Origin of the sequence: Pseudomonas sp. WS 5079 (assembly GCF_012985465.1) — a bacterium.
In the GTDB taxonomy this organism is placed as follows: domain Bacteria; phylum Pseudomonadota; class Gammaproteobacteria; order Pseudomonadales; family Pseudomonadaceae; genus Aquipseudomonas.
Genome location: NZ_JAAQWN010000006.1, coordinates 112,516 through 227,503, shown reverse-complemented (window position 1 = coordinate 227,503; position 114,988 = coordinate 112,516). Strand labels below are relative to the sequence as shown.

Genomic DNA, 114,988 nt, shown 5'->3' with positions numbered 1-114,988 from the left:
AGCAGCAAGATGCCTACCTGACCAAACTGGTCTCGGGCGAGTGGACCGGCACCATGTGCCTGACCGAACCGCACTGCGGTACCGACCTGGGCATGCTGCGCACCAAGGCCGAACCTCAGGCCGACGGTTCCTACAAAGTCTCCGGCACCAAGATCTTCATCTCGGCCGGTGAGCACGACATGGCCGACAACATCGTCCACATCGTACTGGCCCGCCTGCCGGATGCTCCGGCTGGCACCAAAGGCATTTCGCTGTTTATCGTGCCTAAGTTCCTGCCCAACGCCGATGGTTCGGTGGGTGAGCGCAACGCGGTGTCCTGTGGTTCCCTGGAACACAAGATGGGCATCCACGGCAACGCCACCTGCGTGATGAACTTCGACGCGGCCACCGGTTACCTGATCGGCCCGGCGAACAAAGGTCTGAACTGCATGTTCACCTTTATGAACACCGCTCGCCTGGGTACCGCGCTGCAAGGCCTGTCCCACGCCGAGATCGGTTTCCAGGGTGGCCTCAAATATGCCCGTGACCGCCTGCAAATGCGCTCCCTGACTGGCCCGAAAGCGCCGGACAAGGCCGCTGACCCGATCATCGTGCACCCTGATGTACGCCGCATGCTGCTGACCATGAAAGCCTTCGCCGAAGGCAACCGTGCGATGGTGTACTTCACAGCCAAGCAAGTAGACATCGTCAAATACGGCACCGACGACGAAGCCAAGAAACAGGCAGATGGCCTGCTGGCGTTCATGACCCCGATCGCCAAGGCGTTCATGACCGAAGTCGGTTTTGAATCCGCCAACCACGGCGTACAGATCTACGGCGGCCACGGCTTCATCGCCGAGTGGGGCATGGAGCAGAACGTTCGCGACAGCCGCATCTCGATGCTGTACGAAGGCACCACCGGCATCCAGGCCCTGGACCTGCTCGGCCGTAAAGTGCTGATGACCCAGGGCGAAGCGCTCAAGGGCTTCACCAAGATCGTGCACAAGTTCTGCCAGGCCAACGAAGGCAACGCAGCGGTCAGCGAGTTCGTCGCACCGCTGGCTGCACTGAACAAGGAATGGGGCGAGTTGACCATGAAGGTCGGCATGGCGGCCATGAAGGACCGTGAAGAAGTCGGTGCCGCCTCCGTGGACTACCTGATGTACTCCGGTTATGCCTGCCTGGCTTACTTCTGGGCCGACATGGCACGCCTGGCTGCCGAAAAACTGGCTGCCGGCACCAGCGAAGAAGGCTTCTACACCGCCAAGCTGCAGACAGCGCGCTTCTACTTCCAGCGCATCCTGCCGCGTACCCGCACCCACGTAGCCACCATGCTGTCGGGCGCCAACAACCTGATGGACATGAAAGAAGAGAACTTCGACCTGGGCTACTAAGCCTAGGCCGGTTCCCTGCCAAGCCGCCGCTCTTTCGGGAGCGGCGGCTTTTTTGTGGGAGGCTGAAAAAACCTGAGCGGCGCGCTCAGGGATTGCTCCTTGCTGCCGTTACAGTGATGGCAATGTGATGCAGGTCACATTGAATGTGCTTAACTGTGAGCAATGAAGGCACTATGCCATCTTTTTTTGTGGGTCGGAGCTTTACCCTTGTCGCGCGCGTCTGCTGTACGTTTCAGTCATTTCCTACCATCGTTGCTGTTATTGCTGGCGGGGTTGTCGGCTGCTTACGTCAAGGACCTCAGCGTTTTCTTCACCTCGCTGTTCAACGTCCTGCCGACCCTGGTGCTATTGCTGGGCGGTGCCTATTGCGCGGTGTACCGTCGCCAGCGTGAACTGTTCCTGATGGTGACGGTGTACGTCGCCTACTTCCTGCTGGACACCCAGACCGATTTCTATCGTGACCATGGCCGCGTGCGCGAAGACGCCGCCGTGGTGTTCCACCTGGTGTGCCTGCTGTTGCCGCTGCTGTTCAGCATCTATGCCTTGTGGCAGGAGAAAACCCACCTGTTCCGCGACTTTGTCGCACGCTGCGCGGTGCTACTTGCCGTAGGCAGCGTGGCCCTGGGCCTGGAGCAGAGTTACCCCGGGCCGTTGCTCAACTGGCTGGCGGAGATTCGCTGGCCGGCGCTGCATGGCGCGTGGATGAGCTTGATCCAACTGTCGTACCCGATGTTCCTGCTGGGCTTTGTCGCATTGGCGGCGCAGTACTGGCGCGAGCCTCGGCCGCTGCACGCCGCGCAGTTGGTAGGGTTGCTGGGAATGTTCTGGATGTTGCCGCAGACTTTCATCCTGCCGTTCACCCTGAACATCATGTGCAGCCAGGTGATGTTGATGATTGCTGCGGGTGTGTCCCATGAGGCCTATCAGATGGCCTTTCGCGATGAACTCACCGGCCTGCCGGGACGCCGCGCCCTCAATGAACGCATGCAGCGCCTGGGGCGCAACTATGTGCTGGCGATGAGCGACGTCGACCACTTCAAGCGCTTCAACGACACCCACGGCCACGACGTCGGCGACCAGGTGCTGCGGTTGGTCGCCAGCAAACTGTCGAAAGTCAGCGGCGGTGGCCGGGCCTATCGGTATGGTGGCGAAGAGTTTGCCGTGGTGTTTGCCGGCAAGACCCTGGATGAATGCCTGCCGCACCTGGAAGAAATCCGCGAGATCATTGCCAACTACCACATCAAGTTGCGCAATCAGGACAGTCGCCCCCAGGACGACCACCAAGGTCGCCAGCGCCGTTCGGGCGGCGGCGATTCCAGTGTCTCGGTCACCGTGAGCATCGGCGTCGCCGAGCGCCAGGCCGAGCAGCGCACCCCGGAAGAAGTGCTTAAGTGCGCCGACCAGGCGCTGTACAACGCCAAGGGCGCCGGGCGTAACTGCGTGGTGGCGGCTGGCCAGAACCGCCGTGGCGCGGTGCGCATGCAGGGCGCTGCCGGTTGAGTGATGGTGATGTATTCAGCGCCTGTACAGTGATTGTCCGGGCCCCCTGGCGGCAGTAGGTTTAAACAATCTGCCGCCGGAGACATCACCATGCCTGCCTATAAAGCCCCCCTGCGCGACATGCGCTTTCTGATCGATCACGTGTTTGATTTCCCAGCTCACTACGCTGCCCTGGGGGCCACCGAGGCCAGTCCGGATATGGTCAGCGCGATCCTCGAAGAAGGCGCCAGGTTCTGCGAGAACGTGCTTGCGCCGTTGAACCGTACGGGGGACGAAGAAGGCTGCCATTTCGACAATGGCGTGGTGACCACCCCCAAAGGCTTCAAGGAAGCCTTCGCACAATACGTCGAAGGCGGTTGGCACGGCCTGGCGGCGGACCCGGCCTACGGCGGCCAGGGCCTGCCGTCTTCCCTGGGCTTGGTGCTCAGCGAGATGATCGGCTCCAGCAACACCTCCTGGGGCATGTACCCGGGCCTGACCCACGGCGCCATGTCGGCGATCCATGCCCACGGCACCGCAGAGCAAAAAGATACCTACCTGAGCAAACTCACCGCCGGCCAGTGGACGGGCACCATGTGCCTGACCGAAGCCCATTGCGGCACGGACCTGGGCATCATCAAGACCCGCGCCGTGCCCCAGGCCAATGGCAGCTACGCGGTAACCGGCAGCAAAATCTTCATCTCCGCCGGCGAGCACGACATGAGCGAAAACATCATCCACCTGGTGTTGGCCAAGTTGCCGGATGCTCCTGCTGGCACCAAGGGTATTTCGCTGTTTATCGTGCCCAAGTTCCTCGCCGATTCCGGGGCGCGCAATGGGGTCAGTTGCGGCTCCATCGAACACAAGATGGGGATCAAGGCCTCGGCCACCTGCGTGCTGAATTTCGATGGTGCCGAGGGTTACTTGATTGGCGAGGCCAACAAGGGCCTGAACTGCATGTTCACCATGATGAACCATGCGCGCCTGGGCACGGGCATGCAGGGGCTGTGCCTGGGGGAGGCGAGCTTCCAGGGCGCGATCAAGTACGCCAACGACCGCTTGCAGATGCGCTCCCTGACGGGCGCCAAGGCGCCGGATAAGCCGGCAGATCCGATCATCGTGCACCCCGATGTGCGGCGCATGTTGCTGACCATGAAAGCCTTCAACGAAGGCAACCGCGCCCTGACTTACTTCACCGCGCAACTGCTGGACACCGCGCACCTGGGCGACGACCCGCAGCAACGCCAGGAAGCGGAGGATTTGCTGGCATTCCTCACGCCGATCTGCAAAGCCTTTATGACCGAAACCGGCCTGGAAGTGACCAACCACGGCATGCAGGTGTTTGGTGGCCACGGTTTTATCCGTGAGTGGGGCATGGAGCAACTGGTGCGCGATTGTCGGATCGCGCCGATCTACGAAGGCACCAACGGTATCCAGGCCCTGGATTTGCTGGGGCGCAAGGTGCTGGGCAGCCAGGGCAAGTTGCTGCGTGGCTTTACCAAAATTGTGCATAAGTTTTGCGCGGCGCATGCCGAGCACCCGCAACTCAAGGCCCAGGTCACGCAACTCAATGAGCTGAACCAGCAATGGGGCGAATTGACCACCAAGGTCGGCATGGCCGCGATGAAAAACCCCGATGAAGTCGGCGCCGCCGCCCTGGATTACTTGATGTACAGCGGTTACATCATCCACGCCTACCTGTGGTTGCGCATGGCCCTGGTGGCCCAGGCGCAGTTGGATGCGGGCAATGGCGATGGCGATTACGCCCGGGGCAAGCTGGCGACCTGCGAGTTTTATTTCAAGCGCCTGTTACCGCGCACCAGTGCCCATCGCGCAGCGGTGGAAGCGGGCAGTGACTGCCTGATGAGCCTGCCTGCCGAACTGTTCGCCTTGTAGGCGCCGGGTTACCGGCTCCTACAGGGAACGTTGTGACTGAAAAATACTTGTTGGTCACAAGCAGACCCTATGTGTCACAAAAGTTGTTCGGTTACACTCTGGGTCTGTGAAACCGATCCTACCGAATCACTTTTAACGTTCTCACGAGGTTTGCCATGGCTGACTACAAAGCGCCGCTGCGCGATATGCGCTTCGTCCTCAACGAAGTATTCGAGGTTGCCAAGCTGTGGGCGCAACTGCCGGCCCTGGCCGAGACCGTGGATGCTGAAACGGTCGAGGCGATCCTTGAGGAAGCCGGCAAAGTCACCGCCAAGACCATCGCCCCCTTGAGCCGCAGCGGCGACGAAGAAGGTTGCCGCTGGGACAACGGCGTGGTTACTACCCCGGCCGGGTTCCCCGAAGCCTACAAGACCTACGCTGAAGGCGGCTGGGTCGGCGTTGGTGGCGATCCAGCCTACGGTGGCATGGGCATGCCCAAGGCCGTATCGGCCCAGGTCGAAGAAATGATCAACTCCTCGGGGTTGGCGTTTGGCCTGTACCCCATGCTGACGTCCGGCGCCTGCGTGTCGATCAATACCCACGCCAGTGACGAACTCAAAGCCACCTACCTGCCGAATATGTACGCAGGGGTGTGGGCCGGTTCCATGTGCCTGACCGAACCGCATGCTGGCACCGATCTTGGGATTATTCGCACCAAGGCTGAGCCTCAGGCGGACGGTTCCTACAAGGTCAGCGGCACCAAGATCTTCATTACCGGTGGCGAACACGACCTCACCGAAAACATCATCCATCTGGTGCTGGCCAAGTTGCCGGACGCCCCGGCCGGTCCCAAGGGCATCTCGTTGTTCCTGGTGCCCAAGTTCATGGTCAATGCCGATGGCAGCCTGGGCGCGCGCAACCCGGTGACCTGTGGCTCGATCGAACACAAGATGGGCATCCAGGCCTCTGCGACCTGTGTGATGAACTTCGACGAAGCCGTTGGCTACCTGGTCGGCGAGCCGAACCGTGGCCTGGCGGCGATGTTCACCATGATGAACTACGAGCGCCTGGGCGTCGGCATCCAGGGGCTGGCGACTGGCGAGCGTTCTTACCAGAACGCTGTTGAGTACGCCCGTGACCGTCTGCAAAGCCGTTCGCCGACCGGCCCCAAGGCCAAGGACAAGATCGCCGACCCGATCATCAACCACCCTGACGTGCGTCGCATGTTGCTGACCATGAAGGCGGCAAACGAAGGCGGCCGGGCGTTCTCCACTTATGTGGCGATGCAACTGGACACCGCCAAGTTCAGCGAAGACGCCGCGACCCGCAAGCGCGCGGATGACCTGGTGGCGCTGCTGACCCCGGTTTCCAAGGCGTTCCTCACCGACCTGGGCTTGGAAACCACCGTGCACGGCCAGCAGATTTTCGGCGGCCATGGTTACATTCGCGAGTGGGGCCAGGAGCAACTGGTGCGTGATGTGCGCATCACCCAGATCTACGAAGGCACCAACGGTATCCAGGCGCTGGACTTGATGGGGCGCAAGATCGTTGGCAGCGGCGGGGCGTTCTACACCCTGTTTGCCGATGAGATCCGCCATTTCATCAGCACTGCCAGCAGCGACCTGGCTGAGTTCACCCAGCCCCTGAGCGCTGCGGTGGACGAGCTCGACACCTTGACCGCCTGGGTGCTGGACCGCGCCAAGACCAACCCGAATGAAATCGGCGCGGCCTCGGTGGAGTATCTGCACGCCTTTGGCTACATGGCCTATGCCTACATGTGGGCGCTGATGGCCAAGGCGGCCTTGGGTAAAGAGGCCCAGGAAGACTTCTACACCAGCAAATTGGGGACGGCGCGCTTCTACTTTGCCCGCCTGCTGCCGCGCATTAACTCCCTGAGCGCCTCGGTCAAAGCCGGCAGTGAATCGCTGTTCTTGCTGGACGAAGCGCAGTTCTAAGCGGGGGAGGGCGTGTAAGCATTCTCTTACGTGACGTGCTGCTAATCGTCCTCTATCGCCAGATTGGATCCACAGCTAATCTACTTCACATGGACGTCGCGCAGGAAGCGCAAAGCAACAACAGGGACACGTAGGATTCTGCCAGGGTGGCGGAGTGAAATGGATGTCAGGGAAACAGTCTGCAAAGCCCCGCTTCGGCGGGGTTTTCTTATTGCCTGCGAAAAAGTTCAGGCCAGCCCGTCTACTGTGGCCGTCGGCCCATGGGGACCGTTCATCACGTCTTCGAGCAAGGTGCGCAGCAACTCAAGCGTCGCCTGTTGCCGTTGCACATCCCGACACACCAGCCCCACCTTCAGCGGCACCCGTGGCTCGCTCAAGGGCTTCCACAACAGCGCTTGGCTGCTATGTTCGTCCTGGGAGCGGCCAGGCAGTACCGTCGCCAGTTTGGTATGGGGCAGGCTGTCGAGAATCCCCACCATGGTGTTCAGCTCCGCTTGGACCTGTGGCCGGCGCCCCAGGTTCGCCAACTGTGCCTGCCAGATCTGCCTGACCTGGAACTCTTCCCCCAACAGCAGCATGGGCAGTTCCGCCGCTTGCTTGAGGGAGACCTTCTTGAATTCACGCAAGGGATGGTCGGATGGGATGACCACTTTCAGTTCATCTTCATACAGCAGCACACCGTGCAAACCGGGCTGGCGTGCCGGCAAGTAACTGATGCCGATGTCCAGCGAGCCGTTGAGCAGGCGGCGTTCGATCTCCAGGCCCGTCAACTCGTAGATCTGCACCACCAGGTGCGGCTGGGCCTTGCGTACCCGTTCCAGCATCTGCGGTACCAGGCTGGTATGCACGGTTTGCAGTACGCCGATGGCCAAGGTACGCAGCGCCTGGCCCTTGAAGTGGCGCAGGGCCTCGACGGCTTGCTGCATGCCATCGAGCAATGGCAGGGCGTGGTTGTACAAGGTGTGGGCAGCCAGGGTCGGCAACAGGCGTTTGCTGCTGCGCTCGAACAGGCTCACGTCGAGGTTCTGCTCCAACTGGCGGATTTGCTGTGACAAGGCCGGCTGGGAGATCGACAGGCGCTCTGCAGCCCGGCCGACATGGCCTTCCTCGTACACCGCGACGAAATAACGCAGTTGCTTGAAATCCATAAGTAATGCTTATCGAAAAAGCTGGAAAATCGAAATGGCTGTACGCCCCCAAGGCGCCTAGTCTAGCGCCTATTCACAGGGCTTACAGGGCCAAGAAGCGAGATGAATACCGTTTACAGCGATGGTGTTTACATAGGCAAGGCAAAAAACGACGTGACGGGCTTGCGCCAATCCAGGGTTGCCAACAACCTGCGGGGTGTGCAGGCATGAACCTGTTCAACCTGCGACGCCCGGCACCGAGCCTGGATGATCTGTTACTGGACGCGAAAACCCCGATGCTGCGTGATGAGCTTTCCAGCCAATCATTGATGCCCACCGTGGCCCGTCCGCCACAGGTTTTCGTACGCGGCCAGGGATCCTGGCTATGGGACAGTGAAGACCGTGCCTACCTGGACTTTACCCAAGGCGGTGCTGCCAACAGCCTTGGCCACAGCCCTTCGGTATTGGTGCGCGCGTTGGCCGACCAGGCGCAGGCGCTGATCAACCCTGGCAGCGGCCTGCACAACCGCAGCCAACTGAACCTGGTGGACCGCCTGTGCCACAGCACCGGCAGCGACCAGGCCTACCTGCTCAACAGCGGTGCGGAAGCCTGCGAGGCGGCCATCAAGTTGGCGCGCAAATGGGGCCAACTGCATCGCAGTGGCGCCTATCGCATCATCACTGCCAGCAACGCTTGTCATGGTCGCAGCCTGTCTACACTGGCGGCCTCTGGCGACAATCGTTTCGAGCCGCAACTGCCGGGCTTCTGCCACGTACCGTTCAACGACCTGCCAGCCCTGCATGCCGCAGTCGATGCGCACACCGTGGCGATCATGCTGGAGCCGATCCAGAGCGACGCCGGCGTCATTCCGGCCACCGAGCATTACCTCAAGGGCGTGGAGCGGCTGTGCCGGGAGCTGGGCATCCTGCTGATCCTCGACGAAGTGCAGACCGGCATGGGCCGTTGCGCCACCTTGCTGGCCGAACAACACTACGGCGTGCGCGCCGATATCGTCACCCTGGGCAAAGGCCTGGGCGGCGGAGTGCCATTGGCGGCGCTGCTGGCTCGCGGCAAGGCCTGCTGCTTTGAGCTGGGCGAGCTGGAAGGTACCCATCACGGCAATGCCCTGATGGCCGCTGCCGGCGTCGCCGTGCTCGATAGCGTGCTGGGTCACGGCTTCCTCGAACACGTGCGTGATACCGGCCAATACCTGGGCGAAGGCCTGGCGCGCCTTGCCCACCGCTATGGCCAGGGCGAACTGCGGGGCCAGGGCCTTTTGTTGGGCCTGGGCTTGTCAGATGATTCGGCAGATGCGGTGGTAAAGGCGGCACTGTATGAAGGTCTTATCCTCAATGCTCCCCAACCCGACTGCCTGCGCTTTACCCCGGCGCTGACGGTGAGCAAGAGCAATATTGACGAAATGCTGCTGCGTCTGGCCCGCGCTTTTTCCCGTGTGCATACCACCCAACTGCAGTGCCGCAAGGGCATTGCTGTTTAACCTTTATTCCTGAACCGTCTCGCGTTATACGCGGCGCCTCCAGCCTGATTTTTTTGGTTGGGGGCGTTTTTTTGTGTGTAATTTTTGGATTGAAAAGGAGGCTTGAGCCTCATCGAAATAAATGGCTTTTTAGCGGGCACCGGCAGGGAGTGCCGGTAGGGCGCAAGGATTTTGTATGCGCTCTTTCTAATCTATACCACTGGGTGGTATGTTTGTGATGAATGGATGCCTATGAAACTCAGGCTGTTCAAAAGCCGGCATTTTGCTGAGGCTGCCCGCAAAGCCTGGATCGGTGATATGGAATTGGGCGAGGCATTTGGCCAAATGCTCAGGGGGCAGGCGGATAATATGGGCGGCGGAGTTTGGAAGAAACGCCTCAATCACAACCGTCATCGTTCGATCGTCCTGGCGAAGGGCAGGCATTACTGGGTTTATCAGTTTCTGTTCGCCAAACAAGACCAGAGCAAAATCAGCCACAAGGAATTGGCTGGGTTTAGGGCGTTGGCAAAGGCCTATGAGGGCTTAAACGAAATACAGATCCAGCAGTTACTGGATCTCAGGGAGTTTGTGGAGATACATCATGAGCAAAAAATATGAAAGTGAAGCGCTGGAGTCCATCCACCAATCGGCCAGCGCGCTGCATTCGATCGGCGCCATCAGCAAGACCACCCTTCGTGAGTTCGATGAGATGTGCATTGCGCCTGTGCCGGCGCAGATACCTGCCGACCAGATCAAGCAACTGCGCGAGCGCAGTCATGTCAGCCAACCGGTGTTCGCCCGTTACCTGAACACCAGTGCGTCGACAATCAAGCAATGGGAATCCGGCGAGAAGCAGCCCAGCGGCATGGCGCTCAAGTTGCTGAGCATCGTGCAAAAGCACGGGTTGGAGATCCTCGCCTGAGGAGGATGGCCCGGTGCCAGATTCCACTGAACCCTCACGCGCGGCCAGGGTCGATTAGCTGTACGGCTCACACGAGCCGATTTTTCGGAGCTGAACCCATGGATATCATTCGTATCATCATCGCCATCCTGTTGCCGCCATTGGGTGTGTTCCTGCAAGTGGGCTTCGCCGGCGCGTTCTGGCTGAATATCCTGCTGACCTTGTGCGGTTACTTCCCGGGCATCATTCACGCGGTATACATCATCGCCAAGCGCTGAAACCTTCAGCCTTTTGCGATCAGCCGGGAGTTTCGCTCATTGCGAAAAGCCAGTTGCTCGATAGTCTGCGTGGCGTGCTCGGCTTCGAGCCGGGCATTGAGGATGATCCCGTGATCGGCGGATTTGCTGCATACCGGGTCGGCGTTGCTGGCGTCGCCAGTCAGCATGAAAGCCTGGCAGCGGCAGCCGCCGAAGTCCTTTTCCTTCTCGTCGCACGAGCGGCACGGCTCGGGCATCCAGTCGTAGCCGCGAAAGCGGTTGAAACCAAACGAGTCGTACCAGATGTGCTGCATGCTGTGGTCGCGCACATTGGGAAACTGCACCGGCATCTGTCGGGCGCCGTGACAAGGTAGGGCGGTGCCGTCTGGTGTGACTGTCAGAAAGATACTCCCCCAGCCATTCATACAGGCCTTCGGGCGTTCCTCGTAGTAGTCCGGCGTGACAAAGATCAGCTTGCAGGGGTGACCTTCGGCTTGCAGCTTGGCGCGGTATTCGTTGGTGATGCGCTCGGCGCGGGTCAGTTGTGCCTGGGTCGGTAGCAAGCCGACGCGGTTAAGCTGGGCCCAGCCATAGAATTGGCAGGTGGCAAGCTCGACAAAGTCCGCCTCAAGGGCAATACACAGTTCGATGATGCGGTCGATCTTGTCGATATTGTGTCGATGAGTGACGAAGTTCAGCACCATCGGATAACCATGGGCTTTGACCGCCCGGGCCATTTCCAGCTTCTGCGCGAAGGCCTTTTTGGAGCCGGCCAGCAGGTTGTTCACCTGCTCGTCGCTGGCCTGGAAACTGATCTGGATATGGTCCAGGCCAGCCTTTTTGAAGTCACTGATCTTCTGCTCGGTCAGGCCGATGCCGGAGGTGATCAGGTTGGTATAGAACCCCAGCTTGCGGGCTTCGCCGATCAGTTCGGCAAGATCCTGGCGCACCAGCGGCTCACCGCCGGAAAACCCCAGCTGTGCCGCACCCATCTCCCGGGCCTCGCGAAACACCTTGATCCACTGTTCGGTGCTCAACTCCTTGCCTTGTTCGGCGAAGTCCAGCGGGTTGGAGCAATACGGGCACTGCAGCGGGCAGCGATAGGTCAGCTCGGCGAGCAACCATAGCGGCAGGCCAATCTCGGGCTTTTCAGGCAAGTTCGATCCAGTGCTCTGCACGTGCGACCTCCATGAATTGCTCGATGTCTTCACCGAGTTCGGGCACGCCGGGGAATTGCTGCTCCAGCTCGCCAATGATCGCTGCCACGCTGCGCTCACCGTCGATCAAGCCACCAATCAACGCAGCACTGTCGTTGAGCTTGATCATGCCTTCGGGGTACAGCAACACATGGCCTTTCTGCGCCGGCTCGTACTGGTAGCGATAGCCCTGGCGCCACGTCGGCTTTTTGCTGCGGTCAAAACTCATAGGGTGATCCCTTTATGCCAGACCCGCTGCGCGGTCACGCTGTGATAAGGCGGGCGGTTCAGTTCGTAGGCCATGCTCATGGCATCGAGCATGCTCCAAAGGATGTCCAGTTTGAACTGGAGAATCTCCAGCATCCGCTCCTGGCCGGCGCGGGTGGTGTAGTGCGCAAGCGTGATCGCCAGCCCATGCTCGACATCACGTCGGGCCTGGCCCAGGCGGGTGCGGAAATACTCGTAGCCGGCAGGGTCGATCCATGGGTAATGCTGGGGCCAGCTGTCGAGGCGCGACTGGTGGATCTGCGGGGCGAACAGCTCGGTCAGCGAGCTGCTGGCGGCTTCCTGCCAACTGGCCCGGCGGGCGAAATTGACGTAGGCATCGACGGCAAACCGCACGCCGGGCAGCACCAGTTCCTGGGAGCGCAGTTGATCCGGGTCCAGGCCCACGGCCTGGCCCAGGCGCAGCCAGGCTTCGATACCGCCGTCTTCGCCGGGGGCGCCATCATGGTCGAGCAGGCGCTGGATCCATTCGCGGCGGATTTCCCGGTCCGGGCAGTTGGCCAGGATCGCGGCGTCTTTCAGCGGAATGTTCACCTGGTAGTAGAACCGGTTGGCGACCCAGCCCTGGATCTGCTCGCGGGTGGCCCGGCCTTCATACATCGCCACATGGTAGGGGTGATGGATATGGTAGAAGGCGCCCTTGGCCCGCAAGGCCTGTTCAAAGTCGGCGGGGTTCAGCGGTGTATCGGTCATTGGGGCTCTCCTACAGTTCAATGCTCATGCCGTCGTAGGCTACTTCTACATTGCGCCGCGCCAACTCGGCTCGCTCGGCAGAGTCTTCGTCGAGGATCGGGTTGGTGTTGTTGATGTGGATAAGCACCTTGCGCTGCTTGGGCAGTTGCTCCAGTACCTCCAGCATGCCGCCGGGGCCGTTTTGTGCCAGGTGGCCCATTTCGCGGCCGGTACGGGTGCCGACACCACGGCGCTGCATTTCATCGTCATCCCACATCGTGCCATCCACCAACAGGCAGTCGCTGCCGGCCATGATCTCCAAGAGCGGCGCGTCTACCTTGCCCAGGCCGGGGGCGTAGAACAGTTTGCCGCCGGTGCGCAGGTCTTCGACGATCAGGCCGATATTGTCACCGGGGTGCGGGTCGAACCGATGGGGCGAGTAGGGCGGCGCGGCACTGCGCAGAGGCAGCGGGGTGAAGCGCAGGTTGGGGCAGGCGGGAATAGTGAAGCTGGCATCCAGCTCGATGCGCTGCCAATCGAGGCCGCCATTCCAGTGAGTCAACATGGTGAACAGCGGGAATCCGGTGCTCAGGTCTTCGTGGACCATGTCGGTGCACCACACCTGGTGCGGGCAGCCTTCGCGCAAGCTGAGCAGGCCGGTGGTGTGGTCGATCTGGCTGTCCATCAAGATGATTGCGCTGATCCCGGTATCGCGCAGTGCTCGGCCCGGTTGCATCGGCGCAAAACCTTGCAGTTGCGCGCGGATATCCGGCGAGGCGTTGCATAACACCCAGTTCACGCCATCGTCGGACAGGGCGATGGACGATTGGGTTCGTGCCTGGGCCCGCAGGCTGCCGTCGCGAAAGCCGGCGCAGTTCACACAGTTGCAGTTCCACTGCGGGAAACCGCCACCGGCCGCCGAACCTAGAATCTGGACAAACATCGCCGCTCCTTCACACAAGACTCAAAATAAAAACGCCCCGGCGAGCCGAGGCGTTGCATTGCAATACAAAAGCACTCAGCGGCTGGCGAAGTACATGGTGACTTCAAAACCGATACGCAGATCAGTGTAAGCAGGTTTGGACCAGGTCATATTCATACTCCTACGAAGGGATGGGACGTTTACTACCAAGTAATACATATAGTCCACCTCCAAGCGGAGATGTTCAGATGCGTGGCGGAATATTACTCATTTCTCGTCAAGCTAGCGCTGTCTTGGTGGAAAAAGCCTGTTGCAGCATCGGCAACGATCAGAATCATATCTGCCAGTCATCGCTCACCGCCGCACCATTGGCCAGGCAGTGCCAGCCGCCGGCGGCTTGCTCGAGTCGCTGCGCCGCTTCCACCAGGTTCTGCCGGTTGCGCGCCTGGATCATCTGTTGCAGTTGCTCAAGATAGTCCGCGCCACGCCCCGCCAAATGCGCCTGCCAGAGCAACTCCGCGGCTTGGGCGGTGGGCAGTGTTTGTGGCGAGAACTGCTGGGCCAGGGGGGTGTTGCCCAAGTCGTTACTCCCACCGATCAACGCTGGCAGTTGCTTGAGAAAGGCCTGGATGTGCTCGAGCAGGCCCGCAAGCGCGACATTGGGTGATTGCACGCCCAACAGCAGGCCGGTTTGCCCATTGAACTGTCGGATGCCACTGAATACTGCGTAGCCCACTTGTAACTCGACACGTAGGCGTTGGTAAAACGGGGTTTGCGCCAGGTGAGCGAGCAACCGTAAGTCGGCCTCGTCGGCGAGGGACTGGCTGGGTGTCGGGCAAAACAGCAGCAAGGCGGCTTCGTCGCCATCGGTTGCGACGGTGTGCCAGCGATGCGCGCCGTTGATGGGCTGGGCTTTGTGTTCACTGTCGGCACAGCGCCCGGGGAGGCGTGCCGCCGCATTGTTGATAGCCATTTCGCATGCAGCCGGCAGGCCCATGCCCAGGCCTTTCCAGCGGGCGGTGGCCCAACGGTCAGGTGGCGCGGTGACGTCAGCGATGTCGGCAAAGCAGGCCGGCAATGCCTTGAGCAGCTCGCGAATGGCCATCTGCGGCGCCGGCCTGGCGAGTGCGTCCTGCCAAAGGTCGGCGTCAGGCTGGGTCAGGTCGCGTGCCAGTTGCTCGACGATAGTGGGCATGGGTTCATGCAGCCCGCTCATTTTCAGCAGCCAGGCATTGCCTACGGCTTCCCAGGACACTTGCACCCCGGCCTGACGGGCATTGGTTTGCAGTGTTTGCAGGCTGTTGCCCAAGCCATGCGCGGGCGAATCCAGTTGCCAGCGCAGGTAGAGAGCGCCTTCGTCGCTATCGGCCGGCAATGCTGGGCTGAACGACAGGCCTGGCAGCTCGCGCCGGCCACGGGAGCGATCCTGGGCGAAGGTGCGCAAGCCCCGATGGGCGCTGGTCTGCCCGCGAATCAGCCCGGGGCGGTGTTCCTGGGGTGACCGTTGCAGGAATGGGTTGCCTGGCGGGAGCTGCCAGGCCTGTTGCGCGGGCGACGGTTGCAGTGCAATCAGCATGGCCTTGAGGGCTTGGCAGTGCGGCTCGGACAACTGAGTTTGAAGGTTCTCACTGTCCTGACGGGCCAGGCCCAAGGCGCCACTGATTTGCTGTTGGCGGTCGATCAGCCGGGCATATTCTTCGCGCAGCGCAGCCCAGTCGCTGTGGGCGAAAAAGCTTAACCAGTCGTTCAATAGTGCTTCGATTGCCGGGACTTGTTGTGAACCCTTGGGCCCCAGGGTGAACTCGATATCCAGCAGCGCCTGCCCGGCGAACTGGTACGGCACCCTGGCGTGCAGCGCGCTTACCCAGCCACGGGTTTTCAACTCGGCCAGCAAACCACCAGGTGCCTGCGCATTCAGCCAGGTGCAGAGGAAGTCCAAGGCTTCGCGGGGCGCGTTGCAGGCGATGAGGTGGTGCAGATGCTGTTTATCCAGGTATTGATAGCGATGTTTATCGCTGTCCATCAACGCCGGCGGTGCCTGCTGCGGGCGCAGCGGGCCAGCGCGCAGGCGATCGCCAAAGTGCTGGGCCAGGGCTTGCAGCTCCTCAAGCGATTGCGGTCCGGCAAGGTTCAGGGTCATTTGTCCTGTGTGATAGAAGTCTTGATAAAACCCCAGCAAACCGTGTTGGAAGTCCTCGTGTGGCACCGGCAGGCTGTCGCGATTGCCCGCATGAAAACCCCGCAGTGGATGTGCGGCAGCGAGGCCTTCGAAGATCGCCACTTGATGCTGTGCCTCGGCATCCTGGGCCCAGGCGACAAACTCTGCCTGTAACACCTCACGCTCGCGCAACTGATCGTCCATCGCCAGGCGCGGGTGAGCGAGCATATCGGCCAGACGCTGCAGCGCGTCGCCAAACACTGGGGTGGGCACTTCGAAGAAGAAATCGGTGGTGCGTTCGCGGGTGCTGGCGTTGACCTGCCCACCGTGGCGTTGCACGTAGGCCATCAAACCGTCAGGCGCAGGAAAAGCCTCGGTGCCGAGAAACAGCAGGTGCTCCAGAAAATGCGCCAGCCCCGGCCAGGTCAACGGCACATCATGGCTGCCGGCCGCTACCCGCAGGGCCGCGGCACAGCGCTTGAGACGTGGGGCGTGACGCAGGGAAGCGCGCAGGCCATTGGCCAGGGTCAGTTGCAGGTGATGAGGGTGGGCCGGCACAGGCATGAGCACTTCCAGAACGTAGGAAGTGCCTATGCTAGCGCAAAGCGCAGTGGTCAGTGCTTGTGCAGCGCGGCATAAAGCTCGGGGCGCCGGTCTGCGAGGTAGTGATTGGCCGCTTGTGCGTCACGTATCAACTGATGGTCGAGGGTGGCGACGATCAACGCTTCATCCAGGCCGGCCTGGGCGACACGCTGGCCATTCGGCGCGGCGATGCTGCTTTGCCCGCAATACTGGATCTGGTCTTCATGCCCACAGTAGTTAGCGTAGGCCACATAGCACTGGTTTTCAAAGGCCCGTGCCCGCACGGTGACGTCCGCGACGAAGTCGAAGGGCACCATGTTGGCCGTCGGTACCAGGATCAACTCGGCACCGGCCAGGGCCAGGCGCCGGGTGTTTTCCGGGAACTCCAGGTCGTAACAGATGAGGAACCCCAGCTTCCAGCCGTTCAATTCGACGATAGGGAACTCGTCGCCGCCGGCGCTGAACATCGAGTGATCGAGGTCGCCGAACAGGTGCGTCTTGCGGTAGTTGCACCGGCGCTGGCCAGTGGCATCGATCAGTTGCACAGAGTTGTAGATCTGCCCGTCCTCGGCCCGCTCCGGGTAGCCATAAAGAATCGCCAGACCCGCATTGCGCGCCAGTTCGGCAATGGTTTGCGCTGCCGGTCCATCCTGCGTCTCGGCCAGCGCGCCCACCGCTTCCGCACCAATGTTGTAGCCGGTGAGGAACATTTCCGGCAGCACCAACAGGTCTGCATCGCCCGCTTCATGGGCGACGTGGTGCAGGCGCTTGAGATTGCCGGCTACATCCAGTGGCAATGGCGGGCATTGGTACAGGGCGACACGCATGGCTTGACTCCTTATTCGGCTAGGGCGATGGGGCCGATCTCATCGAACACATCCCCAGGCCCCGGGTTTTGCGGGTGGGTACTGCCACCGAAGTGGGTCATGATGCCCCAAACCGCGTTCAACGAGGTTTGCACTGCGCCTTCGACCCAGGCTGGGGTCCAGGATACGTCGTCGCCGGCGATGAAAATCCCGCGCTGCTCGGCCGGCATATCCTTTTGCATAAAGTGCGCGTACATGCGCTGGTTATAGCGATAGTGGCCCGGCAACGCGCCCTTGAAAGCACCGAGGAAATGCGGGTCGGCCTCCCAGGAAACGGTGATCGGGTCGCCAATGATGCGCGCCTTGATATCGACTTTCGGGTAGATCTTTTTCAGCGCATCGAGGGCCAGCTTGACCCGTTTATCAATGGGCTGCGGCAGCATTTTCAGGGCGTCGCTCATCCACGAGTAAGACAGGCAAATGACCCCCGGCTTGTCGTCGCCGTTGTCGAACAGGTAGGTGCCACGGGTCAAGCGGTCGGTGAGGGTCATGCTCATCAGGTCGCGGCCGGTTTCCGGGTCTTTGTCCTTCCAGAAAGGCCGGTCGACCATGACAAAGGTTTTCGACGACTGCATATAGCGCGTGCGGTCCAGGGCCATCCACATTTTTTGCGAGAACAGGCTTTCGTCGCATTCGATCTGGGTGGTCAGCAGCCAGCTCTGGCAGGTGGTCAGCACGGCGGCGTATTCCCGGGTGTCGCCATAATTGTCGGTCACCGCGAAGCGACCGTCGGCGGCATGGGCAATGCGCTTGACCCCGGCCCGCGGCGCGCCGTGGTGCAGGGAACTGAGGCTGGTGCCGGCTGGCCAATGGGCGCAACGCTCAGGCACATGGCGCCAGATCCCCATGGGCACCTGCGCCACGCCACCGACCACCAGGTGCTGGTGATCGTCGCAGTTGGTCATCACCACGCGGAAGATTTCCAGCATCGAGTTGGGGAAGTCCGAGTCCCAGCCACCGGTGCCAAAACCGACCTGACCGAACACTTCGCGGTGATGGAACGACAGCTTGGCGAACGCCTTGGAAGTGGCGACGAAATCGTAGAACGTGCGGTCGTCCCACAGCGGCACCAGGGTATTCCACAGCGCTTTGAGGCGTGGCACATCGCGGTCGCGGATGGCCTGCTGGATATCGCTGAACTGCGAACCGGCTTCCAATGCATCGGCCCAGGCGTCAGCCACTTCCTGGAACAGCGCAGGAAGGTCGGCGAGTTTCTGTGCGTAATGGGTCTGGCCTTCCAGGTCGATCACGGTGCTGCCGGAGGCCGGTGTCAACGGGTTGGGGAAGGGCTTGGTCTCCAGGCCCAACTTATCCACATAGTGGTAGAACGCCGTCGAGGATACCGGGAAACGCATGCCACCCAGTTCGGCGATGATGCCTTCGGCCCCTTCAAACGCCTGGGACCGCAGGCGCCCACCCATTTTCGAGGCCTCGTACACCACCGGCTTGAGGCCCAGCTTCATCAGCTCGTAGGCGGCCACCAGCCCGGCGATACCCGCACCGACAATCGCCACTTCGGCGCCATGGTGGGCGGCAGGAATACTGCCCAAGCCAGCCGGGTGTTCGATCCAGTCATCGAAGGCGAACGGGAAGTCCGGGCCAAAGATGGTGATGGGTTTTTTACCGTCTGCAGGGTGGCGATTGTTCTTGTTAGTGGCGTTCATGGCTGACCTTGCTGGCAACTGCACGGGGCACGACCCGTGGAGTATAGGAAAAGATGGCAGCCATTCTAGGGAGCGTAGCGCTCGTTAATAAGACGCAAAGTGTCGTCGTTTTGGATTGTTTTTAGTCGAAGTGACGAAAATGGCGGTCAGATTGGCTGCCCGCGATCCAATTTGTTGCTGAGGATGATCGAGGTGGTGGTCTTTTCTACCCCATCGACACTGCCGATCTGGTCCAGCAGTTGATCAAGTTGCTCCGGCGAATCGGTGCGCAGCCAGGCCACATAATCAAACTCACCACTGACCGCACACAACTGCTGGACCTGGGCCATGGCGCTGAGTCGACGCAGCACTTCCTTGCCAGAGCGCGGTTGCACCGTGATCCCCACATACGCCTGTAACCCACCATCCACCACACGCTGGCCAAGGCGCACGCCATAGCCGGTAATCACCTGGGTCTTTTCCAGGCGCGCCAGGCGCGAGGTCACCGTGGTACGGGCAATCCCCAATTGCCGGGCGAGCATCGCCACGCTCTCGCGGGCGTTGAGCTGTAAGGCGGCGATTAGTTGGCGGTCGATTTCATCGAGGAGGGGCGGGCGGGGGGTAGACAAGTGCGGCTCCGATGCGGGTGGCGGTTGGGGCATGTTACAGGCTCATATTTCACGGGGGGAGCATTCGTTAACGCGTTGGCCGACTGGATCAAAAAAGATCTTCGAGTCTTGCGCGTGCGCTACACCGAAAATTATTCAGCGGCGAGTGCACCAGGAATATTCAAAGTCGTAATTCCTGAGGGTTATGGAAAATATTCAAAATAGTTATTGCGCTCTGTTAGTTTTCACAGTTGTTGGGGCGGTAGGTGCATTTTAGACTCAAGTTTAAAAGTCTAATTGATGGAGTCCGTCATGAGTACTAAAGCATTGGTTGAGGTTTTTATTGATGGTCATAGGACTACACTGCTGGAGCCGAAGAATAGGGCAAACAATAATATTTTGAAGCCAGGTGTGATTGGTATTGTTCGCAATGTTGCTGACGGTCCGAATGGTGCGTTTATTGTGTGGAATGTTGATAGTCAGCCAGAAAGGTATCGAATAATTAATCCAGATGGAGTTGCCATCGACTGGGAATCGTTTTCAAAAAAACGACCTGGTGAAAATAAAATGTACATTAAGGATCTTTCTGAAGAAGAGAGATATCGCCATCAACCGTCAGAAAGCTATAGCTTAAGGTTTGCGTTTATTATTGATTTTCCTGGCGAAGTTGCCAGAGGGGCTTATATAGTTGATGACGTTATTTATAAGACTCGCTCCGACTTCGCAAAGTGGAGGGACGAATATGTTGGTGTGTCCCAGTAGTCAGGCCTCTCCATGGCTTGGCGGTATGTATGCCCTGCGCGCTGAATGTAGGCCCTGAGAGTTAGCGGCCAGCCTCTTGGATTTCCAGCCTCCAGAAACAAAAAAAGCCGCGCAGTGCGCGGCTTTCAATTTGGTGGGCCCAGTAGGACTCGAACCTACGACCAAGGGATTATGAGTCCCCTGCTCTAACCAACTGAGCTATAGGCCCTCAGTAGGTCGCGGATTATAACGATGGTTTCTCCACTGTGCTATCCGAAAAATCCGAATGGGTCATGTGAAGGAAGGTCGCGGCGAAGATGTCGGGAGGCAGAGGCAGGCTGACGATGTAGCCTTGCATTTGTTCGCAGCCTTCGTCGGCGAGGAAGGCTTGCTGGGCGGGGGTTTCCACGCCTTCGGCGATGATGGTGAATTGCATGCTGTGGCCCAGGGCGATGATGGCGCGCACGATAGCGGCGTCGTGGGGATCGTCCGGTAGGCCGCGGACGAAGGACTGGTCGATTTTCAGGAAGTCCAGGGGCAGGCGCTTGAGGTAGCTCAAGGATGAATAGCCCGTGCCGAAGTCGTCGATGGCCAGTTGTACGCCCAGGTGCTTGAGTTTATGCAGTACTTCCAGGGCTTCTTCGGCCTGGCTCATGATGAAGTTTTCGGTGATCTCCAGTTGCAGGCAGTCCGGTTCCAGGCGGTTGTCGCGCAGCAGTTGCTCGATGCGCCCCAACAGGTTGGGGTGGCGCAGTTGGGCCCCGGCGAGGTTGACGGAGAGGGGGCCGAAGTCGTCGTAGCACTTGCGCCACTGATGCAGTTGCCGGCAAGCCTGCTCCAGGACCCAGTCGCCGATTTGCAGGATCATGCCGTTCTCTTCGGCCAGGGCGATGAAGTGTTCGGGAGGTACGTCGCCAAAGGTGGGATGGCGCCAGCGGATCAGGGCTTCGGCGCCGATCAGTTGTTGGGTGTCCAGGCTCAGCTTTGGTTGGTAGTACAGAAACAGCTCATCGCGCTCTATGGCCCGGCGCAGTTCGTGTTCGAGGGCGACGCGCTCATTGGCCTGGGCGGTGAGGTCCTGGGTGTAGCGTTCAACCCGATTGCGGCCCTTGGCCTTGGAGCGGTACATAGCGGCATCGGCGTTTTTTACCAAGGTGGCGACGTCGATCCCATCCTGCGGATAGAAGCTGGTGCCGATGCTGGCGCTGATAAAGAACTCGTGCTCGCCCGCCTGGAAGGGCAGGGTGAAGCAGGCCAGCAGTTTATTGGCCAGGTGCTGGGCGTCGCTGGCTTGTTGCAGGCCGGGCAGCAGGATAATGAATTCGTCACCGCCCAGGCGCGCTACGGTGTCGATATCGCGCAGTTGCTCCTTGAGGCGCACCGCGATGTCCTTGAGCAGCAGGTCGCCAATCGGGTGGCCAAGGCTGTCGTTGATGTGTTTGAAGCGGTCGAGGTCGAGAAACAGCACCGCGCCCTGGCTGCCGGTTTCCTGTTGGTTGTTGAGGGCGGTTTGCAGGCGATTTTCAAACAGCGTGCGGTTGGGCAGGCCGGTGAGCGGGTCGTGGTGCGCCTGGTAATCGAGCCGCGCCTGGGCGTGCTTGAGGCTGGAGATGTCGGCAAATACTGCCACGAAGTGGGTGATTGACTGCTCGAGGTTGCGCACGGCGTTGATCGTCAGCCAACTGGGATACAGCTCGCCGTTCTTGCGTCGGTTGGAGATTTCGCCTTGCCAGTGGCCGTTGGCCGTCAGTTGATGCCACATGGCGGCGTAGAACGCGCTGTCGTGCAGGCCGGAAGCGAGCAGGCGCGGGGTATGGCCGAGGGCTTCGGCTTCGCTGTAGCCGGTGATTTCGCTGAAGGCGCGGTTGACCGCGCTGATGTTCTGCCGGGTATCGGTGATCAACACGCCTTCGGCAGTGCTTTCGAAAACCGTCGCGGCCTGTTGCAGTTTTTCCTGCATCAACTGACGTTCGGTAATGTCGCGGGCGATGGTCAGCATGCAGTCGTCATCCCCAATGGGCAGCGGGCGACTGGATACCTCGCACAGGCGAATCTGGCCATCATTGCGCCGGATATGGCAGACGAAGTCGCGCACCAGGCCGTCGCGTTGTAGCAGATCGAGCATGTGCTTGCGCTCGTTCAAGTCCACCCAGATGCCCAGGTCCAGGGTCGATTGGTCCAGGGACATCGCACTGTTGAAGCCGGTGATGCGGCTAAAGCCTTCATTGACCTCCAGCAGCAGGCCGTCGTGCTGGCGCGTCAGCAGTAAGCCGTCGGGCGAGGCGTGAAAGGCCTTGGCGAACTTTTCTTCGGAAGTCTGCAGCAGTTGCTGGGTTTCCTTCAGTTGGGTGATGTCCCGCACTACCACCACCAACGCTTCGGTCGCATCGAGCTGGAAGGGTTCGGCAGAGATCAGCCCGGTGAACGCCTGGCCATTGCTGCGCAGGAACGGCATCTCCAGGTTGCGGATGCTGGTGGTCTGCACCCGCTTGAGCAGGTTGGGGCCTACACCCTGGATGCCCCAGATGTTCAGCTCGGTGGCGGTTTTACCGACCACGTCTGCGGCGCTCAGGCCAATCTGGTCCTCGAATGCCTTGTTGACCTCCAGCAGGCAGCCATCGGACAGGCGGGCGATCACCAGTATGTCCGGACATTGCTGGAACACCGAGGCGAACTTCTCCTGCGAAAGCTGCAGCGCTTCCTCGGTGCGCTTGGCCTCGCTGATATCGATCATCAGGCCGCGCATGACCGGCTCATGCCCATGCTTGATCAGGCTGACAATGTCCCTGACCCACAAGCAACGGCCATCGGCGGTGATCACCCGGTAGTCAATGCTGTGGTCGCGGTTGGCGCGGGTTTCCCGCTGGCAGAAGCTGTCGGCACGGGTCAGGTCGGCAGGGTGGATGATGTTGCGCCAGAAGCCGGGGATCAGCCAGTGCGCCCGTGGATAGCCCAGCAGCTCCTCGGCATGGGGCGACACGTAGCTGTAGGTGAAATCGCTGATGTCTGCTTCCCAGGCGATGGCTGACAGGCTTTCCACCAATCCCCGGTAATGGTACTCGCTGCTGCGCAGCTCCTGTTCCAGGGCCACCCTGCGGGAAATTTCCGAGCTGAGCCGGCGATTGATCCGAATCACGATGGCCAGCACGGTACTCAACAGCAGCACGGCAGGTAGGCCGTAGAGCAGCAGATCGGTCCAGAAGGCTCGGTGATCAATGACATTGCCGACCCAGTGTTCCTGGATTTCGTTGATTTCGCTGGGGCTGAGGTCGGCGAGCACCTTGTCGAGGATGCCGATCAACATTTTGTTCTCGCGGGGTACGCCCATTGCCAGTTGGTAGCGATAAGGCGTTTCGCCACTAACGTACAAACCGTCGAGCTTAAGCTGGCGCAGGCTCCACACACTGGAGGCTAGGTCGCCGACGACGGCGTCCACCTCATCGGTGGCCAGGGCCTGCAAGGTCGAGCTGACGTTGGGCATCGCCACCAGGTTCAGGTCGGGGTGGTGGGTGCGCAGCAATTCGTGGGGGGCATAGTTCTCCACCACGGCGATCTTCAGTCCATACAGGTCCTTGAGGGAGCGGGGCTGGGCGCCGCCTTCGTGGGCAAGAATGACGATGGGGAAGTCGAGGTAAGGCCTGGAAAATGCCAGGAAACCCTGGCGCTCCGGGGTGGACATGATGCCCGGTAACAGGTCGAGCTGATTGTTCTTGGCCTGCTCCAGCAGGGCGCTCCAGTTGGCAGGCTCGATCAACCTGACCTTGATGCCCAGGCGCTCCTGGATCAGTCGTACATAGTCAGCGGCCAGGCCCTGATAGCGGCCTTCTTCGTCGCGATATTCAAATGGCGGCCACGATGCGTCAACGCCCAGGCGCAACTCCGGGTGGTCCGCCAACCAGCCATGCTCTTCATCAGTGAGAGTCAACGCGCCAGCCGTTGCGGTCCAGGTCAGCAGCGACAGCAGTAGCACGGTCGGCAGTCTGGGCATAACGGTCTCGTTATGGCACGGGGAATATTTCGAGTGTAGACGGGCATTGCGGGGGGAGGTAAAGCGGGGAGGATTTAATCTGCACAAAGCAAAACCCCCAGGCCTGGGCCTGGGGGTTTTGTGATCACTCGTCGAGGAAGGAGCGCAAATGCTCGCTTCTCGTCGGGTGGCGCAACTTGCGCAGCGCCTTGGCTTCGATCTGACGGATCCGCTCGCGGGTCACGTCAAACTGCTTACCGACTTCCTCAAGGGTGTGGTCGGTATTCATGTCGATGCCGAAACGCATGCGCAGTACCTTGGCTTCACGAGCAGTGAGGCCGGACAGTACGTCGCGCGTCGCTTCTTTAAGGCTCTCAACGGTGGCGACATCGATTGGCGACTGCATGGTCGAGTCTTCGATGAAGTCACCCAGATGGGAGTCTTCGTCATCACCAATCGGGGTTTCCATGGAGATCGGCTCTTTAGCGATCTTCAATACCTTGCGGATTTTATCCTCAGGCATTTCCATGCGTTCGCCCAGCTCTTCCGGGGTCGGTTCGCGACCCATTTCCTGCAACATCTGCCGGGAAATACGGTTGAGCTTGTTGATGGTCTCGATCATGTGCACCGGAATACGGATGGTGCGGGCCTGGTCGGCGATCGAGCGAGTGATCGCCTGACGGATCCACCAGGTGGCATAAGTCGAGAATTTGTAGCCGCGACGGTATTCGAACTTGTCCACAGCCTTCATCAAGCCGATGTTGCCTTCCTGGATCAGGTCGAGGAACTGCAAGCCACGGTTGGTGTACTTCTTGGCGATGGAGATCACCAGACGCAAGTTCGCTTCAACCATCTCTTTCTTCGCGCGACGGGCCTTGGCCTCGCCGATCGACATGCGACGGTTGATGTCCTTGATCTCGGCAATCGTCAGACCGGTTTCGGTCTGCAATGCAGTCAGCTTCTGCTGGCAACGAACGATGTCGGCCTGGAAGCGACCAATGGCTTCAGCGTATTTGCTTTTGCCCTTGGCCAGTGCGTCGGTCCAGCTTTCGTCAACTTCATTGCCCGGGAACTGGCGCAGGAAGTCGGCACGCGGCATGCGCGCATCACGGACACAGAGCTGCATGATCGCCCGCTCTTGTGCACGCAGACGCTCAAGGGCGCTACGAACCCGCTCAACCAGGCCTTCGAATTGCTTCGGCACCAGTTTGATCGGCATGAACAGCTCAGCCAGGGCCAGCAGTTCGGCGGTAGCCTGCTTGCTGCCACGACCGTGCTTCTTCAGGGCCTTGCGCGCCAGTTCCATCTGGTCGGAGACCGCGCCAAAGCGCTGGGCTGCGATGATCGGATCCGGGCCGCTTTCGACTTCTTCTTCGTCGTCGGTGCTGGCTTCAGCCTCGTCGTCGTCGGTTTCGTCGTCCGCTTTCACGGCTTTCGGGTCGACAGGCGGCGGTATTTCGGCAGCAGGCGGCGTAATGCCATCGTCCGGGTCGATATAACCGCTCAGGACGTCGGACAGGCGGCCACCTTCGGTGGTAACGCGGGTGTACTCGGAGAGAATGTGGTCAACCGTGCCGGGGAAGTGCGCAATTGCGCCCATCACTTCGCGGATGCCCTCTTCGATACGCTTGGCGATTTCGATTTCGCCTTCGCGTGTCAGCAGCTCAACCGTACCCATTTCACGCATATACATGCGCACAGGGTCGGTGGTGCGACCGATATCGGTCTCCACTGCAGCCAGCGCGGCAGCAGCTTCTTCAGCGGCGGCCTCGTCGGTATCGGCGTCCGCCAGCATAAGAGAATCCTTATCTGGCGCAGCTTCGAATACGTTGATCCCCATGTCGTTAATCATGCGGATGATGTCTTCCACCTGTTCCGGATCTGAAATATCCTCCGGCAGGTGGTCGTTGACCTCCGCGTAAGTCAGGTAACCCTGCTCACGACCAAGGACGATCAACTCTTTGATACGAGACTGCTGTTGCGCTTTTCCGGACATAACACCCTATCCACTGAAGGTCTTGGCGGGCAAAAAACAAGCCGAGGATTATACCCGAGCTATGACCTCACACGCCAGCTGAGGTCGGGTTTGATGCGGAAACATTCTGTTTTAAGAGGTCGCGCATCTGCTTTGCTATCTGAATTTGCTCTTCAGCCGACAATCCTGGCTGCCTTGCTTTCTTGATAAGTTCGTCGAGGGTCTGCGTGTGCTGACCCGCGGATAACCTAGTAATGGTGTCTAAAAACTGTTGTTCAAGGTTATCGCCGTCAATTAACCACTCCTTTTCTGCGAGTGCTTTCAAAAGACGTCCTTGCTCTGTGCCGTGCCAGCGGGCCATCAGCTGGATTGAGTTTAGCTTAGGATTTTTTTGTACGGCCTCGATCAGGGCAATCAGCACCTGGGCGTAGGTGTTGCTCTCGTTGGAAAAATGTTCGGCGCTTTCCACTCGGCCCGCCAATTGCGGGTGGTGGATCAGGGTGCGCAGGGCAATCAGCGTCGGCGCTTCTACGGCCACCGGTGTCCGCGGGGCGTAAGCCTCGTCGCGGTCGCCATGCTTGCCGTTTTTGCTCCAGGGTTTCTTGTCCCATTTCTTGCCGCCGGCGCCGGGTTTCTTCGGCGTCCAGTCCTGTTGAGGCACAAAGGGCTCTTGAGGCTGGTGAAAGTCAGCGTAGTCCGGCATGGCGTCGTAGCCGAAGCCCGGGTCGTAGGCTGGTGGCGCCTCCTGGGGCGCGCTGTGCACCAGCTGGCTGACCGCCTCGCCGCTCAGGCCGGTGATCTCCAGCAGGCGCTGGCGCATCAGGGCCTTGAGGTTGGCGCCGGGGACCTTGTCGATCAGCGGTGCCGCGAGGGTAGCCATATGGGCCTTGCCTTCGAGGGAGCGCGGGTCGGCTTCTTCGGTCAATTGCTGGAAAAAATAATCGGCCAGCGGTTGTGCGTGCTGGTGGATGCGCGCGCGAAACGCATCGGTACCTTCGGAGCGCACCAGGGTATCCGGGTCTTCGCCTTCGGGCAGGAACAGAAAGCGCGCGCGGCGCCCATCCTGCAGGCTCGAGAGGGTGGCTTCGAGGGCGCGCCAGGCCGCATTGCGTCCGGCCTGGTCGCCGTCGAAACAGAACAGCACGCTGGGCACCACGCGAAACAGGCGCTTCATGTGCTCTTCGCTGGTGGCGGTGCCGAGGGTTGCCACGGCATTGCGCAGGCCTTGCTGGGCCAGGGCGATAACGTCCATGTAGCCTTCAACCACGATGATTTCATCGAGGTTGCGGTTGTTCTTGCGCGCTTCAAACAGGCCGTAGAGTTCCTGGCCCTTGTGAAACACCGGGGTTTCCGGGGAGTTGAGGTATTTGGGCTTGTCGTCACCGAGTACCCGTCCGCCGAAGGCGATGATGCGGCCACGGCTGTCGCGGATCGGGAACATCACTCGATCGCGAAAGCGATCATAGCGCTTGCCGGTCTCGGCGTTTTCCACTAGCAGGCCGGCGTCGATCATGGCCTTTTGCTGCAGGGTGTCGCTGCTCAGGTGCTTGTACAGGTTGTCCCAGCCAGGCGGGGCGAAGCCCAGGCCGAAGTCGCGGGCGATTTCCCCGGTCAGGCCGCGGCCCTTGAGGTAGTTCACGGCGGCTTTGCGCTGTGGGTGGCTTTTCAGGGCCTGGCGGTAGAACTCGGCGGCGGCGGTGAGCAGTGGGTACAGCGGCGAGTCGGTAGGCTGGCGCGGTTTGTGCGGCCGGCCACTTTCTTCGCGGGGGATTTCCATGCCAGCGGCTTTAGCCAGTTCCTCGACGGCCTGGGGGAAGTCCAGGTTGTCGTGGTCCATGATAAAGCCGAGGGCATTGCCGCCGGCGCCGCAGCCGAAGCAGTAGTAGAACTGCTTGTCGGGGCTGACGCTGAACGATGGGGTCTTTTCTTTATGGAACGGGCAGCAGGCGGTGTAGTTCTTGCCAGCCTTTTTCATTTGCACGCGCGAGCTGACAACATCGACGATGTCGGTGCGGTTCAGAAGGTCGTCAATAAAGCTCTGGGGAATTAGCCCGGCCATGGCGTTCTCGTCATCACTGCGTGTAAATGAGGGCCCGTGACGCACTCAAGACGCGCATGGCGGCGGCTTGATCATCGATTGTCTGCTTGGGCTGCCAGGAAGTGTATCTGTCGAACGTTCACTGACGTTAGTTCCAATCAGTCTTCGACGTGTTTGAAAGCGTTGCCCTGGAGTCCGGTCACGGCCAATGGCGGCCTCGGAAGCTCATCGTGGGGCACAGTCGACCTATTGATCGCCTGCTTGGAAAATGGGTGTGCTCGTCAGTAGCCTTGATAGGCTCGTCAGAAGAGACGTGCACCGCTGGCAAAAGAGCCAGTCCTGACGTGTGAAGCTTTGTCTCGGTCGCATGTGCGGCGTCGACGGTGAAGCATCAAGCGATATCCGCAAATGCCAGCAGCCCGGCTGAGGGCCGGGCTTGGCAGAAGCTTGCTACGAACGTCTGTGTATTAGTACAGACGAACGGCGCGGCGCTGTTCGCGCTGAACTTTCTTGGCGTGACGCTTAACAGCGGCTGCTGCTTTACGCTTACGCTCAGAAGTTGGCTTCTCATAAAATTCGCGGCTACGAACTTCAGCCAGAACACCGGCTTTTTCGCAGGAGCGCTTGAAACGACGCAGAGCTACGTCGAAGGGTTCGTTCTCTTTTACTTTGACGGCTGGCATCCAGAGCTACCTTCTTTCATTACCGGGAATCAACGTTCTCGTCGCAAAAAATTCGCGGCTGAGGTCGTCGGTTTTTAAGGGTTGCGGATGTTAACCCCTCATTGCCCGGAATGCAAAGCCTCTGATCGAAAACCGCTAGTCGGGAGGGGACGTGGCGACTATTATGCGCGCCTTCGAATTCAGCCTCTACAAGGCGCAAACCCATGTTAGTACTGGGCTTAGAAACCTCCTGCGACGAGACCGGCGTCGCGCTTTACGACAGTGAACGCGGGCTTTTGGCCGATGCGCTGTTCAGTCAGATCGATCTGCATCGGGCCTATGGCGGGGTGGTGCCGGAGCTCGCTAGCCGTGATCACGTCAAACGCATGCTGCCATTGATTCGACAGGTGCTGGACGAGGCCGACTGCGTCGCCACCGAGATCGATGCCATCGCTTATACCGCCGGCCCTGGATTGGTCGGGGCCCTGCTGGTTGGGGCTTCCTGCGCCCAGGCGCTGGCGTTTGCCTGGGGTATTCCAGCCCTTGGCGTGCACCATATGGAAGGCCATTTACTGGCGCCGATGCTGGAAGAAAACCCTCCTGGGTTCCCGTTCGTCGCTTTGTTGGTTTCCGGTGGCCATACGCAGCTGGTTCAAGTCGATGCAATCGGCCAGTACACGCTTCTGGGGGAGACCCTGGACGATGCCGCCGGTGAAGCTTTCGACAAGACCGCCAAGATGATGGGCCTCAATTATCCCGGTGGTCCGGAAATCGCGCGCCTGGCGGAAAAAGGCGTGGCGGGGCGCTATACCTTCCCGCGTCCGATGTGTGATCGCCCAGGCCTGATGTTCAGCTTCAGTGGCTTGAAAACCTTCGCCTTGAACACCTGGCAGCAAAGCGTCAGCGCCGGGGACGACAGCGAGCAAGCCCGTTGCGACATCTCTCTGGCGTTCCAGCAGGCGGTGGTGGAGACTTTGACCATCAAGTGCAAGCGTGCCCTGAAGCAGGCCGGCATGAAGCGCCTGGTCATCGCTGGAGGCGTCAGCGCGAACAAGGCATTGCGTTTGTCACTGGAAAAAATGCTCGGCGACCTCAAGGGCGATGTGTTTTACGCGCGCCCTGAGTTCTGCACCGATAACGGCGCGATGATCGCCTTCGCCGGTTGCCAGCGCTTGCAGGCGGGCCAGCATGAGAGCCTGGCCATCAGCGTGCAGGCGCGTTGGCCGATGGAGCAACTGCCGCCGTTGTGATCGACGAACATGAGTCGGGTTCACCGGGCGTATTTAAAAATGCCGTTCGCGCCCGGCAAACAGGTCGCGTAAATTGCCGCGATGGCGCCATACAATCAGCAGGGTGAGTACGCTCATCGGCAGCAGGGCAGCCGGCTCCTGCCAGGCCAGCAATGGCAGGGTCAGGGGGGTGGCGATCAATGCGGCGAGGGAGCTGGTGCGGGTCAGGTAGAACGTCAGCAGCCAGGCGGCAATGGCCAGCAGCGCCGCTGGAGGGTAGATCCCCAGTAGCATGCCGGCGGCCGTCGCGACGCCCTTGCCACCGCGAAAGCGAAAGTACAGCGGGAACAGATGGCCGAGCACGGCACACACGCCGATCCAGGCTTGTTGTTGCAGGGAGAGGCCGGCGAGGTCGGCGATCAGCACGGGCAACAGGCCTTTGCATACGTCGCCGAACAACGTCAGTACGGCGAGCTTTTTGCCGGCCAGGCGCAACATATTGGTGGCGCCGGCATTGCCCGAGCCACTCATTCGCGGGTCGGGATTTCCCGTCAGGCGGCTGAGCAAGATGGCAAAGGACAGCGAGCCGAGCAGGTAGGCGAGGGTCGCCAGTAACCAAGACATGCTAACTATTCCGGGCGAGGACGCCTTGATTCTAACGGGGCATTGCGCCCTTGTCGTGCTGTGGAGAAGAGTGCTTGGACAGAGTGTTTATCGAAGGCCTGGAAGTCGACACCGTGATCGGGGCCTACGACTGGGAGCGAGGTATCCGTCAATGCCTGCGCCTGGACCTGAGTTTCGCCTGGGACAATCGCCCGGCCGCAGCCGGTGATGACCTGACCCTGGCCCTCGACTACGCCAGTGTTTCCACGCGCATCCAGGCCTTTGCCGCGCAGGCGCAATTCCAGCTGGTGGAAACGTTTGCCGAGCGCCTGGCGCAGGTCTTGATGGAAGAATTCCAAATCCCCTGGCTGCACCTCAAGTTGACCAAGCCCGGTGCCGTCCCGGCCGCCAAGGGCGTGGGCGTGGAGATCGAGCGCGGATGTCGCTAACTCAGGTTTACCTTGGTCTTGGCAGCAATATCGAGCGCGAGGCCCGTTTGCAGGCGGGTCTTGAGGCGTTGGATGGCTTTTTGACCGATATGCGCTGTTCTGCCGTATTCGAAAGTCAGCCGGTGGGGATCAAGAGCGGGCCGTTCTTCAACCTGGTGGTATCGGCGTACACCGATTTGCCGTTGATGGAACTGGATCGCCGGCTGAAGTCCATCGAGGCCGACAATGGCCGCTATGCGCCGGATCGCAAGGGTTTGCCCCTGGATATTGATGTGCTGCTGTATGGCGACCTGAGCGGTAATTTTGATGGGTTGGTGTTGCCGCGGGCAGAAATCCTGAAAAACGCCTTTGTGTTGTGGCCGCTGTCGTTGATGGCGCCGGAACGTGTGCACCCTGAAGTCGGCAAGACATTTGCCGCGCTGTGGCGGGATGCACAAATCGACCAGGTACTGGCACCGGTTGCCTTCGAATGGCGTGGCCGACCACTCACCCCAGACCTGTAGAAGCCGGCTCGCCAGCGCCTACAGTGAGTGTTGGTCCTTGTAGGCTTTCAGAGCCTTGAGCCGTTCACACTTGAGCGCCTCGCCCAGCTCCGGGCCCTTGAAACCTTTCTCCAGTAGCGGCGCCACTGCCACGGCCCGCGCCACCTGCGCGGCGCGACGCAAATACTCCGCCTGTGGATAACTTCGCTGCTCAAGGCCCTTGCGACCTCGTGCATCCATTTCGCAGGCGACGACAAATTCTTCAAAGCGCTGTGGCCGACGGAATACGTCAAAGCTCTGCAGCAACTCCAGCAGGGTCGAGGCCTTCAGCTCCAGTGCCCGATGACCATGGGTGTGATACTCGCCGACCAGTAGCGCCAATTCCTGGCAATCCTTGGGCACTTTGAAGCGCTCATTGACGGCTTTGATCAGCTTCAGGCCCCGCTGCTCGTGGGCAATATGCCGGGGCAACTTATCCACAGGTGTCAGGCCCTTGCCCAGGTCATGCAGCAGGCAGGCCCAGCGCACGGTCAAGGGTTGTGCGTGGAGGGCCGCCTGTTGCAGCACGCTCAGGGTGTGGATGCCTGTATCTATCTCAGGGTGATGAGCTTCGGGTTGGGGTACACCGAACAGGGCATCCACTTCCGGTAGCAGGGTTTTCAGGGCATGGCAGTCGCGCAGCACCTGGATAAACACCTGTGGCTGATCTTCCATCAGGGCCCGGGAAATTTCCTTCCAGCTGCGTTCCGGCGTCAGGGCTTCCAGTTCGCCGGAGTCGCTGAGCTGACGCATCAATTCCAGGGTTTCGGGGGCGATAGTGAAACCGAGACCGGCATAACGTGCGGCAAACCGCGCGACCCGCAGTACGCGCAGGGGATCTTCGGCGAACGCCGGGGAAACGTGACGCAGTACCCTGGCTTGCAGGTCGCGCTGGCCGTTGTACGGATCGGTCAGGTTGCCGTCGTCGTCTTCGGCGATCGCGTTGATAGTCAGATCGCGGCGGATCAGGTCTTGTTCGAGGGTGACTTCGGGGCTGGCATGAAACACAAAGCCGCCATAACCCCGACCGCTTTTGCGTTCGGTGCGGGCGAGGGCGTACTCATCGTTGTTTTTTGGGTCTAGGAACACCGGAAAGTCAGAGCCCACTGGGCGATAGCCCAGGGCGAGCATTTCTTCGGTGGTGGCGCCTACTACGACCCGGTCGATATCGGTAACGGGGATGCCGAGCAAGCGATCACGTACCGCTCCACCGACTTTGTAGATTTGCATGAAAAAGCCTCCATTAGCCCTACAGGATAACGCCTGCGGCAGGCCAATGGAGGCATTGCTGCGTCAAAGGTGAACCACGGCCAGGTCCAGGCGGCCGTAATCGTTGTCGTTATGTTCGTTGCGCGGCGGCACGTGATGGGTCTTCATGACCTGATCGCCTTGCAGGGTCTCCAGGTGGATATCGAAGCCCCATAGCCGGTGCAGATGCTTGAGCACTTCGTCCGTGGATTCTCCCAGGGGTTTGCGGTCGTGTTGCTGGTGGCGCAGGGTCAGGGAGCGATCACCGCGCATATCGATGCTGTAGATCTGCACGTTGGGCTCGCGGTTGCCCAGGTTGTATTGGGCCGCTAGGGTCTCGCGGATGGTGCGGTAGCCGGCTTCATCGTGGATGGCAGGTACCAGCAGGTCGTCCTTGAGGTCGTCGTCCAGAATGCTGAACAGCTTGAGGTCACGAATCACCTGGGGTGACAGGTACTGCAGGATGAAGCTCTCGTCCTTGAAGCTGCTCATGGCGAACTTGATGGTCGATAGCCAGTCACTGCCGGCGATCTCCGGGAACCAGCGGCGATCTTCCTCAGTGGGGTGTTCGCACATGCGCCGGATATCCCGGTACATGGCGAAGCCCAGGGCATAGGGGTTGATGCCGCTGTAGTAGGGGCTGTCGAAGCCTGGCTGGAAGACCACGCTGGTATGTGAGGTGAGGAACTCCATCATGAAGCCGTCGGTCACCAGGCCTTCGTCGTAAAGGTCGTTCATCAGGGTGTAGTGCCAGAACGTTGCCCAGCCTTCGTTCATCACCTGGGTCTGGCGCTGTGGATAAAAGTACTGGGCGATCTTGCGCACGATCCGCACGATCTCCCGTTGCCATGGCTCCAGCAGCGGGGCGTGTTTTTCCAGGAAGTACAGGATGTTTTCCTGGGGCTCGACGGGGAAGCGCGCATTGTCCTTGTCGCTATTCTTGTCGGCGCGTTTGGGGATGGTGCGCCACAGGTCGTTGATCTGCTTTTGCAGATGCTCTTCCCGGTCCTTCTGCCGTAACCGTTCCTCCTCGGCGGAAATCGGATAGGGGCGCTTGTAGCGGTCTACCCCGTAGTTCATCAAGGCATGGCAGGAGTCGAGCAGGTCTTCCACCGCATCGATCCCGTGGCGCTCCTCGCACTGCATGATGTACTGCTTGGCGAACACCAGGTAATCGATGATCGAACTGGCGTCGGTCCAGGTGCGGAACAGATAGTTGCCCTTGAAAAAGCTGTTGTGGCCATAGCACGCGTGGGCCACCACCAGGGCCTGCATACAGATGGTGTTTTCTTCCATCAGGTAGGCAATGCACGGGTCGGAGTTGATCACTATTTCATAGGCCAGCCCCATCTGGCCACGGGTGTAGGACTTCTCCGTGCTGAGGAAGTGCTTGCCGTAGGACCAATGGTGGTAGCCCAGGGGCATGCCCACCGAGGCATACGCATCCATCATTTGCTCGGCGGTGATCACTTCGATCTGGTTGGGATAGGTATCCAGGGCATATCCGGCCGCAATACGGCTGATTTCCCGGTCATAGGCCTGGATCAGTTCGAAGGTCCATTCGGACCCCGTGGAAATGGGTTGGCGCTTATGCTCTTTGGCGGTCATGTCACTAACCTGCGCTGGAAGAGTTCACGGAAGACCGGATAGATATCGCCGGCCGAGACCAGTTGTTGCTGGGCGAAGGTGTCGGCGAAGGCTTCACCTATGCGCTCGTATTCAAACCACAGGGCCTGGTGCTCGCGGGGGGTAATCTCCACATAAGTGTAGTACTGCACGAACGGCATGATCTGGTTGATCAGGATGTCGCGGCAGATGGGCGAGTCGTCGTTCCAGTTGTCGCCGTCGGAAGCCTGAGCCGCGTAGATGTTCCATTCGTTGGCCGGATAACGCTCGGCCATGATTTCCTGCATCAGTTTCAGCGCACTGGACACGATGGTGCCGCCGGTCTCCCGTGAATAGAAAAACTCTTCTTCGTCGACCTCGCGGGCACTGGTGTGATGGCGGATAAACACCACGTCGATCTTGTCGTAGTTACGCTTGAGAAACAGGTACAGCAGGATAAAGAAGCGCTTGGCGATGTCCTTGGTCGCCTGGGTCATGGAGCCGGAAACGTCCATCAGGCAGAACATCACTGCCTTGGAGCTGGGGTTGGGTTGCTTGACCAGCAGGTTGTATTTCAAGTCGAAGGTGTCGAGAAACGGTACGCGGTGAATGCGCGCACTGAGTTTCTCGATTTCTGCTTCGATTTCCTGGATATCGCCGAAATTGTCTGGCTCTTCGCGCTTCAATCGCGCCAGTTCTTCCTTGGCCTCCTTGAGTTTGGCGCGGCTGCTGCCAGATAGAGCGATGCGCCGGGCATGGGCTGAACGCAGGGTGCGGATGATATTGATGCGCGAGGGGTTGCCCTCGTTGCTGATGCCGGCGCGTACGGTCTTGAAGGTGTCGGTGCCGGTCAGGTTGCGTTTGACCAGGTTGGGCAGCTCCAGGTCCTCGAACATGAATTCGAGGAACTCCTCCTGGGTAATCTGGAACACGAACTCATCCATGCCTTCGCCGGAGTTGCCGGCCTTGCCTGGGCCTTTGCCGCCGCCACCGCCTTGAGGACGCTGGATGTGTTCGCCGGAGGTGAATTCCTTGTTTCCCGGATGAACCACGGTCTGTTTACCGCCGCGGCCGTGATGTAGCACCGGCTCATCGATATCCCGTCCGGGAATGCTGATCTGCTCGCCGTGCTCCATATCGGTAATGGAGCGGCGACTCACCGCCTCTTCGACGGCCTTTTTGATGTGGTCACGGTAACGCCGCAGGAAACGCTGGCGGTTTACCGTGCTCTTGTTCTTGCCATTGAGGCGTCGGTCGATCACATAGCTCATAGGGAGCCCTCCGGGCAGCTTCACGTTACAAGCTTCAAGCCGCGAGCTGGAAGCTTAGAGACAAGCGGTCAGCTGCCAGGCCATAGGCCCGGCAGCGCACGCCTGTCGCTGCCTTACTGCGATTTGCGAACCCGCAGGTACCACTCGGAGAGCAGCCGTACCTGTTTGTCGGTGTAGCCGCGCTCGACCATTCGTGTGACGAAGTCGTTGTGTTTTTGCTGATCCTCCTTGCTGGCCTTGGCGTTGAAGCTGATGACCGGCAGCAGATCCTCGGTGTTGGAGAACATTTTCTTCTCGATGACCACCCGCAGCTTCTCGTAGCTGAGCCAGGTAGGGTTCTTGCCATTGTTGTTGGCCCGGGCGCGCAACACGAAGTTGACGATTTCGTTGCGGAAATCCTTCGGATTGCTGATGCCGGCCGGTTTCTCGATCTTCTCCAGTTCTTCGTTGAGGGCTACGCGATTGAGGATCTCGCCGGTTTCCGGGTCGCGGTATTCCTGGTCCTGGATCCAGAAGTCTGCGTACAGCACATAGCGGTCGAAGATGTTCTGGCCGTATTCGCTGTAGGACTCCAGGTAGGCGGTCTGGATTTCCTTGCCGATGAACTCGATATAGCGCGGCGCCAGGTACTCCTTGAGGAAACGCAGGTAGCGCTCGCGGGTTTCAGCCTGGAACTGCTCTTGTTCGATCTGTTGCTCCAGGACATAGAGCAGGTGCACCGGGTTGGCGGCGATCTCGTGGGGGTCGAAGTTGAAGACCTTGGACAGGATCTTGAAGGCGAAGCGCGTCGACAGCCCGTTCATGCCCTCATCGACGCCTGCCGTGTCGCGGTATTCCTGGATCGATTTGGCCTTGGGATCGGTGTCCTTGAGGTTTTCCCCGTCGTAGACGCGCATTTTCGAGTAGATATTCGAGTTTTCCGGCTCCTTGAGGCGCGACAGCACGGTGAACTGGGCGAGCATCTTCAGGGTGTCGGGTGCGCAATGGGCCTTGGCCAGGGAGCTGTTGAACAGCAGCTTGTCGTAGATCTTGATTTCATCGCTGACCCGCAGGCAGTACGGCACCTTGACGATATAGATCCGGTCGATGAAGGCTTCGTTGTTCTTGTTGTTGCGGAAGGTGTGCCATTCTGATTCGTTGGAGTGGGCCAGCAGGATGCCGGTAAACGGAATCGCGCCCAGGCCTTCTGTACTGTTGTAGTTGCCTTCCTGGGTCGCGGTGAGCAGTGGGTGCAGCACCTTGATCGGCGCCTTGAACATCTCCACGAACTCCATCAGGCCCTGGTTGGCCCGGCACAGTGCGCCCGAGTAGCTATAGGCGTCCGCGTCGTTCTGCGGGAACTCCTCCAGCTTGCGAATATCGACCTTGCCCACCAGCGCCGAAATATCCTGGTTGTTCTCATCCCCCGGTTCGGTCTTGGCGACGCCGATCTGGTTGAGAATAGATGGATAGAGCTTCACCACCCGGAACTGGCTGATATCACCGCCGAACTCGGCCAGACGCTTGGTGGCCCAGGGCGACATGATGGTGTTGAGATAGCGCCGTGGAATGCCGAAGTCTTCTTCGAGGATCGCGCCATCTTCCGTGGCGTTGAACAGGCCCAGGGGCGACTCGAATACCGGGGAACCCTTGATCGCGTAGAAAGGCACCTTTTCGATCAGTTGCTTGAGTTTTTCGGCCAGGGAGGATTTACCGCCGCCCACAGGGCCGAGCAGGTAGAGGATCTGTTTCTTCTCTTCCAGGCCCTGGGCGGCATGGCGGAAGTAGGAGACGATCTGGTCGATGCATTCTTCCATGCCATGGAAGTCTTCAAAGGCCGGGTAGCGGCGGATGACCTTGTTGGAGAATATTCGCGATAGTCGCGAATTATTGGAGGTGTCTACCAGCTCCGGCTCACCAATCGCCAGTAGCAGGCGCTCGGCGGCAGACGCGTAGGTACTGCGGTCCTTTTTGCACAGCTCGAGATACTCTTGCAGCGTGAGCTCTTCCTGCTGTGTGGACTCGAAGCGTTGTTGGAAGTGGCTAAAAATACTCATGACGTCGTCACCTCGCTCGATACGTGGAGCCGACGCCGGATCAATCAGTCGATGCTGGCAGCCAGTGGCGCTTGCCGTGGCCATTTCCCCCCAGAACACCCTGAAACGCTACCGATGACCCGCACGCCGGTGTACCGGCTCTCCCCTGTTTTGGATGGCCTGCGCTTAATGATAGTTGGGAATCCGGGAGGTCAAGGCGAGATGCCTAATTAGTTTGGGCGCACCGTTCGTCAGAAACGGCGCGAGCCCAAGCGTCACGCGGGGTAGCGGGGTTTAAAAAAATTATTGCGAATCGCCTGTGGCAATTTCCGCAGGATACGTCGTACGCCACAGCTCAAAGCCGCCGTCCAGGCTGTAGACATCGGAGAAGCCCTGGCTGACCAAGTAGGCCGCCGCGCTCTGGCTGGAGTTGCCGTGATAGCAGGCCACGATCACGGGGGCGTCGAGGTCGGCGGCGCGGATGAAGTCGGCGATATTGTGATTGTCCAGATGCCGTGCGCCCTTGATGTGGTTCAGGGCGTAGGTCTGGGGATCCCGGATATCCACCACCACGGCGCCTTGCTCGCGCAGGGCCTGGGCTTGTTCGGGAGGGATACGTTTGAATTCGCTCATGGCGGGCTCCTTGGGCGTGCGGCAAGCGGCGTCTAGCGCTTGGCGGCAGCGGGCAGTGTTACGGGAAGGGGAGATTCACACTGGCAGCTCAGGCGCTCGCCGGTGTCGATGTTCATCAGGGTCATGGCCCCGCCCCACACGCAACCGGTGTCGAGGGCGAATACGCCGGGTTCGTCGCAGTGACCTTCGAGGGCGGCCCAGTGCCCGAAGATGATCTTCGTGTCGCGGGTCTTGCGCTCCTTGTGGGCGAACCAGGGTTTGTAGCCGGGCAAGGCGGTGTCGGCGCCTTCCTTGCTCTTGAGGTCGAGTTTGCCTTCTGCGGTGCAGAAGCGCATGCGCGTGAAGTAGTTGGTAATGACCCGCAGGCGGGCGACGCCGGTCAGATCGTTATCCCACTTCACTGGCTCATTGCCGTACATGCCGTCCAGATAAGTGGCGAACAGAGTGTCATCGGCCAGGACGGTTTCGACCTCGGCGGCACACTTGAGGGCCTTTTTCAGGGTCCATTGCGGCGCAATGCCAGCATGTACCAAGGCGGTATTGCGCCCCTCGTCGTAGTGCAAGAGCGGTTGTCGGCGCAGCCAGTCGAGCAATTCGGCGCGATCCGGGGCTTCGAGGATTTCCCGCAGGGTGTCGCCTTTTTTCAGACGCTCGATGTTATTGCCGGCCGCCAGCAGATGCAGGTCGTGGTTGCCCAGCACGCAGACCAGGGAGTCGCGCAGGCCATAAAGAAAGCGCAGGGTCTCCAGGGATTGCGGGCCGCGGTTGACCAGGTCACCCACCAGCCACAGGCGATCCTTGGCCGGGTCGAAGGCTACGCGATCAAGCAGGCATTTGAGCGGCTCCAGGCAGCCTTGCAGGTCGCCGACAGCATAGGTTGCCATCAGTGCAGGGCTCCGGGCACCGCCAGGCGAAAGGGAGCAATGATGGCGTCGAAGTGTTTGCCGTCTTCGGCAAGCATCTGGTAGCTGCCTTGCATCGTGCCGACCTTGGAGGTCATCACGGTGCCGCTGCTGTAGGTATGGCTGGCGCCGCTGTCGATCAGGGGCTGTTGGCCGATGACGCCGGCACCGCGCACTTCCTCGACATGGCCGTCACCGTCGGTGATCACCCAGTGACGCGACAGCAGCTTGGCGGGCACTTGGCCGTTGTTCTTCACCGTGACGGTGTACGCAAAGGCAAAGCGGTTCTGTTCGGGTTGGGATTGTTCCGCCAGGAAGCGGGTGACGACGCTGACGTCGATCTGATAGCGAGGATCGGACATGCAAGAGGCCTTAAGAGCAAAAGCGGAGGACAGCAGATGCGGATCAGTCTAGGCCATGAGGTGGGCACTAGGCCAGACATGCTGACTGACCTGATGTCCACCCTTGTAGGAACCGGCTTGCCGGCGATGGGTCAGTCGGCAGCGGGTGCAGGCTGAATCGCTAGCTGGTCCGCCAGGCGTACAAACGCGGCGAGGTCCAACTGCTCCGGGCGCAGGCTGCCGTCGACACCGGCGGCTTCGATCTCGGCGTTGCTCAGCAATGCCTTGAGTGTATTGCGCAGGGTCTTGCGACGCTGGTTGAAGGCTTCGCGTACCACTCGTTCCAGCAGGCGATGATCCTTGGCCGGGTGCGGAAGAACCGCGTGTGGTACCAGGCGCACAATGGCCGAGTCGACTTTTGGCGGCGGGTTGAACGCGCCCGGACCCACATTGAACAGGTGCTCGACCCGGCAGTGGTACTGGACCATGATCGACAGGCGACCCCAATCGCCGCCGCCAGGGCCGGCCGCCAGGCGCTCGACCACTTCCTTCTGCAACATGAAATGCATGTCGCGGATGATCCCTGCGTTGTTCAGCAGGTGAAAGATCAGCGGCGTGGAGATGTTGTAAGGCAGGTTGCCAACCACACGCAGGCTGTTGGGCGCGGCATTGAGGCTGGTGAAGTCGAACTTCAGCGCATCGCCCTGGTGCAGGTTGAAGTTGGGCATGCCGGCGAATTGCTGGTTGAGGATAGGGATCAGGTCCTTGTCCAACTCAACCACATCCAGTTGGCCACCGCTATTGAGCAGGCCCTGGGTCAGCGCGCCCTGGCCCGGGCCGATTTCCAGCAGGCGGTCTTCGGGCTTGGCATGGATGGAGCGCAGGATGCGGTCGATAACGCCGGCATCGTGCAGGAAGTTTTGCCCGAAGCGCTTGCGCGCCCGGTGTTGGTAATGCTCGGTCATATACGGGTCTCGGCCATCTGATAGGCGGTTTCCAGGGCCACGTGCAGGCTGCCGGTATCGATCTTGCCGCTGCCCGCCAGGTCCAGGGCGGTGCCATGGTCGACGGAGGTGCGGATGATCGGCAGGCCCAGGGTCACGTTGACTGCGGCGCCGAAACCTTTGTATTTCAGCACGGGCAGCCCCTGGTCATGGTACATCGCCAGCACTGCATCGCAGTGCTCCAGATATTTGGGGGTAAACAGAGTGTCGGCGGGCAATGGGCCACGCAGGTCCATGCCTTCTTGGCGCAGACGCTCTAGTGTGGGTTCGATGATGTCGATTTCTTCATGGCCCAGGTGGCCGCCTTCACCCGCGTGGGGGTTGAGGCCGCACACGAGGATTCGCGGCTGGGCGATGCCGAATTTCTGTTGCAGGTCAGCGTGCAGGATGCGCGTGACGCGTTCCAGGCGCTCTGGCGTGATGGCATCGGCAATCTGGCGCAAGGGCAGGTGAGTGGTCACCAGTGCCACGCGCAGGCCACGGGTTGCCAGCATCATCACCACCTGTTCGGTGTGGGTCAGCTCGGCAAGGAACTCGGTATGGCCGGAAAAGGCGATACCGGCTTCGTTGATCACGCCTTTATGCACCGGCGCCGTGATCATCCCGGCGAAGTCACCGTCGATGCAGCCTTGTCCGGCGCGGGTCAGGGTCTCCAGGACGAAGGCGGCGTTGGCCTTGTCCAGCTGCCCGGCGACTACCTTGGCCTGCAGCGGGGTGTCCCACACGTACAGGCTGCCCGCGTGTGCCGGTTGGTCGGGCCAGTTGCCCGGCGAAACGGGCAACAAGTCGACAGCCACGCCCAGTTGCGTGGCCCGCTCAAGGAGCAGGTCACGGCTGGTAATGGCAATCAGGGGATGAGGCTGGGCTTGCGAGGCAAGCAGCAGGCACAGGTCTGGACCTATGCCGGCCGGCTCGCCGGGTGTCAACGCGAAACGCTGGGGTTTCACTGGGCTGCCTGGTCGGTGCCTGTTGTGTCGGCGCCAGGGAGCTTGTTTTCCACGTAGGCTTCGTCACGGATCTGACGCAGCCAGGTTTGCAACTCTTCGTCGTATTTGCGGTTACGCAGTACGGTCAGTGCTTGCTGCTCACGGGCCTGGGTGGTGTTGTCGGTGGCGCGGCGGCCAAGGACTTCCAGGACGTGCCAGCCATACTGGGTCTTGAACGGCTTGGACAGCACGCCTTGCGGCGTATCGTTCATGACTTGCTGGAACTCGGGCACCAGGGCTCGTGGGTCGATCCAGTTCAGGTCGCCGCCGTTGAGGGCAGAACCCGGGTCTTCCGAGAAGCTTTTGGCCAGGGTGGCGAAGTCTTCACCGCCTTCGATGCGCTCATAGATCTTTTGCGCCAGCTCCTTGGTTTGAGCCTCGGTGCGGATTTCACTTGGCTTGACCAGGATGTGACGGACATGCACTTCGTCCTTCAACGAAGCCTCACCGCCGCGACGCTCCAGCAACTTCAGAATGATGAAGCCGCCAGGGGTGCGCGCAGGTTGGGTGATGCCACCCACTTCCATGGCGCTTAACTCGCGGTCAAACGGTGGTGGCAGTTGAGCGGCTTTACGCCAGCCCATATCACCGCCTTCGAGGGCGTTGTCGCTGCCTGACTGGGCAATGGCCATCTGCGCAAAGTCAGCACCGGCCTTGAGACGGTCATAGATCGCCTGGGTCTTGGCCGCTGCGGCGTTGAGCTGCTCGGCGTTGGCGCTGTCTGGCGTCGGGATCAGGATATTGGCCAGGTGCAGTTCTTCGGAGAGCTGCATCTTGCCCAGGTCCGAGGCCAGGAAGTTCTTCACTTCCTGCTCCGATACCTGCACGCGTTCGGCCACACGGCGCTGGCGCACACGGCTGATGATCATTTCGCGGCGGATCTGGTCACGGGCGTCCTCATAGGACAAACCGTCATGGGCCAGGGCCGCGCGGAACTGATCAATGCTCATGTTGTTGCGTTGAGCGATGGTGCCGACGGCCTGGTTCAGCTCTTCGTCGGTGATACGGATGCCGGAACGGTCGCCAATCTGCAATTGCAGGTTTTCGACGATCAGGCGTTCCAGCACCTGCTGGTCCAGGACGCTGGTCGGTGGCACGCCACCGCCACGCTTGGCGATGGTTTGCTGAACTTCCTTGACCCGTTGGTCGAGTTGGCTCTGCATGATCACGTCGTTATCGACGATGGCCACTACCTTGTCCAACGGTTGCACTGCAGCGTGTGCCGCTGCAGTACCCAGGAACAGCGCGCCCAGCATCAGCGGGCGCAGACAATCAGAAAGCTTGATCTTCACGTTCACGATAACCTTGGATGCCTTTGTCGAGGAAGCTCTCTACCTTGGCGCCAGTCAGGCCGCCGAGTCCCTTGAGGACGATTTGGAGGAAGAGCCCGTGGTCGCCTTTTTCGTTCTGCGGGGCGATCTGGGTGTATTCGTCGTTGGAAACCCAATAACGGTTGATCACGCGCAGTTTCCAGCAGCAGTTGTCGTACTCGAAACCACCAAAGGCTTCCAGGGTACGGTTGCGTGCGTAGTCATACTGCCAGCGGGTGATCAGGTTCCACTGCGGAACGATCGGCCACATCATCGAGAAGTCGTGTTGCTGGATTTTGTAGTAATCCTTTACGAAGTTCGCATCGCCTTCACGACCATAGTCGCCGCCAAACTGCCATTTGCCAGTCAACTGGTCGTAAACCACCTGGTCATTGCGATAGCGGTAACCGACGTTGATAACCTTGTTAGGGTTGTCTTCCGGCTGGTAGTGGAACATCGCGCTGCCGGAGCGTGCGGAGTGTTCCTCTGTGTCCCAGTTGTAGTCGGCGGTGGCGCGCCAGTCGCGGTTGAAGCGGAACTCGTAGTCCAGGGCGATTGGCGAGACGTCCGATTGCGAATCGGCGCGGTCGGCAGCAACGACACCAGGTAATTGTACTTCGCGATCCTTGAAGTACAGGGCTTGACCGACGGAAACGCGCTGACGTTCAAAGCCGTTTTCTTCGATCCAGCGGCTGGTCACGCCCAAGGACAGCTTGTTTTCGTCACCGATCCGGTCACTGCCGGAGAAGCGGTTGTCGCGAAACAGCGAGTTGTAGCTGAACGTGGCTTCGCTCGTATCGAACACAGGGATATCGGACTGATCTTTCTCTGGCACATAGAGATAGAACAGGCGTGGTTCGAGAGTCTGGGTATAGTCTTTACCAAACCACTGGGTGCTGCGGTCAAAGAAGAGCCCGCTATCGACGCTGGCGATAGGTATTGAGCGGTCTTGGGAGCTTTTGAATTTCTGTCCCGCGACAACCATTTGCTCTTTGCCTTTACCGTCAAGATCAAGATCGTATTTGGTATAGGCGTACTTGAGCCTCGGCGTGACGAAGCCGTAACTCCAGTTCATCGGCAACGAAATGCTTGGCGCTACGTTCAATCGTGTGCCGTTGGCACGGGTCAGTCCGCTTACGTTCTCGTCCAGACGTGGCTGACCATTGGGGAGGGGGCCGCCATCTTTATCGAATATGTTGCCAGTCCTCAGATCCCGATCAAACCGAACAGCCTCGGTTTGATAATCAAAGTGCAACCCGCCTGGGTTGTAAGGCAAAGAACCCGAGAAGGTAATCTGCGGCAATCGGTCATACGGAGTAATCTGCGAGATCGTCGCCAGTTCATAGGCTTGCAGATTCAACTGAGCGGTATAAGTGTCGCCGCGATAGCTAACAGCACCTTGCTGGTTAACGAACTCACGAGACTCGACGCCAATCTGATTGGACTTCAAATCCTGGAAGTAGAACGGATCGCTGATCTTGGTGTAGTCGACCTCAGTCAGTAAGCGCGAATCCAGCCCACCCTTGTGTTGCCAATTGATCATGTAGCGGGTTTTGTCGTAGTCGCTCTGCTTCTTCCGCTCGTCGCTGTCATCGTTCAGGTACGCGCCGCCGAACTGACCTTCGCTGGACTTGGTGAGGTAGCGGAATTCGCCCTCCATCAACATGCCGCGCTTGGTCATGTATTGCGGATACAACGTGGCATCGTAGTTCGGCGCCAGGTTGAAGTAGTACGGTGTCACCAGCGTAAAGCCACTTTCACCACCCGAACTGAAGCTCGGCGGCAGGAAGCCGGACTGACGACGATCGTCAATCGGGAAGTAGATGTACGGGGTGTACAGGATCGGGATGTTCTTGACCCGCAACGTCGCGTTGGTCGCCGTACCGAAGCCGGTGGCCGGGTTCAGCGTGATGTTGTTGCCGCGCAGTTGCCAGGCGTTGCTGTCCGGCTCGCAGGTGGTGTAGGTACCATCCTTGAGGCGGATGATCGCGTTTTCGGCACGTTTGGCGTACAGCGCGTTACCGCGGATGCGCGATTTGTGCATCACGTATTCGGCGTTGTCGATCTGGGCCGCACCCGTGTCCAACTGGACCTGGGCGTGGTCGCCGACGATCAGCGCGCCATTGTCGCGCAGACGCACTTTGCCGTTCAGCTCGCCACGGTTCTCGGCCTGGTACAGGCTGGCCTCGTCGGCCTCGACCTGCATGCTGCCCTGGCGCATGACCACGTCACCGGCCAGGGTTGCGACTTGGGTTTCCTGCTCGTAACGAGAGGCCTTGGCACCGATGAAGGTCGGCGCGTCGCTCTTGTCCGTCTTGTCGTTCATGCCAGGACGGATCGGCTCGATGTACGCACCGGCGCAATAAGGACCGGTTTCGGCCAGTTGCGCGGCGGTGAGTTTCTCGCGAGGGACCCAGTCCAGGTGGCTGTAGTCGGCGCTACGCGAGCGCAGGCCACGGCCCTTGGATTCGGTGACCAGCTTGGTCTGCGGCACGGCTTCGGCACCGCCAGCTTCGCCTTGCGGCGTGCCATTGGCCGAGCTGACGGCACTGCCGTCATGCACCGGACGCGGTGGCAAAGGGGCTGCGCTGGCTTTTGGCGCGCAATCCCAGGCACCCGAAGCAGAGACTGAGCAGTCATACTGTTCCGCGGCGACCACGAATGAGGTGGCGAAAGGTTGCATGGCCAGCAGACTGCCGGTTACCAGCAACGGAAATTTTCTACGAAACGCGGGGGATTTCAATGCCATCTTATTAGTCCGGGCTTCCTGCGTGCCATCTGCCCGCGGTGTGGGCCGCACGCCTCTCGATGGTCTGAAAAAGATGCGTGATAATAAAGCATGACCCGCTTGACGGCTAGCGCCGTCGGAGACCCTTGTAATGCCCGACCAAGATCTACGTTTGCAACACCTGAAAGTCTGGCTCGATCAGCAGTTACCCGAGCTTTTCCTTGCCCAGGGATGGGGCCCCGTACCCCCGGCTACATTGACTGCGGCCAGCAGCGACGCGAGTTTCAGACGGTACTTCCGTTGGGAGGGCGCAGGTCGCACATTTGTCGTGATGGACGCTCCGCCCCCCCAGGAAAACTGCAAACCTTTCGTCGATATCGCGCGAATGTTGGCTAAATCAGGAATAAATGTTCCACAAATTTTTGCTGAGGATCTGTCCCAAGGCTTTCTTTTGCTCAATGACCTGGGCAAAAACACCTACCTGGATGTGATTGACGGGGAAAATGCCGACCAATTGTTTGCCGAGGCCATCGACGCGCTGCTGGCGTTCCAGCAATTGCCGATGGACGCCGGCTTGCCCAGCTACGACGTGCCGTTGTTGCGCCGGGAGCTGGAGTTGTTCCCCGAGTGGTACGTGCGCCGGCACCTGGGCATCGAGTTCGATGCGCAGCAGTCGGCCCTATGGCAGCGGGTCAGCCAGTTGTTGATCGACAGCGCCCTGGCCCAGCCCAAGGTCCTGGTGCACCGCGACTATATGCCGCGCAACCTGATGATCAGCGAACCGAACCCTGGCGTGCTGGACTTCCAGGACGCGGTCTACGGCCCCGTGACCTACGACATCACCTGCCTGTTCAAGGACGCCTTCCTCAGTTGGCCCCAGGCACGGGTGCGCGAATGGCAGCGCGGCTATTGGCAGCGTGCTGGCCAATTGGGCATTCCGGTACAGGCGGATTTTGAAGACTTCCTGCGTGCCAGCGACTTGATGGGGGTGCAGCGGCACCTCAAGGTCATCGGTATCTTCGCGCGTATCTGCCACCGTGATGGCAAGCCGCGCTACCTGGCGGACGTGCCGCGCTTCTTTGGCTATATAGAAGCGGTGCTGGCCGATCGGCCGGAACTGGCCGACCTTGGCGAGTTGCTGTCGAGCCTGCGCCAACCGGCCGAGGCCCACGTATGAAGGCCATGATCCTGGCGGCCGGCAAGGGCGAGCGGATGCGTCCGCTTACCTTGCACACTCCCAAACCACTGGTCCAGGCCGGTGGCAAGCGCCTGATCGAGTACCACCTGGAGGCGCTGGCGAAAGCGGGGTTCACCGAGATCGTCATCAACCATGCCTGGCTGGGCCAGCAAATCGAGCATTACCTGGGGGACGGCGCGCAGTACGGCGTGCGCATCCAGTATTCGCCCGAAGGCGAGCCGCTGGAGACCGGTGGCGGGATTTTCCAGGCCTTGCCCCTGCTGGGAGACGAGCCGTTCCTGGTGGTCAATGGCGATATCTGGACCGACTACGACTTTGCCCGCCTCAAGCAGCCCTTGAGCGGTCTGGCGCACCTGGTGATGGTCGACAACCCGGCCCATCACCCCAGTGGTGGCGATTTCTATATCAAGGACGGTTTGCTTCATGATGCAGCGCCCGATGCCGATAACCTGACCTTCAGTGGCATTTCGCTGCTGCATCCCAAGCTGTTTGCGGGTTGCAGCGCCGGTGCCTTCAAGCTAGCGCCCTTGTTGCGCGCAGCGATGGCTCAAGGCTTGGTCTCGGGGGAACACATGGATGGACGCTGGATTGACGTCGGTACGCTGGAGCGCCTGGCGCAGGTAGAAAACCTGCTGACTGTGGGCCAGTAAGATGCTGTGGCCAGGGACTTTGATCGGCGCCGGGGCGGGGTTTGCCATCGCCAGTATTCCGGGGGCCATGCTGGGTGCGCTATTGGGCCAGGCGCTGGATCGACGCCTGCAATTGCGCAGTTGGGCGCAACTGCGCGAGCGCCTGGGCGGCCGTCCGGCGCTGCGTAACGACGAACTGCTGTTTGTGTTGCTGGGCCGTTTGGCCAAGAGCAACGGGCGGGTGGTCGACGGGCATATCCAGCAAGCGCGGGTGGAGATGCGCGCGCTGGATATGACCGAGCCGGCCCAGCGCCGGGCGATTGCGGCGTTCAATCGGGGCAAGTCGGGGACCGATCGGGTGCGCAGTTACCTGCGCGTGCTCAAGTCCCAGCCCCATGCCGCAGAAGGCGTGCTGCGTGCCTGCTGGCGCATGGTCTGGGCCGACGGCAAGGCCAGCCTCGCCGAGCGCGACCTGATCGACCTCTGGGGCAAGTGGCTGGGGTGGACGCCGCAACAGATCCAGGCCCTGGCCCACGACTACGAGCCGGAGCGCAAGCCCCTGGCCACTCGTGGTGGCACCTACCAGGAAGCCCTGCGGATTCTAGGGGTGACTGCCACGACAGAGCCGGCTGTGATCAAGCGTGCCTACCGACGACTGCTCAGTCGCCATCATCCGGACAAGATCGCCGGCAGCGGCGCCAGCCCCTCGCAGGTACGCGAGGCTACGGAGCGTACGCGCGAGCTGCATAGCGCCTACACGGTGATCCGTGAGCAGCGGGATTTCCGCTGACCTTACAGGAGCCGGCTTGGCGGCGATGGGAGGTGGGTCAAGTCCCGCTGCCTTGCGGGCTCAACCAGCCGCGAATACGCCGGTACAACTGTTCCTGGGCCGCTGAACTATTGCCGGGGATAGTCTTCAACGACACCTGCTTATAGTTGTCATTCTTCAGTCGTTTGCTCGCCTGGCCGCGTTCCAGCGCCATTTTGCTGGCCTGGGCGTTGTCCTGGTAGAAGACATCGGCCGTTGCCAGCTTCAAGGTCGGCGCCAGCTGTTGCAGGTTCGGTTGGCGGCCTATCGGCGTTTGCGCCGCGACCATAATGAATTTCTGCACCTGCGCGGGTTGTTTTTCGCTCAGGTAGCGCGCTGCCCACCAGGCCCCGGTGCCGTGGCCCAGCAGCACTACGCTGCGGGCGTTCTGGGTCTGGGCATAGGCGACGGCGGCATCGATGCGGGCGAAGATCCGGGTCGCATCGGTCTTGTCCTGCTCATCCGCGCCGGGGACCACGGCCGGGTCGGTGCCTTCGGCTTCGGCGCTGGCGGCCTGTTCGATCGGCTTGGGCGCGGCGGTGCTGGCATCCTTGCTGCTGGTGTCGACGGCCGAGTCGGGGGCCTGGATGATTCGGGGCGCCAGGGTGTCCAGGCTCTGGTCCGGCAATGACAGGCTCAGGCTGCCCCACTCGGCATCTGGCAGCTTCTGGCGCAAAGGCCCGACGGCTTGCGGCCAGTCAGCGGTTTCCCCGGCGCCGGGGACGATAATCACCACGCCTTGCGGCTCGGCGCTGTTGGCCGGCTTCCACAGGGCCAGGAATGACTCGTCGCCAGCCTGCAATTGCTGCTGCTCCTGGGGCGGCAGTTGTCGCTCCAGGGCGCTGGCTTCCTCCTGGCTGCGCTCGAGCAGAGGCTGGCGTTGCGGTGGCTTTTCGGCGGCAGCCGGCGCGGTGTCAGCCGCCTGCACGCAAAAGGTGCTGGTAAACAGGAGCGACAGGCACAATGCTGGCAGTGTCGAACGGTGAAGCAGGGGCATAGTGCAATTCCGGCCAGAAGTGATTCCGGCAGCCTAATGGGTTGGATGTGAGATGTGAATGATGATTTTTCGCTGTCTGCTGGTTATCGGCTATCTGTGCTTTCCCTTGATGGCAAGTGCTGCGCCCGCGTCCGTGGTGTCGCCGGCGGTGCTCAAGCCCCAGCAGCGCGAGTGGCTGGCGCAGCACCCGCAACTGCGGGTCGGCGTGGTGTTGCAGGCGCCTTACGCGCAATATGACCGACGCCTGCAGCGGTTGTCCGGGGCCAATGTCGAGCTGATGCAGGCATTGGCCAAGGCGTTGAACATCGAGCTGAGCTGGCGCAACTTCCCCACGCAAGAACAGTTGGAGGACGCCTTGCGCGAGGACGCGGTCGACCTCGCGCCGGGCCTGCTGCAAACCCCGGCGGGCCTGCGCCTGTGGTTGTTTTCTGACCCGTATATGCGCGTGCCCCAGCACATCGTCGGCATTCGTGACGGCAGCGGCGCGGTGGACCTGGAAAAACTCGACGAACACTCAAGGGTCGCCGTGCGCATGCCCAGCGCCGTGGCTGATTACCTGCGCAGCAATTACCCCAACCTGAACCTGCAAGGCGTGCCCCTGGAGCGCCAGGCCCTGCAATTGTTGGTCAGCCAGCAGGCGCGCTATGCCGTGATCGATGAGGCGCAGTTGAGCCGGCTGTCGGTCGAGCCAGAGTTCGCCAGCCTGGCGGTGGTGGGTGATATTGGCTTGCCGCAATTGCTGCGGGTGGCCACTCGGCGTGACTGGCCGGCCTTGGCGGACATTGTCGAGAGCGGCCTGCGGGCCATTCCCGCCCGTGAGCTGGAGCAATTGCACGCCCGTTGGCTGCAAGCCAAATACCCACGGCTGTCGGAGTCACCGGGGTTCTGGCAAAACCTCAGCCTGTTGCTGGGCCTGTTGTTGCTCGCGTGCCTGGCGGTTGCTGTGTGGCAGCGTCGGCAAAAACATGCCCTGGAGCACCAGTTGCTGGCCGCGCGCGAGGAAAGCGCTGCCCGTGCCGCAGGCGCCGAAGCGTTGCGCCTGACCCAGTTTTCCATCGATCAAAGCACCGTCGGCATCCTCTGGGTCAATTGGGACAGCCATGTGCGCTACGCCAACGTCGCCGCCGAAGCGATGCTCGGCTACGGCCCGGGCGCGTTGATCGAACGCCCGTTGATCGAGTTCGAACCCAACTTGAGCATGGACCGCTGGCTGAACCTGTGGAAACGCGCCCGGGCCAGTGAAGACGGGCCGCAGAGCTTTGCCACCCAGTGCCTGCGCGCGGATGGCAGCCTGTTGCCCACGGATGTGTCCCTGAGTTTTCTGCGCTTTGCCGGTGGCGAATACCTGGTGGTGTACCTCAACGACGTTACCGAGCGCCGCCGGGCCTTGGCCGCGTTGCAGGAAAGTGAAGCGCGCCTGCAAGGCATCGCCGCCAATGTGCCGGGGTTGGTGTTTCGCCTGGAGCGTCTGCCGTTGAGCGCCGCCATCGATTTTGCCTACATCAGCGAAGGCAGTGAGCGCCTGGTGGGTTATTCGCCGTCCGTGCTCAGCCACCGCGATGTGGGGCTACGCAGCCTGGTACATCCGGATGATCGCGCCAGTTATCACCAGACCCAGGACCAGGCCATCGACACCGAGAGCAACTGGTCGTGGCAGGGCCGCATCCTCACTCGGCAAGGCGAGCAGCGCTGGGCCGAGATCAAGGCCGTCACGCGACGCCTGGATGATGGCGCGGTGGTCTGGGACGGGATCGTCTGGGACATCAGCGACAGCAAGCGCATCGAATTGGAACTGGACGCTTCGCGGGCGCAGCTGCGCGAGCTGTCGGCCCACCTGGAGACCGTGCGCGAGGAGGAGAAAGCGCGGATCGCCCGCGAAGTCCACGATGAGCTGGGGCAAATGCTCACGGTGCTGAAGCTGGAAACCTCCATGTGTGAGTTGGCCTACGCGCAATTGGACCCCGGCCTGCACGAGCGCCTGAACAGTATGAAGCGTCTGATCGCGCAGTTGTTTCAACTGGTCCGTGATGTGGCCACCGCGCTGCGCCCGCCGATTCTCGACGCCGGGATCGCGTCGGCCATCGAATGGCAGGCGCGGCGGTTCGAAGCGCGCACGCAGATCCCTTGCCTGGTGCAAGTGCCGGATAATCTGCCGGCATTGAGCGACGCCAAGGCCATCGGCCTGTTCCGCATCCTGCAAGAGGCGCTGACCAATGTCATGCGCCATGCCCAGGCGCATACTGTCGAGCTGACCCTGGTGCTGGAGGGGGCCAATCTGCGCCTGACCATCAGCGATGATGGCGCAGGGTTCGTCCCCGCGCCGGGACGCCCGGTGTCGTTTGGCCTGGTGGGTATGCGCGAGCGGGTGCTGATCATGGGCGGGCGGTTGACCCTCGACAGCGAGTTGGGGGAGGGCACCACCCTGAGCGTTACAGTGCCGTTGGATTCGCCATAGATCCCTTGTGGTCTTGCTCCCACATTTTGAATGTCGGCGTTTAATCGCTATAGAGAGAGGAAATTGCCGTGATCCGCGTATTGGTAGCCGAAGACCACACCATCGTCCGTGAAGGCATCAAGCAGTTGATCGGCCTGGCCAAGGACCTGCTGGTGGTGGGCGAGGCGGGGAACGGCGAGCAGTTACTGGAAGCCTTGCGCCATACACCTTGCGAGGTGGTGCTGTTGGATATTTCCATGCCCGGGGTCAACGGCCTGGAGGCGATTGCGCGGATCCGTGCGCTGAACAATCCACCGGCCATCCTGGTGTTGTCGATGCATGACGAGGCGCAAATGGCCGCCCGGGCGTTGAAGGTCGGCGCGGCAGGGTACGCCACCAAGGACAGCGATCCGGCGCTATTGCTGACGGCGATCCGCAAGGTGGCCGCGGGCGGGCGCTATATCGACCCGGACCTGGCGGACCGCATGGTGTTCGAAGTCGGCCTCACCGACACCCGGCCGTTGCATTCGCTGTTGTCCGAGCGCGAGTTCTCGGTGTTCGAGCGTTTGGCCCAGGGTGCCAACGTCAACGATATCGCCCAGCAACTGGCCCTGAGCAGCAAGACCATCAGCACCCACAAGGCGCGGTTGATGCAAAAACTCAACATTACCTCCCTGGCAGAACTGGTGAAGTACGCGATGGAGCACAAACTCCTGTAGGCGCCCGGCTTGCCGGTGGTGGCTATCTTGAGGGCGCCATCGCCGGCAAGCCGGGCTCCTACAGGGAGGCGTATCTATTTGCGACACCCCGGCAGCACCCCGCAGCCCATGCCTGCGGCTTGTCGCGTCCTCCTGGCCGCCCAACTGTCCCATGCCCGCCATCCGTGTAGGGCAATCCCTACCCTGAACCTTCCACCCTGCTGATGCCAATCTCTCCTGCGCCCCGATTTCCGGGGGCTTGCTCCTGGACTACGCTAGCTCCACAGCAGTCCAAAACACAAAGGTGCGGGTATGAGCGAGGTGGATTCAAATGATGTGCTGGTCAGCTTTCGTGGTGTGCAAAAGAGCTACGACGGCGAGAACCTGATCGTCAAAGACCTCAACCTGGACATTCGCAAAGGCGAGTTCCTCACCTTGCTGGGGCCGTCCGGCTCGGGCAAGACCACCAGCCTGATGATGCTGGCGGGCTTTGAAACGCCGACCGCCGGGGAAATCCTCCTGGCCGGGCGCTCCATCAACAACGTGCCGCCGCACAAGCGTGACATTGGCATGGTGTTCCAGAACTACGCGCTGTTCCCGCACATGACCGTGGCCGAGAACCTGGCGTTCCCCCTGACCGTACGCGGCTTGAGCAAGACCGATGTCAGCGAGCGGGTCAAGCGCGTGCTGAGCATGGTCCAGCTCGACGCCTTCGCCCAGCGCTACCCGGCGCAGCTCTCCGGCGGCCAGCAACAACGGGTGGCCCTGGCTCGCGCACTGGTGTTCGAGCCGCAGTTGGTGCTGATGGACGAACCCCTCGGCGCCCTCGATAAACAGCTGCGTGAACACATGCAGATGGAGATCAAGCACCTGCACCAGCGCCTCGGCGTGACGGTGGTCTACGTGACCCACGACCAGGGTGAAGCCCTGACCATGTCCGACCGGGTGGCGGTGTTCCACCAGGGCGAGATCCAGCAGATCGCACCGCCGCGCACCTTGTATGAAGAGCCGAAAAACACCTTCGTCGCCAACTTCATCGGCGAGAACAACCGCCTTAACGGCCGCCTGCACAGCCACACCGGCGAGCGCTGCGTGGTCGAGCTGGCGCGGGGCGAGAAGGTCGAGGCGCTGGCGGTGAATGTCGGGCAGATCGGGGGGCCGGTGACGCTGTCGGTGCGCCCGGAGCGGGTCAGCCTCAACGGTTCCAGCGAAAGCTGCAGCAATCGCTTCTCGGGTCGGGTGGCCGAATTTATCTACCTGGGCGACCACGTGCGTGTGCGCCTGGAAGTCTGCGGCAAGGCTGATTTCTTTGTGAAACAACCGATCGCCGAGCTGGACCCGGCGCTGACGGTCGGCGATGTGGTTCCGATTGGCTGGCAAGTCGAGCACGTTCGCGCACTCGACCCACTTCTAGAGGCGAACTGATCGCCCCCTTGGCTTCATCCAACCCTGCACGTGGAGAGAACAATAAATGTTGAGATCCCTGAAATTGACCGCCCTGGCCATTGGCCTGGCGGGTGCTTCACAGGTCATGGCAGGTCCTGACCTGACGGTGGTGTCGTTTGGCGGCGCGAACAAGGCGGCCCAGGTCAAGGCCTTCTATGCGCCGTGGGAAAGCGCGGGCCACGGCAAGATCATCGCCGGCGAGTACAACGGCGAGATGGCCAAGGTCAAAGCCATGGTCGACACCAAGAGCGTGTCCTGGGACCTGGTGGAAGTCGAATCGCCGGAGCTGTCCCGTGGCTGTGACGAAGACATGTTCGAGCCGCTGGACCCTGCACTGTTTGGCAACACGCAAGATTACGTGAAAGGCGCGATCCAGCCCTGCGGCGTGGGTTTCTTCGTGTGGTCCACCGTGCTGGCCTACAACGCCGACAAGCTCAAGGCGCCACCAGGCGGCTGGGTGGATTTCTGGGACACCCAGAAATTCCCCGGCAAGCGTGGCCTGCGCAAAGGCGCCAAATACACCCTGGAATTTGCCCTGATGGCTGACGGTGTAGCGCCCAAGGATGTCTACAAAGTGCTGGCCAGCAAAGATGGCCAAGACCGCGCCTTCAAGAAACTCGATGAGCTCAAGCCGTCGATCCAATGGTGGGAAGCCGGCGCCCAGCCGCCGCAGTACCTGGCCTCGGGTGATGTGGTGATGAGTTCGGCCTACAACGGCCGGATCGCTGCCGTGCAGAAAGAGAGCAACCTGAAAGTGGTGTGGAACGGCGGCATCTACGATTTTGATGCCTGGGCGATCCCCAAGGGCCTGGGCAAGGAACGCGCCGAGGCGGCGAAGAAATTCATCGCCTTCTCCGTCGCACCGCAACAGCAGAAAACCTATTCGGAAAACATCGCCTACGGCCCAGCCAATACCCAGGCCGTACCGTTGCTGGCCAAGGACATCCTCAAGGATATGCCGACCACCCCGGAAAACATCGCCAACCAGGTGCAGATCGATGTGAGCTTCTGGGCGGATAACGGCGAGCAGTTGGAGCAGCGCTTCAACTCCTGGGCTGCCAAGTAATAAGCCCCACCGCTAAACCCCTGTAGGAGCTGGCTTGCCTGCGATGGCATCACCTCGGTAGACGTGACACACCGAGGCGCTGTCATCGCGGGCAAGCCCGGCTCCCCCAAGGGGCCTTTCACACGGGTTCAACTGTAGATTTTCCGGAGTTTGCCATGGCCATCGCCGTTCCCTCGAACGAGGTCACCACCCCCAGCTTGAAACAGCGCCTGGCCCGTGCCGAGCGGCTTAACCGCTGGAAGGCCCAGGCCTTGATCGCGCCGCTGGTGGTGTTTTTGCTGCTGGTGTTCCTGGTGCCCATCGTTGCGCTGCTCTACAAAAGCGTCGGTAACCCGGAAGTGGTCGCCGGCTTGCCGCGTACCGTGGTGGCGGTGACCGCCTGGGATGGTCGCGGCTTGCCCGACGAGCCGGTGTATCAGGCTATCAGCGAGGACCTGGGCGAAGCCCGTAAAAACCAGACCTTGGGCGACCTGTCCAAGCGCCTGAACATGGAACTGGCGGGCTATCGCAGCCTGTTGACCAAAACTGCGCGGGCGCTGCCGTTTAGCGAAGTGCCGGCCTCTTATAAAGAAGCGCTGGAAAACCTCGACGAACGCTGGGGCGACCCCGCGTACTGGCAGGCAATCCGCCGCAACACCAGCAGCCTTACGCCTTATTACCTGCTGGCGGCCGTCGATCATCGGATCGACGACCTCGGTGAAGTCGCGCCGGCCACCCCGGACCAGGCGATCTACCTCGATATCTTCGCCCGCACCTTCTGGATGGGCCTGGTGATTACCGTGTGCTGCCTGCTGCTGGCCTATCCGCTGGCGTACTTGCTGGCCAACCTGCCGGCGCGGCAAAGCAACCTGTTGATGATCCTGGTGCTGCTGCCCTTCTGGACCTCGGTACTGGTGCGTGTCGCCGCGTGGATTGTGTTGCTGCAGTCCGGCGGCTTGATCAACGGCGCGCTGATGAGCCTGGGCATTATCGATAAGCCCCTGGAGCTGGTGTTCAACCGGCTTGGGGTCTACATCTCCATGGTGCATATCCTGTTGCCGTTCATGATTTTGCCGATCTACAGCGTGATGAAGGGTATTTCGCCGACCTATATGCGTGCGGCGATTTCGCTGGGCTGTCACCCCTTTGCCAGTTTCTGGCGGGTGTACTTCCCACAGACCTACGCGGGCGTCGGTGCCGGCTGCCTGTTGGTGTTTATCCTGGCGATTGGCTATTACATCACCCCGGCCCTGCTGGGCAGCCCTAACGACCAGATGGTCAGCTACTTCGTGGCGTTCTACACCAACACCAGCATCAACTGGGGCATGGCCACTGCGCTGGGTGGCTTGCTGCTGCTGGCGACCGTGGTGCTGTACCTGATCTACAACTGGCTGGTGGGCGCCAGCCGCCTGCGCCTGAGCTGAGGAGCGCCTGACATGTCCAGCAGTCCTTATATGTCACCCATCGAGCGGGTGTGGTTCTACAGCTTGCGGATCCTCTGCGGCCTGATCCTGTTGTTCCTGATCCTGCCGGTGCTGGTGATCATCCCGCTGTCATTCAACTCGGGGAGTTTCCTGGTGTACCCGCTGCAGGGGTTTTCGCTGCACTGGTACCAGGACTTCTTCGCCTCGGCGGAATGGATGCGTGCCCTGAAAAACAGCATCATCGTCGCCCCGGCGGCCACGGTGCTGGCGATGGTGTTCGGTACATTGGCGGCCATCGGCCTGACCCGTGGGCATTTTCCCGGCAAGGCGCTGGTGATGGCCCTGGTGATTTCGCCGATGGTGGTGCCGGTGGTGATTATCGGCGTGGCGAGTTACCTGTTCTTCGCTCCGCTGGGGCTGGGCAACAGCTTCTTTTCACTGATCGTGGTGCATGCGGTACTGGGCGTGCCCTTTGTGATCATCACCGTGTCGGCAACGTTGCAGGGCTTCAACCATAACCTGGTGCGGGCAGCGGCCAGCCTGGGGGCATCGCCGCTGACCGCGTTTCGCCGGGTGACGCTGCCGCTGATTGCGCCGGGGGTGATTTCCGGGGCGCTGTTTGCCTTTGCCACCTCGTTCGATGAGGTGGTGGTAACGCTGTTCCTCGCCGGGCCCGAGCAGGCCACCTTGCCTCGGCAGATGTTCAGCGGCATCCGCGAAAACCTCAGCCCGACCATTGCCGCAGCGGCGACTCTGCTGATTGCCTTCTCGGTGGTGCTGTTGCTGACCCTGGAATGGCTGCGTGGGCGCAGCGAAAAACTGCGTACGGCACAGGTCTGACTGCTGAAACCCTATCATCTGTGGGAGCTGGCTTGCCTGCGATGGCCTCGACTCGGTACACCTGATGCACCGAGTCGAGGCCATCGCAGGCAAGCCAGCTCCTACATTGACCGGGTTCGCTTTGAATGATCTGGCCATTCAGCCGCTGAATGGCAGACAACCCACATTCCCCAGCTATTCTTGTGCCAGCCCCCAACTTTATAAGAGGCCGCGCACATGAGTATCTCCTCATTCAAGATCGCCCATAAATTGCTCACCGGCCCAGGTGCCATCGAGCAATTGGCCGCCGAGCTAACACGGCTGGATGTCGATAACCCGCTGATCGTCACCGATGCCGCACTGGTCAAGTCCGGCACGGTGCAATTGGCGTTGGCGCAGTTGGGGGATCGCCCCTTTGAGATTTTCGACCGGGTACTGCCCGACCCGGAGATCGCCATCGTCGAAGACTGCATGCAGGTGTACCGCGAAGGCGGGCATGACGGCCTGATCGGTGTGGGCGGCGGCAGTGCCATCGATATTGCCAAGAGCGTCGCCGCCTATGCCGGGTATCACGGCGCCCTGGCGGATTTGTTCGGGGTGGACCAGGTGCCGCGCAAGGGCCCGCCGCTGATCGCCATTCCCACTACGGCCGGCACCGGGTCGGAGGTGACCAATGTGGCGATTCTCTCGGACAAGGCCGCGCAATTGAAAAAAGGCATCGTCAGCGACTATCTGCTGCCGGACGTTGCGCTGATCAGCCCGCAAATGACCCTGACCTGCCCGCGCAGTGTCACGGCGGCCAGTGGTGTGGATGCCCTGGTGCATGCCATCGAGTCGTATCTGTCGCTGAACGCTTCGCCGATCACCGATGCCCTAGCTATCGGGGCGATCAAGTTGATCGCCAAGGCCTTGCCCAAGGCCTACGCCAACCCTTCCAACCTGCAGGCGCGTGACGATATGGCCACCGCCAGCCTGATGGCCGGCATGGCCTTCGGCAATGCCGGGGTGGGCGCGGTGCATGCATTGGCCTACCCGTTGGGCGGGCGTTTCAATATTGCCCACGGGGTGAGCAACGCATTGCTGCTGCCTTACGTGATGCACTGGAACAAACTGGCCTGTGTCGAGCGCATGCAGGATATCGCCCAGGCCATGGGGGTGAACGTCACGGGCTTGAGCGTCAACGATGCGGCGGACCAGGCCGTGGCGGCCATGACGCGACTGTGTGCCGCAGTGGAGATCCCTTCCGGCCTGCGCAGCTTTGGCGTGCCCGAGGATGCGATCCCGGCCATGGCGGTAGAGGCGGCGGGAATCGAGCGCCTGATGCGCAACAACCCACGCAAGCTGAGCGCGGCGGATATCGAGAAAATCTACCGCGCCGCCTACTAACCATTGAGTCAGGTCACGGTGCGCGCAGCAAAGCATGAGGTATACAATGCGCGCCATCGTGATTTAGCTCAGAAAAGGTGCGTCATGCAGCCCTTCGTTATTGCTCCATCGATCCTCTCCGCCGACTTCGCCCGCCTGGGTGAAGAAGTGGACAACGTGTTGGCCGCCGGTGCCGACTTCGTACACTTCGATGTCATGGACAACCACTATGTGCCGAACCTGACCATCGGCCCGATGGTATGCGCGGCGCTGCGCAAGTACGGCGTGACCGCGCCCATCGATGTGCACCTGATGGTCAGCCCGGTGGACCGCATCATCGGCGACTTCATCGAAGCCGGTGCGACCTACATCACCTTCCACCCGGAAGCCACGCTGCACATCGACCGTTCCCTGCAACTGATCCGCGAAGGCGGCTGCAAGGCCGGGCTGGTGTTCAACCCGGCGACCCCGCTGGACACGCTCAAGTACGTGATGGACAAGGTCGACATGGTCTTGCTGATGAGCGTCAACCCAGGGTTTGGCGGGCAGAAGTTCATCCCCGGCACCCTAGACAAACTGCGTGAAGCCCGTGCGCTGATCGATGCCTCTGGCCGCGATATCCGCCTGGAGATCGACGGTGGGGTCAACGTCAGCAACATCCGTGACATCGCGGCGGCTGGCGCCGATACCTTCGTCGCCGGCTCGGCGATCTTCAACACCCCTGACTACCAGGAAGTGATCGCCAAAATGCGTGCAGAACTGGCGCTGGCGCGTCCATGAGCGGTTTTGAGCAGCTGTTCCCCGGTCAATTGCCGCGGCTGGTGATGTTCGATCTGGACGGCACCCTGGTCGACTCGGTGCCGGACCTGGCGGCTGCGGTGGATCACATGTTGCTCAAGCTGGGGCGCAAACCGGTCGGTATCGAGTCGGTGCGCGACTGGGTCGGCAACGGCGTGCAGGTGCTGGTGCGCCGTGCCTTGGCCAACCATATCGACGCCGAGGACGTCGATGACGTGGAAGCCGAGCACGCGCTGGAACTGTTCAATGCGGCCTACGAAGACGGCCACGAACTGACTGTGGTTTACCCCGGCGTGCGCGACACCCTCAAGTGGCTGCACAAGCAGGGCGTGGAAATGGCCCTGATCACCAACAAGCCGGAGCGCTTTGTCGCTCCGTTGCTGGACCAGATGAAGATCGGGCGGTATTTCCGCTGGATCATCGGCGGCGATACCCTGCCGCAGAAAAAGCCCGACCCGGCGGCGCTGTTCTTTGTGATGAAAATGGCCAATATCCCGGCTTCCCAGTCGCTGTTTGTCGGCGACTCGCGCAGTGATGTGCTGGCGGCGAAAGCGGCGGGGGTCAAGTGCGTGGCCTTGAGCTACGGCTACAACCATGGCCGGCCGATCGCCGAAGAGTCGCCGGCGCTGGTCATTGATGACCTGCGACGGCTAATCCCCGGTTGCTTGGGAGCGGGCGCTGAGATAACGTTGCCCGACGCTGTCCCATCCCCTTCTGGAAATCCCATCGTGGTGGTCACTCGCAAACTCTGGATGAAAGTCATCAAGGCCCTGGCCCGCTGGCGTTGGCGCGCCTGACTGATCCTGGCCGCGCTGCGGCACGTTTGCATACCTGACTGTTAGACCCTCACGCCACGAGGCACCTCATGATCCGCGAAGAATTCCTGCGTTTGGCCGCTGCCGGCTACAACCGCATCCCCATGGCCCGGGAAACCCTGGCTGACTTCGATACACCGCTGTCGATCTACCTGAAACTGGCCGATGAGCCCAATTCCTATCTGTTGGAATCGGTACAGGGCGGCGAGAAGTGGGGCCGGTATTCGATCATCGGCCTGCCGTGCCGCACGGTCCTGCGGGTGCATGACCATCACGTCAGCATCACCCATGACGGCATCGAGATCGAAAGCCACGATGTGCAAGACCCGCTGGCCTTCGTCGAAGCCTTCAAGGCGCGCTACAACGTGCCGACCATCCCTGGCCTGCCGCGTTTCAATGGCGGCCTGGTGGGGTATTTCGGCTACGACTGCGTGCGCTATGTAGAGCAGCGGCTGGGCAAATGCCCGAACCCCGATCCGTTGGGCGTACCGGACATCTTGCTGATGGTTTCCGACGCGGTGGTAGTGTTCGACAACCTGGCCGGCAAGATGCACGCGATCGTGCTCGCCGACCCGGCCCAGGCCGACGCGTTCGAGCAAGGCCAGGCCAGCCTCGAAGCCCTGCTGGACAAGCTGCGCCAGCCGATCACCCCGCGTCGCGGCCTGGACCTCAGCCGTCCACCGGCGGCCGATCCGGTGTTCCGTTCCAGCTTTACCCAGGATGACTACGAGCGCGCGGTCGATACCATCAAGGAGTACATCCTCGCCGGTGACTGCATGCAAGTGGTGCCGTCGCAGCGTATGTCCATCGACTTCAAGGCGGCGCCCATCGACTTGTACCGGGCCCTGCGTTGCTTCAACCCGACGCCGTACATGTACTTCTTCAACTTTGGTGACTTCCACGTGGTGGGCAGTTCGCCGGAAGTACTGGTGCGCGTCGAAGACAACCTGATCACCGTGCGCCCGATTGCCGGTACGCGCCCTCGTGGCGCGACCGAAGAGGCCGATCTGGCGCTCGAAGAGGACCTGCTGTCGGACGACAAGGAAATCGCCGAGCACTTGATGCTCATCGATCTTGGGCGTAACGACACCGGGCGCGTTTCGGAAATCGGCTCGGTGAAGCTCACCGAAAAAATGGTGATCGAGCGTTATTCCAACGTGATGCACATTGTGTCCAACGTCACCGGCGAGCTGAAGGCCGGCCTGACGGCAATGGACGCGCTGCGCGCAATTCTGCCGGCGGGCACCTTGTCTGGCGCACCGAAAATTCGCGCGATGGAAATCATCGACGAACTGGAGCCGGTCAAGCGTGGTGTCTACGGCGGCGCCGTGGGTTATTTCGCGTGGAATGGCAACATGGACACCGCCATTGCAATCCGCACGGCGGTGATCAAGGACGGCGAACTGCACGTCCAGGCGGGCGGCGGGATCGTGGCCGACTCGGTGCCGGCCCTTGAGTGGGAAGAAACCCTGAACAAGCGCCGAGCGATGTTCCGTGCGGTGGCGTTGGCTGAGCAGACGCCGCAAGACTGACGGTCGATCCCGATCTAAATGTGGGGTTGGGCTTGTGTGGGAGCGGCGGTGCGACGATTCGACTTGCCGCTCCCACATGGGTTTGATGTTGTTCTTACGACCGGTTTAGAAATCCAGGCTCACCCCGACACTGACCCCTTGCTGGGTCAGGCTGTCATCCTTCCTCACGTTATACGCCGCGCGCAGGGCCAACTCCTGGGTGAGCTTGTGGCTGATCCCGAGGCTCAGGCGATCGGAGTTGCTGCGAGGGGTGTAGCCGTCCAGCTTGAAATCGATCCCCTGCACGCTGTTGAGCGAAATGTTCACCTTTTGGGTGTCATTCTCGAACTCATGCTCGTGAGCCACTTCGCCAAAAACCTGGGTTTGCGGAGTGACGCGGTAGCTACCCTGCAGGCCAACGCCCAGGCGCCTGGAGTCGCGTTGCTGATCATCAAAGGTCAGCGCGGTGGAGCGGTTGCCTTTTTCCCCGTAGCCATCGACTTCGACTCGCGCATAGTCGGCGCTGATGAACGGCGACAGGTGCCAATCGCTGCCGACGCCGGCAATGTCGTAGCCCACGCGACCACTCAAGGCCCAGAGCCAGCCGTCGGTGTCACCTTTTTCCGAGCTTTCGCTGACGCCCAGGGCGAACTTGCGCTTGAGGCTGTCGAAGTCCAGCCGGCCGCCGGTCAACGCGGCATCGGCCCACCAGTGGTTGTGCTGATACTGGGCGAATGCGCTGCCCATGTAGCTGTTGAGCTTGTAGTCCGAGTCGCTGGCGCCGGCTTCGAGCGTCTGGCGATATAGCCCGGCCGCCACGCCTACGCGCCAACTGTCGTCGAGGCGATAGCTGGTGCCGATATTCAGGTTGTAGCCACTGCCGTCGCCACTGGCGGAGCTGCCTTGACCGTCGAAGTCCAGGCGCTGGCCACCACCGGCGACAATTGCGCGCCATTGGCCCACGGCCTGCCAGTTGCCGTTGTCCGCCTGCCATTGGTTGCGCAATTCATCCTGGTGGGCGCGCAGGGTGCCGTGGGCCATTTCCGGTAACAGCGTCAGCTCCCAGGGGGCGGCGAGCAGCGAATAGGCATAGTCGGCGATCAAGCGTTGCCCGGCGACGGTGGGGTGGACCGAGTCGTTGTAGATCAGTTTGGTCGGGTCCGGGTTGGTGCCGCCGATGCCATAGGTCGGGTTGGCGGTGCAGCTGTTGCCACTGAAGCAGGTGCCGGTAAGGTTCTGCCCGGTCGCCAGGCCAAATCGGCCAGGGTCGGCGAAGGATTCCTGCAACAGCAGTGGAATATTCAACGGGATGATCTGGGCATCGATCTGCGACAGGCGCTGTACCAATGCCTGGTTGAAAATATTACTCAGGGCGGACGTCGCAGCTTGCTGCGGCGTGCCGTTGATGGCGGGTGTCAGGCCCAGGTCGGGCAGCATCCACACCATGATGTAGCGCGCGCCGGCTTGTTGCAGGGCCTGGGCACTGTCGGCCAGGCGCCCGCCTGCGGCAACGGCTTGGCCTGGACTGAGGACGCGCTGTTGCAGGAAGTCATTGCCGCCACCGGACAGAAAATACAGGGCGTTGGGGTCGGCGCGTCCGCCGTTTGCCGGCAGATACCCCTGGCGGCTGCGCAACACCGTGCCGGCGCCCGCATTGCCCGGAGGGATCGCCGTGTTGGATAGCGAGGTGATGGAATCCAGGATGTTGTCGGTACGGTAGCCGCCGACCGCCCAGTTGTTGCCATCAGGCAAGCCTTGGGCCGCGCGAACCGGCGAGGTGGAGGCATTCAGGTCGTTCGCTGCCACGCCTAGTTTGGAGCCCAGCAGGGTCGAGGAAACCAGGCCGTAGTCGCCCTGGAATGTGGGACCGGTACGGTTGGTAAAACGCAGGGTGGCACCGGACAGACCATCGGGAAACTGGCCCGCGTCCGCCAGGCTATCGCCGAAAACGACCATGGTTGAATAAGGTGAAGGGGCTGCAAACGCCTGCGCGCAGGCCAGCGCCAGGAGGCAGCCGGCAAGGGGCGCAACAAAAGATGGTCTGAGCATACGCAATTCCATGTGATTGTTTTTGTATCGGAAGTGAAACACTAGCAATGTAGTGGGAGTTGCCTGTGAGGAAAATCGTTTTTTTCCTACAAACCCTTTGTCATGCCCCCCGTATTTGCTGCTCCATATTGCACCGCTGGCGAGGCTACGTTACTGTGCGGGAACGTATGAATGAGACCCTCCCCGTGTTGATCATCAGCAAACTCTTGATGCGAGTAGTCAAGGCACACGCCCGTTGGCGTTGGCGCGCCTGAATTTTCTCTGCCGGCCCGGCCGGACCTGTACCGATTTGCCTTCTTCACCCTTTGTTCGACGCCCCTTGCCGGCTGACCCCGGCAACCGGAAAGTGCGTCTGGCAGCGGGTCACTCTCTTGGAAGGCGGTCATTCGAAATCAGTGAATTCAAGAGGTTTGAACCCACATGTTGCTGATGATTGATAACTACGACTCCTTTACCTACAACGTTGTGCAATACCTGGGCGAGCTCGGTGCCGAGGTCAAGGTGGTGCGCAACGATGAAATGACCGTGGCACAGATTGCTGCCCTGAACCCTGAGCGCATTGTGGTTTCCCCTGGCCCGTGCACGCCGACCGAGGCGGGTATCTCCCTGGAAGCCATCCAGTTTTTCGCCGGCAAGCTGCCGATCCTCGGGGTTTGCCTGGGCCACCAGTCCATCGGCCAGGCGTTCGGCGGCGACGTAGTGCGCGCCCGCCAGGTGATGCACGGCAAGACCAGCCCGGTGTTCCATAATGATCAGGGCGTGTTCCAGGGCCTGAACCTGCCGGTGACGGTGACCCGCTACCACTCGTTGGTGGTCAAGCGCGAAACCTTGCCCGAGTGCCTGGAGCTGACAGCCTGGACCCAGTTGGAAGACGGCTCGGTCGACGAGATCATGGGCTTGCGGCACAAGATACTGAATGTCGAAGGGGTGCAATTTCACCCTGAATCGATTCTGACCGAGCAGGGCTACGAGCTGTTCGCCAACTTTCTCAAGCAGAGCGGCGGCACGCGCTAAGGACTTTCCATGGATATCAAGACTGCCCTGAGCCGTATCGTCGGCCATCTGGACCTGAGCACCGCTGAAATGAGCGATGTGATGCGCGAAATCATGACCGGTCAATGCACCGATGCGCAGATTGGCGCCTTTATGATGGCCATGCGTATGAAGAGCGAGAGCATCGACGAAATCGTCGGCGCCGTCTCGGTGATGCGCGAGTTGGCGGACAAGGTCGAGCTCAAGACCCTCGACGGCGTGGTCGATGTGGTCGGCACCGGCGGCGACGGTGCGAATATTTTCAACGTCTCGACGGCCTCCTCCTTCGTGGTGGCGGCTGCCGGTTGCACCGTGGCCAAGCACGGCAACCGTGCTGTATCCGGCAAGAGCGGCAGTGCCGACCTGCTGGAGGCAGCAGGTATCTACCTGAACCTGACCCCGGTGCAGGTGGCGCGCTGCATCGACAACGTTGGCATCGGCTTTATGTTTGCCCAGTCCCACCATGGTGCGATGAAACACGCCGCCGGACCGCGCAAGGACCTTGGCCTGCGTACCCTGTTCAACATGCTTGGCCCGCTTACGAATCCGGCCGGTGTGAAACATCAGGTGGTGGGCGTGTTCAGCCAGGCACTGTGCCGGCCATTGGCCGAAGTCCTGCAGCGCCTGGGTAGCAAGCATGTGCTGGTGGTGCACTCCAAGGATGGCCTGGACGAATTCAGTCTCGCGGCGCCGACCTTTGTGGCGGAACTGAAGAACGATCAGGTCACTGAATATTGGGTCGAGCCAGAGGATCTGGGCATGAAGAGCCAGAGCCTGCACGGCCTGGCGGTGGAAAGCCCGGCCGCTTCCCTGGAATTGATTCGCGATGCCCTGGGGCGTCGCAAGACTGAAAACGGTCAGAAAGCGGCAGAGATGATTGTTCTGAATGCTGGCGCGGCACTTTACGCAGCCGATCACGCCTATAGTCTTACAGAAGGTGTCGCCTTGGCCCACGATGCGCTGCATACGGGTCTGGCTCGCGAAAAGCTCGAAGAGCTGGGAGCATTCACGGCCGTATTCAAAATGGAGAATGAAGGATGAGCGTGCCAACAGTCCTGGAAAACATCCTCGCCCGTAAAGCTGAAGAAGTCGCCGAGCGCCGCGCCCGCGTGAGCCTGGCCGAGCTGGAAGGCCTGGCGAAAAGCGCCGATGCACCGCGCGGCTTCGCCAATGCCCTGATCACCCAGGCCAAGCTCAAGCAGCCAGCGGTGATCGCCGAGATCAAAAAGGCCTCGCCAAGCAAAGGCGTGATCCGCGAGCACTTCGTGCCAGCAGAGATTGCTGCCAGCTATGAGAAAGGCGGGGCGACCTGCCTTTCGGTGTTGACCGATATCGACTACTTCCAGGGCTCCGACGCTTACCTGCAACAAGCCCGCGCCGCGTGCAAGTTGCCGGTGATCCGCAAGGACTTCATGATCGACCCGTACCAGATCGTCGAGGCCCGGGCGTTGGGCGCCGATTGCGTGCTGTTGATTGTTTCGGCGCTGGACGACGTGCAGATGGCCGAACTGGCGGCAGTTGCCAAGGGCGTGGGCCTGGATGTATTGGTCGAGGTCCACGACGGTGACGAACTGGAACGCGCGCTGAAAACCCTCGACACACGCTTGGTGGGGGTCAACAACCGCAACTTGCACACCTTTGAGGTCAGCCTCGAAACCACGCTGGACTTGCTGCCGCGCATTCCCCGCGACCGCCTGGTGATTACCGAGAGCGGTATCGTCAATCGTGCGGATGTGGAGCTGATGGAAATCAGCGACGTCTACTCGTTCCTGGTTGGCGAGACTTTTATGCGTGCGGAGAATCCTGGGGCTGAGTTGCAGCGCCTGTTTTTCCCGGAGCGTGGTCTGCCGGTCAGCGGCTCGACGCTGGATTGATTCAAAACGCGGTCACGGTAGGAGCTGGCTTGTGTGGGAGCTGGCTTGCCTGCGATAGCAGACTTTCAGTCAATGCATTGGTGACTGATACGTTGCTATCGCGAGCAAGCCAGCTCCCACATTTGTTTTTGTGTTTATTCAGAGAGGTAGATGCCCGATGATCCAGCCCGTAGCGATGACCGTTGAAGCAGGCCTTGCCGCCGAGCAAGACTTGCTGGCCGCCGTCTGCGCGGGTGAGCAATCATTCGGCCTGCTGTTCTGGCAACCCAGTGACCAGGCACTGGTAATGCCTCGGCGCCTGAGCCGCCTGCCCGCATTTGACGCGGCCAGCCAGGTATCGGCGGCCCACGGCTGGCCGGTGTTGCTGCGCGAAACCGGGGGCGAGCCGGTGCCGCAGTCAGCGGCGACGGTGAACATTGCACTGGTCTACGCGCCGCCACGTAGTGAGGGCGACCAGGGTCGGATTGAAACCGGATATTTGCGCCTGTGCCAACCCATCTGCGATTTGCTGACCGAGTTGGGCGGCGATGCCTCCGTGGGCGAAATCGACGGTGCCTTTTGCGATGGTCGCTATAACGTCAATCTCGACGGACGCAAGATGGTCGGCACTGCCCAGCGTTGGCGCCAGAGTGGTGGGCGCCCGGTGGGCCTGGTGCATGGCGCACTGTTGCTGGATAACCATCGTGAGGAACTGATTGCTGCGGTCAATCGCTTCAATCAGGCGTGTGGCCTGGAGCAACGGGTGCGCGCTGACAGCCATATCGCCCTGCATGAAGCTTTTGCGGCGCCGGATGCGATCAGCCGCCTCGACGGTTTGTACCGGCAGATGCTGGCGCAGGTCTTTGCGCACTAGCGAGTGCCGAACACCACCATCGTCTTGCCTTTGACGTGAACCAGGTTGCGTTCCTCCAGATCCTTGAGCACTCGACCGACCATCTCCCGCGAACAACCGACGATGCGCCCGATTTCCTGGCGCGTAACCTTGATCTGCATGCCGTCGGGATGAGTCATGGCGTCTGGCTGCTTGCACAGCTCCAGCAGGCAGCGGGCGACACGCCCGGTGACATCGAAGAACGCCAGGTCGCCGACTTTGCGCGTGGTGTTGCGCAAGCGCTGGGCAATCTGGCCGCTCAGGGCGTAGAGGATGTCTGGATCCTGTTCGGCCAGCTCGCGAAATTTTGCATAGCTGATTTCCGCGACCTCACACTCGATCTTGGCCCTCACCCAGGCGCTACGCTCCTGTTCTTTTCCGGCTTGCTCAAACAGGCCCAGCTCGCCGAAAAAGTCCCCGGTATTGAGGTAGGCGATGATCATCTCGCGGCCGTCTTCATCCTCGATCAGGATCGTGACCGAACCTTTGATAATGAAGAACAGGGTTTCCGAGCGCTCCCCGGCGCAGATGATGTTCTGCTTGGCCGGATAGCGTCGACGCTGACAGTGGGTCAGTAACTTATCGAGGTTCTTGATCTTGGGTATGGGGGTAATAGCAACCATGGTTGTATCCCGAAAAGACTGCACGGTGTGGTTGGACTTATATTTTTATCGAGCGAGGTCCATCCAATGGATGGCAATGCGCCATTGATTTGGCGCCAGCTTAACAGACACATTCTGACTCGATCAGGGAATTTATCTATCACGGCCTACTGTTGATCGTATTGCGGGTGGGCACTGCGCTCGCGAGGGCCTGTGATAAGCTGGCGCCCCTTTTTTAGCAGTGGAGTCTGGGCGATGAAGGCACGCATCCAATGGGCGGGCGAAGCCATGTTCCTCGGTGAATCGGGCAGCGGCCATGTGGTGGTCATGGATGGCCCGCCGGAAGCCGGTGGTCGCAACCTGGGTGTACGGCCCATGGAAATGCTCCTGCTCGGCGTGGGCGGCTGCAGCAACTTCGATGTGGTCAGCATCCTGAAGAAGTCGCGCCAGGCGGTGGAAAGCTGCGAAGCCTTTCTAGAAGCCGAACGCGCGACTGAAGACCCGAAGGTGTTCACCAAGATCCATATGCATTTTGTGGTCAAGGGCCGCGCGCTGAAAGAAGCGCAGGTCAAGCGGGCCGTCGAGCTGTCGGCGCAGAAGTACTGCTCGGCCTCGATCATGCTCGGCGCGGCCGGCGTGGCCATTACTCATGATTACGAGATCGTTGAGTTGGGTTGATCACAGGATCAACCGGCAAAAAAGAAAGGGCGCTTTGAAAGCGCCCTTTTTTGCAGCTCAGATCCGGTAGGTGCTTTTGGTCATGACCTTGGCCAGCAGGCTCATGCCAAACCTAACCGGTGCCGGGAAGCGGAAACCGCCGGCATCCAGTGCGCTTTCTGCGTGATGTTCTTCGTCGATACGCATCTGCTCAAGAATCGCCCGGGACTTTTCGTCCTCGGCCGGCAGTTGTTCCAGATGCTCATCCAGGTGCTTGCACACCTGGTGCTCGGTCGCTGCGACAAAACCCAGGCTGACCTTGTCGCTGATCAGGCCGGCAGCGGCGCCGATACCAAACGACAAACCATAAAACAGTGGGTTCAGCACGCTGGGGTGGCTGCCCAATTGGCGGATACGTTGTTCACACCAGGCCAGGTGGTCGATTTCTTCCTCGGCCGCATGCTCCATGGCTGCGCGTACTTGCGGCAGCTTGGCGGTCAAGGCCTGACCCTGGTACAGCGCCTGGGCACAGACTTCACCGGTATGGTTGATACGCATCAGGCCTGCGACGTGGCGGGTATCCGTCTCGCTCATTTGCGCTTCGGGTTGCACGATGGCAGGTGACGGGCGATACGGCTGGCCGCTGAAGGGCAGCAGCGTGCGCATGGCCGTGTCGGCTTGCAGCAACAGTCGGTCAATCGGCGAGTAGTGACGTTGGGTAGTCATGCTGACCTCCGGGAAAAATCTCGGCGGCCAGTTTACCGCAAGAGAGGGGCGTGCGTTTGCGCTGGGTCATGCTTCTTATAGGGGCCGGCTTGCCGGCGATGAGGCTCTTGAGACCGCCATCGCCGGCAAGCCGACCCCTACAATTGGGGTTTCAGCCCGGTGGCCAGTTCATCTGGCGTTGACCCAGTACATGCATATGAATGTGATAGACGGTCTGGCCGCCATCTTCATTGCAGTTCATTACCACGCGAAAGCCTTTTTCGCAGCCTTGCTCCACGGCCAGGCGCTGGGCGGTGAACAGGATGTGTCCTGCCAGGCCTTTGTCTTCTTCCGTCAGGTCGTTGAGGGTGCGGATCGGCTTCTTTGGAATCACCAGGAAATGCACGGGGGCCATTGGCGCAATATCGTGGAAGGCCAGGACCTGGTCATCCTCGTAGATAATCCTCGCGGGTATTTCTCTGTTGATGATCTTGGTGAACAGAGTATCCACAGCTGTTTCTCCATTATGAAAGTGCAGGGTGAGTGTACCCAGCAGGTCAACGCGGGCAATAGGCCTTGTTGATGGCGCCGGCAATCTTGCGGGTCAGCCAGCGTGGGCTCAAGCGCGGGCTGAACGCCAGCCAGCGATTACGGCGACCGGGAACAATGATCGCCTTGTTCTTTGCCAGGGCACGTACGGTGTGCAGTGCCACTTCTTCCGGGCTTATCAGCTGCTGACGGTCCAGCTTGGCGGTGTCCATCTGTGCGGTGCCGAAGAAGGCGGTGCGTGTCGGGCCGGGGCAGAGCACTGAAACCTTGATGCCGCAGCTCTTCAGCTCTTCGCGCAGGCCTTCGGAGAAATGCAGCACATAGGCCTTGCTGGCGTAATAGGTGCTCATCCATGGCCCCGGCTGGAAGGCTGCGACCGAGGCGACGTTGAGAATCTGCCCACCACCGTGCAGGGCCATGGAGTTACCCAGCGCGTGGCACAGGCGGGTCAGGGCAAGGATGTTGACTTCGATCAGGTCCTGCTCGGTCATCCAGTCCTGGGCGAGGAATGGGCCACTGGTGCCGATACCGGCGCAGTTGACCAGCAAGTCGATCTGCCGCTCACCTTCTTCCAGCTCTAGCAGGAACCCAGACAGGCGCAATGGCTCGCCCAGGTCACAGGCGCGGAACAACACTTCGACGCCAAAGCGTTGGGTCAGCTCAATGGCAATACTTTCCAACTGATCACGCTGGCGGGCCACCAGAATCAAGCTGCGGCCGCGACGGGCCAGTGCTTCAGCCAAGGCCAGGCCGATGCCGCTGGAGGCACCGGTGATCAGAGCGTAACGGGTCATGCGTTTCTCCATCGCAACGCCACCGAGCCTGCGACAGATGCGTCACAGGCGTGGGGCGTTTCTTCATTCTTGCGTAGAGTCTACAGGTTCGGCCGCATCGTCAGCACTTTGCACATCTTCTTCACCCACGATGACGCTCTGATCAGCGTCTTCATCGGTGGTCATGGAGCTGTTTTCATAGCCACCGTCCACGCTGCTTTCGAGCTGGTCCAGGTAACCGCTCATGGCCAGCATCACCGTAGCGGCGAATATCAATGGGAGCAGTGCCAGCCACAGGGTGGCCAGGACCTTCACCGCGGTCGAGTTGCGTGGCGGTGGCGCACCATACTGGTTGGCACCCGCATTGCCAGGCAGCACGATCAGCAGGATCGGGAAAATGCTGCCCACGATCGGTACAAGGTTCAGGAACCATAACCAGCCGGACCAGCCCAGGTCATGTAGGCGCTGCACGGTGATCTGGACACTGATCCACACAGATGCCACGAGCACGACGAAACCGAGCAGTGAGCCAATGATGATCGCCGCAGTGGGAGATACCGCGGCAATACCCAGGCCCACGGTAAACAGGGCGCCCACGACGGTGAACAAGGCCAGGCTCAGCACCAGGGTCCAGGCGAGGAAGCGCAAGCGCCCGATACGCCCGTTGACGGTAAACACCTTGAGGGTGGAAAACTCTGGAAGGTTTTCCCCTACAACTGCGCGCGGCGGTGCGTATGGTGAGGCGGCTGGACGCGAGAAATCGGCGGTCGCGGAGTCGGTCTCATGGGTTTCAGCCAGGCTGAAGGCCACGGGTTGTTCGGCTTCGATGCGCGCATCGACGCCGGCGTTTTTCAGGGCTGCCAGATAGGTGTCGGCATCGGCGTGAGACAGGTCGCGCTTCAAGGCCACCGGGCGCCCGGTGAAGAGTTTTTCAATCGCTTCGACGTCGCTTTTGAATAATTCGGCCAGGTTCAGCTTGGCGGTGGTGCTTTCGACACCCGGGAGCAGGGCTCCATCAAACACAATCTTGAAACGGTTGTCGCTCATGCGGGCATCCTTGTCACTTTTCAGGGGTAATGCAGGCCTGCTTCAATCGGCAGGCCTGGCGGGTGAGTCAGCGCGGCCAGCGCAATTGTGCCGCTTGCTCGCGTGCCTTGCGGTATTCGGCATCGAGGCGGGCAACCAGTTCATCGACGCTGGGCAAATCGTCAATCTCTCCGACGCCTTGGCCGGCGGACCATACAGTCTTCCAGGCCTTTGCCTCGTCGCTGAGTGGCTTGAGCTTGGAGCCAAAGTTCACTTCGCCCTTGCCTTGCAGGGCGGCAAGGTCGAAACCGGCGTTTTCCAGGCTTTGGCGCATAAAGCTTGCGGGCACGCCCGACACCGCCGGAGTGTGCACGATATCGGCTGCGCGCGATGTGAGCAGCATCTCTTTATAGGCATCGGGGGCGTGGCTTTCAGTGGTGCCGATAAAGCGCGTGCCGAAATACGCGAGGTCTGCCCCGAGCAATTGTGCGGCGAGGATCTCGTGCCCATGGTTCAGGCAGCCGGCCAGCAGGAGGGTCTTGTCGAAGAACTGGCGGATCTCGGCGATCAGCGAGAACGGGCTCCAGGTGCCGGCATGGCCGCCAGCCCCCGCCGCCACGGCGATCAGTCCGTCGACGCCGGCTTCTGCGGCTTTTTCGGCGTGGCGCCGGGTAGTGACGTCGTGGAACACCAGGCCGCCATAGCTGTGTACGGCGTCTACCAATTCCTTGACCGCACCCAGGCTGGTGATAACGATCGGCACCTTGTGCTCGACGCAGATCGCCAGGTCAGCCTCAAGGCGCGGGTTGCTGTTGTGCACGATCAGGTTGACCGCGTAGGGCGCGGGGTTTTCCAGCAGTGCCAGGCCCGCCTCGATTTCTTCCAGCCAGGCCTTGAACCCGCTGCTTTCGCGCTGGTTGAGTGCCGGGAAACTCCCGACCACGCCATTGCGGCAGCACGCCAGGACCAGTTGCGGATTGGAAATCAGGAACATCGGCGCAGCCACCACGGGAAGGCGCAGGCGTTGTTCTAGCAAAGCGGGCAGCGACATTGGAAGTACCCCAGGTTAAGTGCGGCTGATTAGAGTTAGAACGGCTTTACGACGACCAAAATTACAATAGCCAGCAATATCAGAACTGGCACTTCATTGAACCAGCGATAAAAGACATGGCTGCGGGTGTTTTCGCCACGGGCAAAACGTTTTACCTGGGCGCCACACATATGGTGGTAGCCGATCAGGATCACCACCAAGGTCAGCTTGGCGTGCATCCAGCCACCTTGGCTGAAGACACTCGGGTTAAGGCTGATCAACCAGATACCGAATACCAGCGTGGCGATCATCGCTGGCAGCATGATGCCCTTGTACAGCTTGCGCTCCATGATGCAGAAGCGCTCCTGGCTGACGGCATCCTGGCTTTGTGCGTGGTAGACGAACAGGCGCGGAAGGTAAAACAGCCCGGCAAACCAGCAGACAATGCTGACGATATGAAAGGCTTTGAGCCATAGATAAAGCATTTTTAGTTATTCCCAGGTTCACGGTAACTGGAGATAGTAGAGGTTAGAGTGCGCGCACGTCACGTTGACGGTTGTCGCAGAACGATACGGCCCCTATTATCGACGGCTTTCCAGTGGGTTCGTTGAGGGCAGGTTTATGGTCAAGGTCGGTATCGTCGGCGGCACGGGTTACACCGGTGTCGAATTGCTGCGTCTGTTGGCTCAGCATCCGCAAGCTGAGGTGGTGGTCATCACCTCCCGATCCGAGGCCGGCCTGGCCGTTGCCGATATGTATCCCAACCTGCGCGGTCATTACGACGGCCTGGCGTTCAGCGTTCCGGATATCAAGACCCTGGGCGCCTGCGACGTGGTGTTCTTTGCCACGCCGCATGGGGTTGCGCATGCCTTGGCCGGCGAGCTGCTGGCGGCCGGGACCAAGGTCATCGACCTCTCTGCGGACTTCCGCCTGCAGGATGCCGATGAGTGGGCCAAGTGGTACGGCCAGCCCCATGGTGCTCCAGAGCTGCTCGAAGAGGCGGTGTATGGCTTGCCCGAGGTCAATCGCGAGCAGATCAAACAGGCGCGCCTGATTGCCGTGCCGGGTTGCTATCCGACGGCTACCCAGTTGGGTTTCCTGCCGCTGCTGGAGGCCGGGCTGGCTGATGCCTCGCGCCTGATTGCCGACTGCAAGTCGGGCGTCAGCGGTGCCGGTCGTGGTGCGGCTGTAGGCTCCTTGTACTCCGAGACCTCGGAAAGCATGAAGGCGTATGCCGTAAAGGGGCATCGCCATCTGCCGGAAATTCGCCAGGGACTGCGGCGTGCGGCTGGCAGTGACGTCGGCCTGACGTTCGTGCCGCACCTGACCCCGATGATCCGTGGGATTCACTCGACACTGTATGCAACGGTCGTAGATCGCTCGGTGGATCTGCAGGCATTGTTTGAAAAGCGTTATGCCAATGAGCCGTTCGTCGATGTAATGCCTGCCGGTAGCCACCCGGAAACCCGCAGCGTGCGCGGTGCCAACGTGTGCCGGATTGCCGTGCATCGGCCGCAGGATGGCGACCTGGTAGTGGTGCTGTCGGTAATCGATAACTTGGTCAAGGGCGCGTCGGGCCAGGCTGTACAGAACTTGAACATCTTGTTCGGCCTGGATGAGAAGCTCGGTTTGTCCCACGCCGGCATGCTGCCTTAAGGCGTTGGCTGCTGTGCAAAAGGCCCGTTGATCGGGCCTTTTGTGTTTTTAAGGGGCGCCGGGCAGATTGATATACCGTAACAATAGTTGACCGCTTTTCTAGGAGAAGCGGATAATGGCCGCCATCACGCATATGGCGGCGCTACGCCGGGAGATTATCAGCATGAGCGTTGAATCCTTCACCCCCACGGCTTTGCAATTCACCCACGGTGCTGCGCACAAGGTGAAGAGCCTGGTCGATGAAGAGGGTAATGATCGCTTGAAGCTGCGCGTATTCGTTACGGGCGGCGGTTGTTCAGGGTTTCAGTACGGCTTTACCTTCGATGAAGATGTGGCCGATGACGACACCATCGTCGAGCGCGAGGGCGTAAGCCTGGTCGTGGATCCGATGAGCTTCCAGTACTTGGCAGGCGCCGAGGTGGATTACCAGGAAGGTTTGGAAGGCTCGCGCTTTGTGATCAAGAACCCGAATGCCACCACGACGTGTGGTTGCGGTTCGTCGTTCTCGATCTGATCGATAGCGGATAGGCAAAACGCCGCTTGGCTCTTATGGAGCCAGGCGGCGTTTTGCTATGTGCGTGTCAGGCGGGGTAGATCGCGCCAAGTACGCGAAGGCCGCGTGCACCCGTCACGCTTGGGCGGTTGGCGGCGATGCCTTCAAGGCAGCAATGGGCCAGCCAGGCGAAGGCCATGGCTTCCACCCAGTCAGGGTCTACGCCGTGGGTGGCGGTGCTGCTCACGCGGGTGGCCGGTAGCATGGCGGCGAGGCGCTTCATCAGCGTCGTGTTGTAGGCGCCGCCGCCACATACCAGCAGGGTCTCGGTGTGCGGCTGTGCGGTTTTCAACGACTCGACGATAGTCTGCGCCGTCAGCTCCAGCAGCGTGGCCTGGACATCCTGTGCATCGAATGATGGCAGTCGACCGAGGTGGTGCTCCAGCCAAGACAGGTTGAAGACTTCGCGCCCAGTGCTTTTCGGGCCCTGGGTCAGGAAGAAAGGGTCGCTGAGCAACGCGGTGAGCAGCTGTGGCTCGATCTTTCCTGTCGCAGCCCATTGGCCGTCGCGGTCAAAGGTGTCGCCCCGTTGCTGGTGAATCCAGGCGTCGAGCAGGACGTTGCCCGGGCCGCAGTCAAACCCCGCTACTGGTTTGCCGGTCTCGATCAGGCTCAGATTGCTGAAGCCGCCGACATTCAGCACTGCCCGGTTGCCGCTGGTCTGGCCGAACAGCGCTTCGTGAAAGGCAGGCACCAGTGGCGCACCCTGGCCACCGGCGGCCACATCGCGACTACGGAAGTCACTGACGACGGTTATTCCAGTCAGCTCGGTCAGTAAAGCGGGGTTGCCAATCTGCACGGTAAAGCCGCGGGCAGGTTCGTGGCGAATAGTCTGCCCATGACTGCCAATCGCCCGGATGTCGGCGGGCGTGAGTTGCTGTTGCTCAAGCAGGGCATGAATGCCCTGGGCGGCGAGGGTGACCCAGTTTTGCTGGGCAATCGCCGAGCGCGCAATCTCGTCTGGGCCGCTGGCACAAAGGCCCAGCAGCTCCGCACGCAGGGATTCAGGCATGGGGATGTAATGCGTGGCGATCAGCTTGACCGCCGTGTTTTGCTCGATCAGCGCAATGTCCAGGCCGTCGAGGCTGGTCCCGGACATCACACCTATATAGAGCGCCATCGCTTAGCGCTTCGCCGAAGCCAGCATGGTGGCGCGTTCCTGGTCCATGCGTGCCATCAGCGGCTGGCTTTGCTGAAGAAAGCGGGCGCGCTCGGCCTTGGCGATGGGGTCGGCCATAGGCAACTTCTGGCCTAGCGGGTCGACGTGCACGCCGTTGACCTGGAACTCATAATGCAGGTGCGGGCCGGTGGACAGGCCGGTGGTGCCGATATAGCCGATCACCTGGCCTTGCTTGACGTTGCCGCCGGTCTTCACGCCTTTGGCAAAGCCTTGCATATGCCCGTACAGCGTACGGTAGCTGTTGCCGTGCTGGATGATAACGGTATTGCCGTAGCCGCCCCGGCGCCCGGCCAGTAGCACCTTGCCGTCACCGGCAGCCTTGATTGGCGTGCCGCGGGGTGCTGCATAGTCCACACCTTTGTGGGCGCGGATTTTGTTCAGAATTGGATGCTTGCGGCCCATGGAAAAACGCGAGCTAATACGAGCGAAGTCAACCGGAGTACGGATGAAGGCCTTGCGCATGCTATTGCCGTCGGCGGTGTAGTAGCTGCTATTGCCTTGTTTGTTGGTGTAGCGCACAGCGGTGTAGGTCTTGCCGCGGTTGGTAAAGCGCGCCGACAGGATATTGCCGGTGCCGACAACCTTGCCATTGGCCACCTTTTGCTCGTAGATCACGTCGAACTCGTCACCCTGGCGAATATCCTGAGCAAAATCGATGTCGTAGCCAAACACGCTGGCCATTTCCATGGTCATGCTGTGGGACAGGCCTGCGCGCGCCGCAGACTGGGACAGCGAGCTGTTGATCACCCCATGAATATAGGCAGAGCGCATTACCGGCTTGGTGGTCACGCGATTGAAGGCAAAGCCCTTGGCGCCCTTGGTCAGGGTGATGCTTTCAAGGTCATTGAGATTGCTGTGCAGGGTGGTCAGTTGACCGTCTGGGCTGAGCTCGAACTCAAGCTTCTGGCCGCGCTTGAGCTGGGTGAATTGCTTGGCTTGCTTGTCGCTGGCCAGCACATCGTTAACGGTCGCGGTTGGAAGGCCGACTTTCTCGAACAGTGTCGACAGTGTGTCGCCTTTGGCCACGATCACTTCACGGTGTTCGGGACCTTTTGCTATCTGGGGTACAGGTGCTGCCTGGGCGGTTGCCTTGGTGTCATGCGTGCTGTCTTCAATCTGTGCAAAGGGTGACTCGACGCTCGCGGTTGTGGCTTGTTGGGCGTCAGAAGCGTCTTGGTCTTGTGTCAGTTGTTCAACCGGACTCTCCAAGTCAAGACTCAGGGTCGTTCGTTTGGCTTCTACGTCACTGGAAGGGAATACCAGGAGTGCCAGGCTGAGAAGGGCGGCGATACCACTTGCGGCGAGCAGGTGGGTCTTCGGGTAAAGCGGCGGCGCTTTAGACGGTTCAGTGGTCATAGGTAATTTTGACTTTGAAAAGATGAAATGGAAAAGATGAATGACATGATGAAGATGAAATAACTGTATAAAATATAACCAAATCATCTGTGGTGCAAGCTTGCGAATGCCGGGCTCGCCGAATGGTGTCCGTTTGCAGGGCAAAACTTGTAATTAGTCCCTGATCTTGTATGGTTGGTTCCCTTTGAATCTGAGCTTTGCGGGTCTGTTATGAAGTCGGTTGAAGAGCAGCTAGCGCTGATCAAACGTGGTGCGGAAGAACTGTTGGTCGAGGCCGAGCTGATCGAAAAGCTCAAGCGTGGCCAACCCCTTCGTATTAAGGCTGGCTTTGATCCGACGGCACCGGATCTGCACCTGGGTCATACCGTGCTTATTAATAAGCTGCGTCAGTTCCAGGAGCTGGGGCACCAGGTGATCTTCCTTATAGGTGATTTCACCGGGATGATCGGCGATCCGAGCGGCAAGAGTGCTACGCGCCCGCCGCTGACCCGTGAACAGGTCCTCGATAATGCCGAGACCTACAAGACTCAGGTCTTCAAGATTCTTGATCCGGCCAAGACCGAAGTGGCGTTCAATTCCACTTGGATGGATAAGATGGGGCCGGCGGACTTCATTCGTCTGACGTCCCAGTACACCGTTGCGCGGATGCTCGAGCGCGATGACTTCGATAAGCGCTACTCCACCAATCAGCCTATCGCGATTCACGAGTTCCTGTACCCGTTGGTTCAAGGGTATGACTCGGTGGCGCTGCGTGCGGATGTCGAGCTGGGCGGTACCGATCAGAAGTTCAACCTGTTGATGGGGCGTGAGCTGCAGCGCGCGTATGGTCAGGAGGCTCAATGCATTCTGACCATGCCATTGCTGGAAGGGTTGGATGGCGTGAAGAAGATGTCCAAGTCGTTGGGCAACTATGTCGGCATCCAGGAAGCGCCGGGTGTGATGTACGGCAAGCTGGTTTCTATCCCTGATGTTTTGATGTGGCGGTACTTCGAATTGTTGAGCTTCCGCTCGATGGATGAGATCAACGCGTTGCGTGCCGATGTGGAGGCGGGTGCGAACCCGCGGGACGTCAAGATCAAGCTGGCGGAAGAAATTGTTGCGCGCTTCCACGGCGAGGAGGCTGCGGCCAGTGCTCATCGTGCTGCGGGCAATCGTATGAAGGATGGCGAGCTGCCGGATGATCTGCCTGAGATTGAATTGACTGCTGGCGAGGCGATGCCGATCGCGGCTGTCCTTAATAAGGCGGGATTGGTGAAGAACTCGGCGGTTGCACGCGACCTTCTCGGCTCCGGTGGTGTGCGTATAGATGGTGAGGTTGTCGATCGCTCCTTTATATACGAGCTGGGTGCGACCCACGTTTGCCAGGCCGGCAAGAAGGCATTTGCGCGGATTACGCTTAAATCCGAATAAACCTGAAAGTAACGGTTGACGGCGATTTATATCTGTCTATAATTCGCCCCACTTCCGGCGCAGTCGAAACGGAAAACTCCTTGGTAAACAAAGAGTTATGTAGTTTTCGGCAGCAGGTTGCTTCAGTGCATCGAAGCCAAAAGGAAGTTGAAAAAGAGGTGTTGACAGCAGCGTGTAACGCTGTAGAATTCGCCTCCCGCTGACGAGAGATCGAAAGCGCAAGTGGTTGAAGTTGTTGAGGAAAACCTCGAAAGCTTCTGAAAATAATCACTTGACAGCAAATGAGGCTGCTGTAGAATGCGCGCCTCGGTTGAGACGAAAGATCTTAACCAACCGCTCTTTAACAACTGAATCAAGCAATTCGTGTGGGTGCTTGTGGAGTCAGACTGATAGTCAACAAGATTATCAGCATCACAAGTTACTCCGCGAGAAATCAAAGATGTAACCAACGATTGCTGAGCCAAGTTTAGGGTTTCTTAAAAACCCAAAGATGTTTGAACTGAAGAGTTTGATCATGGCTCAGATTGAACGCTGGCGGCAGGCCTAACACATGCAAGTCGAGCGGTAGAGAGAAGCTTGCTTCTCTTGAGAGCGGCGGACGGGTGAGTAATGCCTAGGAATCTGCCTGGTAGTGGGGGATAACGTTCGGAAACGGACGCTAATACCGCATACGTCCTACGGGAGAAAGCAGGGGACCTTCGGGCCTTGCGCTATCAGATGAGCCTAGGTCGGATTAGCTAGTTGGTGGGGTAATGGCTCACCAAGGCGACGATCCGTAACTGGTCTGAGAGGATGATCAGTCACACTGGAACTGAGACACGGTCCAGACTCCTACGGGAGGCAGCAGTGGGGAATATTGGACAATGGGCGAAAGCCTGATCCAGCCATGCCGCGTGTGTGAAGAAGGTCTTCGGATTGTAAAGCACTTTAAGTTGGGAGGAAGGGTTGTAGATTAATACTCTGCAATTTTGACGTTACCGACAGAATAAGCACCGGCTAACTCTGTGCCAGCAGCCGCGGTAATACAGAGGGTGCAAGCGTTAATCGGAATTACTGGGCGTAAAGCGCGCGTAGGTGGTTAGTTAAGTTGGATGTGAAATCCCCGGGCTCAACCTGGGAACTGCATTCAAAACTGACTGACTAGAGTATGGTAGAGGGTGGTGGAATTTCCTGTGTAGCGGTGAAATGCGTAGATATAGGAAGGAACACCAGTGGCGAAGGCGACCACCTGGACTGATACTGACACTGAGGTGCGAAAGCGTGGGGAGCAAACAGGATTAGATACCCTGGTAGTCCACGCCGTAAACGATGTCAACTAGCCGTTGGGAGCCTTGAGCTCTTAGTGGCGCAGCTAACGCATTAAGTTGACCGCCTGGGGAGTACGGCCGCAAGGTTAAAACTCAAATGAATTGACGGGGGCCCGCACAAGCGGTGGAGCATGTGGTTTAATTCGAAGCAACGCGAAGAACCTTACCAGGCCTTGACATCCAATGAACTTTCTAGAGATAGATTGGTGCCTTCGGGAGCATTGAGACAGGTGCTGCATGGCTGTCGTCAGCTCGTGTCGTGAGATGTTGGGTTAAGTCCCGTAACGAGCGCAACCCTTGTCCTTAGTTACCAGCACGTTATGGTGGGCACTCTAAGGAGACTGCCGGTGACAAACCGGAGGAAGGTGGGGATGACGTCAAGTCATCATGGCCCTTACGGCCTGGGCTACACACGTGCTACAATGGTCGGTACAGAGGGTTGCCAAGCCGCGAGGTGGAGCTAATCCCACAAAACCGATCGTAGTCCGGATCGCAGTCTGCAACTCGACTGCGTGAAGTCGGAATCGCTAGTAATCGCGAATCAGAATGTCGCGGTGAATACGTTCCCGGGCCTTGTACACACCGCCCGTCACACCATGGGAGTGGGTTGCACCAGAAGTAGCTAGTCTAACCTTCGGGAGGACGGTTACCACGGTGTGATTCATGACTGGGGTGAAGTCGTAACAAGGTAGCCGTAGGGGAACCTGCGGCTGGATCACCTCCTTAATCGACGACATCAGCTGCTCCATAAGTTCCCACACGAATTGCTTGATTCATTGAAGAAGACGAAAAGAAGCAGCCCGAAATTGGGTCTGTAGCTCAGTTGGTTAGAGCGCACCCCTGATAAGGGTGAGGTCGGCAGTTCGAATCTGCCCAGACCCACCAATTTTGTGTGGGAAACGCCTGTAGAAATACGGGGCCATAGCTCAGCTGGGAGAGCGCCTGCCTTGCACGCAGGAGGTCAACGGTTCGATCCCGTTTGGCTCCACCACTACTGCTTCTGTTTGTATAAAGCTTAGAAATGAGCATTCCATCATTGTGATGGTGAATGTTGATTTCTAGTCTTTGACTAGTTCGTTCTTTAAAAATTTGGGTATGTGATAGAAAGATAGACTGAACGTTACTTTCACTGGTAACGGATCAGGCTAAGGTAAAATTTGTGAGTTACTCAAATTGAGTATTATCGAATTTTCGGCGAATGTCGTCTTCACAGTATAACCAGATTGCTTGGGGTTATATGGTCAAGTGAAGAAGCGCATACGGTGGATGCCTTGGCAGTCAGAGGCGATGAAAGACGTGGTAGCCTGCGAAAAGCTTCGGGGAGTCGGCAAACAGACTTTGATCCGGAGATGTCTGAATGGGGGAACCCAGCCATCATAAGATGGTTATCTTAAGCTGAATACATAGGCTTAAGAGGCGAACCAGGGGAACTGAAACATCTAAGTACCCTGAGGAAAAGAAATCAACCGAGATTCCCTTAGTAGTGGCGAGCGAACGGGGACTAGCCCTTAAGTGGCTTTGAGATTAGCGGAACGCTCTGGAAAGTGCGGCCATAGTGGGTGATAGCCCTGTACGCGAAAATCTCTTAGTCATGAAATCGAGTAGGACGGAGCACGAGAAACTTTGTCTGAATATGGGGGGACCATCCTCCAAGGCTAAATACTACTGACTGACCGATAGTGAACTAGTACCGTGAGGGAAAGGCGAAAAGAACCCCGGAGAGGGGAGTGAAATAGATCCTGAAACCGTATGCGTACAAGCAGTGGGAGCCCACTTTGTTGGGTGACTGCGTACCTTTTGTATAATGGGTCAGCGACTTATTTTCAGTGGCGAGCTTAACCGAATAGGGGAGGCGTAGCGAAAGCGAGTCTTAATAGGGCGTCTAGTCGCTGGGAATAGACCCGAAACCGGGCGATCTATCCATGGGCAGGTTGAAGGTTGGGTAACACTAACTGGAGGACCGAACCGACTACCGTTGAAAAGTTAGCGGATGACCTGTGGATCGGAGTGAAAGGCTAATCAAGCTCGGAGATAGCTGGTTCTCCTCGAAAGCTATTTAGGTAGCGCCTCATGTATCACTGTAGGGGGTAGAGCACTGTTTCGGCTAGGGGGTCATCCCGACTTACCAAACCGATGCAAACTCCGAATACCTACAAGTGCCGAGCATGGGAGACACACGGCGGGTGCTAACGTCCGTCGTGAAAAGGGAAACAACCCAGACCGTCAGCTAAGGTCCCAAAGTTATGGTTAAGTGGGAAACGATGTGGGAAGGCTTAGACAGCTAGGAGGTTGGCTTAGAAGCAGCCACCCTTTAAAGAAAGCGTAATAGCTCACTAGTCGAGTCGGCCTGCGCGGAAGATGTAACGGGGCTCAAACCATACACCGAAGCTACGGGTATCACCTTCGGGTGATGCGGTAGAGGAGCGTTCTGTAAGCCTGTGAAGGTGAGTTGAGAAGCTTGCTGGAGGTATCAGAAGTGCGAATGCTGACATGAGTAACGACAATGGGTGTGAAAAACACCCACGCCGAAAGACCAAGGTTTCCTGCGCAACGTTAATCGACGCAGGGTTAGTCGGTCCCTAAGGCGAGGCTGAAAAGCGTAGTCGATGGAAAACAGGTTAATATTCCTGTACTTCTGGTTATTGCGATGGAGGGACGGAGAAGGCTAGGCCAGCTTGGCGTTGGTTGTCCAAGTTTAAGGTGGTAGGCTGGAATCTTAGGTAAATCCGGGATTCTAAGGCCGAGAGCTGATGACGAGTTACCCTTTGGGTGACGAAGTGGTTGATGCCATGCTTCCAAGAAAAGCTTCTAAGCTTCAGGTAACCAGGAACCGTACCCCAAACCGACACAGGTGGTTGGGTAGAGAATACCAAGGCGCTTGAGAGAACTCGGGTGAAGGAACTAGGCAAAATGGCACCGTAACTTCGGGAGAAGGTGCGCCGGTGAGGGTGAAGGACTTGCTCCGTAAGCTCATGCCGGTCGAAGATACCAGGCCGCTGCGACTGTTTATTAAAAACACAGCACTCTGCAAACACGAAAGTGGACGTATAGGGTGTGACGCCTGCCCGGTGCCGGAAGGTTAATTGATGGGGTTAGCTAACGCGAAGCTCTTGATCGAAGCCCCGGTAAACGGCGGCCGTAACTATAACGGTCCTAAGGTAGCGAAATTCCTTGTCGGGTAAGTTCCGACCTGCACGAATGGCGTAACGATGGCGGCGCTGTCTCCACCCGAGACTCAGTGAAATTGAAATCGCTGTGAAGATGCAGTGTATCCGCGGCTAGACGGAAAGACCCCGTGAACCTTTACTATAGCTTTGCACTGGACTTTGAATTTGCTTGTGTAGGATAGGTGGGAGGCTTTGAAGCGTGGACGCCAGTTCGCGTGGAGCCAACCTTGAAATACCACCCTGGCAACTTTGAGGTTCTAACTCAGGTCCGTTATCCGGATCGAGGACAGTGTATGGTGGGTAGTTTGACTGGGGCGGTCTCCTCCTAAAGAGTAACGGAGGAGTACGAAGGTGCGCTCAGACCGGTCGGAAATCGGTCGTAGAGTATAAAGGCAAAAGCGCGCTTGACTGCGAGACAGACACGTCGAGCAGGTACGAAAGTAGGTCTTAGTGATCCGGTGGTTCTGTATGGAAGGGCCATCGCTCAACGGATAAAAGGTACTCCGGGGATAACAGGCTGATACCGCCCAAGAGTTCATATCGACGGCGGTGTTTGGCACCTCGATGTCGGCTCATCACATCCTGGGGCTGAAGCCGGTCCCAAGGGTATGGCTGTTCGCCATTTAAAGTGGTACGCGAGCTGGGTTTAGAACGTCGTGAGACAGTTCGGTCCCTATCTGCCGTGGACGTTTGAGATTTGAGAGGGGCTGCTCCTAGTACGAGAGGACCGGAGTGGACGAACCTCTGGTGTTCCGGTTGTCACGCCAGTGGCATTGCCGGGTAGCTATGTTCGGAATAGATAACCGCTGAAAGCATCTAAGCGGGAAACTAGCCTCAAGATGAGATCTCACTGGAACCTTGAGTTCCCTGAAGGGCCGTCGAAGACTACGACGTTGATAGGTTGGGTGTGTAAGCGCTGTGAGGCGTTGAGCTAACCAATACTAATTGCCCGTGAGGCTTGACCATATAACACCCAAGCAATTTGTTTCTCGAAAGAGCATCAGATTGCGGTGTGTGAAGACGAAATGAACCGAAAGTTCGAATCTCACAAAACACCGAAAGCTGTCACATACCCAATTTGCTGAAGCGAGGCACTTGCCGCGACTCAGTACCCGAATTTCTTGACGACCATAGAGCATTGGAACCACCTGATCCCATCCCGAACTCAGCAGTGAAACGATGCATCGCCGATGGTAGTGTGGGGTTTCCCCATGTGAGAGTAGGTCATCGTCAAGATTAAATTCCGAAACCCCAATTGCGAAAGCAGTTGGGGTTTTGTTTTGGGCGGTCGAAAAGGCGCTGGCATAACACCATTGTTCATCCCGACAAATTTGCACAGTTATTTCCCAACCAGAACACTAGAATAGACCCCTGATCATTTTAGACTTAGAGCCCTATATGTCCGACCCGGTTGATACCACCCAGGTGTCCGACCTACCGCTGGAGGACCTGGTTGCCTGCCACGAGTGCGACTTGCTGATGCGCAAGCCAGAGCTTGCGCACGGTGAAAAGGCCCAATGCCCGCGCTGTGGTTATGAGATGTACGCCCACCGCTACAATGTCGTCGAGCGCAGCCTGGCCTTGGTGATCGCCGCGTTATTGCTGTACATCCCGGCGAACTTTTTACCCATCATGCAGCTCAATCTACTCGGGCAGTCTTCTGAAGACACGGTCTGGAGCGGTGTAGTCGCCCTGTTCAATACCGGGATGCAAGGCGTCGCGGTGGTGGTGTTCCTGTGCAGCATGGGCATCCCGTTGCTCAAGCTGCTGTGCCAACTGGCGGTGTTGCTGAGTATTCGCTGGAACATAGGCCGCAGCTACGGCCTGTTGCTCTACCGTATTTATCACCATATGCGCGATTGGGGGATGCTTGAGGTCTACCTGATGGGCGTGCTGGTGGCGATTGTAAAGCTGGCCGACATGGCCGCCCTCAGTGTAGGCCTGGGGCTGGCCTGCTTTGTCAGCCTGTTGATGGTTCAGGTGCTGCTGGAGGTGGTCATGTCACCTCACCAAATCTGGCAGGCATTGTCCGGGGAGGACGAACATGCGGGCGATTGATGCTGGCATTCTGATCTGTACCGAATGCCACGAACTCAACAGGCAGGACCCGGAGACCGACGAGCAGACCTGCACCCGTTGCGGTGCGTTGGTCCATGCCCGCCGCCCGAACAGCCTGATGCGCACCTGGGCTTTGCTGATTACTGCGGCAATTCTGTACATTCCGGCTAACCTGTTGCCAATCATGACGATCAACTCCCTGGGGCAGGGTGCGCCGAGCACTATCATGGCGGGCGTGATCGAACTGGTTCAGCACGGTATGTTCCCGATTGCCGCCGTGGTGTTTATTGCCAGTATCCTGGTGCCGACCTTCAAGCTGGTGGGCATCGCCCTGTTGCTATTCTCGGTGCAGCGTCACCAGCCGCTTTCCGCCCGACAACGCATTATCATGTACCGCTTTATCGAATTCATCGGTCGCTGGTCCATGCTGGATATCTTCGTGATCGCCATTCTGGTGGCGGTCGTTAACTTTGGGCGACTTGCCAGTATCGAGGCCAATCTCGGTGCCGTGGCGTTCGCCAGTGTGGTGATCTTGACGATGTTTGCCGCAGTAACTTTCGATCCCCGACTGATTTGGGATAACACGGAGTCGGACGACGACCATGACTGATTTGCCAAAGGCTAAAACCCGCCCCGCTTCGAACTGGTCGGCCATTTGGGTACTGCCGTTGATCGCCCTGGTGATTGGCGGCTGGCTCGGATGGCGTGCCTACACCCAGACGGGCATCGAGATCCAGGTTCGCTTTGAAAGCGGTGAAGGCATCCAGGCCAACAAGACCGAAGTGGTCTACAAAGGCATGCCCGTGGGCAAGGTCAAGACCCTGGCCCTGGATGACGAGGGCAGCAATCGCGGGGTGATTGCCACCATCGAGATGAACAAGGATGTCGAGCAATACCTCAAGGCCAATACGCGCTTCTGGCTGGTCAAGCCCAGCGTGAGCCTGGCCGGGATCACCGGCCTCGAAACCCTGGTCTCGGGCAATTACATCGCCGCGAGCCCAGGTGACGGCGAGCCTACGCGCAAATTCAAGGCGCTCTCCGAAGAGCCGCCATTATCCGACGCCAAGCCCGGCCTGCACCTGACCGTCAAGGCCGAGCGGCTCGGCTCGCTCGACCGTGGCAGCCCGGTCTTCTACAAACAGATCCAGGTCGGCCAGGTCAAAAGCTACCTGCTGTCAGCCGATCAAAACACCGTCGAGATAAAAGTCTATATCGAGCCGACCTACGCCAACCTGGTGCGCAAACATACGCGTTTCTGGAACGCCAGCGGCATCAGCATCGACGCCAACCTGTCCGGGGTCAAAGTGCGCAGCGAGTCCCTGGCCAGCATCGTCTCCGGGGGGATTGCCTTCGCCACGCCGGAAAACCGCAAGGACAGCCCGCCCACCGACCCAAGCCTGCCGTTCCGTCTGTACGAAGACTTCGACGCCGCCGCCGCGGGCATTCGCATCAAGGTCAAGCTCAGTGACTTCGAGGGCCTGCAAGCCGGGCGTACGCCGGTGATGTACAAAGGCATCCAGGTCGGCAGTCTCAAGGCCCTCAAGGTCGACTCCGACCTGTCCAGCGCCAGCGCCGACCTGACCCTCGACCCATTGGCCGAAGATTACCTGGTGGAAGGCACACAATTCTGGGTAGTCAAGCCGTCCATCTCCCTGGCCGGTATCACCGGCCTGGAAGCCCTGGTCAAGGGCAATTACATTGCCATCCGTCCCGGCGACAAAGGCGCCAGTCCCCAACGTGAGTTCGTCGCCCGGCCCAAGGCGCCACCGCTGGACCTGCGCTCCCCAGGCCTGCACCTGGTCCTGCTCACAGAAAACCTCGGCTCCCTGGAGGTTGGCAGCCCGATCCTCTACAAACAGGTCAAGGTCGGTTCGGTCCAGAGCTATCAGTTCTCGCGCAAGCGCAAGCAACTGGTGATCGGTGTGCATATCGAGAAGGAATACGAAGGCCTGGTCAACGGCTCGACGCGTTTCTGGAACGCCAGTGGCGTGACCCTGACCGGCGGGCTCACCGGCGGCATCCAGGTCAAAAGCGAATCCCTGCAGAGCCTGATGGCCGGGGGGATCGCCTTTGAGACCCCAGAGCCAAACGTACCGCTGAGAAATCGCATCCCGCGTTTCCGCCTGTTTGCCGATCACGAAGCCTCCACCCAGCGTGGCACCCTCATCACGATCAAGGTCGACCGCGCCGACGGCCTGCGCCCCGGTACGCCGATTCGCTTCAAAGGCCTGGACGTGGGCAAGATCGAAAGCGTCGACCTGAGCGCCGACATGCAGTCAGTGATGCTTAGTGCGCGCATCACCGAAGTGCCTGAGCGGATCGCCCGCACCGGCAGCCAGTTCTGGGTGGTCAAGCCTGAGTTGGGCTTGATGAAGACCGCCAACCTGGAAACCCTGGTCACCGGCCAGTACATCGAAGTCTTGCCGGCGGTGAAAAGCACCGGGGCACAAAAGAACTTCGTGGCCCTGGCCCAACCGCCCGAGGCTAACGTGCAGGAAGCCGGCTTGAGCCTGGTCCTCAGCGCGGCTCGCCGCGGCTCGTTGAAAGTCGGCGTGCCGGTTACCTACCGCGAAGTCACGGTGGGCAAGGTCACCGGCTACGAGTTGGGCAAGACGGCCGACCGTGTGCTGATTCATGTGCTGATCGAGCCCAAGTACGCCCCGCTGGTGCGTGGCGGCAGCCGTTTCTGGAACAGCAGTGGCTTTGGCCTGGACTTTGGCCTGTTCAAGGGCGCGACAGTGCGTACCGAATCCCTGGAAACCCTGGTCCAGGGCGGCATTGCCTTTGCGACGCCGGATGGCGAGCGCATGGGCAACCCGGCACTGCCCGAGCAGACCTTCCCGTTGTTCGACAAGTTTGAAGACGAGTGGCTGATCTGGGCGCCGAAGATTCCCCTGGGTAAATAAATCCAGGAGCCACAAAAAAGGCCGCGATCCAAAAGATCGCGGCCTTTTTAATGCCCTGCTAGGCGCCGATCAGACCTCATCCAACTGCGGCTCATCCGCCTGAACATTGATCGTCGCCTTCACCACATCATGGCGGCGGATGTACTTCCAGTCCGCCTCATCGATGTAGATCCCGTTCGGCCCGCTGCCGCCTTCCAGGTCGATTGCCACCTGGGCGGAAACCTGCGGCTTCACACTGGCCAGGATCGGCACAAAGCCCAGTTGCAGGCTGGTCTCCAGCAATGCTGCCTGGTTCTTCTCATCGATATCCGCCGCCTCGTCGAGGTAGTACGGCAGGCGCACGCGACCGGCCTGGTCGCGGTCCATCAAGTGCAGCAACAAGTACATGTTGGTCAGCGCCTTGATGGTCATGGTGGTGCCGTTGGACGCAGCGCCATCGATGTCGGTGTGAATGATCGGCTGGCCGTTGACCTTGGTAATCTCGAACGCCAGTTCGAACAGGTCCTTGAGCCCCAACTGGTTGTGGTTGGCGGCCACCAGGCGTGCCAGGTATTCCTTGGCCTCTTCGTTTTTGTTGTCCTGCTCGGCGCTTTGGCTGAGATCGAACACCGACAGGGTTTCGCCTTCCTCATACTGACCGGCACTGTGAATGATCTGGTCGATATGCTTGAGCGCTTCCTTGTTCGGCGCCAACACGATACGGAAGCTCTGCAGGTTGGATACCTGGCGCTTGTTGATCTCGCGGTTGAACAGGGCCAACTGATGCTCGAGGCTGTCGTAGTCGCTGCGGATATTGCGCAAGGTCCGCGCGATATCAGTCACCGCCGCGCGGCGCGCCTTGCCCAGGGTCAGGGCTTCGTCGGTGCGGTGCGCGTAAGCATTGATCAACAGGTGCAGGCGGCGCTCCATATCGTCTTCGCTGTCGAACTTGGCCACGCCCTTGAGGCGCACCTGGGCGTACAGCGCGTCGATCTGCCCGTCGGCGCGCAGCAACCCCTGCCAGCTGTCCTGATAGTCATTGAGCAGCGGCAGCAGATTGTCCATGGAGTCGTCGACCGGATCCATGAACGGCGTGCCAAACGGCAAGTCGGCCGGCAACAACTGGCGACGGCGCAGGGCGTCATCCAGGGTGCGCTGCTTGGCTTCCATATCGCCGATCTGGCGGCCGACCAGTTGCAGCTTGGCCGACAGCTGCTGCACACGTTCGGTAAACGCATCGCTGGAGCGCTTGAGTTCATCCTGGGCGGCTTCCATCTGCGCCAGGTTTTCCAGCTTCTCGCCTTCCTCGGCACTCAGGGTCTGGGCGCGACGGTAGTCTTCCAGGGCTTTCTGCGCATCGAGTACCTGCTGGTACAGCGCTTCGGTCTGGGTCTTGCTTGCCGCGCGGTCAGAGGCCACCGCCTGCTGGGTCTTGAGTTGCTTGAGTTCTTTTTCCAGGCGCTCCTTCTGGTCGCGCAATGCCGCGCGATCCGCGAGGGCCTGCAAGGCAGGGGGCTCGATGTGCGAGATGTCGATGGACAGCCCCGGTACTTCAAAGCGCTCGCCCTTGAAGCCATCGAGGATCAGCTCCAGGGATTTTACCCACTGGCCGTCTTCATCCAGGGTGATGCCATGCTCGCCCAGCGGCAGGCTGAACAACGAACTGTTGAACAGACGCATCAGACGCTCGACGTCCTGCTGTGAGAATTCTTCCCGCAGCTTGGCGTAGCTGTTGTTGTCGGCGTGATCGAGTTGTTGCTTGACGGACTTCAGGCGCTTTTCCAGGTCGCGCAGGCGCTCATCCAGGTCCTCGGCGCTGAACTGTCGCGATTGCGCGAGGGCGCCGGCCAGTTCGTCGTGGGCATCCTTGGCCGCCAGCAGTTGCTGCTCCAGGACCTTGACGTCATCCACCAGGGCAAAGCGATGCTTGAGCACCGACAACTCGCCCAGCCAGCGCTGGATGCCGCTGATTTCCCGCTCCAGGCGCATCAGCTCCTGGGTGCCGCCGCGCTGATCGTTCTGCAGCGCGTCCTGCTCGTTGCGGTAGTGTTCGGCCTGGATTGTCAGCTCTTCCTTGCGCGCACTGGCGTAGTCCGACCAGGTACCCAGCAGCGAATCGAGCAGCGGCGACAGGCGATGCAGTTTGCCGCGCAGGATGTCGCGCTGTTTCACGCCATTGGCCAAGGCCTCGACCAATGGGCCGGCGGCTACCAGTGAGTTGTAGTCCTGCTCCATGCGTCGCACATCGCGGAACGCTTCTTCACACGCCGCAATGTAATCCACACTGCCCGAGCGCAGGCTGTGCTCGAACGCATCGAGGAACAACTGCTTGAGTTTGGCCGCGGTGATTTCGCGCATGTGCAGCAGGTTGATAAACAGTGCGCGGAAGGTCTTCAGGCTCTGCTCGCTGGTGGAGCGCAGCGGAATCAGGGTCAGGTCCAGCGGGATCGAGGTATGGCCACCCACCAGCAAGCGCCGCAGCTCGTCGGGCTTGAGCTCATAGGCCTTCAGGCCCTCGCGCTCAAGGTTGGTGAACAGCTCTTTCTGGCGCAGGCAGGTGTCGTTCTTCTGGTAGTGGGCCAGGTCCAGCTTGCCGGCGTAGGCAAAGAACTGGTGACCGAAACCACCGCCCGGGCCGCGGCCGACCACGCCGATCACATGGGGGCCGTGGGGCAGGGAGACTTCGACGAGGATGTAGCTGGTGTCGGTGGCGAAGTAGAAGCGCCGCGACTGTTCCAGGGTGTACTTGCCGAAGCTCATGTCCGACATGCGCGCCAGGATCGGGAACTGCAAGGCGTTGATCGAAGCCGATTTACCGAGGTTGTTTGCGCCATACACCGACAGCGGCTCTTCCAGCGGGAACAGGCCCAGGCTGTAGCCGGCGGTGTTCAATAGGGCGAAGCGGCGAATGCCATAACGTTCCTTGCTCATGCATCGGTCTCCTGTTCTTCGGCAATGGCACGGGCGAGGGCATCTTCTTCACTTTCAAATTCGCTCAAGTCCAGCGGGTCATCGGTCTGCAGCAGCTTTTCATCACTGTCTTCGTCGATGATCACCGGCGCCGGCAACGGCAGCACACTATGGACGCTGGCCGCCAGGTCGCGGTCGGCCTGGACCGACAGGCACACGTCGAGGAAACGGTGCATCGGTGGCAGGAAGCGATAAACACCGTTGTCTTCACCGGCAAAGCCGAGCTGGGTCATGCGGCGCATGATTTTTTCTTCCAGCTCCTCAACGGTCTGTACTTCGGCCTGGATAAACAGGTCGCGGTATTTCTCCAGCAACGAGGGCAGCTCATCGCGGCCCAGGCTGCCACCGTCGAGCACGGCAATCGGGTCGCGGCCCTGGTCGGCCAGGTGTTCGACGATGATGAAGGTGAACAACGCCAGGCGCTGCGCGGTCTTGTTCACCTGCGCGGCGGCCACGGCGGTGTCCGGCACGAAGTAATAGAAGCCACGGGTATCGCATACCAGCTCAAAGCCCAGGGCCTTGAACAGCGTGCGGTACTGGTCCTGGAAGTTCGACAATTGCGCGTACAGCTCCGGGTCGCGGCGGCTGACGTGGTAACCCTTGAACAGCTCGCGAAAGATCGGCGCCAGCTGGGACAGTTCGGATAGATCAAGATGCATAGGGTGTGCTCGCAGAATTCTCGGCTACGTCGGTGCTGGCCGGGAGCAGGGCGAATGAGCGCAGGCTGACCTGGTGCTCGTGAGTGTGGTAATCCCGGCGTTCCAGGCGCTCGCGCTTGAAACGCTTCTCCCGCGACAAACGCGAGAACCAGTACAGCAACTCGTCGGTGGCCCCGTCCGGTTCCTGTTCCAGCAGCCAGGTCATCAGGTCCGGCATCGGCAGCGCGTCTTCGCAACGCTCCAGCATCTCCTTGACCGTGCGCGGTGCACGCTGGGCTTGGCCCTTGTGGGATTTGTGGGCCTTGGGGAACCGCGCAGGCTTGGGTTCGAAATTCGCCAGGGCATACACATAGGCTTCGACCTGGCTGGCACTGCCGAGGAAGGTACTTTGTGGCCGGGTGAACATCGGCATCGCCGCTTGCGGCACCGCGTCCAGGCCCTTGCGCCGGATCGCCGAGAGGGCCAGCGCCGCGCCACGGGTCACGGCGTTGTGCCGGCGTGCCTCTTCGCGCAGCGGCAGCAGCAGCTCGCGGGCATGACGCAGGGTCAGTTGGGCGCTGGTCTGCATTTCGAGGATGCGCGCGTGGGTGCGCAGCAACATATCGTCATCCACCAGGTGGCCCAGGCGCTGTTGTTCGGTGAGCATGCGCAGCAGCACGTTCTCAACCTTGCGCACGCCTTGCTCGAAGGCACCGTCGGCGTTCACCAGTTGGATCATCGGCTCGACGTACTCGTCCCAGGTCGCCAGGACCTCGGCATAGCGCTGGCGCAACGGGATCTGCCGGTCGCTGGTCTTGGCGCGGTCGGCCACGGCCGCGAGGGCCTGTTCGTCATTGGCGAGTTTTTTCAGCACGTCGCGCACGCGCATGTCCAGCAGCCGCAGTTGGCGAGCCAGGTCATGGCCGTCGCGGATGTCGAAGGCGTCCTGGATATAACCGGCCAGGCGCTCGAGGTGGCGCAGGTAGGCTTCGATTTCCAGGCACAGGCCTAGCCGGTGCTCCTTGCGAAGATAGGCCAGGAAGTCATGGATCTGCGCGTTGAGCTCGAAACGGTTCGGGCTCTTGGCGACAGGCACCAGGATATCCAGGCGAATCCACACGTCCAGCAGGCTGGTGATGTCCTGTGGCGTGCTGTCCAGTTGTTGGGCGGCCAGTTGCGCGCGCAACTCGCCAAGGCTCAGGGTGCCTTGGTCGAAGTGTTCGCACAGTGGCTCAAGCAGGGCCCAGTGTTCGGCGAGGGCGCGCAAGACGCGCTTGGGTTCGATCATCGGAATGGCCGGCTGGTTGGCGAATTAAAAGCAGCGATTGTACTGCATCAGGCGCGGGATTTATCCACAGCCGGTCAGGGCGCGTTCGCGATGGGCGGTCAGCAATGCAGAGAAAATCATCAACGGTGGGCGATCGTCGTCGAAGGGCGGTAGAATCTGCGCTCTTTAGTTATCCACAAGTGGTCGCGCCTTGCTTATCGAGTCCCGACGTCGCGCTTACTTGACCGCCATGCAGGTGGTCAACTGGCTGCCGCGCACCGAATTGCCCTTTGCCGCCCCGTCGCGGCCCGAACTGCTGCAGCCGCTGGAACCGTTCGAGCCATTCGACGCCTCGGGCGAGGAAGCGGCGCCGCCGGTTGCGCTGGTAAAGCCTGTGGCCGAGGTGCCTGTGCGGCCATCGGAGCGGGTCAAGATCGAAGTGCCACGCCCTTCGGCGGCGCCCAAGCCCGCTGCAGTGGCCGACGCTGCCCCGGTGGCCAAGGCCCCGGTCGTGCCGCCACCGCGTTTTGCCCTGCAATTGCTGCGGGCCGGGCGTTGCCTGTTGCTGGTCGAGCTGCCCACCGGCGAACGTTTCCAGGCGCGCGACCCGGCCTACCTGCTGCTCAAGGACATGCTGCGCGCTGCCGGCCTGCCCGACAGCCCGCAGATCGTCGGCGAGCCGGTGCGCTGGCCGTTGCTGGTGCGCGGCAATATGGACCAGGGGCCGGACGCCGCGCGTGACTTCGTGCAGGGCTTTGTCTCGGCCCGCCTGGAAGATGAACCCTGTGTGTGCCTGTGGCTGATAGGCCTGCCGGCCGTGCGATTTGCCGGCGAAGCCAACGCCGAGGCCTGGTACCGCGAACTGCAGGTCGAAGGCCTGGGTTCGGTCTGGGCCTTGCCGGGCCTGGAATTATTAATGGAAGAGCCACAGCGTAAGGCTGATGTCTGGCAAGCCATGCGCCGGCTGATGGCGCGCTGGAAAACAACCGATGAGTGAGGCTTTATCCTTCCGCCCGATGACCGAGGCTGACCTCGACGCCGTGCTGAAAATCGAATACGCGGCGTTCAGCCATCCCTGGACCCGTGGCATCTTTCTCGACGGGCTGGGCAAGTACCAGATCTGGTTGATGTTCGAAGGCGAGCAGCAGGTGGGCCACGGCGTGGTGCAAATCATCCTCGATGAAGCGCATTTGCTGAACATCACCGTCAAGCCGGAAAACCAGGGCCGCGGCCTGGGCCTGGCGCTGCTGGAGCACCTGATGTCCCGGGCCTATGCCGCCAGTGCGCGGGAATGCTTCCTGGAAGTGCGCGATAGCAATACCGGGGCATTCCGCCTGTATGAGCGCTACGGTTTCAACGAAATCGGCCGTCGCCGCGATTACTACCCGGCCGTCGGTGGTCGCGAAGACGCCGTCGTCATGGCCTGCACCCTGGTCGACTAAAACACACGATCCCGTGTGGGAGCAGTCTTATGTGGGAGCTGGCTTGCTTGCGATAGCGGTGGTGAATCCAGCGCCGCTATCGCAGGCAAGCCAGCTCCCACACCGCCATGCTTCACCCTAGGTGTGGCGCTGTGTCAGCGGTTACCGTCGACCGGATCAATGTCCGCCAACTCAGCCTCATCCAACCCATTACCGCCGCCAATCTCGTCCTCATCGACGATACTCAGGTCCCAATCCGCCTGCTCGCCTTCACCTTCTTCGCGGGCATCGCGCGCGCCATCTTCATGGATCAGGGTTTCGGGGCTCATATCATCATCCGTGGGCTCATGATCCGCCGTCGAAGCGCCGGTCATTCCGGCCTCGCGCACCCGCTCGTCGGGCATCAGGTGCTCGCGCTCTCCACGCGGGATCTCCTCGCCGATTTCCGCCGTTGGCTCTTGCTCGTCAAAATCCAGCTCGCGCATCGAGCCCATGCGATCTTCGTTGTCATCAATCGGTGCCGGCGTCGGGGCGCCGTAGGGACGTCGTGATTGCGTCATGGCCAATCCTCATACTGTGGGGCTTATAGTGGGTGGACAGGCCCGGCCTCCCAAAGATTCAAGCTAATTTGCGTGAGGCGTGACCTGGGCGAGAGGTTGTCAGTCACAAAACTGCGCATCATTCCTGAGGCTTTCCTGATGAACGAACTACAAGACCTGCTTGATAACAACGAACGCTGGGCGGATGCGATCAAACAGGAAGATCCCGAATTCTTCGCCAAGCTTGCCCGCCAGCAGACCCCGGAATACCTGTGGATCGGCTGTTCGGACGCCCGGGTACCGGCCAACGAGATCGTCGGCATGCTGCCGGGCGACCTGTTTGTGCACCGCAACGTGGCCAATGTGGTGCTGCACACCGACCTCAACTGCCTGTCGGTGATCCAGTACGCGGTGGATGTGCTCAAGGTCAAACATATCCTGGTCACCGGCCATTATGGCTGCGGCGGCGTGCGTGCTTCGATGCAGGACCGCCAGTTCGGCCTGATCGACGGCTGGCTGCGTACGATCCGTGACCTGTACTACGAGAACCGCGAAGTACTGGCCCAGTTGCCCACGGAAGAAGAACGCGTCGATCGCCTGTGTGAACTCAACGTCATCCAGCAAGTGGCCAATGTCGGTCACACCAGCATTGTGCAGAACGCCTGGCATCGTGGGCAGAGCCTGTCGATCCACGGTTGCATCTACGGGATCAAGGACGGCCGCTGGAAGAGCCTCAACGCCACCATCACCGGGTTCGAGCAACTGCCGCCGCAGTACCGCCTGCGCCCGATCGAGGCCATTTAATAGCGTTTGCGCTGGCGCCACTGTTCCATGAACAGTTGGCCCTCGGCGTTCAAGGGCTCTTTCATGCCGGTGATCCAGCCTCGGCAGTTGCCGGCGCCGCAACGGCACGGGAACTGCCGGAACAGCACGTCCTCGGTGCTGGCGTAATCCATGGTCAGCAGCGCGCCGGGGCGGATCGCCTGGATCGACCACAGCTCCAGTTCGCTGATATCGAGGAACACATTCGGGTCGCATGAATGCAGGAGCAAGCCGCTGAACCAGGGGTCGTACAAGTGGATGCGCGAAGACACCTGCAGCGTGTGCAAGCGCCGTTCGCTCAGGGCGTGCCCGGAAATCTTGGCGATACGCACTCGGCTGTCGAAGGCGACCTTGGCCTTGATCCCGGTTCCACGTCCGTTGCGGGTGCGCACCACCTCGAAGTCACGACGCGAGGGGTAACCTTTTTTCGCCAGCAGTGTTGCGAAGGGATACAGACAGTCACTCGCGGCCGCAGGTGCTTCTTCCATGACTTGGGTTTTCATAGGGCTCCTTGTCGGGCTGCATCGACCTCCTGATATTGATTAGACTGCCGGTCTTGCAGCAAATGGGCACCGTCCAAGATTTACGCAAAAAAACGCCGATAGCTACTGTCAAATCTGACAGTAGCTATCGGCGTTTTTTCGCGTAAGACAATGCTGATAAAGCCAGGAACCTACAGGGCCGGCGCCGGCACAGAGGCTTCTGGCATGGGGCTTTTCAGGCGCTTGAGCTGGGCCTTGATCGACGCGTTGCTACATTTTTCCTTGGCCTGCTCGGCGGGCAGCTCTCGCACCGAGGTATAGAACAATTCACAGGTCTGCTCCTTGCGCGTCACCTGCCAGGTATTCATGCAACCCTTGAGCAGCACATTGGGGTCGCTGGCGGGCTGCTGGCCCATTCCAGCCTGCCAGCAGGCGGCGCTCAAGTCCTGGCCCATGACTTTCAAGCCGGCCTCGTCGGCTTTCTGTTCGTCACCGCCGTAGCTGGCCGGGTCGGCGGCGTACCAGATGTAACTGGGGTGATTGGCCCCCAGTACGGCGACATAGCTGCCCTCGGCCGGGCTGATCTGCCCCAGGCCCAATACCCCGAGAGTTTGCCCGTACTGTTGCTGGATCCAACTGCGTACCGGTGCGCCGAAGGCGACCATGGGCAATGAGCCTGTGGGGTGCAGGCTCAACTCGCGGACTATCCGGGTCTGGTACTCGGTGAAGTAGCCATAGACCCCTTCCAGGTCCTTGCCAGCCGTGGAGGGCGCGGCAATCGGCGCAATATCGATGATGGTCTGGTATTCCGGGGTCTGGGCCGCCGCTATGCCATTGGCGGTCAATAACGTGGCCCAACGGTCGGTGGTGGCCGACTCCAGGTAGTCCTGGTAATGGGTCAGGGAGTAGTCGGGCGGGAAATGCATCAACTCGATGCTCTTGCGGTTCTCCAGGGCCATGCCCAGCGGCAGGAACAGGTACCAGCTAAATTGCCATTTGCCATCGCGGTTCAACTGGCTGGCGCCTTCATAGGCCAGGTCGGCGGTATTCAACAACGCGGTCAAGGGCTGGCCATAGCCATCGGGTACACCGGTAAAGTGCGCGCGCACCTGATCCTGCTGGGTTTTCACACTGACCCTGGCCCGACTGTAGCCATCACGTTGCAAACTCTGGGTCAGGTAGTGTTCAACTGTCTGTTCCAACGTCAGCGGCCGAAAGCAGATCACACTGCAATTGTTGGGGTAGGCGAACAATTGCCTGACCCGTTGCGCAGTGCCCAGGTCGAGTTCGACATCGGCTTGTACGACCGTGCTCACACTAAGTGCGACAAGGGTGAAGGACAGCCTGGTCAGTTTAAACATGCGTGTTTCCTTGTCAGCTAAAGCCCGTCTGCGCGGGATGAATGCCTACCCTCACACAGTAGCGGCTGACCGGGAAAATGCGTCGGCAAATGCGGTTTTTTTGTAGGGCTTGGCCGCCTCTCATATATCGTGACGTGCAACGCATTGCTTCGGTTATCCATGGGATTGCAATTAGACCCGAGGTAGTTGCAACATTTGTAAGTGTTCAATATGGGCTGCGAAGCCGGAATGCTTGATGACTTTCACAGCCTCTATAAAAAGTTGATGCCTTTAGACTTGGCTAACAGAAATCAGCCTTTAAACGATACAACAGGCTTGAAAAGATTTTTGTTAGGGTTTGACTCTGCAAAGACTATTCTTCCCGCCGGTTGGCCGAAAGCCGATTTGAACTGTTTGAATTTTTTTAGCTGGGGGTTTTGCTGTTGGCTGGCTTCTTGGGTGTTGCCCGTTTGAGCACTGTTTTGAGAGGCAGACATGGTAGTTGTAGGCGTGATATTCATGGGCGCTCCAGTTATAGCTCTAAATAATTTAGTGGTGGTCTCTTAGTTAAGTTGAAGATTGTCTGGTGCTACTAAAAGACACCATGTAGGTGGTTTTACAGTAGTGCTGGGTTCCCTCCGAGGAAAAAGGCGCTCAATGTCGGCCTGGCTGCACCCGCCACAACGACGGGCGCAACGTCCAATGACTAAGGCATCACCGGCGGCATGTACTTCAAGGTCGTCCCCAGCGCCCACAGTAAAAACAGCACCAGCGGCGTGTGCACCAGCAGTTGCACAAACGAGAAACCAATCAAGTCCCGTGCCTTGAGTCCCAGTACGCCGAGTAATGGCAGCATGTAGAACGGGTTGATCAGGTTCGGCAGGGCCTCGGCGGCGTTGTAGATCTGCACGGCCCAGCCCAGGTGATATTGCAGGTCATTGGCCACCTGCATCACGTACGGCGCCTCGATGATCCATTTGCCGCCGCCCGATGGGATAAAGAACCCCAGCACCGCCGAATACACGCCCATCAGCAGCGCATAGGTGTCGTGGGAGGCGATGGAGGTGAAGAAGGTCGAGATATGGTGGGCCAGGGTCTGGCCGTCACCGCCCTTGACCACGGTCATCAGCGCCGCGATGGAGCCGTACAGCGGGAACTGGATCAGCACCCCGGTGGTGGTCGGCACCGCGCGGGCCACGGCGTCGAGGAAGCTGCGCGGGCGCCAGTGCAGCAAGGCGCCGGCCATGATGAACAGGAAGTTATAGGTGTTGAGCCCCGAGATCGCGCTGATCGCCGGCTTGGTCGAGAACTCATGGAACAGCCAGCCGGCAGCCAGCAGCGCCAGCAAAATGGTCAGCAGCGGGCTGTGTTCCAGCCATTCTCCCGGACGACTTGGCGGTTGTGGCTTGGGCAGGTTGAATGCCGGGTCTACGCCACACGCCTTGGCGTCACGGGCCGAGTTGGGGCCCGGTGCGGTGACGTAGGCGATGATCAGCGACACCACGATCAGCGCCAGCAACAGTACCCCCGATTGCCACAAAAAGATGGTGTCGGTGAAGGGAATGGTCCCGGTGATCGCCAGGATCGAAGGCGGCAGGCTGGCCGGGTTGGCCTGCAATTGTGCGGCCGATGACGACAACCCCAGCGCCCACACGGCGCCCAGGCCTAGATAGGCCGCCGCGCCGGCCGCGCGATAGTCCATGCGCAAATCCGTGCGCCGGGCCAGGGCTCGCACCAGCAACCCGCCGAACACCAGGGACAGGCCCCAGTTGAGCAACGAGGCGACCATCGAGATCAATGCCACCCACGCCACGGCCGAGCGGCCGTTTTTCGGGATGCGCGCCAGGCGGTCAATCAACTTCACGGCGGGCGGCGAGCTGGCGACTACATAGCCGCCAATCACCACGAAGGCCATTTGCATGGTGAACGGGATCAGGCTCCAGAAACCATCGCCGAAGGCCCTGGCTGCTTCGGTGGGCGCGGCGCCCATGCCCAGGGTCGCCACGGTGACAATGATCACGGCGAGGGCGGCAAACACCCAGGAGTCAGGAAACCAGCGTTCGGCGAAATTCGAGCAACGCAGGGCGAAGCGGGCATAACGGCTATCTTCGATAGGATCGGCCACGTGGGATTACCTCTTGTAGTTATTTTGGCAAGGTATCGCCGCATCTTGGCCCACGGCCATTTATTTGGGAATGTTGTTATTTTCATGGATCAATGAGTAAACCCAATATATCCGCGGCGATTGCCAGGATCCGGTCCAGCTCATAACCTGCACGCCATTTTGTCTGTCTGCCGAGCTTCTTTCATGACTGCCAGCACTTATCCACAGGCGCAGCGTTTTTCCCGCTCCGACTACAAGACCCTGGGCCTGGCCGCCTTGGGCGGTGCCCTGGAAATCTACGACTTCATCATTTTCGTATTTTTCGCCCTGACCTTGAGCCAGCTGTTTTTCCCCCCGCAAATGCCCGAATGGCTGCGCCTGCTGCAAAGCTTCGGGATTTTCGTCACCGGCTACCTGGCGCGGCCATTGGGCGGGATCCTGATGGCGCACTTTGCCGATCACCTGGGGCGCAAGCGCGTGTTCAGCCTGAGCATTCTGATGATGGCCCTGCCGTGCCTGCTGATCGGGATCATGCCGACCTACGCACAGATCGGCTATTTCGCGCCGCTGATCCTACTGGCGCTGCGGGTCTTGCAGGGCGCGGCGGTGGGCGGTGAAGTGCCCAGCGCCTGGGTCTTCGTCGCCGAACACGCGCCGGCCAACCACCGCGGTTATGCCTTGGGTTTCCTGCAAGCCGGGCTGACCTTCGGTTACCTGCTGGGGGCATTGACGGCGACCTTGCTGGCGCAGATGTTCACCGCAGAACAAATCCTGGATTACGCCTGGCGCTTCCCGTTTCTGTTGGGTGGGGTGTTTGGCGTGATCGGTGTCTGGCTGCGGCGTTGGCTGAGTGAAACCCCGGTGTTCCTGGCCATGCAGGCGCGCCGCCAGGCCGACGCCGAACTGCCGCTGCGCACGGTGTTGCGCGACCATCGCCAGGCGTTGCTGCCGGCCATGTTGCTGACCTGTGTGCTCACCTCGGCGGTGGTGGTGCTGGTGGTGATCACGCCGACCATGATGCAGAAAACCTTCGGCATGAGCCCCAGCCACACCTTCGCCCTGAGCGCACTGGGCATCGTCTTCCTGAACATCGGTTGCGTACTGGCCGGCCTGCTGGTGGACCGCATCGGCGCCTGGCGCGCGGTACTGGTCTACAGTCTGCTGTTGCCGGTGGGCATCGCCGTGCTCTACGCCAGCCTGATCGCCGGCGGCGTGTGGCTGGGCGCGGCCTATGCCATTGCGGGGTTGAGCTGCGGAGTGGTGGGCGCGGTGCCATCGGTGATGGTCAGCCTGTTTCCAGCGCAGATTCGTGTGTCGGGTATTTCCTTTACCTACAACATTGCCTACGCGCTGTGGGCGAGTACTACGCCTTTGATGCTGATTGCATTGATGCCCAGCAGCCCGTGGATCTGCGTTTTTTACTGTGTAGTGATGGGCGCAGTCGGCGTGGCCAGTGCATTGCGGTTTGGCCGGCGCCCGGTGTTTTAACGCCGCCGCATTCCCCTGTGGGAGCGGGCTTGCTCGCGAAAGCAGTGGGTCAGTCAACATCAATGTTTGCTGGGCCGACGTCTTCGCGAGCAAGCCCGCTCCCACAGGGGATCTGCGCTTAACTGACTGGCATTGGGGCTTGAGGGTGTACCGCTATCCCAGGCAAGCCAGCTCCCCCATGTGGTTAACACCCCGCTGGCAGCGTTATGACAATTGTGAAATCCATACCAAAGGTTTCCCCTTATCGCTCTATGATCAGCGCACATCCCCCCACGAGGAATCGCCATGAGTGCAGGACACAGCCACGCCACCGTACGCGCCGGCCACGAACGCAAGTTATGGCTAGCCCTGGGCCTGACCGGCAGTTTCATGATTGCCGAAGTGATCGGCGCCTTTGTCACCGGCAGCCTGGCGCTGTTGTCCGACGCCGCGCACATGATGACCGACACCCTGGCCCTGGCCATCTCCCTGGTAGCCATCCAGGTCGCCAAGCGCGCCGCTGACCGCAAGCGCACCTTCGGTTATGCGCGTTTTGAAATCCTCGCCGCCGCGTTCAACGCGTTGCTGCTGTTCGGGGTGGCGTTCTACATCCTCTACGAGGCTTACCTGCGCCTGCAGGCTCCGGCCGAGATCCAGTCCACCGGCATGCTGGTGATTGCGGTGTTGGGGCTGATCGTCAACCTGATCTCCATGCGCCTGCTCAGCGCGGCCAGTGGCGAGAGCCTGAACGTCAAGGGGGCCTACCTGGAGGTCTGGAGCGACATGCTCGGCTCCATCGGCGTGATCATTGCGGCCGTGGTGATCATGCTCACTGGCTGGGCCTGGGTCGACTCGGTGGTGGCCGCGGTGATTGGCTTCTGGGTCGTGCCCAGAACCTGGACCCTGCTCAAGGCCAGCATGAATGTGCTGCTGCAAGGCGTGCCGGACGGCATCGATATCGACGCGGTCGAGCAAGCCATCTGCGCGGTGCCTGGGGTCAAGGAGGTGCATGACTTGCATATCTGGGCCCTGACCAGCGGCAAGAACGTGCTCAGCAGCCATCTGGTGGTGGAGCCGGCGCTGGGCAGCGAGCAGCAGATCCTCGCCCAGGTGACCGAGTTACTGCACGAACAATTCGATATTTCCCACGTCACCATCCAGATCGAAGGCGAGGGTTTTCATCCGGAACCTATCGCGCACTGACCGCTATTCGCGGTCTTCCAGCACGTAGCCAACCCCGCGCAAAGTGTGGATCAACTTGCGCTCGAACGGGTCGTCGATCTTCGCCCGCAGGCGGCGGATCGAGACCTCGACCACGTTGGTGTCGCAATCGAAGTTCATGTCCCACACAAACGAGATGATTTGCGTGCGTGACAGCACCACGCCGCTCTGGCGCATCAGCAGGTGCAACAGGGCGAATTCCTTGGTGGTCAGGTCAATGCGCTGGTTGCCGCGAAAGGCCCGGTGGCGACCCTGGTCCAGTTCCAGGTCGGCCACCCGCAGCACGTCCGGCACCGCCGCCTCGACGCTGCGGCGCATCAGGGTGCGGACCCTGGCCAGCAGTTCGGGAAACTCGAAAGGCTTGACCAGGTAGTCGTCGGCGCCCAGTTCCAGGCCTTTGATTTTGTCGGCCAGGCGGCCTTGGGCGGTGAGCATCATGATTCGCGTGTTGCTGGTCTGGCGGATCCGCTGCAGCACATCCCACCCGTCCATGAGCGGTAGGTTCACATCCAGAATCACCAGGTCATAGGTGTGTTGCCGCGCCAGGTATACGCCGTCGGCGCCGCTGGCCGCGCAATCGACCACATAGCCACTTTCGCTCAGTCCCTGATGCAAGTACTCGGCTGTTTTCAGTTCATCTTCGATAACCAGGATGCGCATGTCGAGGGTGCCTCGGTGCAAGGGAAAGTATCTGCAATCGCCGCGAAGGTTAAAGCAAAAGCCCGGACCAGAGCCTTTGCTAACGGATTTGTAATGTTTCGGCCACCCCTCTGATAAGTAGCGAAAGTTACATTGCCCCTGCTTGGATTTGTCCGCCAACTCATGGGTGTGGAACGCTTGTTATGCCAACGTTTTTAAGAACAATTGTGTGCTCCGTAGTGGGGGTCTTGGCGATGGCCCAAGTGGCAAGCGCCCAGACCCTGACCCTCGAATCGGCCCTGCAAAGTGCGTTTGCCGACAACCCGGACCTGGCCGCTGCGCAATGGGAAATCGACATCGCCCAGGGCGGTCGGCAGCAGGCCGGGCTGATCCCCAACCCGGTGGCCTCCTGGGACGCCGAAGACACCCGCCGCAGCACCCGCACCACCACCGTCAAGCTAAGCCAGACCCTGGAGCTGGGCGGTAAGCGCGGGGCGCGCATCGATGTGGCCTCGCGGGCACAAGATGCGGCGGCCCAGGAGCTGGAACAGCGGCGCAATCTGTTGCGGGCCGAAGTCATCGATGGCTTTTATGGCGCGCTGCGGGCCCAGGAACGCCTGGAGCTGGCGCAACGCTCAATGGCGCTGGCCGAGCGCGGCCTGGTGGTTGCCAATGGCCGGGTCACGGCGGGCAAGTCGTCGCCGGTCGAAGCCACTCGCGCCCAGGTGCAGGTCTCGGAAATTCGCCTGGAGCGCAGCCGTGCCGAGATTGGCGTGAGCGATGCCTATCGCCGCCTGGCCGCCATCACCGGCAGCGCCAACATCAGTTTTGAGCGTGTCGAGGCAGGTGCCGTGAATACGCCAGCGCTGCCTTCGGCCACCCAACTGCTGGCGCGCCTGGAGAGCACCGCCGAGCTGCGCCTGGCGCAGTTGCAAATCCAGCAACGGGAGGCCGGCCTGGGCCTGGAAAAGGCCCAGCGGATTCCCGACCTGGATATATCCATCGGCAGCCAGTACGACGCCAGCGTGCGCGAGCGGGTGAACCTGGTGGGCGTGTCGATGCCGATCCCGCTGTTCAATCGCAACCAGGGCAATGTGCTGGCCGCCAGCCGCCGAGCCGACCAGGCCCGGGACCTGCGCAACGCCACCGAGCTGCGCCTGCGCACCGAAACCCGCCAGGCCCTGGACCTGTGGGCGACGGCCAACAATGAGGTGAGTGCCTTTAATAAAGTGATCCTGCCCGCCGCCCAAAGCGCAGTGGACAGTGCCACCCGCGGCTTTGAGATGGGCAAGTTCAACTTCCTCGATGTACTCGACGCCCAGCGCACCCTGATCGCCGCCCGTACCCAATACCTCGCCGCACTCGCCCAGGCCACCGACGCCTGGGTGCGCATCGAACGGATTTACGGCGACCTCGCCCGCATTTGATCTTTCAGGAGTTCCCCATGAACAAACAACAAGGCCTGGCTTTGGCCGTCGCAGTGGCCATTGCCCTTGGGGCGATGGTGTTTTGGCCGGCCACCAGCGTGGCGCCCCAGGCACCGGTCGTAAGCGTCGAAGCGCCGGAGGAAGAAGAGGAAGAGGGTGTGCTGGTGCTCAACGAGCAGCAGATCCAGGCTGCCGGTATTCAATTGGCCAAGGCCCAGCCCCGGCAGATCAGCACACTGCTGTCGTTACCGGGCGAGGTGCGCTTCGACGAAGACCGCACCTCCCATATCGTGCCCCGTGCCGCGGGTGTGGTGGAGTCGGTCAAGGTCAACCTGGGCCAGAAGGTCAAGCAGGGTGAGCTGTTGGCCGTGATCGCCAGCCAGCAGATTTCCGATCAGCGCAGCGAGCTGGCGGCCAGCGAACGCCGGGTCGAACTGGCGCGCACTACGTTCCAGCGCGAGCGTCAGTTATGGCAGGACAAGATCTCTGCCGAACAGGATTACCTGCTGGCCCGCCAGACCCTGCAAGAAGCCGAGATCGCCCTGAACAACGCGCGGCAAAAGATGAACGCCCTGAGTGGCAGCACGGTCCTGGCCGGCGGCAATCGCTATGAATTGCGCGCGCCGTTTGCTGGCGTGGTGGTGGAAAAACACCTGGGCGTCGGCGAGGTGGTGAGTGAGACCAGTGCCGCCTTCACCCTGTCGGACCTGTCCCAGGTGTGGGTCACCTTTGGCGTGTTTCCCAAGGACTTGAACAAGGTCCAGGTGGGCCGGCCGGTCAAGGTCAGCTCCACGGAAATGGGCACCGACGTGATGGGCACCGTGGCCTATGTCGGCAACCTGCTGGGCGAGCAGACGCGCACCGCGACGGTGCGGGTCACCGTGGCCAACCCCGACGACTCCTGGCGCCCCGGGTTGTTCGTGGCGGTGCAGGTGGCGACGGATAGCTACTTGGCAGCGGTCAGCGTGCCGGTGGATGCGATCCAGACCGTGGAAGACAAACCCTCGCTGTTTGTGCGCACCGCCGAAGGCTTTGTCACCCGCCACATTGAACTGGGTGTCAGCGAAAACGGCTTTGTCGAAGTGCGCCAGGGCCTGGAGGCCGGCGCCCAGGTGGCGACCGTTGGCAGCTTCGTCCTCAAGTCCGAGCTGGGCAAGGCCTCGGCCGAGCACGCCCATTGATCCTGCGAGTGATTCCCCATGTTTGAACGTCTGATTCAATTTGCCATCGAGCAGCGCATCATCGTGCTGCTGGCGGTGTTGTTGATGGCCGGTGTCGGCATCGCCAGCTACCAGAAACTGCCGATCGACGCAGTACCGGACATCACCAACGTCCAGGTGCAGATCAACTCGGCGGCGGCCGGCTTCTCTCCGCTGGAGACCGAGCAGCGCATCACCTTCCCCATCGAAACCGCCATGGCCGGCCTGCCGGGCTTGCAGCAGACCCGCTCGCTGTCGCGCTCGGGCTTGTCCCAGGTCACGGTGATCTTCAAGGACGGCACCGACCTGTTCTTCGCCCGCCAACTGGTCAACGAGCGCCTGCAAGTGGCCCGCGAGCAACTGCCGGACGGCATTGAAACAGCGATGGGGCCGATTTCCACGGGCCTGGGGGAAATTTTCCTGTGGACCGTGGAGGCGCAAGACGGCGCGCGCAAGGAAGACGGCTCGGCCTACACCCCGACGGACTTGCGGGTGATCCAGGACTGGATCATCAAGCCGCAGTTGCGCAACGTGCCCGGCGTGGCCGAGATCAATACCATCGGCGGCTTTGCCAAGGAATACCAGATCGCCCCGGACCCCAAGCGCCTGGCGGCCTACAACCTGACCTTGAGTGACCTGGTGACGGCGCTTGAGCGTAACAACGCCAACGTCGGCGCCGGTTATATCGAGCGCAGCGGCGAGCAGTTGCTGATTCGCGCGCCGGGTCAGGTGGCGTCCATCGACGACATCGCCAATATCGTGATCAACACCGTGGACGGCACGCCGATCCGCGTGCGCAATGTGGCCCAGGTCGATATCGGCCGTGAGTTGCGTACCGGCGCGGCCACCGAAAATGGTCGCGAGGTGGTGCTTGGCACGGTGTTCATGTTGATCGGCGAAAACAGCCGCACCGTGTCCCAGGCGGTAGCGAAAAAACTCGAAGAGATCAACCGCTCGCTGCCCGAAGGCGTGGTCGCGGTCACGGTCTACGACCGCACCAACCTGGTGGAAAAAGCCATCGCCACGGTGAAGAAAAACCTCTTCGAAGGCGCGCTGCTGGTCATCGTGATTCTGTTTTTGTTCCTCGGCAACATCCGCGCGGCGTTGATTACCGCGATGGTGATCCCGCTGGCCATGTTGTTCACATTTACCGGGATGTTCACCAACAAAGTCAGCGCCAACCTGATGAGCCTGGGCGCACTGGACTTCGGGATTATCGTCGATGGTGCGGTGGTGATCGTCGAGAACGCCATCCGCCGCCTGGCCCATGCGCAGCAACGCCATGGCCGCCTGCTGACCCGCAGCGAACGCCTGCACGAAGTGTTCGCCGCCGCCAAGGAAGCGCGCCGCGCGCTGATCTTCGGGCAACTGATCATCATGGTGGTGTACCTGCCGATCTTCGCCCTGACGGGCGTTGCCGGGAAAATGTTCCACCCTATGGCATTCACCGTGGTCATGGCCTTGCTGGGCGCGATGATTTTGTCGGTGACCTTTGTCCCGGCGGCGATTGCGCTGTTTGTCACCGGCAAGGTCAAGGAAGACGAAAACTGGGTGATGCGCAATGCGCGCCGGGGTTATGCACCGGTGCTGGATTGGGTGATGGCGCATCGTACCTGGGCGTTTGGCCTGGCGCTGTTGACCATCGTGGTGTCTGGCGCCGTGGCCACTCGCATGGGCAGCGAGTTTATCCCCAGCCTCAGTGAAGGTGACTTCGCCCAGCAAGCCTTGCGCGTGCCGGGTACCAGCCTCACGCAGTCGGTGCAGATGCAGCAGCAACTGGAGAAAACCTTGATGGAACAGGTGCCGGAAATCCAGCGGGTGTTTGCCCGCACCGGCACCGCAGAAATCGCCTCCGACCCGATGCCGCCGAACATTTCCGACAGCTACCTGATGCTCAAGCCCAAGGACCAGTGGCCGGACCCGAAAAAATCCCGCGAGGCCTTGATCGCCGATATCCAGCGCGCCAGTGCGATTGTGCCGGGCAGCCAGTACGAGTTGTCGCAACCGATCCAGTTGCGCTTCAACGAGCTGATTTCCGGGGTGCGCAGTGACGTGGCGGTGAAGGTGTTTGGCGATGACCGGGACGTGCTGAACAAGACCGCCGGGGAAATTGCCGAAACCCTTCAGAAGCTCAATGGCGCCTCGGAAGTGAAGGTGGAACAGACCTCCGGCCTGCCGGTGCTGACCATCAATATCGACCGCGACAAGGCCGCGCGCTTTGGCCTGAACGTGGGCGACGTGCAAGACACCATCGCGGTGGCCGTGGGTGGGCGCCAGGCCGGCACGATGTATGAAGGCGACCGACGCTTTGACATGGTGGTGCGCTTGTCGGAAACCTTGCGTACCGATATCGAGGGTTTGTCGCGGCTGTTGATCCCGATCCCGGCGCTGGCCGGCAATACCACGGGGCAACTGGGCTTTATCGCCTTGTCGCAAGTGGCCAGCCTGGACCTGGTACTGGGCCCGAACCAGATCAGCCGCGAAAACGGCAAGCGCCTGGTGATCGTCAGCGCCAACGTGCGCGGGCGGGATATTGGCTCGTTTGTCGCAGAAGCCGAACGAGTGATGGCAGAGCAGGTGAAAATCCCTGCCGGCTACTGGACTACCTGGGGCGGCCAGTTCGAGCAACTCAAGGAAGCGTCCGAGCGCTTGCGGGTGGTGGTACCGGTGGCGTTGCTGCTGGTGTTCGGATTGCTGTTCATGATGTTCAACAACCTCAAGGATGGGCTGCTGGTGTTCACCGGGATTCCCTTCGCGTTGACCGGCGGGATCATGGCGCTGTGGCTGCGGGATATTCCGTTGTCGATTTCCGCCGGGGTGGGTTTTATCGCGCTGTCGGGGGTGGCGGTGCTCAATGGCCTGGTGATGATCGCGTTTATCCGCAACCTGCGTGAGGAAGGGCGCTCGCTGTCGGTGGCGATCAACGAAGGCGCGCTGACCCGCTTGCGCCCGGTGTTGATGACCGCGTTGGTCGCGTCCCTCGGGTTTATCCCCATGGCCCTGGCCACCGGCACCGGCGCCGAAGTGCAGCGGCCGCTGGCGACGGTGGTGATTGGCGGGATTATTTCTTCGACGCTGCTGACGTTGCTGGTATTGCCTGCGCTTTACCACTGGGCCCATCGCCGCGATGAAGAGCAGGCAGCGTCTTGATCGCGGGGGCGCTAGGGGACTTGTGGGGTGGCCGGGCGGTTGGGAAATATCAGCCGGAACAGGGTCACCTCGCCCGGCACACTGCTGGCCTCGGCCTGGCCCTGGTGCAGGCTCATGATCGAACGCACGATCGCCAGCCCCAACCCGGTGCCACCTTCGGAGCGGGCGCGGCTGTTGTCGGCGCGGTAGAAACGCTCGAACAGGTGGGGCAGGTGTTGCGCTTCAATCCCCGGGCCCGGGTTGCTCACGGCCAGCGATATGCGCTGCTCGTGGCTGTCGACCTGCAGGGCGATACGCGAGCCGTGCGGGCTGTGGCGGATCGCGTTGGACAGCAGGTTGGAAATGGCCCGCTGAATCATCAACCGATCCCCCTGGACCCAGGCGTCGCCGGCCTGGGTCAACTTCAACCCTTTGTCTTCGGCGCTCAAGGCAAACAGCTCCATGACCCGCAGTGTTTCATCCCGCAGGTTCACCGTGGTAAACGAAGCCCGCGCCGCCGGATGGCTGACCTGCGCCAGAAACAGCATGTCGGCGACAATCCGGGCCAGGCGGTCCAGCTCTTCGGTGCTGGACTCCAGCGCCGACTTGTACTCGTGCGGCGCCCGGGCGCGGGACAGCGTGACCTGGGCCTTGCCCATCAGGTTGGTCAGGGGCGCGCGCAGTTCGTGGGCCAGGTCGTCGGAAAATTGCGACAACTGCTGCACGCCAGCGTCCAGCCGATCGAGCATCACGTTGATGCCCCGGGCCAGTTCGCTGAGTTCCCTGGGCAGGTTCTCGACGGACAGGCGATGGCTCAGGTCCTGGGTGGTGACTTTGCCGGCGACGCGGCTGAATTGCTGCAACGGCGCCAGCCCGCGCTGCACCAGCCACCAGGCGCCCATGCCAATCAGGATCAGCAGCATCGGCAGGGCGATGACCGTGGATTGCAGGTAGGCACTGAGCAATGCCTGATCGTCGGAACGGTCCAGGGACAGCAACACCCGTACGTTTTCCCCGGTGCGCAGGCGCATCAGGCTCGATGCGCTGAGGATCTGGTTGTCGCGGCCATCGGTCCAGTTGAGAAAACCCAGGGTTTGCCCGGCGGCAAAGTCCAGCAGCAACGGTTCCTGGGGCCTGGCGCCGACGCTCAGCAGCACCGCGTTGGCGGGCGCCGGGCCGATGATGGTCAGGTAGAAGTTGTCATGGCCCATCACCAGGTCCAGCAGTGAATGGGGCCGGGCGCTGATGTCGCGGGTGTTGAGGTCCTGGAGCAGGCTGTGCTGGATCTGCTCCATCTTGCTTTCCAGGCCCTTGCGCGCGAGGTTTTCCAGCTCGTGGGTGAGGGCCAGGTACGCCAGGCTCGCCAGCAACACCACCAGGCCTGCGCCCATCAGGCTGACGGTGAGCCCCAGGCGCATGGATAGACTGCCGGATCTCATTGGCGCACTTCCAGCACGTAACCCACGCCACGAATGGTATGGATCAGCTTGACCTCGCTCTGGTCATCGACCTTGGCCCGCAGCCGGCTGATCGACACCTCCACCACGTTGGTGTCGCAGTCGAAGTTCATGTCCCACACCAGGGAAATGAGCTGGGTGCGCGTCAGCACCTCGCCACTCTGGCGCATCAATACCTGCAACAGCGCGAACTCTTTGGTGGTCAGGTCAATGCGCCGCGTGCCCCGGTAGGCGCGATGGCGACGCGGGTCCAGCTCCAGGTCCGCGACGCGGAAGATCTCCGGCATCGCAATTGGCTCACTGCGCCGCAGCAACGAGCGCACCCTGGCCAGCAACTCGGGAAACTCGAAGGGTTTGACCAGGTAATCATCGGCGCCCAGGTCCAGGCCCTTGATCTTGTCGGCCAGACGGCCGCGGGCGGTGAGCATCATCACCCGCAGGGTGCTGTCCCGGCGCAGTTGTTCGAGTACCTGCCAGCCGTCCTTGCCCGGCAGGTTGACGTCCAGGATCACCAGTTCATAGCGCTGCTGCCCGGCCAGGTGCAGGCCGTCGATGCCGCTGGCGGCACGATCGACGACATAACCACTCTCGCTCAAGCCTTGATGCAAGTAGTCGGCAGTTTTTGGTTCGTCCTCAACCACAAGGATACGCATGCAGATTGACCTCTTACTGATAAGCAAACAGGCGACGGGAGCTACACCGAGTAGGGCTGTAGTCCCAAAAGTAGGAAAATTCTGAGCCTTGAAGTAGCTTCAGGGTCAAGGGCGGCGTTGGATGATATCGAGCGGGCAAAAAAAAGCGCCCGTGAGGGCGCTAAAAATTCATCTCCTTCCAAAGGAGCTCCACAAAAAAAAGCTTCAAGAGATGAATGTGCACAGGGTGCGCCGCTCAGGTGGCCTTTGGGGCCGGCGTATCCGAGGGGGCTGGTGTTTGCTCGGTCACGGCTTGGCTGCCGTGGATCTGTTGCTGTTGCTGGCGAAACTCGACCAGCAACTGGCGGGATCGCTCACCGCCGTCGTCGGCCAGGGCAGCGCTGGATGCCGCGCTGATGACAGCGATGAATAAAATGTGCAGTGGCTTCATGAACGTTCTCCGCAAAAGACCCGTGCCGTTAGTTCGCGGTCGGTCGATGCAGGCAGTATATGAAGTGCAACTTAACGAGAACGTGAGGCGCATATTACAGTTCTGACAGGCTGCAAATTGTGAAGAAGTGCTAGTCAACGGCAAGTGAATGTAAGCACTTGCCGTTGAGTGTCATCAGAGGATGGCCAGCGGGTATTCCATGATCAGCCGGAATTCTTCCAGGTCCGACTCAAAGGCACTCGAGCGTACCGTCGCCTGGCGAATGCGCACCGACAGATCTTTCAGGCTGCCGCCCTGAAACACGTACTTGGCCTCGATATCGCGCTCCCAGCGGCGCTGGTCGGTGAGCGGGTCACCCAAGGCGTCGCGGCGCATGTACACCGAGTTGGCGTTGCTGTAGTCAGCGCCCGTGCCCTTGCCATAGCGGGTCATGAACGACAGGCCGGGGATGCCCAGGGTCTGCATGTCGAGGTCATAACGCAGCGCCCACGAGCGCTCCTTGGGCGAGTTGAAGTCGCTGTACTGGATCGAGTTGTCGAGGAAGATCGAGTCTGACTGGCGCAGGTAATCGAAGTCGTTGTTGCCATTGTTGCGCTGGTGGGACAGGGCCAGGCGATGGGCACCGACCTTCACCCCAAGCTTGGCGCTCCAGATATTGTTGTTGAGCTCGCCCAGCAATCGCTTGCCCTCGTCCTGGGCGTTGTAATAGTTGAAGCCGGCAAACATCGCCACCTCTTCGGTCAGCGGAAAATTGACCGCTGTACCGAAGTAGTACTGGTCCCATGCGTCCTTGAGGCGGCTGCTGTACAGGCTCAGGCTCCAATGTTCAGTGGCCTGGTAGTCGCCGCCGAAGTAGCCGACCCAGGGTGCATTCACATTACCTGCGTAAAACGTCGCAAAACCCTCGCGCATGCCGCTTTGGGTGGGCTGGCTCATGGCGTGCAGGCGCCCACCTTGCAGGGTCAGGCCTTCCAGGCTGGTGTTTTCCAGGGTCACGCCCCGAAAGCTTTCCGGCAGCAGGCGTGAGTCACCGTAGTGCACCACCGGAGTTTGCGGGAAGACGTCGCCGACTTTGACCACTGTATCGAGCAGGCGCATTTTTACCGCGCCGCCGAGTTTGCTGTAGTCGTCTTCGGGGCGGTTGCCGCTGTCCACCGGCAGCATGCCGAATGAGCCCTTGCCGCCGCTGCGCCCGGTGCCGGAATCGAGCTTGAGACCGTACATCGCGAACGCATCCAGGCCAAACCCCACGGTGCCCTGGGTGAACCCGGACTCGAACTTGCCGATCAGGCCCTGGGCCCACGCTTCTGAATAGCCATTGCCGGTCGGGCTGGACTGGCCCTTGCGGTCATCGCGGTTGAAGTAAAAGTTGCGCGCCAGCACGTTCAGCGTACTGCCTTCGATAAAGCCCTTGGGTTTGTCTTCGGCGGCCATGCCTGCCAGCGGTGCAGCGCCGGCCAGTGCCGCGATGATGGAAAGGGAAAGTGTGCGGTTAGTGCGCATGTATCGCTCCTCGATGTTGGCAGCTATGAGCTTTTTTAGTCGCCTTGGGCGTTCTTATTGGAGAGCTATCCCTGATGCGGGGAGCCCGGCTCATAGTTGCAAACAGCGGATAACGCGGAGGTGGCACGCGCATTACAATTTTGCCAGTTCAGCGCTCTATTACGGATACGTAATGCGCCCGTGAAGCTGCTGACAGGAAGTGTTGGTTACCCTCGAGCCTGAACTTTCAACGACTTGAAATCAGACGAGGACACTTTAATGAAGCGTTTAACACGAGCCCTGGGTGTAGTGGTTTTTGCTCTGTCCATGGGGGCGATGGCCGAAGGGGGCGGGGATCGCGCCATCGCGCAAATGATGGAAAACAACCAGCAGGCCATGGCTCGCTACGCTGCCAACCAGGGCAAGCCGGCGCCTGAGGTGCAGGCCTATCGGTATGGGATGAAGCTGGATATCGCCCGGGTGGTGAGCGTCACGCCGCCGGTCCGTAGCTGCAAGGTGGTGCCCTCGCGCATGACGTATGAAGACTCCAGCGGCCAGCTCAAGACCCTTGAATATCAGGTCATGGGATTGTGCCGGAACAACGGCAGTTGAGGTGCTGAAAAAATAGTTGAGTCAGGGCCTCAAGCACTCTTCAGAAAATGCTGGATGCGCCGATGGTTAGACAATCCACTATTGACTGCCCTCCGGTGTTCCTATGTTCAATACCCGCTTGAAGCAGGAGCTGTCCGCTCTTCGCGAAGAACTGTCCAGCCTGCAGCAGGTCAAGGAAAGCCTGGAGAGCGAGATGCTGGCCCTGAGCCTCGACCCCGAGGGCCGGATCGAGTCGGTCAACCAGAACTTTCTCGAAGAAATGCTCTACAAGTCCAGCGACCTGCTGGGCCATGCCATCCATGGGTTTGTGCCCGAGCATGTGAAACGCGACGAGTTCCAGCAGCGCTTCAACAACGCCTTGAGCCGTGGCGAACATTTTGCCGGCACCGTGCGCCTGCTGCGCGGCAATGGCAAGGAAGCGTGGTTGCGCTCCATCGTGCAGCCGGTGCGGGGCGCGGATGGGCGCATCAAGCGGTTTTCGGTGTACTCCAGCGACCTGACCCGCACCATCGAGGCGTCGCGCGAGCACGAAAACCTGATCACTGCGCTGGTGCGTTCCACGGCGGTGATCGAGTTTGACCTCAATGGCAATGTGCTGGGCGCCAACGAGCGCTTCCTGCAGGGCATGGGTTACAGCCTGGCGCAGATCCAGGGCAAGCATCACCGCATGTTCTGTGAGCCCCAGGATTACAACAGCGCCGAGTACCAGGCGTTCTGGAAACGCTTGAACAGTGGTGAATTTGTCGCCGGGCGCTTCAAGCGCGTTGATGCCCATGGCCGCGAAGTCTGGCTGGAAGCGTCCTACAACCCGGTGCTGGATGCCAACGACCGACTGTACAAAGTGGTCAAGTTCGCCACGGTGATCACCGACCAGATCAATCAGGAACGCGCGGTGGCCGAGGCTGCCAACATTGCCTACAGCACCTCGTTGCACACCGACAGCAGCGCCCAGCGCGGTACCGCCGTGGTCACCCAGGCGGTGGAGGTGATGCGTGACCTGGCCAAGCACATGGAACAGGCCGGCGAGGGCATCGAGGCGCTCAATGCCCAGTCCCAGGTGATTGGCAGCATCGTCAAGACCATCAGCGCGATTGCCGAGCAAACCAACCTGCTGGCGCTCAACGCCGCCATTGAGGCCGCCCGTGCCGGCGAGCAGGGGCGCGGGTTTGCGGTGGTGGCCGATGAAGTGCGGCAGTTGGCCTCGCGTACCAGCAAAGCCACTGAAGAAATCGTCGGCGTGGTGCGTCAGAACCAGGACATGGCCCGCGATGCCGTGGCGCTGATGACCGATGGCCGGTTGCAGGCCGAGCAGGGATTGTCCCTGGCGGCAGAGGCGGGCACGGTGATCGTCGAGATC

The 114,988-nt window shown here is 60.4% G+C and carries 96 protein-coding genes, 3 tRNA genes and 3 rRNA genes (2 of these 102 running past the window's edge); 51 read left to right on the top strand and 51 right to left on the bottom strand.

The window, feature by feature from the left end:
• From HBO05_RS17660 to HBO05_RS17645, 4 genes are all read left to right on the top strand, one after another.
• Positions 1-1,373 carry the 3' portion of a phenylacyl-CoA dehydrogenase gene (locus HBO05_RS17660; protein ID WP_029296902.1) on the top strand. It extends 433 nt beyond the left edge of the window, so 1,373 of the gene's 1,806 nt are visible here — the last part of the coding sequence; its start codon lies beyond the left edge, outside the window; its stop codon occupies positions 1,371-1,373.
• 207 nt (positions 1,374-1,580) lie between these two features.
• A complete protein-coding gene (locus tag HBO05_RS17655) occupies positions 1,581-2,873 on the top strand; it encodes a GGDEF domain-containing protein (protein WP_169953765.1) in 1,293 nt (430 codons plus the stop codon).
• A gap of 90 nt (positions 2,874-2,963) precedes the next feature.
• Positions 2,964-4,748 (top strand): acyl-CoA dehydrogenase C-terminal domain-containing protein, encoded by a 1,785-nt coding sequence (locus tag HBO05_RS17650; RefSeq protein WP_169953766.1) that lies wholly within the window; start codon positions 2,964-2,966, stop codon positions 4,746-4,748.
• A 155-nt stretch (positions 4,749-4,903) separates the two neighbouring features.
• Positions 4,904-6,682, top strand: coding sequence for an acyl-CoA dehydrogenase C-terminal domain-containing protein (locus HBO05_RS17645; RefSeq protein ID WP_172313564.1), 1,779 nt, complete (start codon positions 4,904-4,906; stop codon positions 6,680-6,682).
• A 227-nt stretch (positions 6,683-6,909) separates the two neighbouring features.
• Here HBO05_RS17645 and HBO05_RS17640 read toward each other — a convergent pair whose 3' ends face one another.
• Entirely contained in the window at positions 6,910-7,830 is a 921-nt protein-coding gene (locus HBO05_RS17640; RefSeq protein WP_169953768.1) for a LysR family transcriptional regulator, read from the bottom strand.
• Positions 7,831-8,036: 206 nt separating this feature from the next.
• Between HBO05_RS17640 and HBO05_RS17635 the strand changes: the two genes are divergently transcribed.
• From HBO05_RS17635 to HBO05_RS17620, 4 genes are all read left to right on the top strand, one after another.
• Positions 8,037-9,308: an aminotransferase class III-fold pyridoxal phosphate-dependent enzyme gene (locus tag HBO05_RS17635; protein ID WP_169953769.1), complete on the top strand. Its 1,272-nt coding sequence runs from the start codon at positions 8,037-8,039 to the stop codon at positions 9,306-9,308.
• 231 nt (positions 9,309-9,539) lie between these two features.
• Complete coding sequence (locus HBO05_RS17630) at positions 9,540-9,905, top strand: type II toxin-antitoxin system RelE/ParE family toxin (protein WP_170042212.1); 366 nt, start codon at positions 9,540-9,542, stop codon at positions 9,903-9,905.
• On the top strand, positions 9,889-10,209 hold the full coding sequence (locus HBO05_RS17625) for a DNA-binding transcriptional regulator (RefSeq protein ID WP_170042213.1): 321 nt from the start codon (positions 9,889-9,891) through the stop codon (positions 10,207-10,209). The genes HBO05_RS17630 and HBO05_RS17625 overlap by 17 nt, the downstream gene beginning before the upstream one ends.
• Positions 10,210-10,307: 98 nt before the next feature.
• Positions 10,308-10,466 carry a YqaE/Pmp3 family membrane protein gene (locus tag HBO05_RS17620; RefSeq protein ID WP_010207008.1) on the top strand — a complete coding sequence of 53 codons (159 nt, stop codon included), beginning with the start codon at positions 10,308-10,310 and terminating at the stop codon, positions 10,464-10,466.
• Between the two features lie 5 nt (positions 10,467-10,471).
• Here the strand turns inward: HBO05_RS17620 and pqqE are convergent, their stop codons facing one another.
• From pqqE to HBO05_RS17575, 9 genes are all read right to left on the bottom strand, one after another.
• Entirely contained in the window at positions 10,472-11,623 is a 1,152-nt protein-coding gene (pqqE, locus tag HBO05_RS17615) for a pyrroloquinoline quinone biosynthesis protein PqqE (RefSeq protein WP_170042214.1), read from the bottom strand.
• Complete coding sequence (pqqD, locus tag HBO05_RS17610) at positions 11,595-11,870, bottom strand: pyrroloquinoline quinone biosynthesis peptide chaperone PqqD (RefSeq protein WP_032858571.1); 276 nt, start codon at positions 11,868-11,870, stop codon at positions 11,595-11,597. Before pqqD ends, pqqE begins: the two co-directional genes overlap by 29 nt.
• Complete coding sequence (pqqC, locus tag HBO05_RS17605; RefSeq protein ID WP_169953778.1) at positions 11,867-12,619, bottom strand: pyrroloquinoline-quinone synthase PqqC; 753 nt, start codon at positions 12,617-12,619, stop codon at positions 11,867-11,869. The genes pqqD and pqqC overlap by 4 nt, the downstream gene beginning before the upstream one ends.
• 10 nt (positions 12,620-12,629) lie before the next feature.
• Positions 12,630-13,541, bottom strand: coding sequence for a pyrroloquinoline quinone biosynthesis protein PqqB (pqqB, locus tag HBO05_RS17600; RefSeq protein WP_169953780.1), 912 nt, complete (start codon positions 13,539-13,541; stop codon positions 12,630-12,632).
• Between the two features lie 75 nt (positions 13,542-13,616).
• Positions 13,617-13,691 (bottom strand): pyrroloquinoline quinone precursor peptide PqqA, encoded by a 75-nt coding sequence (pqqA, locus tag HBO05_RS17595; protein ID WP_003194766.1) that lies wholly within the window; start codon positions 13,689-13,691, stop codon positions 13,617-13,619.
• Between the two features lie 163 nt (positions 13,692-13,854).
• A complete protein-coding gene (pqqF, locus tag HBO05_RS17590) occupies positions 13,855-16,242 on the bottom strand; it encodes a pyrroloquinoline quinone biosynthesis protein PqqF (RefSeq protein WP_172313562.1) in 2,388 nt (795 codons plus the stop codon).
• Between the two features lie 50 nt (positions 16,243-16,292).
• Complete coding sequence (locus HBO05_RS17585) at positions 16,293-17,087, bottom strand: carbon-nitrogen hydrolase family protein (RefSeq protein WP_172313560.1); 795 nt, start codon at positions 17,085-17,087, stop codon at positions 16,293-16,295.
• A gap of 11 nt (positions 17,088-17,098) precedes the next feature.
• Complete coding sequence (locus HBO05_RS17580) at positions 17,099-18,790, bottom strand: NAD(P)/FAD-dependent oxidoreductase (protein WP_169953786.1); 1,692 nt, start codon at positions 18,788-18,790, stop codon at positions 17,099-17,101.
• A 146-nt stretch (positions 18,791-18,936) separates the two neighbouring features.
• Positions 18,937-19,431, bottom strand: a complete 495-nt coding sequence (locus tag HBO05_RS17575; RefSeq protein ID WP_170042218.1) for an Lrp/AsnC family transcriptional regulator — start codon at positions 19,429-19,431, stop codon at positions 18,937-18,939.
• Positions 19,432-19,689: 258 nt separating this feature from the next.
• On the opposite strand from HBO05_RS17575, the gene HBO05_RS17570 reads away from it, so the two are divergent.
• Positions 19,690-20,139 carry a hypothetical protein gene (locus HBO05_RS17570; protein ID WP_169953788.1) on the top strand — a complete coding sequence of 150 codons (450 nt, stop codon included), beginning with the start codon at positions 19,690-19,692 and terminating at the stop codon, positions 20,137-20,139.
• Between the two features lie 131 nt (positions 20,140-20,270).
• On the opposite strand, the gene HBO05_RS17565 is transcribed toward HBO05_RS17570, so the two are convergent.
• The 5 genes from HBO05_RS17565 to rpsU all read right to left on the bottom strand — a co-directional run bounded on the left by HBO05_RS17565 (position 20,271) and on the right by rpsU (position 28,781).
• Positions 20,271-20,347, bottom strand: a tRNA-Ile gene (locus HBO05_RS17565).
• A 15-nt stretch (positions 20,348-20,362) separates the two neighbouring features.
• Complete coding sequence (locus HBO05_RS17560) at positions 20,363-24,106, bottom strand: bifunctional diguanylate cyclase/phosphodiesterase (protein WP_170057644.1); 3,744 nt, start codon at positions 24,104-24,106, stop codon at positions 20,363-20,365.
• Between the two features lie 124 nt (positions 24,107-24,230).
• A complete protein-coding gene (gene rpoD, locus HBO05_RS17555; protein ID WP_169953793.1) occupies positions 24,231-26,081 on the bottom strand; it encodes an RNA polymerase sigma factor RpoD in 1,851 nt (616 codons plus the stop codon).
• Between the two features lie 67 nt (positions 26,082-26,148).
• Positions 26,149-28,119 carry a DNA primase gene (gene dnaG, locus HBO05_RS17550; protein WP_172313558.1) on the bottom strand — a complete coding sequence of 657 codons (1,971 nt, stop codon included), beginning with the start codon at positions 28,117-28,119 and terminating at the stop codon, positions 26,149-26,151.
• A gap of 446 nt (positions 28,120-28,565) precedes the next feature.
• Positions 28,566-28,781, bottom strand: a complete 216-nt coding sequence (gene rpsU / locus HBO05_RS17545; protein ID WP_002551877.1) for a 30S ribosomal protein S21 — start codon at positions 28,779-28,781, stop codon at positions 28,566-28,568.
• Between the two features lie 203 nt (positions 28,782-28,984).
• Here rpsU and tsaD point away from each other — a divergent pair, with 203 nt between their 5' ends.
• Positions 28,985-30,010 carry a tRNA (adenosine(37)-N6)-threonylcarbamoyltransferase complex transferase subunit TsaD gene (tsaD, locus tag HBO05_RS17540; RefSeq protein ID WP_169953798.1) on the top strand — a complete coding sequence of 342 codons (1,026 nt, stop codon included), beginning with the start codon at positions 28,985-28,987 and terminating at the stop codon, positions 30,008-30,010.
• Between the two features lie 33 nt (positions 30,011-30,043).
• Here tsaD and plsY read toward each other — a convergent pair whose 3' ends face one another.
• Complete coding sequence (plsY, locus tag HBO05_RS17535; protein WP_029296831.1) at positions 30,044-30,613, bottom strand: glycerol-3-phosphate 1-O-acyltransferase PlsY; 570 nt, start codon at positions 30,611-30,613, stop codon at positions 30,044-30,046.
• A gap of 74 nt (positions 30,614-30,687) precedes the next feature.
• On the opposite strand from plsY, the gene folB reads away from it, so the two are divergent.
• Complete coding sequence (gene folB / locus HBO05_RS17530; RefSeq protein WP_029296829.1) at positions 30,688-31,041, top strand: dihydroneopterin aldolase; 354 nt, start codon at positions 30,688-30,690, stop codon at positions 31,039-31,041.
• A complete protein-coding gene (gene folK / locus HBO05_RS17525; RefSeq protein ID WP_169953800.1) occupies positions 31,032-31,544 on the top strand; it encodes a 2-amino-4-hydroxy-6-hydroxymethyldihydropteridine diphosphokinase in 513 nt (170 codons plus the stop codon). Before folB ends, folK begins: the two co-directional genes overlap by 10 nt.
• Before the next feature lie 18 nt (positions 31,545-31,562).
• Here the strand turns inward: folK and HBO05_RS17520 are convergent, their stop codons facing one another.
• From HBO05_RS17520 to HBO05_RS17470, 11 genes are all read right to left on the bottom strand, one after another.
• Entirely contained in the window at positions 31,563-32,792 is a 1,230-nt protein-coding gene (locus HBO05_RS17520) for a multifunctional CCA addition/repair protein (RefSeq protein ID WP_172313556.1), read from the bottom strand.
• A 63-nt stretch (positions 32,793-32,855) separates the two neighbouring features.
• Positions 32,856-34,418 (bottom strand): SpoVR family protein, encoded by a 1,563-nt coding sequence (locus HBO05_RS17515; protein WP_169953804.1) that lies wholly within the window; start codon positions 34,416-34,418, stop codon positions 32,856-32,858.
• Positions 34,415-35,686 carry a YeaH/YhbH family protein gene (locus HBO05_RS17510; RefSeq protein WP_169953806.1) on the bottom strand — a complete coding sequence of 424 codons (1,272 nt, stop codon included), beginning with the start codon at positions 35,684-35,686 and terminating at the stop codon, positions 34,415-34,417. Before HBO05_RS17510 ends, HBO05_RS17515 begins: the two co-directional genes overlap by 4 nt.
• Before the next feature lie 113 nt (positions 35,687-35,799).
• Positions 35,800-37,722 (bottom strand): PrkA family serine protein kinase, encoded by a 1,923-nt coding sequence (locus HBO05_RS17505; protein ID WP_017739508.1) that lies wholly within the window; start codon positions 37,720-37,722, stop codon positions 35,800-35,802.
• 282 nt (positions 37,723-38,004) lie between these two features.
• Positions 38,005-38,334: a thiosulfate sulfurtransferase GlpE gene (glpE, locus tag HBO05_RS17500; RefSeq protein WP_169953808.1), complete on the bottom strand. Its 330-nt coding sequence runs from the start codon at positions 38,332-38,334 to the stop codon at positions 38,005-38,007.
• Positions 38,335-38,366: 32 nt separating this feature from the next.
• Positions 38,367-39,218, bottom strand: coding sequence for a symmetrical bis(5'-nucleosyl)-tetraphosphatase (locus HBO05_RS17495; RefSeq protein ID WP_169953811.1), 852 nt, complete (start codon positions 39,216-39,218; stop codon positions 38,367-38,369).
• Complete coding sequence (apaG, locus tag HBO05_RS17490; RefSeq protein WP_076962233.1) at positions 39,218-39,598, bottom strand: Co2+/Mg2+ efflux protein ApaG; 381 nt, start codon at positions 39,596-39,598, stop codon at positions 39,218-39,220. The genes HBO05_RS17495 and apaG overlap by 1 nt, the downstream gene beginning before the upstream one ends.
• A 131-nt stretch (positions 39,599-39,729) precedes the next feature.
• Positions 39,730-40,542, bottom strand: coding sequence for a 16S rRNA (adenine(1518)-N(6)/adenine(1519)-N(6))-dimethyltransferase RsmA (gene rsmA / locus HBO05_RS17485; RefSeq protein WP_169953812.1), 813 nt, complete (start codon positions 40,540-40,542; stop codon positions 39,730-39,732).
• On the bottom strand, positions 40,539-41,528 hold the full coding sequence (gene pdxA / locus HBO05_RS17480) for a 4-hydroxythreonine-4-phosphate dehydrogenase PdxA (protein WP_172313554.1): 990 nt from the start codon (positions 41,526-41,528) through the stop codon (positions 40,539-40,541). The genes rsmA and pdxA overlap by 4 nt, the downstream gene beginning before the upstream one ends.
• Positions 41,525-42,859 carry a peptidylprolyl isomerase gene (locus HBO05_RS17475; RefSeq protein ID WP_169953814.1) on the bottom strand — a complete coding sequence of 445 codons (1,335 nt, stop codon included), beginning with the start codon at positions 42,857-42,859 and terminating at the stop codon, positions 41,525-41,527. Before HBO05_RS17475 ends, pdxA begins: the two co-directional genes overlap by 4 nt.
• Positions 42,840-45,626: an LPS-assembly protein LptD gene (locus HBO05_RS17470; protein WP_172313552.1), complete on the bottom strand. Its 2,787-nt coding sequence runs from the start codon at positions 45,624-45,626 to the stop codon at positions 42,840-42,842. The genes HBO05_RS17475 and HBO05_RS17470 overlap by 20 nt, the downstream gene beginning before the upstream one ends.
• A gap of 130 nt (positions 45,627-45,756) precedes the next feature.
• Between HBO05_RS17470 and HBO05_RS17465 the strand changes: the two genes are divergently transcribed.
• Genes HBO05_RS17465 through HBO05_RS17455 form a run of 3 tightly spaced genes read left to right on the top strand, consistent with a single transcriptional unit; the run spans position 45,757 to position 48,222 of the window.
• Entirely contained in the window at positions 45,757-46,782 is a 1,026-nt protein-coding gene (locus HBO05_RS17465; RefSeq protein WP_172313550.1) for a phosphotransferase, read from the top strand.
• The gene (murU, locus tag HBO05_RS17460) at positions 46,779-47,453 is read left to right on the top strand and encodes an N-acetylmuramate alpha-1-phosphate uridylyltransferase MurU (RefSeq protein WP_169953817.1); all 675 of its coding nucleotides are present in this window, start codon (positions 46,779-46,781) and stop codon (positions 47,451-47,453) included. The genes HBO05_RS17465 and murU overlap by 4 nt, the downstream gene beginning before the upstream one ends.
• A gap of 1 nt (position 47,454) precedes the next feature.
• Positions 47,455-48,222: a DnaJ domain-containing protein gene (locus tag HBO05_RS17455; protein ID WP_170042257.1), complete on the top strand. Its 768-nt coding sequence runs from the start codon at positions 47,455-47,457 to the stop codon at positions 48,220-48,222.
• 37 nt (positions 48,223-48,259) lie between these two features.
• Here the strand turns inward: HBO05_RS17455 and HBO05_RS17450 are convergent, their stop codons facing one another.
• On the bottom strand, positions 48,260-49,237 hold the full coding sequence (locus HBO05_RS17450) for an alpha/beta hydrolase family protein (RefSeq protein ID WP_172313548.1): 978 nt from the start codon (positions 49,235-49,237) through the stop codon (positions 48,260-48,262).
• Between the two features lie 61 nt (positions 49,238-49,298).
• Between HBO05_RS17450 and HBO05_RS17445 the strand changes: the two genes are divergently transcribed.
• From HBO05_RS17445 to trpE, 10 genes are all read left to right on the top strand, one after another.
• Complete coding sequence (locus HBO05_RS17445; RefSeq protein WP_172313692.1) at positions 49,299-51,692, top strand: transporter substrate-binding domain-containing protein; 2,394 nt, start codon at positions 49,299-49,301, stop codon at positions 51,690-51,692.
• Positions 51,693-51,760: 68 nt separating this feature from the next.
• The gene (locus HBO05_RS17440; RefSeq protein WP_169953820.1) at positions 51,761-52,390 is read left to right on the top strand and encodes a response regulator transcription factor; all 630 of its coding nucleotides are present in this window, start codon (positions 51,761-51,763) and stop codon (positions 52,388-52,390) included.
• Between the two features lie 291 nt (positions 52,391-52,681).
• A complete protein-coding gene (locus tag HBO05_RS17435) occupies positions 52,682-53,794 on the top strand; it encodes an ABC transporter ATP-binding protein (protein ID WP_029296791.1) in 1,113 nt (370 codons plus the stop codon).
• A gap of 46 nt (positions 53,795-53,840) precedes the next feature.
• Entirely contained in the window at positions 53,841-54,881 is a 1,041-nt protein-coding gene (locus HBO05_RS17430; RefSeq protein ID WP_169953821.1) for an ABC transporter substrate-binding protein, read from the top strand.
• A gap of 155 nt (positions 54,882-55,036) precedes the next feature.
• Complete coding sequence (locus HBO05_RS17425; protein ID WP_169953822.1) at positions 55,037-56,284, top strand: ABC transporter permease; 1,248 nt, start codon at positions 55,037-55,039, stop codon at positions 56,282-56,284.
• 12 nt (positions 56,285-56,296) lie between these two features.
• Complete coding sequence (locus tag HBO05_RS17420; protein WP_029296783.1) at positions 56,297-57,124, top strand: ABC transporter permease; 828 nt, start codon at positions 56,297-56,299, stop codon at positions 57,122-57,124.
• 216 nt (positions 57,125-57,340) lie between these two features.
• Positions 57,341-58,489: an iron-containing alcohol dehydrogenase gene (locus HBO05_RS17415; RefSeq protein WP_169953823.1), complete on the top strand. Its 1,149-nt coding sequence runs from the start codon at positions 57,341-57,343 to the stop codon at positions 58,487-58,489.
• Positions 58,490-58,573: 84 nt separating this feature from the next.
• Complete coding sequence (gene rpe / locus HBO05_RS17410; RefSeq protein WP_169953824.1) at positions 58,574-59,248, top strand: ribulose-phosphate 3-epimerase; 675 nt, start codon at positions 58,574-58,576, stop codon at positions 59,246-59,248.
• Positions 59,245-60,063, top strand: coding sequence for a phosphoglycolate phosphatase (locus tag HBO05_RS17405; protein WP_172313546.1), 819 nt, complete (start codon positions 59,245-59,247; stop codon positions 60,061-60,063). The genes rpe and HBO05_RS17405 overlap by 4 nt, the downstream gene beginning before the upstream one ends.
• Positions 60,064-60,131: 68 nt before the next feature.
• Entirely contained in the window at positions 60,132-61,613 is a 1,482-nt protein-coding gene (trpE, locus tag HBO05_RS17400) for an anthranilate synthase component I (protein ID WP_169953826.1), read from the top strand.
• A 105-nt stretch (positions 61,614-61,718) separates the two neighbouring features.
• Here the strand turns inward: trpE and estP are convergent, their stop codons facing one another.
• Entirely contained in the window at positions 61,719-63,641 is a 1,923-nt protein-coding gene (gene estP, locus HBO05_RS17395; RefSeq protein ID WP_172313544.1) for an esterase EstP, read from the bottom strand.
• 420 nt (positions 63,642-64,061) lie between these two features.
• Between estP and HBO05_RS17390 the strand changes: the two genes are divergently transcribed.
• The 4 genes from HBO05_RS17390 to HBO05_RS17375 all read left to right on the top strand — a co-directional run bounded on the left by HBO05_RS17390 (position 64,062) and on the right by HBO05_RS17375 (position 67,400).
• A complete protein-coding gene (locus HBO05_RS17390) occupies positions 64,062-64,655 on the top strand; it encodes an aminodeoxychorismate/anthranilate synthase component II (RefSeq protein WP_172313542.1) in 594 nt (197 codons plus the stop codon).
• A gap of 9 nt (positions 64,656-64,664) precedes the next feature.
• Positions 64,665-65,714 (top strand): anthranilate phosphoribosyltransferase, encoded by a 1,050-nt coding sequence (trpD, locus tag HBO05_RS17385; RefSeq protein ID WP_032858515.1) that lies wholly within the window; start codon positions 64,665-64,667, stop codon positions 65,712-65,714.
• Complete coding sequence (gene trpC / locus HBO05_RS17380; protein WP_169953828.1) at positions 65,711-66,547, top strand: indole-3-glycerol phosphate synthase TrpC; 837 nt, start codon at positions 65,711-65,713, stop codon at positions 66,545-66,547. Before trpD ends, trpC begins: the two co-directional genes overlap by 4 nt.
• 157 nt (positions 66,548-66,704) lie before the next feature.
• On the top strand, positions 66,705-67,400 hold the full coding sequence (locus HBO05_RS17375) for a lipoate--protein ligase family protein (RefSeq protein WP_170042263.1): 696 nt from the start codon (positions 66,705-66,707) through the stop codon (positions 67,398-67,400).
• On the opposite strand, the gene crp is transcribed toward HBO05_RS17375, so the two are convergent.
• Positions 67,397-68,041 (bottom strand): cAMP-activated global transcriptional regulator CRP, encoded by a 645-nt coding sequence (crp, locus tag HBO05_RS17370; protein WP_169953830.1) that lies wholly within the window; start codon positions 68,039-68,041, stop codon positions 67,397-67,399. The genes HBO05_RS17375 and crp overlap by 4 nt on opposite strands.
• A 234-nt stretch (positions 68,042-68,275) precedes the next feature.
• Here crp and HBO05_RS17365 point away from each other — a divergent pair, with 234 nt between their 5' ends.
• Positions 68,276-68,698, top strand: coding sequence for an OsmC family protein (locus HBO05_RS17365; protein WP_169953831.1), 423 nt, complete (start codon positions 68,276-68,278; stop codon positions 68,696-68,698).
• 57 nt (positions 68,699-68,755) lie between these two features.
• Here the strand turns inward: HBO05_RS17365 and coq7 are convergent, their stop codons facing one another.
• The 6 genes from coq7 to hemJ all read right to left on the bottom strand — a co-directional run bounded on the left by coq7 (position 68,756) and on the right by hemJ (position 73,245).
• Positions 68,756-69,403: a 2-polyprenyl-3-methyl-6-methoxy-1,4-benzoquinone monooxygenase gene (gene coq7 / locus HBO05_RS17360; RefSeq protein WP_169953832.1), complete on the bottom strand. Its 648-nt coding sequence runs from the start codon at positions 69,401-69,403 to the stop codon at positions 68,756-68,758.
• Positions 69,404-69,554: 151 nt separating this feature from the next.
• Positions 69,555-69,893, bottom strand: a complete 339-nt coding sequence (locus HBO05_RS17355) for a histidine triad nucleotide-binding protein (RefSeq protein WP_032858506.1) — start codon at positions 69,891-69,893, stop codon at positions 69,555-69,557.
• Positions 69,894-69,939: 46 nt separating this feature from the next.
• Positions 69,940-70,725: an SDR family oxidoreductase gene (locus HBO05_RS17350; protein ID WP_169953833.1), complete on the bottom strand. Its 786-nt coding sequence runs from the start codon at positions 70,723-70,725 to the stop codon at positions 69,940-69,942.
• A gap of 63 nt (positions 70,726-70,788) precedes the next feature.
• Positions 70,789-71,751 carry a DUF805 domain-containing protein gene (locus HBO05_RS17345; protein ID WP_169953834.1) on the bottom strand — a complete coding sequence of 321 codons (963 nt, stop codon included), beginning with the start codon at positions 71,749-71,751 and terminating at the stop codon, positions 70,789-70,791.
• A 67-nt stretch (positions 71,752-71,818) separates the two neighbouring features.
• Positions 71,819-72,781 carry a nitronate monooxygenase family protein gene (locus HBO05_RS17340; protein ID WP_169953835.1) on the bottom strand — a complete coding sequence of 321 codons (963 nt, stop codon included), beginning with the start codon at positions 72,779-72,781 and terminating at the stop codon, positions 71,819-71,821.
• 35 nt (positions 72,782-72,816) lie between these two features.
• The gene (hemJ, locus tag HBO05_RS17335) at positions 72,817-73,245 is read right to left on the bottom strand and encodes a protoporphyrinogen oxidase HemJ (protein WP_169953836.1); all 429 of its coding nucleotides are present in this window, start codon (positions 73,243-73,245) and stop codon (positions 72,817-72,819) included.
• 136 nt (positions 73,246-73,381) lie between these two features.
• Here hemJ and argC point away from each other — a divergent pair, with 136 nt between their 5' ends.
• Together argC and erpA are read left to right on the top strand one after the other, a co-directional pair.
• Positions 73,382-74,416: an N-acetyl-gamma-glutamyl-phosphate reductase gene (gene argC, locus HBO05_RS17330; protein WP_169953837.1), complete on the top strand. Its 1,035-nt coding sequence runs from the start codon at positions 73,382-73,384 to the stop codon at positions 74,414-74,416.
• A 163-nt stretch (positions 74,417-74,579) separates the two neighbouring features.
• Complete coding sequence (gene erpA, locus HBO05_RS17325; RefSeq protein ID WP_003176443.1) at positions 74,580-74,930, top strand: iron-sulfur cluster insertion protein ErpA; 351 nt, start codon at positions 74,580-74,582, stop codon at positions 74,928-74,930.
• Between the two features lie 67 nt (positions 74,931-74,997).
• Here the strand turns inward: erpA and HBO05_RS17320 are convergent, their stop codons facing one another.
• Positions 74,998-76,089, bottom strand: a complete 1,092-nt coding sequence (locus tag HBO05_RS17320) for an anhydro-N-acetylmuramic acid kinase (RefSeq protein ID WP_169953838.1) — start codon at positions 76,087-76,089, stop codon at positions 74,998-75,000.
• Between the two features lie 3 nt (positions 76,090-76,092).
• A complete protein-coding gene (locus HBO05_RS17315; RefSeq protein WP_172313540.1) occupies positions 76,093-77,505 on the bottom strand; it encodes a peptidoglycan DD-metalloendopeptidase family protein in 1,413 nt (470 codons plus the stop codon).
• A gap of 210 nt (positions 77,506-77,715) precedes the next feature.
• On the opposite strand from HBO05_RS17315, the gene tyrS reads away from it, so the two are divergent.
• The 9 genes from tyrS to HBO05_RS17270 all read left to right on the top strand — a co-directional run bounded on the left by tyrS (position 77,716) and on the right by HBO05_RS17270 (position 88,353).
• Complete coding sequence (gene tyrS, locus HBO05_RS17310) at positions 77,716-78,915, top strand: tyrosine--tRNA ligase (RefSeq protein ID WP_169953840.1); 1,200 nt, start codon at positions 77,716-77,718, stop codon at positions 78,913-78,915.
• A 496-nt stretch (positions 78,916-79,411) separates the two neighbouring features.
• Positions 79,412-80,948 (top strand): 16S ribosomal RNA (locus tag HBO05_RS17305).
• An 82-nt stretch (positions 80,949-81,030) separates the two neighbouring features.
• Positions 81,031-81,107, top strand: a tRNA-Ile gene (locus HBO05_RS17300).
• Between the two features lie 30 nt (positions 81,108-81,137).
• Positions 81,138-81,213: transfer RNA gene (locus HBO05_RS17295), tRNA-Ala, on the top strand.
• Positions 81,214-81,461: 248 nt separating this feature from the next.
• Positions 81,462-84,355: ribosomal RNA gene (locus HBO05_RS17290) — 23S ribosomal RNA — on the top strand.
• 154 nt (positions 84,356-84,509) lie between these two features.
• Positions 84,510-84,625: ribosomal RNA gene (rrf, locus tag HBO05_RS17285) — 5S ribosomal RNA — on the top strand.
• The 16S, 23S and 5S rRNA genes sit together here with 2 tRNA genes alongside, the layout of an rRNA operon.
• A 162-nt stretch (positions 84,626-84,787) precedes the next feature.
• Complete coding sequence (locus HBO05_RS17280) at positions 84,788-85,447, top strand: paraquat-inducible protein A (RefSeq protein WP_169954800.1); 660 nt, start codon at positions 84,788-84,790, stop codon at positions 85,445-85,447.
• Positions 85,434-86,057, top strand: a complete 624-nt coding sequence (locus HBO05_RS17275; RefSeq protein ID WP_169954801.1) for a paraquat-inducible protein A — start codon at positions 85,434-85,436, stop codon at positions 86,055-86,057. Before HBO05_RS17280 ends, HBO05_RS17275 begins: the two co-directional genes overlap by 14 nt.
• Complete coding sequence (locus tag HBO05_RS17270; protein WP_170043062.1) at positions 86,050-88,353, top strand: MlaD family protein; 2,304 nt, start codon at positions 86,050-86,052, stop codon at positions 88,351-88,353. Before HBO05_RS17275 ends, HBO05_RS17270 begins: the two co-directional genes overlap by 8 nt.
• A gap of 69 nt (positions 88,354-88,422) precedes the next feature.
• On the opposite strand, the gene mksF is transcribed toward HBO05_RS17270, so the two are convergent.
• Genes mksF through mksB form a run of 3 tightly spaced genes read right to left on the bottom strand, consistent with a single transcriptional unit; the run spans position 88,423 to position 93,228 of the window.
• Positions 88,423-91,263 (bottom strand): Mks condensin complex protein MksF, encoded by a 2,841-nt coding sequence (gene mksF / locus HBO05_RS17265; protein WP_172313538.1) that lies wholly within the window; start codon positions 91,261-91,263, stop codon positions 88,423-88,425.
• Positions 91,260-91,961, bottom strand: coding sequence for an Mks condensin complex protein MksE (mksE, locus tag HBO05_RS17260; protein WP_169954804.1), 702 nt, complete (start codon positions 91,959-91,961; stop codon positions 91,260-91,262). The genes mksF and mksE overlap by 4 nt, the downstream gene beginning before the upstream one ends.
• On the bottom strand, positions 91,951-93,228 hold the full coding sequence (gene mksB, locus HBO05_RS17255; protein WP_169954805.1) for an Mks condensin complex protein MksB: 1,278 nt from the start codon (positions 93,226-93,228) through the stop codon (positions 91,951-91,953). Before mksB ends, mksE begins: the two co-directional genes overlap by 11 nt.
• A gap of 229 nt (positions 93,229-93,457) precedes the next feature.
• Here mksB and HBO05_RS17250 point away from each other — a divergent pair, with 229 nt between their 5' ends.
• Positions 93,458-94,204 (top strand): energy transducer TonB, encoded by a 747-nt coding sequence (locus HBO05_RS17250; protein WP_169954932.1) that lies wholly within the window; start codon positions 93,458-93,460, stop codon positions 94,202-94,204.
• A complete protein-coding gene (gene rimI / locus HBO05_RS17245; protein WP_005784514.1) occupies positions 94,197-94,649 on the top strand; it encodes a ribosomal protein S18-alanine N-acetyltransferase in 453 nt (150 codons plus the stop codon). Before HBO05_RS17250 ends, rimI begins: the two co-directional genes overlap by 8 nt.
• A gap of 134 nt (positions 94,650-94,783) precedes the next feature.
• Here the strand turns inward: rimI and HBO05_RS17240 are convergent, their stop codons facing one another.
• Complete coding sequence (locus HBO05_RS17240; protein WP_172313536.1) at positions 94,784-95,188, bottom strand: serine kinase/phosphatase; 405 nt, start codon at positions 95,186-95,188, stop codon at positions 94,784-94,786.
• Between the two features lie 138 nt (positions 95,189-95,326).
• Between HBO05_RS17240 and can the strand changes: the two genes are divergently transcribed.
• Entirely contained in the window at positions 95,327-95,971 is a 645-nt protein-coding gene (gene can, locus HBO05_RS17235; RefSeq protein WP_169954807.1) for a carbonate dehydratase, read from the top strand.
• Here the strand turns inward: can and HBO05_RS17230 are convergent.
• The 4 genes from HBO05_RS17230 to HBO05_RS17215 all read right to left on the bottom strand — a co-directional run bounded on the left by HBO05_RS17230 (position 95,968) and on the right by HBO05_RS17215 (position 99,936).
• Entirely contained in the window at positions 95,968-96,492 is a 525-nt protein-coding gene (locus HBO05_RS17230) for an SET domain-containing protein-lysine N-methyltransferase (protein WP_169954808.1), read from the bottom strand. The genes can and HBO05_RS17230 overlap by 4 nt on opposite strands.
• 170 nt (positions 96,493-96,662) lie before the next feature.
• A complete protein-coding gene (locus tag HBO05_RS17225; RefSeq protein ID WP_169954809.1) occupies positions 96,663-97,832 on the bottom strand; it encodes a hypothetical protein in 1,170 nt (389 codons plus the stop codon).
• 290 nt (positions 97,833-98,122) lie between these two features.
• Positions 98,123-98,332 carry a hypothetical protein gene (locus HBO05_RS17220; protein WP_172313534.1) on the bottom strand — a complete coding sequence of 70 codons (210 nt, stop codon included), beginning with the start codon at positions 98,330-98,332 and terminating at the stop codon, positions 98,123-98,125.
• Between the two features lie 185 nt (positions 98,333-98,517).
• A complete protein-coding gene (locus tag HBO05_RS17215; protein WP_169954810.1) occupies positions 98,518-99,936 on the bottom strand; it encodes a TIGR00366 family protein in 1,419 nt (472 codons plus the stop codon).
• Between the two features lie 183 nt (positions 99,937-100,119).
• On the opposite strand from HBO05_RS17215, the gene HBO05_RS17210 reads away from it, so the two are divergent.
• Together HBO05_RS17210 and HBO05_RS17205 are read left to right on the top strand one after the other, a co-directional pair.
• Positions 100,120-101,403, top strand: coding sequence for an MFS transporter (locus HBO05_RS17210; protein WP_172313532.1), 1,284 nt, complete (start codon positions 100,120-100,122; stop codon positions 101,401-101,403).
• A 285-nt stretch (positions 101,404-101,688) separates the two neighbouring features.
• A complete protein-coding gene (locus HBO05_RS17205) occupies positions 101,689-102,585 on the top strand; it encodes a cation diffusion facilitator family transporter (RefSeq protein ID WP_169954812.1) in 897 nt (298 codons plus the stop codon).
• A gap of 3 nt (positions 102,586-102,588) precedes the next feature.
• On the opposite strand, the gene HBO05_RS17200 is transcribed toward HBO05_RS17205, so the two are convergent.
• The gene (locus HBO05_RS17200) at positions 102,589-103,263 is read right to left on the bottom strand and encodes a heavy metal response regulator transcription factor (RefSeq protein WP_172313530.1); all 675 of its coding nucleotides are present in this window, start codon (positions 103,261-103,263) and stop codon (positions 102,589-102,591) included.
• Between the two features lie 182 nt (positions 103,264-103,445).
• Between HBO05_RS17200 and HBO05_RS17195 the strand changes: the two genes are divergently transcribed.
• From HBO05_RS17195 to HBO05_RS17185, 3 genes are read left to right on the top strand one after another with little or no spacing between them, the layout of a single operon-like run.
• Positions 103,446-104,669, top strand: a complete 1,224-nt coding sequence (locus tag HBO05_RS17195) for a TolC family protein (protein WP_169954814.1) — start codon at positions 103,446-103,448, stop codon at positions 104,667-104,669.
• 17 nt (positions 104,670-104,686) lie between these two features.
• Entirely contained in the window at positions 104,687-105,850 is a 1,164-nt protein-coding gene (locus HBO05_RS17190) for an efflux RND transporter periplasmic adaptor subunit (protein WP_172313528.1), read from the top strand.
• 18 nt (positions 105,851-105,868) lie between these two features.
• Positions 105,869-109,018 carry a CusA/CzcA family heavy metal efflux RND transporter gene (locus HBO05_RS17185; RefSeq protein ID WP_172313526.1) on the top strand — a complete coding sequence of 1,050 codons (3,150 nt, stop codon included), beginning with the start codon at positions 105,869-105,871 and terminating at the stop codon, positions 109,016-109,018.
• 11 nt (positions 109,019-109,029) lie between these two features.
• Here the strand turns inward: HBO05_RS17185 and HBO05_RS17180 are convergent, their stop codons facing one another.
• The 4 genes from HBO05_RS17180 to HBO05_RS17165 form a co-directional block, all read right to left on the bottom strand.
• On the bottom strand, positions 109,030-110,436 hold the full coding sequence (locus HBO05_RS17180) for a heavy metal sensor histidine kinase (RefSeq protein ID WP_172313524.1): 1,407 nt from the start codon (positions 110,434-110,436) through the stop codon (positions 109,030-109,032).
• The gene (locus tag HBO05_RS17175; protein ID WP_169954818.1) at positions 110,433-111,107 is read right to left on the bottom strand and encodes a heavy metal response regulator transcription factor; all 675 of its coding nucleotides are present in this window, start codon (positions 111,105-111,107) and stop codon (positions 110,433-110,435) included. Before HBO05_RS17175 ends, HBO05_RS17180 begins: the two co-directional genes overlap by 4 nt.
• Positions 111,108-111,342: 235 nt before the next feature.
• Complete coding sequence (locus HBO05_RS17170; protein WP_170043055.1) at positions 111,343-111,537, bottom strand: hypothetical protein; 195 nt, start codon at positions 111,535-111,537, stop codon at positions 111,343-111,345.
• A 174-nt stretch (positions 111,538-111,711) separates the two neighbouring features.
• Entirely contained in the window at positions 111,712-113,040 is a 1,329-nt protein-coding gene (locus HBO05_RS17165) for an OprD family porin (RefSeq protein ID WP_172313522.1), read from the bottom strand.
• A gap of 258 nt (positions 113,041-113,298) precedes the next feature.
• Between HBO05_RS17165 and HBO05_RS17160 the strand changes: the two genes are divergently transcribed.
• Both HBO05_RS17160 and HBO05_RS17155 read left to right on the top strand, forming a co-directional pair.
• On the top strand, positions 113,299-113,631 hold the full coding sequence (locus tag HBO05_RS17160; protein ID WP_169954821.1) for a DUF2790 domain-containing protein: 333 nt from the start codon (positions 113,299-113,301) through the stop codon (positions 113,629-113,631).
• 103 nt (positions 113,632-113,734) lie between these two features.
• On the top strand, positions 113,735-114,988 hold the 5' portion of the coding sequence (locus HBO05_RS17155) for a PAS domain-containing methyl-accepting chemotaxis protein (RefSeq protein WP_169954822.1). The gene runs 63 nt beyond the window's last position; the window shows 1,254 of its 1,317 coding nt (coding positions 1-1,254); it begins with the start codon at positions 113,735-113,737; the stop codon falls past the right edge of the window.

Excerpts from the sequence above, each read along its gene's own strand:
- HBO05_RS17320 (WP_169953838.1), bottom strand. The coding sequence starts at position 76,089 with ATGGCGCTCTATATAGGTGTGATGTCCGGGACCAGCCTCGACGGCCTG.
- estP (WP_172313544.1), bottom strand. The coding sequence starts at position 63,641 with ATGCTCAGACCATCTTTTGTTGCGCCCCTTGCCGGCTGCCTCCTGGCG.
- apaG (WP_076962233.1), bottom strand. The coding sequence starts at position 39,598 with ATGTCCGATCCTCGCTATCAGATCGACGTCAGCGTCGTCACCCGCTTC.
- glpE (WP_169953808.1), bottom strand. The coding sequence starts at position 38,334 with ATGAGCGAATTCAAACGTATCCCTCCCGAACAAGCCCAGGCCCTGCGC.
- pqqF (WP_172313562.1), bottom strand. The coding sequence starts at position 16,242 with ATGCCTGTGCCGGCCCACCCTCATCACCTGCAACTGACCCTGGCCAAT.
- HBO05_RS17405 (WP_172313546.1), top strand. The coding sequence starts at position 59,245 with ATGAGCGGTTTTGAGCAGCTGTTCCCCGGTCAATTGCCGCGGCTGGTG.
- HBO05_RS17230 (WP_169954808.1), bottom strand. The coding sequence starts at position 96,492 with ATGAAAACCCAAGTCATGGAAGAAGCACCTGCGGCCGCGAGTGACTGT.
- HBO05_RS17430 (WP_169953821.1), top strand. The coding sequence starts at position 53,841 with ATGTTGAGATCCCTGAAATTGACCGCCCTGGCCATTGGCCTGGCGGGT.
- HBO05_RS17220 (WP_172313534.1), bottom strand. The coding sequence starts at position 98,332 with ATGAATATCACGCCTACAACTACCATGTCTGCCTCTCAAAACAGTGCT.
- HBO05_RS17470 (WP_172313552.1), bottom strand. The coding sequence starts at position 45,626 with ATGGCATTGAAATCCCCCGCGTTTCGTAGAAAATTTCCGTTGCTGGTA.
- pqqC (WP_169953778.1), bottom strand. The coding sequence starts at position 12,619 with ATGACCGATACACCGCTGAACCCCGCCGACTTTGAACAGGCCTTGCGG.
- rpoD (WP_169953793.1), bottom strand. The coding sequence starts at position 26,081 with ATGTCCGGAAAAGCGCAACAGCAGTCTCGTATCAAAGAGTTGATCGTC.
- HBO05_RS17580 (WP_169953786.1), bottom strand. The coding sequence starts at position 18,790 with ATGAACGCCACTAACAAGAACAATCGCCACCCTGCAGACGGTAAAAAA.
- HBO05_RS17225 (WP_169954809.1), bottom strand. The coding sequence starts at position 97,832 with ATGTTTAAACTGACCAGGCTGTCCTTCACCCTTGTCGCACTTAGTGTG.
- HBO05_RS17645 (WP_172313564.1), top strand. The coding sequence starts at position 4,904 with ATGGCTGACTACAAAGCGCCGCTGCGCGATATGCGCTTCGTCCTCAAC.
- HBO05_RS17435 (WP_029296791.1), top strand. The coding sequence starts at position 52,682 with ATGAGCGAGGTGGATTCAAATGATGTGCTGGTCAGCTTTCGTGGTGTG.
- HBO05_RS17585 (WP_172313560.1), bottom strand. The coding sequence starts at position 17,087 with ATGCGTGTCGCCCTGTACCAATGCCCGCCATTGCCACTGGATGTAGCC.
- HBO05_RS17180 (WP_172313524.1), bottom strand. The coding sequence starts at position 110,436 with ATGAGATCCGGCAGTCTATCCATGCGCCTGGGGCTCACCGTCAGCCTG.
- trpC (WP_169953828.1), top strand. The coding sequence starts at position 65,711 with ATGAGCGTGCCAACAGTCCTGGAAAACATCCTCGCCCGTAAAGCTGAA.
- HBO05_RS17280 (WP_169954800.1), top strand. The coding sequence starts at position 84,788 with ATGTCCGACCCGGTTGATACCACCCAGGTGTCCGACCTACCGCTGGAG.
- plsY (WP_029296831.1), bottom strand. The coding sequence starts at position 30,613 with ATGTCTTGGTTACTGGCGACCCTCGCCTACCTGCTCGGCTCGCTGTCC.
- HBO05_RS17570 (WP_169953788.1), top strand. The coding sequence starts at position 19,690 with ATGAGTACTAAAGCATTGGTTGAGGTTTTTATTGATGGTCATAGGACT.
- HBO05_RS17620 (WP_010207008.1), top strand. The coding sequence starts at position 10,308 with ATGGATATCATTCGTATCATCATCGCCATCCTGTTGCCGCCATTGGGT.
- HBO05_RS17200 (WP_172313530.1), bottom strand. The coding sequence starts at position 103,263 with ATGCGCATCCTGGTTATCGAAGATGAACTGAAAACAGCCGAGTACTTG.
- HBO05_RS17250 (WP_169954932.1), top strand. The coding sequence starts at position 93,458 with ATGCAGGTGGTCAACTGGCTGCCGCGCACCGAATTGCCCTTTGCCGCC.
- HBO05_RS17270 (WP_170043062.1), top strand. The coding sequence starts at position 86,050 with ATGACTGATTTGCCAAAGGCTAAAACCCGCCCCGCTTCGAACTGGTCG.
- HBO05_RS17650 (WP_169953766.1), top strand. The coding sequence starts at position 2,964 with ATGCCTGCCTATAAAGCCCCCCTGCGCGACATGCGCTTTCTGATCGAT.
- HBO05_RS17495 (WP_169953811.1), bottom strand. The coding sequence starts at position 39,218 with ATGGCAACCTATGCTGTCGGCGACCTGCAAGGCTGCCTGGAGCCGCTC.
- can (WP_169954807.1), top strand. The coding sequence starts at position 95,327 with ATGAACGAACTACAAGACCTGCTTGATAACAACGAACGCTGGGCGGAT.
- rpsU (WP_002551877.1), bottom strand. The coding sequence starts at position 28,781 with ATGCCAGCCGTCAAAGTAAAAGAGAACGAACCCTTCGACGTAGCTCTG.
- HBO05_RS17450 (WP_172313548.1), bottom strand. The coding sequence starts at position 49,237 with ATGCCCCTGCTTCACCGTTCGACACTGCCAGCATTGTGCCTGTCGCTC.
- tyrS (WP_169953840.1), top strand. The coding sequence starts at position 77,716 with ATGAAGTCGGTTGAAGAGCAGCTAGCGCTGATCAAACGTGGTGCGGAA.
- HBO05_RS17205 (WP_169954812.1), top strand. The coding sequence starts at position 101,689 with ATGAGTGCAGGACACAGCCACGCCACCGTACGCGCCGGCCACGAACGC.
- mksF (WP_172313538.1), bottom strand. The coding sequence starts at position 91,263 with ATGAGCAAGGAACGTTATGGCATTCGCCGCTTCGCCCTATTGAACACC.
- HBO05_RS17240 (WP_172313536.1), bottom strand. The coding sequence starts at position 95,188 with ATGACGCAATCACGACGTCCCTACGGCGCCCCGACGCCGGCACCGATT.
- HBO05_RS17635 (WP_169953769.1), top strand. The coding sequence starts at position 8,037 with ATGAACCTGTTCAACCTGCGACGCCCGGCACCGAGCCTGGATGATCTG.
- HBO05_RS17575 (WP_170042218.1), bottom strand. The coding sequence starts at position 19,431 with ATGCCCCAACCGCCACCCGCATCGGAGCCGCACTTGTCTACCCCCCGC.
- HBO05_RS17455 (WP_170042257.1), top strand. The coding sequence starts at position 47,455 with ATGCTGTGGCCAGGGACTTTGATCGGCGCCGGGGCGGGGTTTGCCATC.
- HBO05_RS17515 (WP_169953804.1), bottom strand. The coding sequence starts at position 34,418 with ATGACCGCCAAAGAGCATAAGCGCCAACCCATTTCCACGGGGTCCGAA.
- HBO05_RS17640 (WP_169953768.1), bottom strand. The coding sequence starts at position 7,830 with ATGGATTTCAAGCAACTGCGTTATTTCGTCGCGGTGTACGAGGAAGGC.
- HBO05_RS17350 (WP_169953833.1), bottom strand. The coding sequence starts at position 70,725 with ATGACCCGTTACGCTCTGATCACCGGTGCCTCCAGCGGCATCGGCCTG.
- trpD (WP_032858515.1), top strand. The coding sequence starts at position 64,665 with ATGGATATCAAGACTGCCCTGAGCCGTATCGTCGGCCATCTGGACCTG.
- HBO05_RS17630 (WP_170042212.1), top strand. The coding sequence starts at position 9,540 with ATGAAACTCAGGCTGTTCAAAAGCCGGCATTTTGCTGAGGCTGCCCGC.
- HBO05_RS17375 (WP_170042263.1), top strand. The coding sequence starts at position 66,705 with ATGATCCAGCCCGTAGCGATGACCGTTGAAGCAGGCCTTGCCGCCGAG.
- HBO05_RS17340 (WP_169953835.1), bottom strand. The coding sequence starts at position 72,781 with ATGTCGCTGCCCGCTTTGCTAGAACAACGCCTGCGCCTTCCCGTGGTG.
- HBO05_RS17185 (WP_172313526.1), top strand. The coding sequence starts at position 105,869 with ATGTTTGAACGTCTGATTCAATTTGCCATCGAGCAGCGCATCATCGTG.
- argC (WP_169953837.1), top strand. The coding sequence starts at position 73,382 with ATGGTCAAGGTCGGTATCGTCGGCGGCACGGGTTACACCGGTGTCGAA.
- pqqB (WP_169953780.1), bottom strand. The coding sequence starts at position 13,541 with ATGTTTGTCCAGATTCTAGGTTCGGCGGCCGGTGGCGGTTTCCCGCAG.
- HBO05_RS17365 (WP_169953831.1), top strand. The coding sequence starts at position 68,276 with ATGAAGGCACGCATCCAATGGGCGGGCGAAGCCATGTTCCTCGGTGAA.
- HBO05_RS17170 (WP_170043055.1), bottom strand. The coding sequence starts at position 111,537 with ATGAAGCCACTGCACATTTTATTCATCGCTGTCATCAGCGCGGCATCC.
- HBO05_RS17190 (WP_172313528.1), top strand. The coding sequence starts at position 104,687 with ATGAACAAACAACAAGGCCTGGCTTTGGCCGTCGCAGTGGCCATTGCC.
- crp (WP_169953830.1), bottom strand. The coding sequence starts at position 68,041 with ATGGTTGCTATTACCCCCATACCCAAGATCAAGAACCTCGATAAGTTA.
- HBO05_RS17160 (WP_169954821.1), top strand. The coding sequence starts at position 113,299 with ATGAAGCGTTTAACACGAGCCCTGGGTGTAGTGGTTTTTGCTCTGTCC.
- HBO05_RS17505 (WP_017739508.1), bottom strand. The coding sequence starts at position 37,722 with ATGAGTATTTTTAGCCACTTCCAACAACGCTTCGAGTCCACACAGCAG.
- murU (WP_169953817.1), top strand. The coding sequence starts at position 46,779 with ATGAAGGCCATGATCCTGGCGGCCGGCAAGGGCGAGCGGATGCGTCCG.
- tsaD (WP_169953798.1), top strand. The coding sequence starts at position 28,985 with ATGTTAGTACTGGGCTTAGAAACCTCCTGCGACGAGACCGGCGTCGCG.
- erpA (WP_003176443.1), top strand. The coding sequence starts at position 74,580 with ATGAGCGTTGAATCCTTCACCCCCACGGCTTTGCAATTCACCCACGGT.
- rpe (WP_169953824.1), top strand. The coding sequence starts at position 58,574 with ATGCAGCCCTTCGTTATTGCTCCATCGATCCTCTCCGCCGACTTCGCC.
- HBO05_RS17465 (WP_172313550.1), top strand. The coding sequence starts at position 45,757 with ATGCCCGACCAAGATCTACGTTTGCAACACCTGAAAGTCTGGCTCGAT.
- trpE (WP_169953826.1), top strand. The coding sequence starts at position 60,132 with ATGATCCGCGAAGAATTCCTGCGTTTGGCCGCTGCCGGCTACAACCGC.
- HBO05_RS17390 (WP_172313542.1), top strand. The coding sequence starts at position 64,062 with ATGTTGCTGATGATTGATAACTACGACTCCTTTACCTACAACGTTGTG.
- HBO05_RS17625 (WP_170042213.1), top strand. The coding sequence starts at position 9,889 with ATGAGCAAAAAATATGAAAGTGAAGCGCTGGAGTCCATCCACCAATCG.
- HBO05_RS17520 (WP_172313556.1), bottom strand. The coding sequence starts at position 32,792 with ATGCAAATCTACAAAGTCGGTGGAGCGGTACGTGATCGCTTGCTCGGC.
- HBO05_RS17345 (WP_169953834.1), bottom strand. The coding sequence starts at position 71,751 with ATGAGCGACAACCGTTTCAAGATTGTGTTTGATGGAGCCCTGCTCCCG.
- mksE (WP_169954804.1), bottom strand. The coding sequence starts at position 91,961 with ATGCATCTTGATCTATCCGAACTGTCCCAGCTGGCGCCGATCTTTCGC.
- pqqD (WP_032858571.1), bottom strand. The coding sequence starts at position 11,870 with ATGAGTTTTGACCGCAGCAAAAAGCCGACGTGGCGCCAGGGCTATCGC.
- HBO05_RS17560 (WP_170057644.1), bottom strand. The coding sequence starts at position 24,106 with ATGCCCAGACTGCCGACCGTGCTACTGCTGTCGCTGCTGACCTGGACC.
- rimI (WP_005784514.1), top strand. The coding sequence starts at position 94,197 with ATGAGTGAGGCTTTATCCTTCCGCCCGATGACCGAGGCTGACCTCGAC.
- HBO05_RS17210 (WP_172313532.1), top strand. The coding sequence starts at position 100,120 with ATGACTGCCAGCACTTATCCACAGGCGCAGCGTTTTTCCCGCTCCGAC.
- coq7 (WP_169953832.1), bottom strand. The coding sequence starts at position 69,403 with ATGACTACCCAACGTCACTACTCGCCGATTGACCGACTGTTGCTGCAA.
- HBO05_RS17415 (WP_169953823.1), top strand. The coding sequence starts at position 57,341 with ATGAGTATCTCCTCATTCAAGATCGCCCATAAATTGCTCACCGGCCCA.
- HBO05_RS17175 (WP_169954818.1), bottom strand. The coding sequence starts at position 111,107 with ATGCGTATCCTTGTGGTTGAGGACGAACCAAAAACTGCCGACTACTTG.
- hemJ (WP_169953836.1), bottom strand. The coding sequence starts at position 73,245 with ATGCTTTATCTATGGCTCAAAGCCTTTCATATCGTCAGCATTGTCTGC.
- HBO05_RS17445 (WP_172313692.1), top strand. The coding sequence starts at position 49,299 with ATGATTTTTCGCTGTCTGCTGGTTATCGGCTATCTGTGCTTTCCCTTG.
- HBO05_RS17275 (WP_169954801.1), top strand. The coding sequence starts at position 85,434 with ATGCGGGCGATTGATGCTGGCATTCTGATCTGTACCGAATGCCACGAA.
- HBO05_RS17165 (WP_172313522.1), bottom strand. The coding sequence starts at position 113,040 with ATGCGCACTAACCGCACACTTTCCCTTTCCATCATCGCGGCACTGGCC.
- mksB (WP_169954805.1), bottom strand. The coding sequence starts at position 93,228 with ATGATCGAACCCAAGCGCGTCTTGCGCGCCCTCGCCGAACACTGGGCC.
- dnaG (WP_172313558.1), bottom strand. The coding sequence starts at position 28,119 with ATGGCCGGGCTAATTCCCCAGAGCTTTATTGACGACCTTCTGAACCGC.
- HBO05_RS17420 (WP_029296783.1), top strand. The coding sequence starts at position 56,297 with ATGTCCAGCAGTCCTTATATGTCACCCATCGAGCGGGTGTGGTTCTAC.
- rsmA (WP_169953812.1), bottom strand. The coding sequence starts at position 40,542 with ATGACCGAGCATTACCAACACCGGGCGCGCAAGCGCTTCGGGCAAAAC.
- HBO05_RS17195 (WP_169954814.1), top strand. The coding sequence starts at position 103,446 with ATGCCAACGTTTTTAAGAACAATTGTGTGCTCCGTAGTGGGGGTCTTG.
- folK (WP_169953800.1), top strand. The coding sequence starts at position 31,032 with ATGTCGCTAACTCAGGTTTACCTTGGTCTTGGCAGCAATATCGAGCGC.
- HBO05_RS17425 (WP_169953822.1), top strand. The coding sequence starts at position 55,037 with ATGGCCATCGCCGTTCCCTCGAACGAGGTCACCACCCCCAGCTTGAAA.
- HBO05_RS17510 (WP_169953806.1), bottom strand. The coding sequence starts at position 35,686 with ATGAGCTATGTGATCGACCGACGCCTCAATGGCAAGAACAAGAGCACG.
- HBO05_RS17315 (WP_172313540.1), bottom strand. The coding sequence starts at position 77,505 with ATGACCACTGAACCGTCTAAAGCGCCGCCGCTTTACCCGAAGACCCAC.